We start from the raw sequence: 110550 nt of genomic DNA on the forward strand, positions 1-110550 counted from the left end.
GACTCGTCCGGGGCGGACGCCAGCGAGTAGTGGCGCTGGGCGCGGTAGCCGTCCTGGGCGGTGAGCCGCAGCATCAGGTGCTGGCCGGGCAGGTGGCCCGCCCAGCCGGGCACCGCGAGGCGGAAGGTCGACGCGCGGGGCGTCTCGCGGCGGATCTCGGTGAGCGTGGCCGTCCGCCACGCCCCGGCCACCCGGCCGTTCACCTCGATGCGCCCGGGCACGGCGAACCGCGTCGGGGGAGTGAAGGCCCCCGCCGCCGTCATGGGCGCGGCTGTCTCAGTCACCGGAGTACCGCTGCTCCTCCCAGGGATTGCCGCGGGCGTGGTAGCCGTTCTGCTCCCAGAAGCCCGGCTCGTCGTGGTCGAGCAGCTCGAGCCCCGCGATCCACTTCACGCTCTTCCAGAAGTACAGGTGCGGGACCACCAGCCGTGCCGGACCGCCGTGCTCGGGGGCGAGCGGCGCTCCGCCGTACTCCCACACGACCCAGGCCCGTCCGCCGGTGAGGTCGGCGAGCGGCAGGTTCGCGGTGTAGCCGGTGTGCGCGTGGGCGACGGCGTGCGTGGCCGACGGCAGCGGTCCCGCCGCGTCCAGGAAGGCGTCCAGCGACACGCCCCCGAACCGCACCCCGAACTTCGACCAGCCGGTGACGCAGTGGATGTCGCCCGCGTACCCGGACGCCGGAAGCAGGCGGGCCTGCGCCAGGTCCCAGTTGCGGGGCTCGGCCACCAGACCGCCCACGCGGAAGGTCCAGTCGGCGGGCGCGATCTCGGGCGTGACCTCGGCGGACAGCACGGGCCAGTCGTCGCCCGCGTCGTACTGGCCGGGCGGCAGCCCCGGCCGGGCGGCGCGCGGACGCCCGGTGAAGCCTCGGGTGGTGTTCATGCGGCGGGGCCTTTCGGGCCGTCGGGGCGGGCTGCCCGCGGCCGGCGTGATCAGTGCGTACCCGTCCAACCGTACGTGTCCGGCGGCGCTGCCCGGTCCCGCTCCTGCTCCGGGGCCGCATCCGGCCACGCGTTGTACCGCTCCAGATACGCGGCGAAGCGGAGCAGCTCCTCCTCGGGCCAGTCGGCGAGCCGCTCCCGGAAGGCGGCCCGCCGGCGCTCGGTGACCCGGTCCAGGACGCGCCGTCCGGACGCGGTCAGATGCAGCACCTGGACGCGGTGGTCGTCCGGGTCGACGCGCCGCTCGATCAGTCCGGCGCGCTCCAGGGCGGACACCTGGCGGCTGACGGTGGACTTGTCCAGGGCGTAGTGGGCGGCCAGATCCGTGGCCCGGCGGCCGTCCCGCTCCTCCAGATGCCCGAGCAACGTGTAGGACACCAGTGACAGCTCCGGGTGCATGCGTCCCGCCGAGGCGCGGGCCCGGCGGGCGAAGACCGTCATCTCGCGCTGGATGGTCTCCACGGCCGCGTCCGCGGGGCATCCGCCGGGAACGACGGTCGTCTCGTCCGGTGTCTCGGCAGCCGTCACAGCTCCTCCTCCGCGTTGCTGGTTGCACAGTACAACTCTGACGCGGAGGTCGCGGGAGCCGACGACGTGCGGGAGGCCCTCGTGGTCTGATCATTGGGGTAATGTGTCCGACGGCCGCGGATTGCCCCGGCCGTCGGACGACTGGGAGGTGAGACCGATTACCGCTGTGTCGGCCCGGGTGCTCTCACCTCACGGCAGTGCGGTCACCGGAAACAGGTGATCGCGAGAGCGCCCTTCGGTTCCCGAAAGGCTCTCGGCTTCCATGCCTCCCACTCTCCCCGCTTCGCCCACCCCGGCGTCCTCCTCCGCCGTCTCCGCTCTCTTCTCGGCGTCCCTCCCGTCGCGTGACGCCGTCGTGGCCGCGCTGCGCGCCGCCGGCTGCGTCTTCGCCGAGGACGAGGCCGCGCTCCTCCTGACCACCGCCCGCACCGCCGCCGAACTCACCGCACTGGTCGACCGCCGCGTCAGCGGCCTGCCCCTCGAACTCGTCCTGGGCTGGGCCGAGTTCCGCGGCCTGCGCATCGCGGTCGCCCCCGGTGTCTTCGTGCCCCGCCGCCGGACCGAGTTCCTGGTCTCCGAGGCCCTGGCCCACGCACCGGACGCGACCGTCGTCGTGGACCTGTGCTGCGGGTCCGGGGCCGTCGGAGAGGCGCTGGCGGCCGCCCTGGACCGGCCCGAGGTGCACGCCGCCGACGTCGATCCGGCCGCCGTGCGCTGCGCCCGCGGCAACCTCGCGGACGCGGGCGGCCGGGTGTACGCCGGTGACCTGTTCGACGCGCTGCCCGACGCGCTGCGCGGCCGGGTGGACGTCCTCGCGGCCAACGTGCCCTACGTGCCCACCGGCGAGGTCGCCCTGCTGCCCGCCGAGGCCCGCGACCACGAACCGCTGGTCGCCCTCGACGGCGGCACCGACGGCCTCGACGTGCTGCGCAGGGTCGCGGCCGCGGCGCCCGGCTGGCTCGCCCCGGGCGGCTGCCTGCTGGTCGAGACGAGCGAACGCCAGGCACCCGACGCCGTCGACGCCTTCACCCGGGCCGGTCTGACGACCCGCCTGGCGGTCTGCGAGGAGCTGTACGCCCATGTGGTGATCGGCGTCAGGGACTGAGCGTCTCGCCGCCGCGCCGCGCCGGTGGTGTGGCCCGGGCGATCAGCAGGGCCACGTCGTCGGAGTTCTCCGGCTCGTGCAGGGTGCGCAGCAGCAGGTCGCAGACCTCCTCCAGCGGGCGGTCCGGACCCTCCAGCAGGGCGAGGAGCGCGTCCAGCCGCTCGTCCAGCGGATGCCTGCGCGTCTCGACCAGGCCGTCGGTGTAGAAGACCAGCCGGTCGCCCGGTTCCAGGCCGACCTCGGTGGTGGAGAAGGCGACGCCGCCCACCCCGAGCGGCACCCCGGTGGGCAGGTCGAGCAGCTCGGGCGGCCGGCCGGCCCGCAGACGGACCGGGGGCAGGTGCCCGGCGTTGGCGATCAGGCACCGGCGCCGGTGCGGATCGTGGACGGCGTACAGGCAGGTGGCGATGGCCTGGTCCAGGCCCGCCGTGGTCCGCTCCAGGTGCCCGAGCAACTGCGCGGGGTCCAGCTCCAGGGCGGCCAGCGTGTTCGTCGCGGTGCGCAGCCGCCCCATGGAGGCCGCCGCCGCGATCCCGCTGCCCATCACGTCGCCCACCACGAGCGCGGTCCGGCCGCCCGCCAGCTCGATCACGTCGAACCAGTCGCCGCCGACCTCGCTGGTGCCCCCGGCCGGCTGGTAGCGGGAGGCGACCTCGAGACCGCCCGTCACCGGCGGATGGCTCGGCAGCAGGCTGCGCTGCAGGGTGAGGGCGGTGTCGCGGGCGTTCTGGTACCAGCGGGCGTTGTCGATCTGCAGCGCCGCCCGCGCGGCCAGCTCCCGGGCCAGCAGCAGGTCGTCCTCGTCGAACGGCAGGGGGTTGGAGATCCGCTTCAGCTCCAGGGCGCCGAGCACCTCGCCCCGCGCGATCAGCGGCACGGCCAGGTACGAGTGGACGCCCGCCCCGCGCAGCAGCTCGGCCGCCTCCGGCGAGCGGGCGATGCGTCCCAGGTCCTCCCGCGTCACCCGGGCCACCATCACCGGCCGGGCGGTGCGCACGCACTCGGTGACCAGGCGGTCCGGTCCGTAGCGGGCGACGCCGCCGGGCGGATCGGCGGCCCGCAGGGAGTCCCGCGCCCCGTCGTCCGCGCGAACGGCCAGCGCCCTGATCACCGCCGGTTCGGCCGGACCCAGGGTGCTGCGCCGGCCCCCCACCACGGCGTCCAGCAGATCCACGGCGGCGACGTCCGCGAGGCCGGGAACGGCCACGTCGGCCAGCTCGTACGCGGTGCGGTCCAGCCGCAGCGTGGTGCCGATCCGGGCGGAGGCGTCCGCCACGGCGGCGAGCCTGCGCCGCGCGCCCTCGGCCTCGGCGGCCGTCCGGTACTGCTCGGTCACGTCGACGACCGAGACGGCCACGCCCAGCACGGCCCCCAGGGCGTCCTCCAGCCGGTACAGCGACACCGACCAGGCGTGCTCCTCGTCCGGATCGGCGGGAGTCCGCCCGGTCGCGGGCTGGTCGACGACCGGACGTCCGGTCTCCAGCACCCCGCGCGCCGCCGCCTCCAGCGGGTCGGCGTCCACCTGCGGCAGCAGCTCACGGATCGTCCGGCCGAGGTGGTCCTCGGCGGGGATGCCGTTGAGCCGCTCCAGGGCCGGGTTGACCGAGACGTACCGCAGCTCGGTGTCCAGGACGGCCAGCCCGATCGGGGACTGCATGATCACCCTCGTGGACAGGGCCACGTCCCGCTCCAGCCGGCGGACCATCGACTGGTCGGCCGCGAGCCCCAGGGCGTAGACGTCCCCGTGGTCGTCGAGCAGCCGCATGTTGCGGAACTCCACCAGCCGGGTGCCGCCGTCCTTGTGCCGGACGGGGAAGGCGCCCGCCCAGCTCCGGCCGGTCTTCATGACGTCCCCGAACAGCTTCACGACCAGGTCGAGATGGCGTTCGTCGACCATGATGCGGGCGGCGTACTGCCCCAGCGCCTCCGGTGCGGACCAGCCGAACAGCTCCTCGGCCTGCGGGCTCCACAGGACGATCCGGCCCTCGGCGTCCAGCACGATCGAGGCGACGTTCAGCAGGTCGAGCAGCCCACTGGGCCGCACCGGTCCGCGCGGCGACGGCTCGCCCTCGAACCCGGCAGACCCCGCTGCAGCCATTCCACGCCCCGCCTTCACCGTCCCACGCGGCACGCCCTTCGCCGCCGCCCCCCCTGTTCTACCGCGTTCCACCGCGCGAAGGGCCGGTTCCGCCGGGGCTCCGCCGTCTCCTCCCAGCAGTTCCGCCGGGGCTCCGCCGTCTCCTCCCAGCATCTCCCCGCGGGCCGGGGACCGCCGCACGAGGCGCGTCCGGAGTTGGTCTGTACATGACTCTACGGACGGTCCAGACTGTGCGCCGAGTGTCTCCCGCCCGCCCGTGCCGCCCGCCACCCCCACCGAGGAGCCCCCATGCCCCTGCGCGCCCGGCAACGTTGTCACGCCGTCCTGACCGGACTCGCCGTCCTCGCCCTCTCCGTCGGCCTCGCGGGTCCGGCGCAGGCGGACGTTCCCGCCGCCGCGCCCGGTCTCGCGGCCGCCGCAGGCACCCGGACCGCCGACACCTGGACCGAGGTGGGCTCCGACCGCGCCGACCCGCTGACCGAGAGCCAGGGCCTGGCCTCGGTCGAGGTCCCGGCGGGCAGCCCCAACCGCTACACCGGGATCGGCACCATCCCGCTGGGCCTCAGCGTCCGCGGCTGGAACCACGTCGGCGACCCGGACGCGTCCTACGACGGCCACTACGTCGAGCCGTACCAGCGCGACGACGGGAACACGAAGATGTTCCGCGTACAGGCACCCGACGGGAGCTGGTCGGAGTACGTGCACACGCTGAGCCCCGGCGAGGCGCTGAACAACTCGTGGTCCGCCGTCTCGCCCGACGGGCAGTGGATGCTGGCGGGCGAGTGGGGCACCATGAACCGGCTGCTGGTCTTCCCGAACCCGGGCGTCAACCCCGCCACCTCGCCCTCGGCGAACCTCCCGCAGGCGGCCACCGTCCACCTGGACCACGCCGTGCGCGACGTCCAGGGCTGCGACTTCCTGGACGCCACCGCGCTGCTGTGCTCCTCCGACGACCCGGAGGGCACGCTCTTCGGCATCACCAAGCCGCTCCTGCGGATCGACCTGTCGGCCGCGCCGAACGGCACCGCCGACGTCACCGGACACGTCACCGCGCTGCGGCAGCTGCCCCTGCGCAGCGCCTGCTCGGGCGGCTTCGAGGCGGAGGGCATCGACTACGACCGGCGTACCGGCACCCTGCGCGTGATCGTCGTGTCGCCGGGCTTCTGCGTGCTGACGGACAGCAAGACGTACCGGTTCACCCGGGGCTGACCCGGCCCCTTCGCGCCGGGCCGCCGGTGGTGCTTTTCTGGTGGTATCGGCCAGAGCCGTTTCGGTCACGACCACGAGAGGGAGCGATCACGATGGACGGTGAGCGACTGCATCCGGAGTCCGTCTCGGTGGAGCTGAGCGGGTGCAGCAAGGAGGACGCCCGGACCGTGTTCGACACCCTGTGCGCGTGCTTCTCCTCCGACCGGCACGCGGGCGATGTGACCCGGGAGTACGACGAGGTGCGCCCGACCGTGTGGCTCGGCACCTTCGACGTGGCCGACGCCCAGGGGGGCGAGTGCGACCCCGCCCGGCTCGGGGCGTCCGTGGAGGCCGACGCGCAGGGCGGCTACTGGGCGATCGAGCGGCTGCGCACCACCCTGGACTCCCTGTTCACCGTGCGCGACCTGAGCCAGGCCTCCGGAGACCAGGAGCGGGAACTGCACGTACGGCTCGAGAGCCGCTGACGGAGCCCGCCGGTGCCGGTGTGGCGTGCGCCGCGTCTTTATGCAACTAGTTGCACAAGGGTGCGGCGGTCCTCTACAACAGAGGCATCACACCGCGCACGGAGGGCCCGATGAGCCGTTACCCGCACCTGCTGAGCCCGCTCGACCTGGGCTTCACCACGCTCCCCAACCGGGTCCTGATGGGCTCCATGCACGTCGGTCTGGAAGAGGCCGAGCGCGGATTCGAGCGCATGGCCGCCTTCTACGCCGCCCGGGCCCGCGGGGGAGTGGGCCTGATCGTCACCGGCGGCATCGCCCCCAACGACGCGGGCCGCCCGTACGAGGGCGGCGCCAAGCTCACCACCGAGGCGGAGGCGGACCAGCACCGTGTCGTCAGCGACGCCGTGCACCGCGAGGGCGGCCGCATCGCCCTCCAGATCCTGCACTTCGGCCGCTACGCCTACCACGCCGACCTGGTCGCGCCGAGCGCGCTCCAGGCCCCGATCAGCCCGCACGTCCCGCGTGAGCTGACCGACGCCGAGGTCGAGCGCACGATCGAGGACTACGTCCGCACCGCCCGCCTGGCGCGCGAGGCCGGGTACGACGGCGTCGAGATCATGGGCTCCGAGGGCTACCTCGTCAACGAGTTCATCGCCGCGCGGACCAACCACCGCACCGACCGCTGGGGCGGCTCGTACGAGAACCGCACCCGCTTCCCCGTCGAGATCGTCCGCCGGGTGCGCGAGGCCGTCGGCGAGGACTTCATCGTCGTCTACCGCCTGTCCATGCTCGACCTGGTGCCCGACGGCTCCACCCTGGACGAGGTCATCACCCTCGCCAAGGCCGTCGAGGCCGCCGGAGCCACGATCATCAACACCGGCATCGGCTGGCACGAGGCCCGCATCCCCACCATCGCCACCTCCGTGCCCCGCGGCGCCTACACCTGGGTGACCAAGCGCCTCATGGGCGAGGTCTCGGTCCCGCTCGTCACCACCAACCGCATCAACACCCCCGAGGTCGCCGAGGCGCTGCTCGCCGAGGGCACCGCCGACATGGTCTCGATGGCGCGCCCGATGCTCGCCGACCCCGACTTCGTCGCCAAGGCCGCGGCCGGCCGCCCCGAGGCCATCAACACCTGCATCGGCTGCAACCAGGCCTGCCTCGACCACACCTTCAGCGGCCAGATCACCTCCTGCCTGGTCAACCCGCGCGCCTGCCACGAGACCGAGCTGGTCCTCACCCCGACCCGGCGGCGCAAGCGCGTCGCCGTCGTCGGCGCCGGACCGGCCGGACTGGCCTGCGCGGTCGGCGCCGCCGAACGCGGCCACGAGGTCACCCTGTTCGACGCCGCGAGCGAGGTCGGCGGACAGCTCAACGTCGCCCGCAAGGTCCCGGGCAAGCAGGAGTTCGACGAGACGCTCCGCTACTTCCGCACCCAGCTCGCGGCGCACGGCGTCGACGTACGCCTGAACACCCGCGTCGGCGTCGGCGACCTCACCGGCCACGACGAGGTCGTCGTCGCCACCGGCGTCACCCCGCGCACGCCCGACATCCCCGGCGTCGACCACCCGTCCGTCGTCGGCTACCTCGACGTCCTGCGCGACGGCGCCCCCGTCGGTGAGCGCGTCGCGATCCTCGGCGCCGGCGGCATCGGCTTCGACGTCGCCGAATACCTCACCGACGGCGGCGACAAGGCGCACGAGGACCCCGGGACGTACTTCCGCCTCTGGGGCGTCGACACCGACTACCGCGAGCCCGGCGGCCTCGCCGCGCCCGAGCGCCCCGCGCCGCCGCGCACCGTGCACCTGCTCCAGCGCAAGACGTCCAAGGTGGGTGCGGGCCTGGGCAAGACCACCGGCTGGATCCACCGCACCGAGCTGAGGCACCGCGGCGTCACCATGGTCCCGGGCGTGCGCTACGACCGGATCGACGACGCCGGACTGCACCTCACCGTCGGCGGCGAGGCCACCGTGCTGGAGGTCGACACGGTCGTCCTGTGCACCGGTCAGGAGCCGAGCCGGGGCCTGTACGACGACCTGGTCGCCGCCGGACACCGCGCGCACCTCATCGGCGGCGCCGACGTGGCCGCCGAACTGGACGCCAAGCGCGCCGTCAAGCAGGGCACCGAGCTGGCGGCGGCGCTGTAAGGAGAGGTACGGACAAAGGACGGGAGGAGCGCGGGCGGAGGACGGTCCGTCCCTAGGATGAGGCCATGTCACTCCCGCACGCGATCCTCACCGCCCTGGTCGAAAAGCCGTCGTCCGGGCTGGAGCTGACCCGCCGGTTCGACAGGTCGATCGGCTACTTCTGGTCGGCGACGCACCAGCAGATCTACCGCGAGCTGGGAAAACTGGAGACGCGGGGCCTGATCCGCGCGCTGCCCGAACAGCAGCCGGCCCGCGGCCAGAAGAAGTCCTACGAGGTCCTGCCCGCCGGCCGCGCCGAACTGTCCCGCTGGACCGCGGCCCCGCAGGACCCCAAGCCCCTGCGGGACACCATGCTGCTGCGGCTGCGCGCCGCCGCCGTGGTCGGCACCGCCGGCGTCGAGACGGACCTGCGGCGCCATCTGGAGCTGCACGAGCGGCAGTTGGCCGAGTACGAGGAGATCGAGCGGCGCGACTTCCCGCCCGGCCGGGACAGCGCCGAGGACCGGCTGCGGCACCTGGTGCTGCGGGCCGGCATCGACCTCGAGACGTTCTGGACCCAGTGGCTCGGGCACGCGCTGGCCGAGTTCGCCGAATTGCCCCGCGACGATCCGGCCTGACGGCCTTCGCGGGTGCCCGCTCAGAACCGGTACGGCTTGGAGCGACGCCGCAGGAACCAGGCTCCGGCGATGACGCCGGCCCCCGCCAGCGCGCCGCCCGCCACCAGGGTGGCCGTGCCGTAGTCCTGGACGGCCCCGCCGAGACCGCCCATGACGCCGCCGGGGGACGCGGACGGGGAGGGAGTGGCCGAGCGGCTGGGCGACGGGGAGGGGGAGGGAGCCGAGGAGACGATGACCGTCTGGGTGCCCGCGGTGCTGTTGTTGGAGCACATGACGATCACCGTGTACGTGCCAGGCGAGATGCCCGACCAGGCCGCGGACTGGCCCGAACCGCTGCCGGACAGCGCCACCTGACGCCCCTGGGCGAAGTCCCGCTGACTGCTGGTGAGCAGCGAGGCGGTGCCCCAACTGCCGTTGAGCTGGGCGCAGGCCGTGGTCGTGACCGACACCGTGGTCCCGGTGGTGCTCACGGAGATTCCCGGTCCCGCCGGGGCCGGTCCGGCGGCCAGGGCGACGGGCAGCACGGCGGCGGCCGCCACGGTGGCGCCGGAGCGGAGAAGCGGCGATGAGATGCGCATTGTGGACTGCCCTCCGGCGGCACGGTCGGCGGTACATCCCTTGCGCCGCCGGGATCGGGAACGCCCGTGCCCCCTCTGGCAGCCAACAGGTCGCCGGCCGACCCCGCATGCGGAGCGCGACCGCCCAGGTGACGCCCTCCCCGAGCCGGACGTACGTCAGCGGCCGGCCCCCAACGTCACCTGCCGTTCCTCCGAGAGGCCGCCCCAGGTGCCGTCGGCCAGCCTCGCCCGGACCCGCACCCGGTGCGTCACCCCGGCCTCGCGGCCGGCGTAGAAGCTGTACTCGGCGCGGTCGCGCGGCGCGTCGGCGCCGTAGACCAGCGAGGTCGCGGCACGGCCGTCCAGGTGGATCCGGTACTCGGTCACCGGGGTCTCCGTGTCCGGCGGGACCCACGAGAGGTCGAGATAGTAGGCCCCGTCGGCCCGGTGCGAGGCCGCGCGCAGCTCCGTGGGCGCGGTGGCGCGTCGGTCGTCGGTGCCCGGAGTGGTGAGCCGGACGGCGGCGCCCGCGGGGGAGACGTTGTCGGCGGCGTCCCGCGCCCGCACGGTGAACGAGTAGCCGGTGCCGGCCCGCAACCCCGTGACCACGGCCGCCGTCTGGCTGCCACCGACGCTGTGGACCTTCGTGTCGCCCTGGTAGACGTCGTACGACACCACACCGCGGTCGTCCTTCGCGGCCGACCAGGTGAGCTGGACCGCCCGGCTGCCCGCCGCCCGGCCATGGACGTCCCCCGGACGCGTCGGCGCGGAGTCGTCGGCCGCCGCGGCGGGAGTGGTCGCCCGCACCTCCCGGCTGCGCGGCCCGAGCCGCCCGTCGGCGTCCCGCGCCCGCACGGTGAAGACGTACGCCGTCGAGGGGCGCAACCGGGTGACGTCCACCATCCGCTCGGCCGCCGGTACCTCCCGCACCAGCGTGCCACCGCGATACACCTCGTAGGTCCGCACGTCGTCGACCGCGTTCCACATCACGTGCACGGTCGTCGCGCTGCCGGCCTCGGCCGTGACGCCCGTGGGCACCGCGGGCAGTCCGCCGCCGTCGGCCTCCCCGCCCCCGCCCGGGCCCCAGCCGCAGGAGGTGAGCAGGAGGAGCGTCCCGCAGAGCAGGGCGAACCGGCGCGGGAGAGGGGGAACGGGAACCTTGCGCACGGCTCTGCCTCCCCTGCGGCGCCGATTCGACGGCGTGGACGGTAAAGGTCCGGACCAATAGGACGCCCGTGACGCGGTCACATCAAGGGGGCGGTGGGTGACGACCACTCGGAACGGTTACGTATGCTGGGTCACCTCGCGGTCGAACTGCCCGCATCCTCGCAGAAGTTCGGCCGGTGGCGCGTGGACCCGCTGTCGTCGCCGTCCCGCGCCGGCACGGGCGGCCGGGCGGGCCGGAGCCGGAACAGGCCCGGCCCGCCCGCCCCCGGTCCCGCACCCCCGACGATCCGGGCGTACGGCGGGCGTGCACCGTCTGGCCCTGCGAAAGGTGGTCGCGGGAGCGTTTCGGGGACAGATGAGGCCGAGTGTCCGACCATGCCCCCGAGGAGAGGCCACATCGTGCGTGTCCAGTCGCTGACACTGGTCGCGGCCAGCGCCGCCCTGCTCGCCCCCACGACGTTCCCCGCCGCTCCGCCCGCGCCGCTTCCCGAACCGCCGGTGCGGTCTCTGCTGCCCGGCGCCCCGGACCGGACAGGGCCGCCCGTGCGCGCGGACCGGTCCGGAGTCAGGATCGGCCCCCTGCCGCACGCCCCGGCCGGGCAGCCCGCGCCGCCCGCGCGGCTGCGGACGGACTTCGGCCCCGAGGCCGGGGCCCGTCCGCGGCGGGGCGAGAGCCCCGTCCGCGCCGCCGACCTGCTGGCCAGGGTGCGGGACTGCGACCCCGTCTCGCGTGGGCGCTACCGCAGCGACGCCGGAGCACCGGCGGACATCCCGGTCTGCGGCACCCGGGAGGCCGTGTACTGGAAGGCCGACCTGGACGTCGACTGCGACGGCCGGCCCGGCGACCGGTGCAACAGTGGCACCGACCCGCACTTCAGCCCCGCCACCGCGTACACCGAGTCCGACGGCCGCCCGCTGGACGCCGAACGCCTGCCCTACGTCGTCGTGCCCGGACCCAGCGACACCTGGGACCATCGCGAGGACGACGTACGCGGGGGATCGCTCGCGGCCCTCGTCCACGGGGACCGGGTGCGGTACGCGGTCGTCGGCGACGTCGGCCCGAGCGGCCTCATCGGCGAGGCCTCCTACGCCGCCGCGCGCTCCCTCGGCATCCCGGCGGATCCCGAGGGCGGCGGCGTGGCCTCCGACGTGACGTACATCGTCTTCAAGGGCAGCGAGGTCGAGCCCATCGAGGACATGGCCGCGGCCGAGAAGACGGGGGAGCGGCTGGCACGACGGTTCGTGGACGGGGGCTGAGCGGGCGGCCGGTGCCTTCCGCCCAGCCCGTCCCGGGCCTTCGGGCCTTCCGGTGCCTTCAGACCTTCCGGTAGGAGTACGCCTCCGCGGCCGCCGCCTCCACGGCCGCGAGGTCGGCTCCCGTCGAGGCCGTGACGACCGCCGCCACCGCGCCCTCGACGAAGGGCGCGTCCACCAGACGGGTGTTCCCGGGCAGTTCGTCACCCTCGGCGAGCAGCGCCTTGACGGTGAGCACCGCACTGCCCAGGTCGGTCAGGACGGCGACCCCGGCGCCCCGGTCCACCGCAGCGGCGGCGGCCGCGACCAGTTCCGAACTGGTGCCGAAATCCCCGGACGCGGTACCGCCGGCCGGGGCGACGGCCACCGCCCCGGCACCGCCCGACAGGGCCTTCGCCAGTTCCGCCACGGAGGCGGCCACCTCGGCGCTGTGGGAGACCAGCACGATGCCCACCAACTGCTGCTCGTCACTCACCGGCCGTCTCCTCCAGCGCCACGAAGAGCAGCGCGGACGAGGTCGCCCCCGGGTCCTGGTGACCGATGCTGCGCTCGCCCAGATAGCTCGCCCTGCCCTTGCGGGCCTGCAAGGGCGTGGTCGCCTCGGCCCCCTCCACGGCCGCCGTGCGGGCCGCCGCGAACGAGTCGCCCAGGGCGTCCACGGCGGGCACCAGGGCGTCGATCATCGTCTTGTCCCCCGGGGCCGCACCGCCGAGCGTCCGGACCGCGTCCACACCCGCCCGCAACGCCTCGGCCAGCTGCTCCGCGCTCACCTCGGGGGCGTCCCCGAGTGCCTTGCCGGTACGGCGCAGCAGCGTCCCGTACAGGGGCCCCGAGGCGCCGCCGACCGTGGAGATGAGCTGTCGCCCGGCGAGGGTCAGGACCGCGCCGGGGGTGTCGGGCGCTTCCCTCTCCAGCGTGGCGGCCACGGCCGTGAACCCGCGCTGGAGATTGCTGCCGTGGTCGGCGTCGCCGATGGGTGAGTCGAGGGCGGTGAGCCGTTCCGCCTCGCGGTCGACCAGGGCGGTGGCCGCCGTCATCCAACGGCGGAAGAAGTCGGCGTCGAGCACAGGATCTCCTTGCCTGGTAGGTACGTCGCGTCTCTTCCCCCGCCGGCCGTCACATGCCCCACCGCAGACCCGGGGTGCTGACCGGCGCGTCCCACAGTCCGAGCAGCTCCTCGTCGATCTCGCACAGGGTGACCGAGGCTCCGGCCATGTCGAGGGAGGTGACGTAGTTGCCGACGAGGGTGCGGGCGACGGCCACCCCGCGCTCGCCGAGTACCCGCTGCACCTCGGCGTTGAAGCCGTACAGCTCGAGGAGCGGCGTCGCGCCCATGCCGTTGACCAGGACCAGGACGGGGTTGCGCGGGCCGAGGTCGGTCAGCACCGCGTCCACGGCGGCCTCGGCGATCTCGCCGGAGGTCATCATCGGCCGCCGCTCCCGGCCGGGCTCCCCGTGGATGCCGATGCCCAGCTCCAGCTCACCGGAGGGGAGGTCGAAGGTGGGGCTGCCCTTGGCCGGCGTCGTGACGGCGCTGAGCGCCACCCCGAAACTGCGCGAGCTCTCGTTGACCCGGCGGGCGATCGCCTCCACCTGCTCCAGCGGCCGCCCCTCCCGAGCCGCCGCGCCGGCGATCTTCTCGACGAACAGGGTCGCCCCCGTGCCGCGCCGCCCGGCCGTGTAGAGACTGTCCGTCACCGCCACGTCGTCGTTGACCAGCACCTTCGCGACCCGGATGCCCTCGTCCTCGGCCAGTTCGGCGGCCATGTCGAAGTTGAGCACGTCACCGGTGTAGTTCTTGACGACGAAGAGCACCCCGGCCCCGCCGTCCACGGCCGCCGCGGCCCGCACCATCTGGTCCGGCACCGGCGAGGTGAACACCTCACCCGGACAGGCGGCCGCCAGCATCCCCGGGCCCACGAACCCGCCGTGCAGCGGCTCGTGCCCGGACCCGCCCCCCGACACCAGGGCCACCTCCCCGGACACGGGGGCGTCCCGCCGCACGATCACCCGGTTCTCGACGTCCACGGTCAACTCGGGATGGGCGGCCGCCATACCGCGCAGCGCGTCCGCGACGACGGTCTCGGGGACGTTGATGAGCATCCTCAAGGGTATCTCCTAGGCTGATCGACAGATGGGCTTGTGACCTGCGATTTCGCTGGTCAGAGCGGTGACGGTTGGTTCGCGGTCCTGGCGGTCCGATGCTGACTCGATACTGACCCGGGTGACGCAGCGTCAGGCATTCGTGGCGAGTCGACTGCAGATCGACAAGAGTCCTGCAGGGGCAGTATCGACCTTGCGACCGCGAAGGTCACGCGAGGCGACGTCTGCCGAGGCCAGGGATTACCGGACTGGCAGATACGACCACGCTGCTCGCGTGATCCCCGTTTCGCGGACCTCGCCGCGCAACAGGGACGTAGTGGCCGGTGCGGGCTCGGTCGTGTGGCATGGTCGTGGGCCGCTGTCACGGCGAGCAGAGCGTGGGCGGGCATCGCGAACACCGGCCAACGCCGCCAGGGGGTCCAGCGGCCGACCTGGTGCTCGTCGAGTCCGGCCGGATTCGCGGGCGCCGAGGACTTCGCGGCGGGGTCGCGGCGCTCCAGGCAGGGCCGGGCCGGGCCAGGTGGAATTCACCGGCAGCCGGACGGTCGGGCGAGCCGGTCGGCGTCGGTAGACTGGGCGTTCGGCACCGGACGAGGGGCGGCGGGCGTGGACTACGGCGACAAGCTCTTCTGGCTCTCGGTCCTGATCCAGCGGAGGTACGCGCAGATCTGCGCCGAGTACGACCTGACTTCCTTGCAGGCCACGCTGCTGTGCGCGATCAAGGACGAGCCGCGGCGGATGGCGTACCTCGCCTCCTCGCTCGGCATGACCAAGAACGCGCTGAGTCAGCTCGTCGATCGCACCGAGCGGCGCCACCTGGTCAGCCGAGCGAGTTCGGAGCAGGACCGGCGGGTCATCATGCTCAGCGTGACGCCCACGGGGAAGGTGCTCGCCGAGGCGGTGTTCGCCGAGACCACCAAGCGCCTGCCCGACGTCGCGGAGAACCTCGACGCCGAGGACCAGCGCGACCTCGAACGCCTGGCCACCGCCATCGTGGACGCGTCGGGCGTCTCGGCGTCCACCTCGTCCTGACATACCGCGCAGTCCCGCTCGGCACCCTCATGCCTTGCATCGGTTCATGGCGTGAACTAGTATTGTTCATGCCGTGAACCAATCAGGGTTCATGGCATGCCCCAGCGAGAGGTGAAGACATGGTCACGCGGGAAAGCGGTGCCATCGCGGTCTTCGGTGCGACGGGACAGCAGGGCGGAGCGGTCGTCGACGCGCTCCTGGCCCGAGGAGCGCGGGTGCGGGCCCTCGTCCGCGCCCCCAAGTCCGACCGAGCACAGGCGCTGGCCGCCCGAGGCGTCGAGCTGGCGACCGTCCGGATCGACGACCCGGCGTCAACGGTCGCCGCGCTGGAGGCGGTCGACGCGTTCTACTTCATGACCCCCGAGGCGAACAGCCTCGAGGAGATCGAGGAGGAGGTCCGAGTGGGCACAGCCCTCGTCGATGCGGCGGCCGCCGCACGCGTGCCACACGTCGTGTTCAACTCGGTCTTCGGAGCGGATCGCGAAACGGGCGTGCCGCACCACGACTCGAAGCACCGGATCGAGGAATACCTGAAGCTTTCCGGTCTGAGGGCCACGATGGTTCGCCCGACCGCCTTCATGGAGAACTTCGCGACCGTGATGGCGCCGAGCCTGGAGGACGGAACGATCGTGCTGAGGCTGCCGCTGCCGAACGACATCGCCCTGAAGATGATCTCGATCAAGGACATCGGCCAGGTCGCCGCCGCGATCCTGCTCGACACCGTGGAGGTGCCCGGCGGAGCCGTCGAGGTCGTCGGCGACGAGCCGACGGGCCCCCAGATCGCCGCCGCGTTCGGCGCGCGCGCCGGGCTGCCGTCACGCTACGAGGCCCTGCCACTGAGCGTCCTCGGCAACGACCTCGACAAGGCCATGTTCCGCCAGTTCGCCGAGGCGTCCGAACACCCGTCAGACCTGGCAGCGGTGAAGGCGATCGAGCCGACCATCCGGGACCTGGCCGAGTGGATCCGCTCCACCGGCTGGACCGCACCCGCGGACCGGGTCCGTTCCTAGTACTCCAGCCGTAGGCCGTGATCTCGCCGGCGTGGCGGTCCCGGGCATGGCACGGCCACCGCGTGATCCTCCTCCGGTGTGTCGACATCAGTGCGCGTCGAAGGAGGCAGGAGTGGGCCGCCGGGGCCACCGCCGTACACACGCTTGAAGCGATCGACTCGAGCAAGGGCGAGACGGTGCTGATCCACGGCGCCGCGTGAGGCGTCGGTCCCGCCCGGACGCAGAGCCCGGCCGGGCCGAGGCCTTGGTGGCGCGCCTCGACGAACAAGCCGATGCCCCGTGGGCCGAGTCGGCTTCCGCGGGCGGCGGAGACGCCGTCGCCCCGGGCGTGCGTCTCGCCCGGGCCCTGCGTGGGAGTGTCCGGCCAGGGCCGGCGCACCCGTGGAGGGCCCGCTCCCGTACGGGTACCGCGTGTCCTGCGCGACCACATGGCCTGACATGCTGGTACCGCGGGCACCGCACCCGGTCGACGAGGACCGGCGGGCTATCCGCCCGCACCCTCACGTACCTGTTCCGCTGGGAAGGCTCTCCTTCGTCATGCCCTTGGCTCTGCTGGCCCTGGCCGTCGTCGCGTTCGGCATCGGCACGACCGAGTTCGTCACGATGGGGCTCCTGCCCCAGATCGCCGACGGCGTCGGAGTGTCCGTGCCGCACGCGGGCAACCTCGTCTCCGCCTACGCACTCGGCGTCGTCGTCGGTGCGCCGCTGCTCACCGGGATGGGCGCCCGGGTGCCGCACAAGCGACTGCTGCTGATCCTCTCGGGCGTGTTCGTCGTCGGAAACACCGCGTCGGCGCTGGCCCCGAACTTCGCCCTGCTGTTCGCCGCGCGCGTCCTGGCCGGGCTTCCCCACGGCGCCCTGTTCGGCGTGGGTGCCGTCGTCGCCGCCAAGCTGGTCGCGCCCGACCGGGCGGCCCGCGCCGTCTCGACCATGTTCCTCGGCCTCACGGTCGCCAACATCGTCGGTGTCCCCGTCGGAACCGCCCTCGGCCAGCAGCTCGGCTGGCGTTACGCGTACGCCGCGGTGTCCGCGATCGGCGTCGTGGCCTTCGTCGCCCTGGTGCTGCTGATCCCGCATCAGCCCCGTGGCGCACAGTCCGGCGTCATGCACGAGCTGCGCGCGATGAAGAACAAGCAGGTGATGCTCGGCCTGGTCACGGCGGTCGTCGGCTTCGGCGGCTACTTCGCCGTGTACAGCTACCTCGTGCCGATGCTGACCCATCTGACGGGCATCTCGGACGCTTCCACCACCCTGGTGCTCGCCCTGTTCGGGGTGGGGATGACGGTGGGCACCCTCGTCGCGGGCCCGCTCACCGACCGGGCGCTGCGGCCGACGCTCTACGCGGGATTCGCGCTGCTCGCCGCGTCACTGGTGGCGCTGTACTTCACGATCGGTCAGGTGGTGCCCGCGCTCGTCGTCATCACGGTCGTCGGCGCCCTGAGCTCACTGATCACCACCCCCGTGCAGATGCTGCTCATGACGAAGGCGCACGAGGCGCCGACGATGGCGGCGGCGTCGAACCACTCGGCGTTCAACCTGGCCAACGCGGGCGGCGCCTGGCTGGGCGGCCTGGTCATCGCCGCGGGCTGGGGCTGGTCCTCGCCCGCCCTGGTCGGCGCCGCCCTGGCCGTCGTCGGCCTCGGACTGGCCGTGACCGGCGGATACCTCGACCGCGGCGGGCGCGGCTCGAAGATCGTCACGGCCTCCGGCACGGCCCGCGAAGCCGGTGACGCGGAGGAGGGGAACGCCCCGGCCGTGTCCGCGCGGAAGCCCCCTTCCTCCTGACCCGGTCCGGTCACCACCTCGCCCCGCGGCACCGGGCGCGACCTCGGTGTCCGGTCACCACACCTGGGGGCGTCGCTGCAGCGTGCCGCGGTCGCGGGGTCTGGTGCGCACCCCCCACTGCCCGAAGGGCGTGGGAGGTGCCCTCAGCGGCTCGGGTCGGCGACAAGGCACCGTCCCCCGGAGCCGGCCTGATCCAGATGACACCGATGGGCCGGCCGCTCCTGTCCCTCGACCGAGGCGTTGCCGCTGTCCTGCCTCACACCGGCTCAACCCACGAGCGCGGCCGCACCGTCGTCGCCGTCCTGCACCGAAAACCGACGCGGCGTACGCGCGCGCGGAGGCTAGCGAGGCGCCGCGAGTACGTTCCGGAGTACGTTCTCGAGCGTGACGCCGGCCAGCTCGTGCCTCAGCGTCTCCTCGATGCCCTCGTAGATGCCCCGCATCGCCGGCTGGATGCCATGACCCACCACGCATCCCTGGTCCGGAGTGGTGCGGTGCATCGCGAACAGCGGGCCGGGTTCCACTGCCTCGTACACGTCGAGCAGGGTCATCGACCCCAGCTCGCGCGCCAGCGACCAGCCCGCGCCCACACCCCGTCGGGACTCCACGAGCCCGGCCCTGCGCAGCTCACCGAGCAGCCGCCTGATCACCACGGGATTGGTGTTCGCGCTGGAGGCGATCTGCTCGGAGGTGGCGACCTCATGGCCCTGGCGCTGGTAGAGACCGATCCAGGCCAGCGCGTGGGCGGCAATGGTCAACCTGCTGTTGGCACTCACGAACCCCTCCTCTCGGCCGCAACGCTTTATGTTACGACGACCTTGTCGTAACAACAATGGTTGCATCCATCTGTCGTAACAATTAGCGTTGCGACTATCGGGAAGGCCGACCAACGAGGTGGGAAGAATGAGCAAGTCACTTGAGGGCAAGGTGGCCGTGGTCACCGGAGGCAGCAGCGGCATCGGGTTCGCGACCGCGGGTGCGTTCCGCGACGAGGGCGCCGAGGTCTTCATCACCGGTCGCCGCAAGGACGCGCTCGACGTCGCGGTCGCCGAACTCGGATCTGCCGTGACCGGCGTGGTCTGTGACGTCTCGGTGCCCTCGGACCTCGACGCGTTCTACCGCACCGTGCGCGACCGGGCCGGCCGCATCGACGTGCTGGTCGCCAACGCCGGCATCGGAATCGCGGCTCCGTTCGGCGAGGTGACGGAGGAACTGATCGACCGGGTGTTCGCCACCAACGTCAAGGGAACGATCTTCACTGTGCAACAAGCGCTGCCGCTGCTCAGCGCCAACGCCTCGGTGATACTCACGGGTTCGACCGCCTCGACACGGCCCACCCAGGGACTCGAGGTCTACGCGGCATCGAAGGCCGCCGTCCGCAACCTGGCCCGCGGCTGGGCCCTCGGCTCACGCGCACACGGCTTCCGGGTCAACGTCGTGTCCCCGGGCGGTACCCGCACCGCTGGTCTGCTCGAGCTGGTCCCGCCCGAGGCTCTCGAGCAGGCCCAAGGTGAGGTCCCGCTCGGCCGGCTCGCCGAACCCGAGGAGATCGCCGCCGTGACGACGTTCCTCGCCTCGGACGCGTCGAGTTTCGTCAACGGTGCCGAGTTCTTCGCCGACGGCGGTTATGCGCAAGTGTGAGTGCTTCGGGCCGGTGGTACGGCTGATCGCCGGTGCGGTTCCTGCTCGTCGGCGGTGACGGGGCACGCTGCGAAGCGCCTCGTGGGGGAAGTCCGGTCGAAGTCCGGCGCCGACCCGCAACGGTGGGCGGAGCCCCGTACGGGCTCCGTAAGCCCGATCACCCGCGGTGGTGAAGCCCCTGCCGATCGCCGTGGACTGCGAGAGGTGCTGTGCAGGGCGCCCAGCGTCCGGGCCCGCTCCTTCGATCACGCGGGCGCACGGCCCGACGCGAAAAGCGAACCGCCTGTGGCCACGCTCCGCGACCGGACACCCGCCGCGCCACCGCACCGCACGACGAGCAGCGGGCCCCCGCCGCCCAGGGACGACAGCGGCGAGGACGAGCCGCTCGCCAACGTCTCCGCCGTCAAGAACGGCCGGATCGTCATCCTCGACTACGCCGACCTCGTCGAGAGCCCGCGCACCCCCGCCGCCGTCAGCTCGCCGGCGGCCGACCTGAGCAGCCTCGCCTCCTGGCTCCGGCCGGTGCGACGGCGCTCCGGCCCGTGCGCGGATTCCGGTCCTCAGACGTGCATTTCGGCGGGAAAGCCCGTCCAGCGCAGCTCGGTGGGCAGGTGCCGCATGTCGTTGGAGAGGAGGACGGAAGCCGCCCGGCCGGGCGCGTAACGGATGACCGTGAGCGCCGCGTTGCAGTGGTTGAGGCCGAGCCACCGCCACTTCGGCGCGTGCATGGCGTCCCGGACGAGCCAGGCGACGAGGAAGTTGTGGGTGACGACCAGTTCGTGCCGGTCCTGGGCGCCGTCCGTCACCGCCCCCGTGTAGCGACGCAGCGCCTGACGGGCGAGCCCGGGTCCGCGTCTGCGTTCCTCCTCGCCGGCACCGGCGAGGAAGCGGAGGTAGAGGTCCGCCGACTCGGCCGGGAGTTCGGCGCGTTCGGGTATGTGGGGCACGTAGTCACCGGCGACTTCCGAAACACGCGGAGTGATGCCCTCCAGTTCGTCCGCGATCAGGCGCGCGGTCTGCTCGGCCCGCGGCAGGGGGCCGTGGTGGACGGCGGTGAGGGGAATGCCGCGGAGCCGTTGGCCGAGCAGGGCGGCCTGTCGCCGACCGGCCGGCGTCAGCCCGCTCTCGTCCGGTGCGGCCTCACCGTGCCGCGCGAGGTAGAGGTAGCGGGTGGCCGTGCCGGTCATCTCGGACTCCTCGGGGCGCACAGGGGATCTTGTGCGTCAACAGACGCCTGCCCCCGTAGGTTGGTTCCCCTCGCGCCGTGAAAGCGGGCACGGTCCCGCGGGCGCGTCAGCGCACGACCTCGGCCCAGACCACCTTGCCGGAGTCCGTCCACCGCACGCCCCACCGGGTGGTGAGCCGGTGCACCACATGCAGGCCGCGCCCCCCGTCGTCGAGCAGACCGCCCCGGCCCAGCCGCGGTCTGCCGTTGCCGGTGTCGCCGACCTCGCACAGCAAACCGGGACCGGCCCTGATCAGCCGTACCGTGATGGGGCCGCCGGCGAACCGCACCGCGTTGGTGACCAGCTCGCTGACCAGGAGCAGAACGCTGTCCCGGGTGCTATCCCTGGTGTGCCACTGCCGCAGCAGCGCGGAGACCAGCGCGCGCGCCCGGGCGGCGGCGTCGTCGCGAGCGGGCAGCCGCCAGGTCGCGGTGTCCCCCTTGCGGTAGCCGATCGTGCGGGCGATGAGCAGGGTCACGTCGTCGCGCTGGTGCGTCGGCATCACGTCGGAGACCACCCGGCGTGCGGCCTGCTGCAACGAGTCCCACGGATGCACGCCGGACACGGCGTCCGCCAGCCTGGCGATGCCCTCGTCGATCGGTACGGCCGGATCCTCGACCAGGCCGTCGGTGTACAGCGCGAGCAGGGAGCCCGGGGATGCGACGAAGGTGTGCACGCCGTACGGCTCCCGCAGCGCGAACTCGGTACCCAGGCCGGGGTGCGGGCGGACCGGGAGGGGGCCGGCGCGTCCGTCCGGCGAGACCAGGATCGGGGGGAGGTGGCCCGCGCTGGACAGCGTCACCCGGTGGCTGACGGGGTCGTAGACGGCGATGCAGCAGGTCGACCCGAGCGCGCTGTAGCCGGCCGCCAGCCCGGACTCCGCGTCGTCCAGCAGCGTCACCGTCTCGTCCAGGTGCTCCAGCACCTCGTCGGGGGCCAGCCCCGCGGAGAGCAGCGCCCGGGCCTCCATGCTGAGCTGCCCCATGGTGGCCGCGGCGCCCAGGCCGTGCCCCACGACGTCGCCGACGACCAGCGCGGTACGGCCGTCCGGCAGCGGGAAGCTGTTCACCCAGTCTCCGCCGACGCCCGCGCTGTCGGGGGTGGCGGGCTGGTAGACGCTGGCGGTCTGGACGGTGCCACCCGCGGAGCGCGGCAGCAGCCGCCGCTGCAGGGCCAGCACCTGCGTGTGCTCGCGCTGGTGCTGGCGGGCCAGGTCCACGTGGTGGGAGGTCCTGGCCACCAGCTCCTGGAGGTCGAACAGCTCGCTGTCGGCGAAGGGACGGTCCGCCCGCCGCCACACCTCCGCCAGGCCCAGGACGACGGGCGGATCACCTTCCAGGACCAGCGGTACGCACGCCACGCCCGCCGACCGCTCCCCGGGCACCAGGGCACGTACCAGCCGAGGGCTGCCGAGCACCCGCTCGATCGCCGCCCGGTCGGGGATGACGATGGACTGCGGGGCGTCGGCGCGCCGTATCGCCTGCGACAGCAGGCGACTCGCGTCGCTGGGAAGATCCTCGCCCAGGGTCACGTAGCCCTCGGGCCAGGCCCGGTCCGGCACCAGGGCCGCCCGCCGCAGCCGGATGCGGTCCTGCGCCCGCTCGGTGACCCCCTCGCCCGTCCACACGGCGAAGTCGAGGTCGACGGCGGCGACGTCGCCCCAGGCCAGCAGGGACTCCGCCAGCGACTGCGCCGTCTCGCCGATGTCCAGCGAGGTGCCGATCGCGGTCTCCGCGGCGTACAGGTGCAGCCTCCTGGCCATGGCGATCACGGAGACGGTCAGGCCCTCCCGGGGCGCCGCCGCGGGCAGGATGCTCATCGAGACCACCAGCTCGGACCCGTCGCCGCGCCGCAGCCGCTGGACCCGGGCGACGTGTGCCTCACCGGTCTCCAGGACCTGCCGCAGGCGCCGGGTGACCGTCGGCACGTCCCCCTGGGGCAGGAGATCGACGAAGGGGCTCCCGATCGCGGCGTCCAGCCCCGCGAAGACGGGGGCGTCGAGATTGCGGTGGGTGACCCTCAGCTCCCGGTCCAGATTGACCGCACCGAGGATCTGCTCCTGCCCGCCCGCCGGCGGACGGTCGGCTCCGGGCGGGGGTGCGCCGGGGTCGCCCTGCGACTCCGCGGGGCCGGCCGCCGCCGCTCCGCCATGCGGCAGGTACCGCCCGAGGGCGCTGCTGACCAGGTCGAACGGAGACGAGGACGAAGGGGAGGGTGTGGAGTCCATGCGGCTCCCTCAGCTCGCTCGCCAACCCCGGCACAGTGCCGGGGCCGTACCCGAACCCGTGCGGAAGAGCCCCCGAGGGCCCCGACCGCACACCCCATTCAATAACACGCGCGGACGCTTCGCCCACATCAGCCGACCGCGCGCTCAACACGGAAAGTGACGGAAGGGGCGCCCCTACAGCCACTCCCCTTCCAGGGCCGTGGCCGTCAGGCCCGGGGCCGCCGCGTACAGGACGGCTCGGCTGCCCGCCTTCTGCCCGGCGTCGTGCGCCCGGCGCAGGATGTCGAACACGGCGGCCCCGCCGCGGTTGCCGCTGGTGTAGCTGTCCCGGCTGTACTCCAGGAGCCCCGAGGGCCACTCGTCGGGCATCGTCTGCTCCATGTACTCCAGCACACGGGTCCCGCCGGGGTGCGCGAGCAGGACGTCGGGGTGCCAGGAGGAGGGGTCGTCCTCGTAGCGGACGCGGAGCCACTCCCACATCGCGGTGACCGTTTCCTGCACCGCCCGCGGCCCGCGCCGGTCCATCACGAAGTGGGTGCCGTCCGCCCGCGTCTCCAGGCGGTGCAGGTCCCGTGTGCCGGGCAGGGTGTGGTGCCAGGCGGAGTCCAGCCGGAGCACCGACTCGGGCCTCGGGCGGCCCGTGACCACCGCGGCGACCGCGGTGTCCGCGAACAGCAGCCGGACGATCAGGGACTCCAGGGTGTCGTCCGCGGGCTGGTAGGTGGTGCTCAGCGCCTCGGAGATCACGACCAGGACCACCCGGTCGGGGTCCGCCGCCACGAGGTCGGCCGCCAGCGCCAGGGAACGGGTCCCGGCCACGCAGGCCCACTGCGTGGCGGGCAGCAGCATGGTGTCGCCGCGCAGCGGAAGCCGGTTGGCCAGGGCCACGTCCAGTCCGGGCAGGGCCGGGGTGGTGGAGTTGCTGGTGATCAGGCAGTCGACGTCCGCGACGTCCAGTCCGGCGATCTGCAGGGCCCCGCGCGCCGCGCGCTCCCCGTAGGACTGCACGGCCTCCCAGGCCGGGGCGGTGCGCTCCTGGACGGTCTGCGGCGCGGGTACCGCCTTCAGGGCGGCGATCGCGCGGTCCGCGTCCTGCTCGGTGAACCCGTCGCGGACCAGCGCCTCCCGGGCGGTCGCGAGATCGCCGCCCGCGCCGGGCGCGACGGCCGCCTCCAGGGGGAGCATCCAGCCGCGGCTCTCGATGCCCGTACTGGCCGCGATGCCGTCGATCCGCGGTGCCCACGGCGCGTGCGGGTGCCGGCCGCGTACTTCCTCGACGATCTCTCGGGTCTCGACGGAGTGCTCGCCGTGTATCACGGCGGGAGCGCACAGGTATGCGGCCACGATCGGCACCTTTCTACGGGGTCTGCGGGGGAGCAGGTGAGGAAGGGGAACGGGTGAGGGAGGAAACGGGAAGACGGTGGGAGGAAGCGCGCGAGGGAGGGAAAGCACCACGCGTGCTGTGGCCTGGCTCACGTCAGTGCGCGCGGCCAAGTCGGCGGCGGCACACGCCACTTCGCGCGGCACCGCTCACTTCGAGCATGGCCGCGAAAAGGGCATTTACGCAGTGACCCACGCAACTTGGGCGGCCATGGGATACGTGAGACGGCGCACACGCCCGAAGGCCGCCCCGAAGACGGCCGGTCGGGCCCGGTTCTACCGGCCGGGCCGGTGAAGTGCCGTGATGCCGGTCAGGACGAGGGTGATCCCGGCGAGGAACTGCTCACGGTCGTCGTGGCCGCGGACCTGGTCCGCCACGGCCCGGGTGAACGGGTACGCGTCCGGGTCGAGCCCTTCCCATGCCGTCGACACGGTGTCCAGGAACTCGTCCCGGTCAACGGCGGCCGTCGACGGGCCGGCGCTCGCGGAGTTCGCGGCGTTCTGGCCGGCGGCGCCGAGGATGTAGTGCATGAGCGCCGAGGAGGCCGTGAACCAGTCGGACTCGGGCACGCCCATCGCCTGGACCTGGCGGCCGAGGCTTTCGAAGATCCGCGGCGCCACCGTCCCCCGGGGCGTGCGGGACAGCTGCGTCGCGAGCTGTGTGGCCAGCCACGGGTGCGCTTCGGTCGCGTCCCACAGGCCCAGCGCGACGGCGCGGACCGCGTCCTGGGGCGTCTCGGCGGCACCCGGGGGCCCGACGGTCACGGCGGCGGTCACGACCGCGTCCGTGGCGGCGCCGAGCAGCTCGGCCTTCCCCGTGATGTGCCAGTAGATCGCCCCGGGGCCGGTCGCGAGGTGCTCGGCCAGGGCGCGAAAGGTGAGGCCGCGCTCTCCCGCGGTGTCGAGGAGCTCGACGGCCGCCCCGACGATGCGCTCCCGCGAGAGGGGTTCCTGCCGCCGTTCCGGACGGCGCGACCTGGTTGCCATGCGCCCATCCTAGACCGCTTGGAACGCTGTTCCAGCTTGACAGGCACTGGAACGTCGTTCCACTCTGGCAGTGCTGGAACGCCGTTCCAGTGCACATCGGTCCTGCCGGGTCTCCGCCCCGGGACCGCCATCAGGAGGGAAGCACCATGACCACGCACGTCACGATCGTCGGCGCCGGACTCGGCGGCCTCACCCTCGCCCGCGTCCTGCACGACCACGGCATCCCGGCCACCGTCCACGAGGCCGAGGCCTCCGCGGAGGCACGCGCGCAGGGCGGGATGCTCGACATCCACGACGGCAACGGCCAACCCGCGCTCCGGGCCGCGGGGCTGGCCGAGGAGTTCCGCGGGCTCGTCCTGGAGGGCCGTCAGGCCTCGCGGGCCCTCGCCCCGGACGGGTCGGTCCTGTACGAGGAGGGTGACGACGGCACGGGCGGGCGCCCCGAGGTGATGCGTGGCGAACTGCGGCGGATGCTGCTCGATTCGCTGCCGGCCGGCACCGTCCGCTGGGGCCGCAAGGTCCGTGCCGCCCGCCCCCTCGGCGACGGCCGCCACGAGGTGGCGTTCGCCGACGGCACCTCCGTCGTCACGAGCCTCCTGGTCGGCGCCGACGGTGCGTGGTCCCGGGTGCGGCCGCTGCTCTCCGACGCCGCACCCGAATACGTCGGCATGTCGTTCGTCGAGACCTGCCTGCTCGACGCCGACACCAGGCATCCGGCCACGGCGAAGGCGGTCGGTGACGGTGCGATGTTCGCGCTCGCGCCGGGGAAGGCGATCCAGGCCCACCGGGAGAGCGGCGGGACCCTGCACGCCTACGTGGCCCTGCGCAGGCCGCGCGAGTGGTTCGACGGCATCGGTCTCCCCGGAGCGGCGGGCGTCGCACGGCTGGCGCGGGAGTTCGCCGGCTGGGCGCCGGAGTTGACCGCGCTGATCACCGACGCCGACACCGCGCCGGTCCTCCGCCCCCTGCACACCCTCCCCGCCGCCCACCGGTGGGAGCGGGTGCCGGGCGTGACCCTGCTCGGCGACGCCGCCCACCTCATGCCCCCGTCCGGCGAAGGCGCCAACCTGGCCATGTACGACGGCGCGGAACTCGGCGCGGCCCTCGCCGCACACCCCGGCGACGTGGAGGCCGCGCTGACCGCGTACGAGCGGGACCTGTTCCCGCGCGGCGCGGCGGAGGCCGCCGACGCGTCCCGGCTGCACACGCTGATGTTCGGCGACGACGCGCCGCACGGCCTGATCGAGATGCTCGCCGGGCAGCAGTAGCCGGTCCCGCCGCCTCACGCGGACGTCGGCGTGTCCGAGGGCAGTGTCCGGGTGACCGGGCGGCCGCCGTCACGCCGCCGCGGGCGGATGCGGGAGGCCAGGCTCCAGCGGCCCGGGCCGAGGGCGGCGAGCAGGAGGAAGGACCAGCAGAACATGGCCGCCGACTCCCCGCCGTTCTCGATGGGGAAGAGCCCGTCGGGCTGGTGCTCGACGAAGTAGGCGTACGCCATGGACCCGGAGCACAGGACGGCCGACGTGCGGGTCGCGAGACCGCACAGAACCAGCGTGCCGCCGACGAGTTGCACCACGGCGGCCCACCAGCCGGGCCATGCGGCGAAGCCCGGAGTGGGCCCGTGTGGACCGCCCAGGACGTCGAACAGGGTGGCGGCTCCGTGGCAGGCGAACAGCAGGCCTACGACGATGCGGAAGAGCGCGATCACGTGCTCCCTGCGTTTTTCCAGCGCTTCCAACGGTGGTGCTCCTCTCTTGCGCAACGACCGCCGGGGAAACGGGCGGCCGGTGGGGATGGTGCGCAGCACGGGGCGGGGCCGACGGCGTCCCGAGGGAGGGGGAGACGCGCAACCCATTCGACTTTTAACCATCACGACGACCCTTGTCTAGACCAATTGCGCAACGAGTTGCGCACGAGGGTCGTCGCGTCAATCGCGCACCGCCTCTTGTCGGTTGATGTTGCGCGGACCCTTGACCGAACCGGCTCCGTCGCTATGGTCTAGACCTGAAGTCGTCAGGTCTAGACCTGTATCCGAAAGGGGCACGACATGCGCACCAAGAGACGGGTGGCCATCGCGGTCGGGGCGCTGGTCGCTCCGTTGCTCGCCCTCAGCCTCCCGGCGAGCACGGCAAGCGCGCACGGGTGGGTGACCTCGCCCGGCAGCCGACAGGACCAGTGCGCCGCGGGGATCGTCGACTGCGGTCAGATCAAGTACGAGCCCCAGAGCGTCGAGGGCCCCAAGGGTCTGAGCAGCTGCAGCGGCGGAAACAGCCAGTTCGCCGAACTCGACGACGACAGCAAGGGCTGGCGCGTCACACCGGTCGGCAGCACGCACACCTTCACCTGGCACCACTCGGCACGCCACGCCACCGCCAACTGGCAGTACTTCATCGGCAGCCAGAAGATCGCCCAATTCGACGGCCACGGAGCGCAGCCCGCCCCGGACGTGAGCCACCAGGTGAACTTCGGCGGCTTCACCGGCCGTCAGAAGGTACTGGCCGTCTGGAACGTGGCGGACACCGGCAACGCCTTCTACTCCTGCATCGACGTCAACATCGGCGGCACCGGCGGCGGCGACGGGGGCGGCGACGACGGCGACCCGGGCGCCTGCGACGCGCCGGTGTGGAGCGCCGGCAGCGTCTACAGCGGCGGCGACACCGTCTCCTTCGGCGGCCACAACTGGCGCGCCAAGTGGTGGGTGACCGGCGAGGAGCCCGGCACCACCGGCGAATGGGGCGTCTGGGAAGACCTCGGAGCCTGCGCGGCCGCGTGATCGCGACGGGACGGCGCGCACCGGCCACGGCGCGCGCCGCCCCCCGCCGCAGCCCCGACGCCGGCCGGTGACGAACGGGTCCGCTTTTCCGGAAAGCCGGTAAAATAATTCCAAAGCGGAAAGGGGTCGTGATGGATCCGTGGCTGATCTGGCTGATCGTTTCGGCGGTCCTGATCCTGGCGGAGATCTTCACCCTGACCGCCGCGCTCGGAATGCTGGGAGTGGCCGCGCTGATCACCGCCGGATCCGCGGCGGCCGGCCTTTCCACGCCTTTTCAATTCCTCGTGTTCACGGTCGTCTCCGCGGTCACCCTCTTCTTCCTGCGCCCCGTCGCGCTGCGCCACCTGGTCCAGCCCCAGACGCAGCGATTCGGGGTGGACGCCCTGGTCGGCCAGGCCGCCTACGTCGTCTCCGACGTGACCGGAAGAGAAGGCAGGGTCCGGATCGGCGGCGAGGAATGGACGGCCCGTTCCTACGACGAGACGCTGGTGATTCCCCGGGGCGCGACCGTCGACGTCCTGGAGATCAGCGGCACCACCGCATTCGTCTATCCCCGGGAGTGACCATGGAAGCCTCGGCGTTCCTCATCGCCGGTGTGATCGTCGCGCTTCTCGCCGTATTCACCGTGGTGCGGGCGGTGCGCATCGTGCCGCAGGCCCGGGCCCGCAACGTCGAACGGCTCGGCCGCTACCACCGCACGCTGAAACCCGGGCTCAGCGTGGTCATCCCGTACATCGACCGGGTCTATCCGGTGATCGACCTGCGCGAACAGGTGGTCTCCTTCAAGCCGCAGCCGGTCATCACCGAGGACAACCTGGTCGTCGAGATCGACACCGTGCTGTACTTCCAGGTCACGGACCCGCGCGCGGCCTTCTACGAGATCGCGAACTTCCTCCAGGCGGTCGAGCAGCTCACCGTCACCACCCTGCGCAATGTCGTGGGCTCCATGGACCTGGAGAAGACCCTCACCTCGCGCGACACCATCAACAGCCAATTGCGCGGAGTGCTCGACGAGGCCACCGGCAAATGGGGGCTGCGGGTGAACCGGGTGGAGATCAAGGCGATCGACCCGCCGCAGTCCATCAAGGACGCCATGCAGAAGCAGATGCGTGCCGAGCGGGACAAGCGGGCCGCGATCCTCGGCGCGGAGGGCCAGCGCCAGTCGCAGATCCTCACGGCCGAGGGCGACAAGCAGGCCGCCGTCCTGCGCGCCGAGGGCAACCGCACCGCCGAGATCCTCAAGGCGGAGGGGCAGTCCCGGGCCATCGACGAGGTCTTCCAGGCCGTGCACCGCAACGACCCCGACCCCAAGCTGCTGGCCTACCAGTACCTCCAGGTGCTGCCCCAGCTGGCGCAGGGCTCGGGCAGCACGTTCTGGGTCATCCCCAGCGAGGTCACCTCCGCCCTCCAGGGAGTCTCCCGCGCCTTCACCGAAGCGCTGCCGCAGTCGCCGGCCACCCGGGAGAGCCCGTCGGACGACGGAGCCGCCCAGGCGGCCAGCGACACGGCGCAGGCCGCGGAGGCCGCCGCCCAGGCCCTCGCCGACGCGGCCAGGGCCAACGGCGTACCCCCCGAGGGCCACGCGGCGTGACGGCTACGGGGTGACCCGGTTGCCGCCGAAGGTCACCACGAGGGTGCCGCCCGCGTCGAAGGACCAGTCCAGGGCGCCCGCGTACGCGGCACACCGGGAGCCGTTCGAGCCGGTCCAGAACTGGTTCGAACCGTCGGCGTCGCCCACCGTCTTGTCGTTCGACCCGTCGTCGGCGCGGCACGAGGTGTTGTTCCGGAACACCGAAGTGCCCTTGTCGAAGGAGAAGTTGCGCTCGGCGTTGTCGACGCTCACGTTGTCCGAGATCGTCATCGTGCCCGGGTTCGAGTTGTAGGTGAACCCGTGCTTGCCGTTGTGGTAGGCGATGCTGCGGCGCACCACGTGGTCGACCTCGATGTCCTCGCCGCCGAGCTTGTAGCCGTTGCGGTCGCCGCTGGAGTTCTGCGTGCCGTCGGAGAGGGTGCCGTTCTCGTAGGCCAGGGAGTCCTCGATCGTGACCGCGCCGATCGGGCCCGTCTCGGACTTGGTGTAGAGGTCCCAGCCGTCGTCGATGTTGTTGTGGGACACGGCGTCGCGGAAGACGTTGCCGGGGCCGACGGTGAGCTTGGCGGCGAAGCCGTCGGCGTCCTCGCCGTCGGAGTCGGCGTTGTCGTGCGACTCCGCGCTGAGGATCAGGTTGTTGGACGGCCACTGGTCGCGGGGTGTGTCGGAGGTCGTCCGCGAGAGCTGCAACCCGGTGTCGCGGTTGAACCGCGTCACCGTGCGCTCGAACACGTTGTTGCTGCCGCCGACGAAGATGCCGTTGTCCCCGGCGTGTTCGACGACGATGCCCTCGACGTGCCAGTACGAACCGTTGACCGCGAGCCCCCGGTTCGAGGAACTCTCCGACTGGGCCGAGAAGTTCAGCACCGGTGTCTCGCCCGGGTAGGCGGTCAGCTCGGTGCGGTCGCCCGAGGTGCCGTCGTTGCCCTGCGGGACGGTGACCGTCTGCGCGTACCGGTAGGTGCCGCCGCGCAGGTAGATCGTCCCGCCGGGGGAGACCCGGTCGATCGCCGAGGTGAGGGTGGTCGGGTCGGACTCCGTCCCGGCCGCGCCGGCGCCGCCGTTCGGCGAGACGTACAGTGCGGAGCCGGACGGCGGCGGTGTGGTGTCGTCGCCGGCCACCTCGGCGTCGACGTAGTCGACGTTCGGCAGTCCGGCGGACGAGGTGGGGCTGAGCCTGACCGTGTTGTTCCCGGCCCGCACCGGCACCGTGACGGTCTTCGTCACCCACGTGTCCCAGGCGCCGGTGGACTCGAACGCGGCCGAGGCGACGCTCGAACCGTTCACCATGATGTCCGCGGCCCGTGTGCCGTCGGTGCCGTTCGCGAAGCGCACGTTCAGCGTCGCGGTCCCCGCGGCGGGCGTGCCCACCGTGAACTCGGCGAAGGCGCCGACCGCGTTGGTGCCGTTGCAGAAACCGCTGCCGGAGTAGCCGGACCAGTCGGAGTCGATGGTGCCGGTGCAGACCGCCGACGTGGTTTCGGCCTCGTAGCGGGCGGACGCGGCCTGCGCGGACGTGCCGGACAGAGCGACGAGCGTGCCGCCCAGCAGGGCGACGCTCGCGATGACGGGTCTCACTTGCATCGTGTCTCCAGGGGGTTGGGTCCGAGCAGGACTCGGTGGGAGGATCAACTGGAGAAAGCGCTTTCCCGGGTCTTCGTGTCGGACCCTAGAGACTTGCCGTGGACGCGTCAATGGTCTGGTATCTGATTCCTGTTCACAGCTATGAACCACCGCATGAGTGAGTCTCCGGCCGCCGTCCTGTACTCAGCCGAGAGCGGGCCCCGTGACGGGGCGGCCGTCCGCGTCGTAGGGCCAGACATTGGTCCGGCAGCCGTGCAGCCCCTTGATCTGCTGCATCATCACCGGCGCCGGACGCCCCGCCCCGGGGCAGCCCTCATGGCCGTGGCCGAGGAAGTGCCCGACCTCGTGGTTGATGATCAGCGCCCGGTACGACGTCACGTCGTCCGCGTAGTACTTCGTGGCCAGCAGCCACCGCTTGAGGTTGACCATGACGTCCTGGCCCACGTTGCAGTTGACCTCGCCGCCGGTGTCCAGGCCGTACTGGCCGCATATGTCGTCCACCGTCGCCGCCGTGGCGAGCCGTACCCGGAAGTCGGACGCGCCGCCGGACACCCGCCGGAACCCCACCTTCCCGTCGGCCGTCCAGCCCCGCTCGTCGGCCAGGATGCGCTCGACCTCGGCCGCGACGGCCGGTGCCGAGATCCCGATGCCGTCCTCGACCTGCACCACGTACGTCAGCGTCCGCCCGCTGCCGCCGACCCGGTCGCCGCTTCCCTCCGCGGTGGCGAACGTCCCGGGGCCGGTCGACGGAATCGAGCCGGGGTCCGGCCTCTGGTCCTGCCCCTTCCCGTACTTCCCGTACTTCTCGCCCGCGCCGTACTTCTCGCCCTTCGCGCCCTTCTCGTCCTCGTCCGTCCCGTCCGTCTCCTTCGCCGGTGGGGCGGTCGGCCCGTCCTTCGGCGCGTCCCCCGTCCCGTCGGCCCGGTGCGACTCGGATCCCTCGGTCACGGAGGACGCACCGGCCGTGTCGGTGGGGCCGCCGGCGGGTTCCGAGGCCCCCCTGAGGGCCAGCCCGCCGGCGAGCACCAGGACGGCCCCCGCCGCGAGCCCCGGCCACAGCAGGCGGGGACGGCCGCCCCGTCGGCGGCGGGAGCGGCCGCCGCGACGTCGGCGGCCCGCGGCGGAGGACGGTGGGGGAGTCGGTCGGCGGCGCTCATTCATGATCACAAAGCCTGCCCGGGACGTGTGATCGTCCGTGGACCGCTTTTGGACCGCTGTGTAACAGCCGTCACCCGCCCGTGGTCTGCCACCCCCGCACACGCATACTGAGATCCATGCCACGGGTCCTGATCATCGAAGACGACCGCGCCGTCCGGGACGGCGTGCGACTGGCCCTGCGCCGGCAGGGGCACGAGGTGGCCGCCGCCGCGACCGGCGAGGACGGACTGGAGCAGCTCCGGTCCTTCCGGCCCGATGCCGTGGTCCTCGATCTGATGCTCCCGGGCATGTCCGGCCTCGAGGTGTGCCGCCGCATACGCGTCCGCGACCAGGTGCCGATCATCATGGCCACCGCCCGCGGCGACGACGCCGACATCGTCGTCGGACTGGAGTCCGGAGCCGACGACTACGTCGTCAAACCGGTCCGCGCCCGCATCCTGGACGCCCGCATACGCGCCGTGCTGCGCCGCGTGGGCGGCACGCCGGACGACCAGGGCACACCACGCACCGAACACCACGGCGACCTGGTCATCGACCGGGCCGGGCTGACCATCACCCACCAGGGCCGGCCGGTCGTCCTCGGCCCCTCCGAACTGCGACTGCTGCTCACCCTGTCCGCCTCGGCGGGCCAGGTGTTCAGCCGCCAGCAGCTCCTGGAGGCCGTGTGGGAGCACAACTACCACGGCGACGCGCGGCTCGTGGACGCCTGCGTCAAGCGACTGCGGTCCAAGATCGGTGAGTCCCCGGGCAGCCCGCGCTACATACACACCGTGCGCGGTTTCGGCTACCGGTTCGGACCCCGGTGAGAGCTCCCCGGGTGCTGCGCGCACTTATGGGGCTGCGCCTGCGGCTGGTGGTGACCTTCACTCTCGTCGCCGTCGTGGCCACGGTGACCACCGGCGCGCTGACCTTCCGTGAGGCACGCACCGGAGTCCTGCAGCAGAGCCAGGACACGGTGATCGAGGAGTTCCGGCACCGCGTCAACACCCTGGTTCCCAACTACCGGTTCCCGCCCGACGCGGCCGGCCTGAACTCGTTCGCCAACGACGTGTCCAGGGGCGGGCGGTCCCGGCAGTGGCGGGTCCTGGTCGCCTACCGGGACAAGAGCGCGACGTCCGTCCCCGGGGACTCGTTCGGGGAACTGTCCCCGGCGATGCGCGAGTCGGTGCGCTCCCGCCGGGCCACCGTGTTCCAGCGGGTCTCGCACGACGGTCACTCCGCCCTCGTCGTCGGCATGCCCGTCACCTTCGCCGGCCAGTACACCACCGAGCGGCGGGCCTCCGGTCTGGAGGTCTACCTCACCGTGCCGCAGCAGGAGGAGCAGGGCTACGTCGACGCGCTGGTCACCGCGATCGAACGCGCCACCGTGCCCGCCCTGGCCCTGGCCGTCCTGATCGCGCTCCTGGCCGCCCGCGGCGTCCTGCGGCCGGTACGGGCGCTGCGCCGGGCGACCCGGAGCATCGCCGAGGGCCGCCTGGACACCCGGCTCGCGGTGCAGGGCTCCGACGAACTCGCCGATCTCTCCCGCACGTTCAACGAGACCGCCGCCGCACTGGAGGGCTCGGTGGCCGAACTGCGGCGCATGGAGGCCGGCGCCCGCCGCTTCGCCGCGGACGTATCCCACGAACTGCGCACCCCGCTGGCGGCGATGTCCGCGGTCACCGACGTGCTGGACGAGGACGCGGCCGGGCTGGACGAGGACACCGCGACGGCCGTACGCCTGATCAGCGCGGAGACCACGAAGCTGGCCGCGCTCGTGGACGACCTGATGGAGATCTCCCGCTTCGACGCGGGCGCGGCCGCCCTGCACCTGGACGAGATCGACCTCGCCGAGTCCCTGCGCCGCACGCTCGCCACCCGCGGCTGGCAGGACACCGTCGAGACCGGTCTGCCCGAACCGGGCGGGCTGCGCGGCCGGGTCGACCCGCGCCGTCTCGACGTGATCGTGGCGAACCTCGTCGCCAACGCCCTCAGGCACGGCGCGCCCCCGGTCCGCCTGGACCTGTGTGCCCAGGACGACCCCCGGGCCGGGAGACAGGCGGTCGTCACCGTCCGCGACGGCGGGGACGGCATCCCCGAGAGCGTCCTGCCCCATGTCTTCGACCGCTTCTACAAGTCGGCCGACGCCCGCGCCCGGAGCGAGGGCAGCGGCCTCGGGCTGTCCATCGCCACGGAGAACGTACGCCTGCACGGCGGCACCGTCCGGGCGGCCAACCACCCGGAGGGCGGCGCCGTCTTCACGGTCGTCCTGCCGCTGCGCCCGGACGACACGGCGGACCGGACACCGCACCCGGCGAAGGAGGACCGCACATGAAACCGTCCGCGCGGGCCTGCCCGCTGCTGATCGCGGCGCTGCTCCCGCTCTCCGCCTGCGGCATACCCGAGACCGGAGTGGTCGAGGCGGGTGAACCCGCGACCGGCGTCCTGGATCCGGGCGTCACGTCCGCGCCCTCGGAGTCCGTGCCCGAGGCGGTGCCCCTGGTCAAGGTCCCGCTCTACTTCGTCGAGGACGGCTCCCTGGTCGCGGTGGACCGCACGGTGCCGGGCTCGACCGACCTCGGCAGTACCGTGCTCCTGCTGTTCAACGGACCGGACGGCAAGGAGCGCGGGAGAGGGCTGACGACCGAACTGCCGCCCGCCGCCGCGGCCCCCACCATCCGCACCGACGGCACCGGGGTCAACGTCCAGCTGCCGCGGAGCGCCGGGATCCTCACCGACACGGCCGTCGACCAACTGGCCTGCACGGTCGCCGTCGCCCGGCTGCGACAGGACCCGGCACTGGGGAGCGCACAGGTGACCGTGGAGCAGCCCGGTGGCCGGCTGGCCGGCCGCTCCAGCGACGACTGCCCGTCCGGCGCCGACCGCGAGACCCCCGGGGACCCCGGGACAGCCGAGACCGTGCCGGCCCCCGACACCGGCGAAGGCGTCGGAGGGACCGGCGGCACCGGCGGCTGACGGCTCACAGGCAACCCCAAGGATCCCCATGCCCTCCTCCAACACAGGGCGCCCGCAAGGGCGTTGCCCCGAACCGAGGTACCACCGAGGTGTTGAGGAGCGGATTCTTGATACGTGCTCGAACGCTGTGGGCCGCCGCGACAGCGGCCCTGACCCTGGTGGGCGTCGCGCCCGCCGCGGCCCAGGCCGCGCCGGAACCACCAGGCGGCCCCGCATCCGTGCGGGCGGCACCGAACGGCGCCGCCCACCTGCCGCCCGGCTGGCGGATCACCGGCACCGGCGAGGCGAGATCCCTGGAGTGGCGCTCCCCGCGGGTCGTCCCGGCCGGCGACGCACGGGTGGAGTTCCACACCGCCGGCCGCCTCCTCGGCGTACCGGAACCGGACCGCGACGGCAGGACCTTCCGCTTACCGCTGGACGAGACCCGGCCGGGCGCACCGCACGGGCTGACCGACCTCCAGGTCCGCGCCGCGGGCCGCCGGCTGGACCAGGAACCGGGAGCCGCCGCCCGCCAGCGCCGCCCCTCCCAGGCGCCCCCGGCGAAACTCCCGCCCCAACTCCCCGCCGGCACCGTCGACCCGGGCCGCCCCGGCCGGTTCGCCACCACCACCGGCGAGTACACGCTCGACCCGGTACGACTGTCCGGCCTGTCCGCCCCGGTCGAGATGCGGGGCGTGGTCGTCGCACCGAAGGGAGCGACCGGCGAACGCCCCCTCGCACTCTTCCTGCACGGCCGCCACGCCACCTGCTACGTCCCCGGCCAGGGCGAGGAGGCCGTCACGATCGACTGGCCCTGCGCCGACGACGCCCGGCCCATCCCCAGCCACCGCGGCTACCTCCAGGACCAGCAGCTGCTGGCCTCCCAGGGCTATGTGACCGTCTCGATCTCCGCCAACGGCATCAACGGCCAGGACGGCTACCTCGAGGACGGCGGCGCCCAGGCCCGCTCGTCACTGGTGCGCTCGCACCTGGCCCGCTGGGCCGACTGGGCCGCCAAGACCTCCGCCGCTCCGGCCGCCGTACGCCGGGGCCCGAGGGCCGACCTCTCCCGCGTCCTGCTGGTCGGTCACTCCCGCGGCGGCGAAGGCGTCGACCGGGCGGCCATGGACAGCCTGTACCCGCCGCCCGCGGACCAGGACGGCCACCCGGGGCGGGCCCGCTGGACCATCCGCGGCACCGTGCTCATCGGCCCCACCGCCTTCGGCCAGAACCCGGTGCCCGACGTGCCGTCCCTGACCATCCTGCCGGGCTGCGACGGCGACGTCTCCGACCTCCAGGGGCAGCTGTACGTCGACGGCACCCGCGGCGTGAGCCGGGGCAGGGCCCTGCACAGCGCGGTCCACATCACGGGCGCCAACCACAACTACTTCAACAGCGAGTGGACGCCCGGCCAGGCCCAGGCACCCGCGTCCGACGACTTCTGGGAGGACCCCGAGGACCCCGACCCGGTCTGCTCGGCGGACAGCCCCACCCGGCTCACCGCCGGGCAGCAGCACCGGGCCGGCGCGACCTACATCGCCGCCGCCGCCCGGCTGTTCGTCGCCGGTGACGACCGGGTGCGTGAACTGGTCGACGGCACCGGCCGCCGCGCTCCCTCGGCCGACCCGGCCCGGGTGCTGACCCACGCGGTCGGCGCCGGCCGCGGCGCCGGGTTCCTGCCGGACGCCGGCGTTCAGGTGACCGGCGGCGGACGCCTGTGCTCCGCGGTCGACCCCGACCCGGGCGTCGCCTGCCTCGGCGAGGACGCACACGGCTCCTCACCGCACTTCGCCTACTGGCAGCCGGAACGTGAGACCGGCCGCGGCGCGATCGCCCTGGACTGGTCCGCGCCCGGCACCGCGACCCGGGTCCGTCCCGCCGCACCCGTCTCGCTGAACGGCGCGCGGAGCCTCGCCCTGCGCGTCATCGTGCCGCCGGGCAGCACCGGCACCCGGCTCGACGTGGCCGTCACCGACGCCGCCGGCCGGCGTGCCACCCTCGGCAGCGTCCACGCCGACGGCCTGCCGGGCAGCGAACGCACCGCGTCCTACTGGGCGCAGGAACTGCGCGTACCGCTCACCGCCGCCACCCGCGCCGGAGTCGACCTGCGCCGCGTCAGCACGCTGGAACTGACGCCCCGTTCCCGCACCGGCAAGGCCTGGCTGATGGACGCCTACGCCTGGCATCCCGGCACGCCCCAGGTGCGGCCGGCCCCGCTGGCCCGCGTCGACGTCGGCCGGACGACGGTCGAGGAGGGCGACTCGGGCGTGCGCACCTACCACGTCCCGGTGCGGGTCTCCGGCAAGGGCACCGGCACGGTCCGGATGTACGTCATGGAAGGCTTCGGCACGGCGGTCGAGGAGCGCCTGGTCACCGTACGGTCCGGCCGCCCCTTCGTCGACGTGCCCGTGAAGGTGACGGGCAACAAGCGCTACGGCGGCGACTCGAACCACGACCTGCTGGTCAAGGCGGTACACGGCTCGGTCGTCGGCTCCTACGCCGGCGGCGTGACGGTCGCGGAGGACGACCCGATGCCGAAGATCGACGTCACGCCCGTCGCCGACAAGGTCACCGAGGGGCAGCCGCTGCGCTGGCGGGTCTCGCTCTCGGAACCCGCCGACGTGGACCTGAACACCGTGCTGGTACCGGTCCCCGACGACACCCGTCCCGAGCTGTCCACCAAGGACGTCGACCACGACTGGCTCCTCGACACGGTGGGCGAGGTCCCGGACGGGGAGGTCCCGCTCTCCCGGCTGGACTACTTCGGGCTCTGGGTCTCCGTCCCGCCCGGTGAGACGGACGCCGAGGTGACGGTGCCCACCATCGCCGACGAGGTCGCGGAGCCCGCCGAGTACCTCGGTCTCCGGAACACCGACGACGAGGGCGAGCCGCAGGGCCCGGTGCTGACCGGCACCGTGCTCGACGCCTCGTAACCCGACCGCCGCGCGCGGGCGCGGACCCGGCACCGCCCGGTCCGCGCCCGCGTGCGCCAGGTGGCCCATCCGCCGGACGCCCGGCCCCGGCCTCGGCGTGGTCGTGGGGCTGAGCCCAGGGCGCCTGGGTACTCTCCGCCGCATGGCGGTGGACAGAAGGACGGAGTCGCCGCGCCGGACACCGGCTCGGCAGCGGACGAACCGCACGCTGGGCCGGGCGCTGGTGCGGTGGACCACGACGACCGATCACAAGGTGATCGGCCATCTCTACCTCGCGACCTCGTTCGGCTTCTTCCTCTTCGGCGGCGTCCTCGCCATGCTGATGCGCAGTGAACTCGCCCGGCCGGGACTGCAGTTGTTCAGCAACGAGCAGTACAACCAGCTCTTCACGATGCACGGCGCGATCATGCTGCTGCTGTTCGCGACCCCGTTGTTCGCCGGGTTCACCAACGCCGTCATGCCCTTGCAGATCGGCGCCCCGGACCTCGCGTTCCCCCGGCTCAACGCGCTCTCGTACTGGATGTACCTCTTCGGCGGCCTGATGGTGGCGGCGGGCTTCCTGACCCCCGGCGGGGCGGCCTCGTTCGGCTGGTTCGCCTACGCGCCGCTGAACAGCGCGACCTTCAGCCCCGGGCCGGGCGGGGACCTCTGGATCATGGGTCTGGTGCTGAGCGGCGTGTCCACCACGCTCAGCGCCGTCAACTTCATCACCACGGTCCTGTGCCTGCGGGCCCCGGGCATGACCATGTTCCGGATGCCGATCTTCACCTGGAACGTGCTGTTCACCTCGATCCTGGTGCTGCCCGCCTTCCCCGTGCTCACCGCCGCGCTGCTGATGCTCGAGGCCGACCGGAAGTTCGGCGCGCACGTCTTCGACGCCGCGAACGGCGGAGCACTGCTGTGGCAGCACCTGTTCTGGTTCTTCGGCCATCCCGAGGTGTACATCATCGCCCTGCCGTTCTTCGGCATCGTCACCGAGATCATCCCGGTCTTCAGCCGCAAGCCGATCTTCGGCTACGTCAGCCTGGTCGGCGCCACCATCGCCATCACGATGCTCTCCGCGGTGGTGTGGGCCCACCACATGTTCGCCACGGGCGCCGTGCTGCTCCCGTTCTTCTCTCTCATGTCGTTCCTCATCGCCGTGCCGACCGGAGTGAAGTTCTTCAACTGGACCGGCACCATGCTGCGCGGCTCGCTGTCCTTCGAGACACCCATGCTGTGGGCGTGCGGCTTCCTGGTGACGTTCCTGCTCGGCGGGCTGAGCGGCGTTCTGATCGCGTCCCCGCCGCTGGACTTCCACCTGACGGACTCGTACTTCATCGTCGCGCACCTGCACTACGTGGTGTTCGGCACGGTGGTCTTCGCGATGTTCGCCGGCTTCTACTTCTGGTGGCCGAAGTTCACCGGCAGACTGCTCGACGAACGGATCGGCAAGATCCACTTCTGGACACTCTTCGTCGGCTTCCAGACCACCTTCCTCGTCCAGCACTGGCTCGGCGAGCAGGGCATGCCACGCCGCTACGCCGACTACCTGGCCGCCGACGGCTTCACCACCCTCAACACCATCAGCTCCATCGGCTCCTTCCTGCTCGGCCTGTCCACACTGCCGTTCCTCTACAACGTCTGGCACACCCACCACTACGGGAAGAAGGTTGAGCAGGACGACCCCTGGGGCTACGGCCGGTCCCTCGAATGGGCCACCAGCTGCCCGCCGCCGCGCCACAACTTCACGTCGCTGCCCCGCATCCGCTCCGAGTCCCCGGCGTTCGACCTCCACCACCCCGACGTCACCCGACACGATCAGAGGCATGTGCAGTGAGGACCGAATCCCGTCTGTTCACCGGTGTCGCGGTCTTCTTCGGCGCCGAGGCGGCGCTCTACGGCTGGTGGTCGCGCGAGCCCGCCGGCACCGCCGCGCTCGTCATCGCCTTCCTCATGGCCGCGCTCGTCGCGTTCTTCCTGCGCGTGCAGTACCGCAGGCGCGGCCTGCGCGCGCAGGACCGCGGCGAGGGCGAGGTCGTCGACACCGCGGGGCCGCTCGACTTCTTCCCGCCGCGCAGCGCCTGGCCGGTCACGATCGCGCTGGCCGCCCTGGTGCTCGCGTTCGGCATCGTCTTCGGGCTGTGGCTGGCGCTGATCGGCTTCGGCCTGCTCGCCATGGGCGTCTGCGGCCTGGTCTTCCAGTACGCCGACCGGGACGTTCAGCGCTCCGGCTCGCCCGAGTAGGCATCCCGTTCCGCCGCATCTGCCGCCGCCGCTTCCGCCACCGGTTCCCGCCCCGGCTCCGGCTCCCGCCCCGGTTCCCGTTCCGGCTCCGTGTCCTCGACGTCGACCCGGTCGCCGTAGTACCACTCACTGAGCGTCGCCCGCAGCCGGCCCACGTGCGGAGCGTCGCCCTCCGTCGTGGACGGCGCGAGCGGCTCGGGCTGCCTGCGGGCCCGCAGTACGTGACGTTCCTCGGCGTCCAGGGGGCCGTGACCCTCGGCGTAGCCGCCCGCCAGGTTCTGGTGCACCTCGCCCGTCTCCTCGCCCTCGGTCAGACGCTCGCGGTCGTGCTCCTGCAGCGCCAGGCAGACGCGCTTGGTCACCACGAAGGCCAGCGGCGGCGCCAGCACCAGACAGACCCGGAAGATCCAGGTGAGGAGGTTCAGCGAGACGTGGAACGTGTGGGCGAGGATGTCGTTGCCGCCCGCCAGGAGCAGCACCGCGTAGAAGACGATCGCGGCGACGCCCAGCCCGGTGCGCACCGGCTTGTCCCGGGGCCGGTCGCACAGGTGGTGCTCCTCGTGGTCGCCCGTCACCCAGCGCTCGAAGAACGGGTAGGCGTACAGCACCGCGAACAGGACGCCCGGCAGCAGCACCGCCGGCACCAGCACGTTCCACATGACGGTGTGGCCCGCCACCGCCGTCTCGAACGGCGGCATCAGCCGCAGCGAGCCCTCCAGGAACCCGACGTACCAGTCCGGCTGCGAGCCCGTGGAGACGATGTCGGGGCGGTAGGGGCCGTACGTCCAGATCGGGTTGATCTCGGCCACCGCCGCGAGCACGGTCACGACACCGAACACCATGAAGAACAGGCCCGTGGAGTTCGTCATGAACTGCGGGAACAGCGGCTTGCCCACCGCGTTGCGGTTGGTGCGCCCGCGGCCCGCCCACTGGGTGTGCTTCAGGTAGAACACCAGGATCAGATGGACCGTGACCAGCGCGACCAGCAGCGCCGGGAGCAGCAGGATGTGCACCGAGTACAGCCGCGGGACGATGTCCTCGCCGGGATACTCGCCGCCGAACACGAACATGCTGACGTACGTCCCCACCACCGGGATGGACAGCATGATCCCCTGCGCGATGCGCAGCCCCGTCCCCGACAACAGGTCGTCCGGGAGCGAGTAGCCGGCGAAGCCCTCGGCGAGCGCCAGCACGAACAGCGTGACACCGATCAGCCAGTTGACCTCACGCGGTCGGCGGAACGCCCCGGTGAAGAAAATCCGCAGCAGGTGCACTCCGATGGCCGAAAGGAACACCAGCGCCGCCCAGTGGTGCACCTGCCGGATCAGCAGCCCGCCGCGCACGTCGAAACTGATGTCCACCGTCGAGCGGTAGGCCTCCGACATGCTCACCCCCAGCAGGGGCTCGTACGAGCCGCCGTAGACGACCTCCGTCATCGAGGGCTTGAAGAACAGCGTCAGCCACACCCCGGTCAGCAGCAGCACGACGAAGCTGTACAGGGCGATCTCGCCCAGCAGGAACGACCAGTGCTCGGGGAAGGCCTTGCGCAGCAGCCCCCCGCCCTCGGAGACGGGGAGCCGCCCGTCGGCCCAGTTGACGGTGTGTTCGGCCGCGTGGCGGGCCCGCGCACCGGCGCGGGCCCTTCTCCTCTGCAACAGCACGGCGCATGGGTTCCCCACCGCCCGTACCGGAAACTACACACCGACCACGTACGGTCACCCTCCGGCTTGCGGGGTCACCGTCCGCCCGGGCCGCCGCTGCCGAAGGAACCGCTGCTGCCCTCGTCCCAGCGGGGCCGCTCCTGGTCGGAGGCGGTACGACTGCCCTGGTGCCCCATCTCGTGCGGCAGCGTGCGCTCGTCGCTCCGCGGCATCTCGTCGGGCTCCCGGCGCTCCCGCTCCTCGTGGACCGGACCGTCGTCGGGCATACGGGGCTGCTCCTCGGGACGCGGCGGCGGCGGCTCCCGGCGCTTCTGCCGACTGCCGAAGGCGAACGCGCCGATCAGCACGGCCACCACCACCACGGCAGCGACGATCAGCCAGACGGCCAGTGCGCCGGAGCCGCCCGCGGCCAGGTCCATCCATGCGTTGCTCATGGAGCGCGGGTACCCGCGGCCCGCATGACCAACCTGGTCACCGCGACCGCCACGCCCATGTCCGCGAAGAGCCGGCCTTCCCGATCGGAAACAGCCCCGGAGCCCTTGGAAACACCGGGTCCGGCCGTTTGGCACCGCGGCCGGCGGCAACCCGCTCGGTGTGACATCGACGACGACTTCCCAGCAGGAACTGTTCCGCTTCCTCGAGGACCGCTTCGCGTGCGCACAGGCGTGCACCGAGTGCGCGCGGGCCTGCGCCCTGCGGGCGAGCCTCGTGGACCCGGACGGGACCGAGAACCAGGAGCTCGTGCGGCGCAGGGGCATCATGTGCGCGGAGGTCTGCGACGCGACCTGCCGGGTGCTGTCCGAACAGAACCAGGTCGACGAGGCCGCCATCCGCGCCCAGCTGGAGTGGTGCCGGCAGGTGTGCCTGGAGAGCGCGCAGGTCTTCGACGGACACCGGGGCGCCGAGGAGAGCGCCAAGGCCTGCCGGGACTGCGCCCGCGCCTGCGGGGAGTTCCTGGCCACCCTGCGCTGAGGCCCTGGGAACGGGTCCCGCGCCGCGTTAGCCTGCCCGTATGGCGGCGACACGGACGGACGGGGACCCGGGACTGTTCGGCCCGCGCTCCGTGACCTGGCAGGCGCACGGCGACCCGATGATGTGGGTGGCCGGCATCCGCGCCCTCTACCTCCAGGCCCTGCACCCACGCGCGGTGCGCGGCGTGATGCAGAACAGCGACTTCCGCCGCGACGCGTGGGGCCGGCTGATGCGCACCGCGGGCTTCGTCGGCACCACGACGTACGGCACCACCGAGGCCGCCGAGCGGGCCGGCGCCCGGGTCCGGAAGATCCACAGCATGCTCGGCGCCACCGACCCCGACACGGGCGAGCGCTACGGTGTCGACGAACCCGCCCTGCTGCTGTGGGTGCACTGCGCCGAGATCGGCTCCTACCTGCACGTCCTGCGCCGCTCCGGATTCCCGCTCACCGACGCCCACGCCGACCGCTACCTCGCCGAACACCGGCACAGCGCCCGTCTCGTCGGCCTCGACCCCGCCTCCGTACCCGCGAACCGGGCCGAGCTGGCCGCCTACTTCGCGCGGGTACGGCCCGAACTGGCCGCCGGAGCGGACGCGCACGAGGTGGACGACTTCCTGCTCCGCCCGCCCACGCACCCCCTCCTGGTCCCGGCCCGCGAGCTGCTGTGGCGGCGGGTCGCCCGTCTTGCGTACGACTCCCTACCGCCGTACGCGCACGAGCTCTACGGCAGACCCGCACCCCCGGCCGCCAACGTCACCCGGCGACTGCGCGCCACGGGCACCCTGCTGCGCCATGTCCCCGCACGTCTGCGCTGGCAGCTGCCGCCCAAACACATCCTGCGGGCCATGGCCCGGCTCGGCCCGGGCGTGCGCCCGGCGCCATACAAAATCGGACGACAAGCGGCCATACTGGACCGGCCAGGGGAGGGCGCGGCGGACTGAACCACGGGGGCGGGCGAAGTCATGGGGGACAGCACGCTGATCCACGGCCGGTACCGGCTGCTCGAGCGGATCGGGCGCGGCGGCATGGGCGAGGTGTGGCGGGCGCGGGACGAGTCACTCGGCCGCCGCATAGCCGTCAAGTGCCTCAAACCGCTGGGCACGCAGCACGACCACTCCTTCACCCGCGTCCTGCGGGAGAGATTCCGGCGCGAGGCCCGGGTGGCCGCCGCGCTCCAGCACCGCGGGGTGACCGTCGTCCACGACTTCGGCGAGTGGGACGGCGTGCTCTTCCTGGTCATGGAGCTGCTGGAGGGACACGACCTGAGCCGGCTCCTGGAGGACAACAAGGGCCATCCGCTGCCCGTCCCGGACGTCGTCGACATCGCCGAACAGGTCGCCTCCGCGCTCGCCTACACCCACGACCAGGGCATCGTCCACCGCGACCTCAAACCCGCGAACATCGTGCGGACCGCCGACGGCACCGTGAAGATCTGCGACTTCGGCATCGCCCGGCTCGGCCACGACGCGGGCTTCACCGCCCGGCTGACCGGCACCGGCATCGCCATGGGCACCCCGCACTACATGTCGCCGGAACAGATCGGCGGGGACGAGGTCGACCGGCGCAGCGACCTGTACTCCCTGGGCTGTGTGCTCTACGAGATCGCCACCGGCGTCCCGCCCTTCGACCTCGAAGACGCCTGGGCGATCCTCGTCGGCCACCGCGACACCGAGCCGGAACCGCCCCGCACCCACCGCGCCGAACTGCCCGGATACCTGGACCGGATCATCCTGGACCTGCTGGCCAAACGGCCCGAGCAACGCCCGGACGACGCCCGAGAGCTGGGCCGCCGGATCACCGCCGGACGCACCGCACCGGTGCGGGTGCCGGCTCTCGCGGCATCCCGGCCCCGTACGCGGCGGCCGGTCGGGGGCCGCACCGCACTGCCCTCCTGGACCCACGGCATGACCACCGGTCACAAGGCGACCGGCACCGGCCCGCGCGCCACGCCCCCGGACCCGGGGGCGGGCCTGTCCGGCGAGTGGGTCCCGCGGCCCACCGGAGACGGGAGCGACGGCGAACGGGCCGCCGGGCCCACCCCGGACGAGTGGCCCGACCCGGCGTCCGAGGCCGCCGTCGGGCTGGCCGCGCGCCACAACGCGGCGCTGAGCCTGGGCCGCCTGGGCCGCTGGGAGGAAGCGGGCCGGATGCACCGCACGGTCGCCGCCGAACGCGAGCGCCTGCTCGGTCCCGACCACCCCGACACTCTCGCCAGCCGCTACGAGGCCGCCTTCACCCTGGGGCGCACCGGCCGGGCCGCCGAAGCGCTGCGCGCCTACAAGGGTGTCGCCCAGGCCCGGATCAGGACGCTGGGCGCCGACCACGCCGACACCCTCGCCGTCCGCCAGGAGATGGCCTACACCCTGGGCCGGCTGGGCCGCCACACCGACGCCCACCAGGTGTACACGTCGGTGCTGACCGCCCGTGAGCGCACCATGGGCGCCGACCATCCCGACACCCTGCGCTGCCGGCACAACCTGGCCTTCAACCTCGGTCGGCTCGGCCGCACCGAGGACGCCCACCGGATGGCCCGCGAGGTGGCCGCGGCGCGGGCCCGCGTACTCGGCCCCGGCCACCCCGACACCCTCGTCACCCGCTACGAGGTGGCCTACGAACTCGGGCGGCTGGACCGCTGGCAGGAGTCCCTGGCGACCTACCGCGAGGTCGCCGCCGCCCGCGCGAGAGCCCTCGGTCCCGACCACCCGGACACCTTCGCCGCCCGTTACGAGACCGGCGTCGCCCTCGGCCGCCTCGGCCGCTGTACCGAAGCGCTGACCGCGTACGAGGAGCTGATCGCCGACCGCACCCGCGCCCAGGGCGCCGAGCACCCCGAGACCCTGCGCGCCCGGCACGGCCGGGGCGTCAACCTCGGCAGGCTGGGCCGCTGGGCGGAGGCCCTGGACGAGGCGCGCGCGGTGTGCTCGATCCGCGGACGGGTCCTGGGCCCCGACCACCCCGACACCCTGGTCAGCCACCGCGAGGTCGCCGTCGCCCTGGGCTGGCTGGGCCGCTGGTCCGCCGCCCTCACCGAGTACCGTCTGGTCGCCGCCGCCCGCGAACGGGTCCTGGGCCCCGACCGGCCCGACACTCTCGTCGCCCGCGACGACGAGGCCCACTGCCTGGAACAGCTCGGCCGCGCGGCCGAGGCCGCCGAGCTGTACCGCCGGGTCGCGGCACTGCGCTCGGTGGCCGCCCGCTGACCGGGGGCGGTGCGCGACGGCGGGCTGGCCGCCCCCGATCGGCCCGTGTTACCAAGAGCCATGACGCCCCCGCCCAGCACCACCCGCACCTACGACGCCGTCATCGTCGGCGGCGGCCACAACGGCCTGGTCGCCGCCGCCTACCTGGCCCGCGCCGGCCGCTCCGTGCTGGTCCTCGAACGGCTGGACCACACCGGCGGAGCGGCCGTGTCCACGCGCCCCTTCGCCGGGGTCGACGCACGGCTGTCGCGCTACTCGTACCTGGTCAGCCTGCTGCCCAAGAAGATCGTGCGGGACCTCGGCCTGGACTTCCGGGTGCGTGCGCGCACCGTCTCCTCGTACACGCCCGTCGAGCGCGCCGGGCGGGCCGGCGGGCTCCTCGTCGGCGGGGGCGAGCGCCGCACCCGCGAGTCGTTCGCGCGGCTCACCGGTTCGCAGCGGGAGTACGACGCCTGGCAGCGCTTCTACGCCATGACCGGCCACGTGGCCCAGCGGGTCTTCCCGACCCTCACCGAACCGCTGCCCACCCGGGACGAACTCCGCCGCCGGGTCGACGACGAGACGGCCTGGCGGGCCCTGTTCGAGGAACCGGTCGGCGTCGCGATCGAGGAACACTTCGCCGACGACCTGGTGCGGGGCGTGGCCCTCACCGACGCGCTGATCGGAACCTTCGCCGACGCCCACGACCCCTCCCTGGCCCAGAACCGCTGCTTCCTCTACCACGTGATCGGCGGTGGCACCGGCGCCTGGGACGTACCCGTCGGCGGCATGGGCGCCCTCACCGACGCGCTGGCCGACGCCGCCCGGGCCGCGGGCGCCGTGCTCGCCACCGGCCACGAGGCGGTCCGGATCGACGCGGACGGGCACAGCGCCGAGGTCACCTTCCGCTCGGCCGACGGCGAGGGCGTCGCCGCCGCCCGCCACGTCCTGGTGAACGCCTCCCCGCGCGAGCTGGCGGCGCTCACGGGGGACGCCCCGCCCGCACCGGCCGAGGGCGCCCAGCTCAAGGTGAACATGCTGCTCACCAGGCTGCCGCGGCTGCGCGACCCGGACGCCGACCCGCGCGAGGCCTTCGCCGGGACCTTCCACATCGCCGAGGGCTACGAGCAACTGGCCGCCGCGCACGCCCGGGCGGCCGCCGGTGAACTGCCCGCCGCCCCGCCCTCCGAGATCTACTGCCACTCGCTGACCGACCCCACGATCCTCGGCCCCGACCTGGCCGCGAAGGGCATGCACACCCTCACCCTGTTCGGCCTGCACACGCCCGCCCGCCTCTTCGCCCGGGACAACGACGCCGTACGCGAGGAACTGCTCAAGTCGACCCTCGCCCAGCTCGACGCCCACCTGGCCGAGCCCCTCGCCGACTGCCTGGCGACCGACGCCGACGGACGGCCCTGCATCGAGGCCAGGTCGCCCCTCGACCTGGAACGCGACCTGCGTTTGCCCGGCGGGAACATCTTCCACCGCGAGCTGTCCTGGCCCCACGCCCAGGAGGGCACCGGCCACTGGGGCGTGGAGACCGCCCGGGCAGGCGTCCTGCTGTGCGGCGCGGGCGCCGTGCGCGGGGGAGGCGTGAGCGGGGTGCCGGGACACAACGCGGCGATGGCGGTGCTCGAACGGGACAGGACCTAGCTAGTCCGCCGACGCCGTCCATCCCTCGGCCACGACGCGTGCCGCGTCCGCCGGACGCGCGTCGTGGAACAGGACGTCGCCGGCCGCCTCCGCACGCAGCCCGTCGACGTACGCCCCGCGGCCCACGTACAGGCGGTCGGTCGTGTACCGCCAGCGCAGGGTGAGCCCGCGCGCGGCCGGGAGCTCGGCGCTCAGCCGGTGCCAGACGCGCCCCGACCAGCCGGTGGCCGAACCCGCCGGATGGTCCAGGGGCGCCGCGCCGCGCCGCGTGGTGGTGAACGGGACCGGCCGCCATCCCGCGCCGCCGTCGGTCGAGGCCTCCAGGACCAGCACGTCCGAGCCGGGCTCGGTGTCCCACCACAGCGCGCAGCGCAGTCGGGCCCGCCCGGCCGACGTGTCCAGGGCGGGCAGCGTGAGCGTGGCCGTGGCGGAACCCGCCGTCCCCGAGAACCACGCCGTGCGCCCGTGCGCCGGACGGACCGGCACCGCCCGCGCCAGGTGGGTGCCCGCCGCCACCCGGGGAGCCGACCCGGAACGCCAACCGCGCACCGGGTGGACGGAGTTGCCGAGAACGACCAGGAAGGAGTCCGTGGTCGGGTCGAGCACCAGCGAGGTGCCCGTGAAACCGGTGTGCCCGGCCGTGCGCGGCGTGGCCATCGCGCCCATGTACCAGTGCTGGTACAGCTCGAAGCCCAGGCCGTGCTCGTCGCCCGGGAAGTCGGTGTTGAAGTCCGTGAACATCAGCTCCACGGACTCCGGCCGCAGGATCCGCGCCCGCCCGTAGGACCCGCCGTTGAGCAGGGTGCGACCGAGGACCGCGAGGTCCCACGCGCAGGAGAACACCCCCGCGTGACCGGCGACGCCGCCCAGGCTGAAGGCGTTCTCGTCGTGCACCTCTCCCCACACCAGCCCCCGGTCCAGACCGGACCACGGCTTGCGGGAGTCCTCGGTGGCCGCGATCCCCGGCCGCCAGGAGGCGGGCGGGTTGTAGCGGGTGCGGGTGAGACCGAGCGGCTTCGTGATCTCCTCGCGCAGCAGGACGTCCAGGGTGCGGCCCGTGACCTGCTCCAGCACCAGCTGGAGCGAGATCATGTTGAGGTCCGAGTACAGGTACGCCGTGCCGGGCGCGGCGACGGGTGCCTCGTCGTAGACGAGTTGGACCTTCTCCTCGTACGTGGGCGCGCTGTACAGCGGGAGCCACGCCCGGAAGCCCGAGGTGTGGGTCAGCAGATGACGGATCGTCATGTCCTCTTTGCCCGCCCGGCCGAAGTCCGGCAGGTACGAGGCGACCGGCGCCGCCAGCTCCAGCGCGCCCCGCTCCAGCTGCTGCACGGCGAGGATCGAGGTGAACAGCTTGGAGATCGACGCGAGGTCGAACACCGTGTCCCCGGCCATCGGGATCTGCTCACCCGCCGGGAACTCGACGCCGGTGTCCGTCGCCTCGTCGTAGGCCCGGTAGCGCACCGCCATGCCGATCGGTTCGTGCAGCGCCACCGTGCCGCCCCGGCCGGCGAGCAGCACGGCGCCCGCGTACCACGGGTGCTCGGGAGACGGGCCGAGGAACGCCTCGGCATCGGTGACGAGCTGGCGCAGATGGCCGGGGAGGAGCCCGGCGCGTTCGGCGGAGCCGCGCCGCAGGGTGGGCCGGCGGCCCCGGTCGGAGGCGGCCTCGGCCGGCCCGGCCGCGAACGGGGCGATGGCCAGGGCACCCCCCAGGGCCAGGGCGCCGGCGCCCAGTTGACGCCGACTGAATCCATTCGTCGCCTGACCGGCCATCGAAGAGCCTCCCGCCACCGAAGCTGAAAGTATCTTTCCCGGATCGCCGTGCGGAGTGAAACTTTCCTGTCAGCGGCGGGCCGTGTCAATGGGGCGGACCAAGCGGGCGCGAGGAGCCGGTGGACCGGCGCACACCGCTTGACCCGCCCCCGCGACCGGCCGAGGATCAGGTCATGACGCCCGGACACGGCAGCACCGGCAGCACCGTTGACGGGGTGCTGCGCCGCAGCGCCCGACGCACTCCGGCACGCGTCGCGGTGGAGTACCGCGACCGTTCCTGGACGTACGCGGATCTGGACACCGCGGTCTCCCGCGCGGCGAGCGTCCTGCTGGGCGGACTGTCCCCGGGCGACCGGGTCGCCGCCTACGGCCACAACTCCGACGCCTACCTGATCGCGTTCCTGGCCTGCGCCCGCGCGGGCCTGGTGCACGTCCCGGTCAACCAGAACCTCACCGGCGAGGACCTCGCCCACATCGTCGGCCAGTCCGGCAGCACCCTGGTCCTCAGCGACCCCGGCCTCGCCGCCCGGCTCCCGGGCCAGACCCGCACCCTGCCGCTGCGCGACACCGGCGACTCGCTCCTGGCCCGCCTCGCGGCGGCGCCCCCTTACGACGGCCCCGAACCGCGCGCCGAGGACCTGGTGCAGCTCCTGTACACCTCGGGCACCACCGCGCTGCCCAAGGGCGCGATGATGACCCACCGGGCGCTGGTGCACGAGTACCTGAGCGCCATCACCGCGCTGGACCTCGGCGCCGGCGACCGCCCCGTGCACGCGCTCCCGCTCTACCACTCGGCCCAGACCCACGTCTTCCTGCTGCCCTACCTCGCCGTCGGCGCGACCAACATCATCCTGGACGCCCCCGACGGCGACCGGCTCTTCGACCTGGTCGAAGCGGGCCGCGTGGACAGCCTGTTCGCACCGCCCACCGTGTGGATCGGCCTGGCGAACCGCGCCGACTTCGCCACCCGCGACCTGACCGGCCTGCGCAAGGCCTACTACGGCGCGTCGATCATGCCGGTGCCCGTCCTGGAGCGACTGCGCGCACGCCTGCCGCACCTCGCCTTCTACAACTGCTTCGGCCAGAGCGAGATCGGCCCCCTCGCCACCGTGCTCGGACCGGACGAGCACGAGGGCCGCATGGACTCCTGCGGCCGCCCCGTCCTCTTCGTCGACGCCCGGGTGGTCGACGAGGACGGCAAGGACGTCCCCGACGGCACGCCCGGCGAGGTCGTCTACCGCTCCCCGCAGCTGTGCGACGGCTACTGGGACCGGCCCGAGGAGACCGAGGCCGCCTTCCGCGACGGCTGGTTCCACTCCGGCGACCTCGCCGTCCGGGACGCCGACGGCTACTACACCATCGTCGACCGGGTGAAGGACGTCATCAACTCCGGTGGCGTACTGGTCGCCTCCCGCCAGGTCGAGGACGCCCTCTACACGCACGACGCCGTCGCCGAGGCGGCCGTGATCGCCCTGCCCGACGAACGGTGGATCGAGGCCGTCACGGCCGTCGTCGTCCCCCGCGCGGAGGTCACCGAGGACGAGCTGATCGCCCACACCCGCGAGAGACTCACCGCCTTCAAGGCACCCAAACGCGTCCTGTTCGTGGACGCCCTGCCACGCAACGCCAGCGGGAAGATCCTCAAGAGGGAACTGCGGGACCGCTTCGCCGGTGCCTGACCCGGCTACCCCGTTGCGCGGCGCGGCGGCGACCGGTGAGGATCGGCGCCATGCAGCCCTTCACCGCCCACGACGGGACCCGTCTCGCCTTCCACGTACGGGGCGAGGGAGACCCGCTGGTCGTCCTGCCGGGCGGACCCATGCGCGCGTCCGGCTACCTCGGCGACCTGGGCGGCCTCGCCGCACACCGCCGGCTGATCCTCCTCGACCTGCGCGGCACCGGCGACTCCGCCGTCCCTCAGGACCCGGCGACATACCGCTGCGACCGGCTCGTGGCCGACGTCGAGGCACTGCGCGAGCACCTCGGCCTCGACCGGATGGACCTCCTCGCGCACTCGGCCGGAGGCAGCCTCGCGATGCTGTACACCGCCCGCCACCCGGAACGCGTGTCCCGGCTCATCCTGGTGACCGCCACCCCCTGGGCCCTGGACATGCCGGCGACGCCCGAGGACCGGCTCCGGGCGGCGCTCCTGCGCGCAGACGAGCCCTGGTTCGATGCGGCCATCGGGCCCTTTTGGGCCTGGCTCGCCGGGACCGGCGAGTTCGATCCGGTGTTCGTCCCCTTCTTCTTCGGCCGCTGGGACGACACGGCCCGCGAACACGACGCGCTCGCCGACGAGGAGAGCAACGACGAGGCAGGCGACGTCTACCTCTCCCCGGACGCCTTCGACCCGCCCGCCACCCGCGCCGCGCTCGCCCGCTGCCCCGCCCCGGTGCTCGTCCTCGCCGGTGAGCGCGACGGCGGCCCCGGCCCGGACTTGGCGCGCCGCTGCGCCGACGTCTTCCCGCACGCCGAGGTCGCCCTCCAGCCCGGCGCCGGGCACTACCCGTGGCTGGACGACCCACGATGGTTCAGCCACCGGATCGCCGCGTTCCTCGGGCCGAACCGATCTCCTTCACCTCTCTTCGCAAGGCGCCCCTCTCTCGTGGCCTGTCGGCGGTCGGACCCGGTCGCTAGGCTGGCCGCGGACGACGAAACCGGGAGGAGCACGGACGTGGCCGAGAGCACCACCCACCAGCGCCCGCTCATGGGCTGGGACAAGCCGGAGCTGGATCTCAGCAACGCGCAGTGGCAGTCCAGCAGCCGAGGCCTGGGGGATGTCCAGATCGCCTTTGTCGAGGGATTCATCGCGATGCGGAACAGCGGCAGCCCGCAGAGCCCCTCCCTGATCTTCACCCCGGCGGAATGGGGCGCGTTCGTGTCGGGAGCGCGGGAAGGGGAGTTCGACCTCACGTAGGACACCGCGGGTGCGCCGACCGGCCGAACCCGGGTGTCCGGCCCGCCGCCGGGGGGAAGTCCCTACTCCGGAGGTGAGGACCCATGAGCACCCTGCCGGTCATCGCGGCGGTCGACGGTTCGGACGACGGCCTGCGCGCCCTGGACTGGGCGCTCGACGCCGCCCACCGGCGCGAGGCACCCCTGCGGGTGGTGCATGTGCGCCAGTACGCCGCCTGGGCCCAGACCGACGTCCTGGTAGCGGGCCCGCCGGACACCGCCGAGGACCCCGCGCTCGACCAGGCACGGGCGCACCTTCAGGGGCGGGCCTTCGCGGTGCCGACGGAGTACGTGGGCATGGAAGGCGTTCCGGGCGCCCTGCTGCCGGAACTGGGCGCGGACGCCCAGCTGCTCGTCCTCGGCTCGCGGGGCCGGGGCGGCTTCGCCGGCCTGCTGCTGGGCTCCAACGGCATGGCCGCCGCCCGCGACGCGCAGTGCCCCGTCGTCGTGGTGCCCCGGCCCGGACGCGAGGTCCACGGCGAGGCACCCGCCGAACCCGGCCCCCGGGTGGTGGTCGGCCTGCACGTGGACAGTCCCGACGAGGCCACCCTGTCCTTCGCCTTCACCGAGGCCGAGCTGCGCGGCGCCCGCCTCCAGGTGGTCGCGGCCTACCCGTGGCCGGTGCAGACCTGGGCCGCCGCGGGGCAGATGATGCCCCTGGTGATCGACGAGGTCTCCGTCGAGAGCGAGACGCGGGTCCTGGCCGACGGCCTGCTCGCCCCCTACCGCGGACGCCACCCCGACGTCCGGGTCGACACCCACGCCCTGCCCGGTGACGCCGCCGGGAACCTGGTCGCGTCCTCCAAGGACGCCGACCTGGTCGTCGTCGGCCGGCACCGCCGGCGCCTGCTGGTCCCCGCCAGGATGATGGGGTCGGTCACCCACGCCGTGCTGCTGCACGCGGCGGCCCCGATCGCGGTGGTGCCGCCGGCTCCCCCGCAGGAGTGACACCCCGCCCCGCCCGGCGTGCCTATCATCGGCCGCATGCAGGACTCGCCCAGCAGGGACACCCGGACCGCGCTCGACCTGGCGCTGACCGTCCGGCACGACGGGCACGGCGGCGTCGCCGACGAACTGGCCGACCCGGCCGGGCTCACCGCCTGGGTCGGGGCGCACCCCGGCGCGGTGCCGGACGCCGAGGTCTTCGAGGCCGACGCGGCCACCCTGGCCGCCGTCCGTGAGGTACGGGCCGCCGCCCGCGCCCTCTTCGCCCGCGCCGTGCGCCCCGGCGAGCCGAGCCCCGCCGACGCCGCCCGGCTGCTGCCCGTGCCCGAGGCCCTGCAGCGCCTGAACGAGACTGCCGCCCGCACCCCCACGGTCCCCGTCCTGGCCTGGGCCGACACCGCCGAGCCCGTCGTACGCGCCGCCCCCGCCGAGGGCGTCCGGGCCGACCTCGCCGCCGCCCTCGCACAGGCCGTGATCGGCTTCCTCGCGGGGCCCGACCTGAAGCGGCTGCGGGCCTGCCACGCGCCGCGCTGCGTGCGCTACTTCCTCAAGGAGCACCCGCGTCAGGAGTGGTGCAGGCCCTCCTGCGGCAACCGGGCCAGAGTGGCCCGCCACCAGGACCGGCAGCGGCGGACCGCGTAGCCCGGCCGGGCTGCCGCCCGCACGCCGTTCCCGGCGCCCGGCCACGTACCATGGCGGCATGTCGTTCCTCCGCCGCCGCAGCGCCACGCCCGCCGGGCCCGACTTCGACGTACTGGCCATGGACCCGGGCGACTGGCCCGGCAATCTCGGCGCCGGTCTGCTGCCCGCGCCCGACGGCACCTGTCAGGGCGTCTTCCTGCGCTACGACCTGTTCGGCGGCCGCGGCCCCGCGATGATCATCGGCAACCTCCCGGACGGCTCCCCGGCCCGCGAGGTCCCCGAGGGGGAGATCCCCTTCGAAGTGGCCCAGCTGCTGCTCGCGCTGGAGAACGACGAGGAGATCACCGTCGTCGGCGCCGAGGACGTCCCCGTCATGCAGGGCGACAACCTGCTCATCGTGCGCCGCCTCAAGCTCTCCGAGAGCCGGATCTCCTGCGTGCAGTTCGACCGCAGCGACGGCGTCCTCGTGACCATCGCCGCCTGGGACCGCCCCATCACCGACGACCTGTACGCCCTGCTGAAGCCGCTCCCGGCGGAGCTTTTCCAGCAGGGCTGAGACCCGGCCCCGGCGAGCGGCTACCGGGCTGCGGAAACCGTCACGTCGGCGGCGCGCACGTACGCGACCCGGTGACCGTACTGGATCTCGTAGTACTGGTCCTTGCCGGTCACCACCCGGTGGGACGCCTCGTCGAAGGTGACCGCGTAGTAGTACTCGCCCGGCACCTTCTCACCGACGACGTACTTCTGCCCCGCGGGCAGGGTGTACGGCAGGGGTGACACCGCCTGGGCGGGCACGCCCGCCGGGTAGGCCGCCTTCTCCGGATACGCGCGCCCGTACACCGGGACGCTCGCCAGGCCCTTCTTCGGAGTGACCACGCGTCCCGACGCGGGTACCGCGGCCGGGCTCTTCCCGGGGTTGTGGAACCAGGCCTTCTGCCCCAGGTACCAGATGGCCGTCCAGTCGCCCCACCGGTCGGCCACCGCGTACTGCTGGCCCGTGGAGACCCGGGAGGACAGGTCGTTCACCCCGGTCGTGGGGGCGGTGCCGAGGCCGATGTCCTTGATCAGCGGCGCGTCCGCGTCGTGGTCGGAGTACAGCCGCACCTCGCTGGAGCCGTGCGCCGCGCAGGGCTCGCCCGCCGTCTCGCAGCCGGTGTACCCGGGACGGTTGGCGTCGTAGTCGGGGCGGATCGTCACCAGGCCGGACTTCTTGCCGGCGGTCGGCTGGAAGGGGCGGCCGAGCAGCTGGAAGTAGTGCCGCCAGTCCCAGTACGGACCCGGGTCGGCGTGCATGCCCGGGATCGTCGCCGTGGTGGTGCCGGGCACGTTGTCGTGGCCGAGCACGTGCTGCCGGTCCAGCGGGATGTCGTACTTCTTCGCCAGGTACTTCACCAGCCGCGCCGACGACCGGTACATCGCCTCCGTGTACCAGGCGTCCGGCTCCGCCAGGAAACCCTCGTGCTCCAGACCGATCGACTTCGCGTTGACGTACCAGTTGCCCGCGTGCCAGGCCACGTCCTTCGCCTTCACGTGCTGGGCGATGTGACCGTCGGTGGAGCGCAACGTGTAGTTCCAGGACACATAGGTGGGGTCCTGGACCATGTTGAGGACCCCGTTCCAGGTGCCCTCCGTGTCGTGCACGACGATGTACCGGATGCGCTGGGAGGCCGGCCGGGCGCCCAGGTCGTGGTTGCCGTAGTCGCCGTCGCCGAACTCCTCGTACGGGGCCGGGACCCACTCGCAGGACACCGACCCCGGACACTCCGTACCGGCCGCGGAAGCGGCGCGCAGGCCCGCGCCGTCCAGCCGCGAGACGTCCGGCGCCACGCCGGGGCGGGCGGCCAGCGAGACCCGCTGGCCGGCGTCCGTGACGCGCCGCTCACCCGTGCGGATGACCTCGTAGACGTCGTCCGCGTACGCCGCCGCCGTCGCGGAGTCCTCCGCGCCGGAGAATCGGGCCACCGCCGCGTACCAGTCCGCCGGATCCGCGCTCAGCGGCTCACCCAGGTCGCGCTGCGCGGCGGCGAGCAGCGCCGCACCGCCCGCCACGTTCGCGGCCGGGTCCGTGCGCAGCGCCTCGGGGCTCAGCCCGGTCAGCCCCGCGGCCCTCGGCAGCGTGGTCAGCCGGTCCGGCAGGTCGCCCAACGGCGCGGTGGCACCGCCCGCCGGGTGCAGCGCGGCGCGCGCGTCGTCGCCGCGCGGGTCCTCCGAGCCCCCGCCGTGGTGGGACCGGGGCGCCTCGGCCAGTGCCGTACGGGCATCGGTGAGGTGCAGCGGGCCGTAGCCGCCGGTCACGCTCGGCGCTCCGCCGTGCGCGTCCCAGCGGGACTGGAGATAGGAGACGCCGAGCAGAACGCTCTGCGGCACGTGGTACTCGGCCGCCGCGGCGGCGAACGCCCGCTGTAGGCGGTCCGGGGCGGGTGGCGCGTCCGTGGGCACGGCGGCCGACGGGGCCGCGCCGAGCAGCGGCAGCAGCAGCGCGGCGGTGGCCAGGGCGGGCAGGACGGGGGATCCTCGCAAAACGGCCTCCTGTGACGATCGGGCATGAGGGGACGTGACGGGCGTGCGGGGCCGGGCTGGGTCAGTCGTACCCGGCGGTCCGACGATCCGTCAATCATGCCGTCATGGCGATGATTTCCCACGTCAGCAAGGGGTTCGGCGAGTTTCGTGGCGGCGGGCCACGGGCCTGCACGGCGTCAGTGGCGTACACCTGTGGCCCCTGCGCATCTTGGGCGGGCGGACACGAGAAACGCGGTGCGCCCCCCTGTCGGAAGGGCACACCGCGCACCGTCGTCCTCCTCGCGCCGTCCCGTCAGCGCGTGCCGACCGCCGCCCGCACGGCCCGCCGGGCCAGCTGGCAGTCGTCGTGCAACCGGCGCAGCAGCAGCCGCTGTTCCTCGCCGGTCGGCGCGGCACCCGGCTGGGCCGGTCCAGGCGCCGCCCCGACCGTGTCGTGCATGGAACGCTGCACGGCCGTCTCGTACGTACGGATCTCCCTGGTCAGTACGAGCATCAGGTTCACCAGGAACGCGTCGCGCGCCGCCGTGCCCGTCGACTGGGCGATCTGGCTGATCTGACGGCGGGCCACCGGAGCGTCCCCGAGGACCGCCCACAGCGTCGCCAGGTCGTAGCCCGGCAGGTACCAGCCGGCGTGCTCCCAGTCCACCAGCACCGGACCGGCCGGGGACATGAGGACGTTGGACAGCAGCGCGTCACCGTGACAGAACTGGCCCATGCCCTGGCGCCCTCCCGCGTGGGCGATGCCGTGCAGCAGCTTCTGCAGGTCGCCCAGGTCCCGGTCGGTGAGCAGCCCCAGCTCGTGGTAGCGGGAGATCCGGGCCGCGTAGTCCAGTGGGGCGTCGAAGGTGCCGGCCGGTGGCCGCCAGGCGTTCAGCCGGCAGACCGCTCCGATCGTCGCCCTGATGTCCGCCCGCGGCGGCGCCTCCAGGGGGTGCCGTTGCAGCGCCGCCACCCGTCCGGGCATCCGCTCGATGACCAGCGTGCCGTTGTCCGGATCCGCCGCGATCAGTCTCGGCACCCGCACCGGAGGGCGCTGCCGGACGAACGAGCGGTATGCCCCTATCTCGTGCCGGCTGCGCTCCGCCCACGCGGGGGAGTGGTCCACTAAGCACTTGGCCACCGCGGTGCTGCGCCCGGTCGTACCGACCAGGAGCACGGACCGCCCGCTGCGCCGCAGCACCTGCACGGGGGAGAACTCCGGGCAGATCCGGTGCACGGCGGCGATCGCCGTGCGCAGTTGGGCCCCCTGGGGGCCGGACAGGTCGATTCTCCCGCTGAGCGGCTGGGTGCCGGGCCCCGCGCCGAGCCGCGCCCTGCCGGCCCCGAGCACCGGGGCCGCCGGACGCGCTGGGGCGAGATAGGGGCCGCCGCCCGCCGTCGGGCGGGGGTGCAGCGAGCGCTGCGGGGCGGACACGGAGGACGATGCTGCGTACATGGGCGAGACAGATCCCTTCGTGTGCCTGCTGTGCCTGCCTGAAGAGGGGTGCCGGTCCGGTCCGTTCGGTACCGGAGGCGGCACGTCTTCCGAAAGCCGTCGCGCCGCCCGACCGGCCGCCGGGGGCCACCCTGGGGAGTACCCCCGCGGCGACCGGGTCGGGTTGGCGCATTCCTACCTGACACCCGGCCGCCCGTGGCACACCATCTGGCGCACCCTGGCGAACGGTGGCGAATAGTCGCCCGGCAACCCGCACGGGGCTACTGTCAACTCAGCCGAGAACCTGGGGGCTTGTAGTGAGCAAAGAACCCAACACCCGCCTGTCGGACCTGTTCGGCCTGGCCGGCTGGTCCAAGGGCGAACTCGCGAGGCTGGTCAACCGGCAGGCGGCGGCCATGGGCCACCCCCAGCTGGCGACCGACACCTCGCGGGTGCGGCGGTGGATCGACATGGGAGAGATCCCGCGCGATCCGGTGCCGCGGGTGCTGGCGGCTCTGTTCACCGAGCGTCTCGGCCGTGTCGTGACCATCGAGGACCTCGGTCTGGTCCGGCACGGGCGTGCGGGGAAACGGCCACACGACGGGAGCGAAGAGCATCCCGACGGCGTGCCGTGGGCGCCCGAGCGGACTGCGGCGGTCCTCACCGAATTCACGGGAATGGACCTCATGCTCAACCGACGCGGCTTGGTGGGCGCGGGCGCCGCGCTCGCCGCGGGCTCCGCACTCAGCAGCGCCATGCACGACTGGCTGCACACCGACCCGGCCCTGGCGGCCGACGCCCCCGACCTCCACCAACCCCTGCACGCCGACCCCGCCGGGTTCGACCGCTACGAGGCCGCCCCCATCGGGTCGCAGGAGGTGGAGGAACTGGAGCGCTCGGTCGAGGTGTTCCGCGCCTGGGACGCCGCCCGGGGCGGTGGCCTCCAGCGCAAGGCCGTGGTGGGCCAGCTCAACGAGGTGGGCGGCATGCTCGCCTACCACCACCCACCCCATCTCCAGCGGCGCCTGTGGGGCGTCGCCGCCAACCTCGCCGTCCTCGCGGGCTGGATGTCGCACGACGTCGGTCTGGAACCGACCGCCCAGAAGTACTTCGTCATCGCCGCCCACGCCGCACGCGAGGGCGGCGACCGGCCCCGGGCGGGCGAGGCGCTCTCCCGGGCGGCCCGCCAGATGGTGCACCTCGGCCGCCCCGACGAGGCCCTGGACCTCATGAAACTCGCCCAGTCCGGCTCCGGCGAGCAGGTACTGCCGCGCACCAAGGCCATGCTCTACACCATCGAGGCCTGGGCGCAGGCATCCATGGGCAAGGGCCAGGCGATGCGCCGCACCCTGGGCCGGGCCGAGGACCTCTTCGTCTCGGACAAGGCGGACGTGCCGCCCCCGGACTGGATGCAGACGTTCAAGGAGGAGGACCTGTACGGCATGCAGGCGCTGGCCTACCGGACGCTCGCCGAGTTCGAACCGGGGGCCGCCGCGCACGCCCAGCACTACGCGGACAAGGCCCTGGCCCTCAGGATCGACGGCCGGCAGCGGTCCAAGATCTTCGACTACCTGTCCATGGCCTCCGCCTGCTTCATCGCCGACGACCCCGAACAGGCGGACCGGTACGCGCGCCTGGCCCTGGTGTCGATGGGCTCCAACTCCTCCCAGCGGACCTGGGACCGGCTGCGCCAGATGTACCGTCTCACCGCCGAGTACGCCGGATACCCGAAGATCCAGGAGCTGCGGGAGGAGATCAAGCTGGCGCTGCCCAAGGGCAGGTCGCCCAGGGGGGAGGGGCAGGGCGGCACCATCGCGTCGGCGTAGGGCGCGACGCGCTCCGCGGACCTACGGTGTCACCCGGGCGACCAGCACACAGGCGTCCTGACGACCCGGAAACTCGTCCAGCTCCCGGGTCACGATGCGTAGGCCGTTCCCGGCCGAATCCGCGGCTGTCAGGCGGCGGGCCAGGGACAGGAGGTGCTCCACGGCCGCCGGTTCGAGTGCTCCGGTGTGCAGAAGGAGCAGGTCGCCCGCTTCGAGGGCCGCCTCGGCCTGCCCCGATGGTCCGCCCTGTCCGGACAGCGCACGCCCCGTTCCACCGCGGAAGAGCAGCGGGACGGGGCCCGGGGCATGAGTCCAGGTCAGGACGTGGGTGTCCGGCCGGTAGCCGCAGTACACGGCGCCGTCCACCGGCGGCAGGGCGGTGGAACGGAGCAGTTCGGCGAGCCCGTCCCGCAGTCGCCCGGGCCGGGTGCCGGCCAGCGCCAGGCCGCGCAGGGCGCCGATCAGTACCGCCGGGCCGTGGGCCTCGGTCTCCGGGTGTCCGAAGTCGCCGACGGTGAGCAGGGTTTCGCCGTCGGCGCCGAGCGGACACGCGTCGTACCACCCGCCGTATCCGGGCCGCCGGCCCGCCGACGCCGGCGGGAGGTGCGCGGCGGCCAGGTCCAGGCCGGGCCGGCCCTCGTCCGGGAAGCGCAGGAGACCCTGCCAGGGCGGAGGCCGGTGACGCCGGAGCGAGTCACGGGTCTCGCTCACCACCCGCTGACTGCGGCGCAGTTCGCCGACGTCCCGCAGTACCGCCCACATCGAGGCGGTGCTGCCGTCGGCGTCGAGGACCGGCTCGCCCATCATGTGCACGGTGCGTACGGTCCCGTCGGGGCGCGCCACGCGGAACTCGCCGTCGATGGGGCGGCCGTCGACGAGGCAGTCCGTGACCATCGCGGTGAGCTTCGGCCGGTCCTCGGCGAGTACGAGGGAAGGGAGTTCGTCGAGGCTGAGAGGGACGGACGCCGGGTCGCGGCCCAGGATGTGGAAGAGTTCCGCGGACCACTCGGCCTCGTCCGTCAGCAGGTTCCACTCCGCGCTGCCGACCCGGCTGAGCAGCGAACCGGCGCGCGGCGCGGGTGCCGGGCCGTCCCGGAGCTGCGCCAGGTGCGCGTCGAGGTCGGTGAGCTGGTGCAGTGCCAGGTCGTACAGGGCGCGCTGCCAGCGCCCCCGGGGGTCCGTCGTGTCGTCCTGGCTGTCCCGTCGTACCGCGTCCACGTCGCCCCGCAGCCGCCGGGTCTGCGATATGAGCGCCTCGACCGAGCCGGGTCCCGGTGGCTGGGCGGCCGGGTGGTCCGCGGAGAGATGGGACGACATGACGCACTCCGATGTGCTGACGGTACGACCAAGGTGGAACCGAGGCTGGCGGAAGGACCGTTACGACTGTTGCACAGCCCGCCATGCCCCGTAAGGGATTCGGCAACACACGATACGGTGGTGCTTCCGGCATATGCCACAGTCTTCCCGGGGTGACTCGGGTACGTGTTCGGCATACTCGGGCCGCGGGGTAAGTCGTAGGCTCCCTACGGGACTTGAAGGGGATGAGGGTCCGCGGGCGTCGTCGCCCGGGTGTTCGGTGGACTCTTGTTCTATGCCTGGTCGTACAGGGCCGGACGGAGTGCCATGTCGACGGGTGTGCGTGCGCCCGTCTCCAGCGCCCGCACCCCGGCCTCGGCGACCGCGGCGGCCGCGTACCCGTCCCAGGCGCCCGGCCCGGTGACCCGGCCCCGCCGGGTGGCATCCACCCAGCTCTGCACCTCGTGGTCGTAGGCGTCCGCGAACCGCACCAGGTAGTCCTGCGGCACCTCCTCCCGCGCGCCGTCCGCCGCCGTGACCACCATGGTGTGCGCCGCACCGATCCGGGCGCTGCCCGCCTCGCAGACGGCTTCGCAGCGCACCTCGTAGCCGAAGCCGCAGTTGACGAAGACCTCCACGTCCACCACGGCGCCGCCCTCGGTCTCGAAGAGCACCAGCTGCGGATCGAGCAGGCCCTCGGGCGCACCCGCCGACGGGCGCGGACGCAGTACGGTCACCGCACTCAGCTCCTGGCCGAGCAACCAGCGGGCCGCGTCGATCTCGTGCGAGACGGAACTGTTGATCAGCATCGCCGAGGTGAAGTGCGGGGGCGAGGAGACGTTGCGGTGCACGCAGTGCAGCATCAGGGGCCGGCCGAGGCGCCCGACGTCCAGGAGGGACTTCAACTGCCGGTACTCGGCGTCGTACCGCCGCATGAACCCGATCTGCGCCAGCCTTCTGCCGAGGCGCGCCTCGGCCTCCACCACGCGCAGCGCGCCCGCGGAGTCCGGCACCATCGGCTTCTCGCACAGCACCGGCAGCCCTCGTGCGAAGGCGGCCAGCAGCGCGTCCTCGTGCGCCTCGCCGGGCGAGGCGATCAGGACCGCCCCGACACCCGGCGCGTCCAGCGCGGCCTCGACGTCCGTGTGCACGCTGATCCTGCCGCTCCCGCCGATCCCGCCCACGGCCTCCTTCGCCCGCTCGGCGTCGGGGTCCGCCACCGCGGCGACCCGGGCGCCGCTCACCACCCGGTCGACGCGTCGTATGTGGTCGGCACCCATGTGCCCCGCACCCAGGACCGCCACACCCAGAAGTTCACTCACGCCGTGCCCGCTCCCTCGCCGTCCGCCGCGCACCCGCCGGCAGCGGGCACGTGTACGGCGAACAGGCTTTCACGCGCGTCAAGAGGCAGGGGGAGGGCCGGCCCGCGGGTGCGGCGGCCGGCGTCAGTAGCGCAGTACGCCTGCGATGCCGTCCGCGTCCCCGAGTGCGCCGTCCGGCACGAAACGGACCTCGGCGCCGGTCTCCAGGCACTGCTCGACGATCTCGTCCACGATGTCCTCCCGGGCGTCGAGGTCGCCGTCGTCGGCCGGGAGCAGGTGCTCGCCGTCGTCGCGCATCGTCACCTTGAAGTTCTCCTCGACGGCCAGCAGCCGGACGCGGCCCGTGTGGGCGCTCTCCCACAGCTCGTCGACCCCGGCCGCGAAGTCCTTGCGGCCGCGGGCCGCGTCCAGTTCCCTGGCCACCGCCTCGACGGACCCGCGCGCCTCGTTCTCGAGCACGGGCCGCACCGCCTGCCACACCGCCTCGGCGGTGCCGTGCGCGAGCCCGCCGTGCGGGACCAGCACCGCGTCCGAGGCGAGCGTGCCCGCCTCCTCGAACAGGGGCAGCGCGGGCTCGGGGCCGGTGATGTACAGCGGCCGGGGGTGGGCGCGCAGGACCTTGCCCATCGCGGCGTCGGCGTCGCGCAGGAACTTGCGGGTGCCCTCGTCCCGGAAGGTGCTCGGCGCGTCGCCGATCCGTTCCTGACGCTCGGGGTCGAAGTCCTCGGCGGGCCGGTCGAGCGGGAAGCCGCCGAGGTGTTCCTCCACGACCCGGTCCGCGCCACCGCTCCACAGCTTGACGCGGTCGGCGGCGACCGACAGGACCCAGAACGGCCGCTCGGCCGCCTGCGCGGCAACGAGGTTGCGGGTCAGGAAGGTGTCCGAGAGAACCACGCGCTCGGGCACGGAACGGCTGAGCGTCCAGACCTGGTGCTCACCGGGTGCGGCGAAGATCGCCAGACCGTCCTCGGCGTACGTCAGGTCGATCTCGGCCAGCGCCCGGTCCAGCTCGCGGGACACCTCCGCACGCCGGTCGCGGCTGACCGCCGGATCCTCCTCCAGCTGTTTCTTGGCCGCGGCGACCGCGTTGCGCAGCCGGACGCGGTCCTGGGCGTTGTCCGGCTCGCGGCGGTGCGTCGGCGTCAGTACGGACACGGCCGGATACGGGCGGGGGCGCCGCAGTCCGGCGAGGGTGGCGGGACTCAGATCGTGCTCCATGTCAGCACGATATGCGCCACGGGTATATAAGGCATATCGGGCATTCGGAACCGATGGCCGATCGGTCGGACCCGTCGCCGCTCAGCCGGACCGGTCGCCGCTCAGTCGGACCGGTCGCCGGCGGCCTCGGGGCCGCAGGAGCTGCCGTCGGGCGGCAGGGAACCGTACAGCAGGAAGTCGTCGACCTTGCGGTGCACGCACTTGGACGACGCGTATCCGGTGTGTCCCTCGCCCCGGTTGTCCAGGACCACGGCGGAGGGCCCGAGCCGGTCGGCCGTCTCCGTCGTCCAGCGGTACGGCGTGGCCGGGTCGCCGCGGGTGCCGACCAGGAGCATCCTCGCGGTGTCGAGGTCCTTCACGTCGTCCCGGATGTAGTCCGTTCCCCTGGGCCGGCCGTAGCACATGAGCACCTGGGTGAGCCGGTACCGGCCGAAGACCGGTGAGGCGTCCTCGTACCGCGCGCGCAGCCGGTCGAGGGACGCGGTGACCTGGGCGGCGGTGGGACGGTCGGGGTCGTCGGCGCAGTTGATCGCCATCAGCGCGGCCGGAAGGTTGTCCATGGGGACGTCCTCCTCGTCGGTGAGGCCGGCCGTCCCGTCGCCCCGGACCGGTACCGGTGCCCGTACCGGGAAGGTGACGCCGCCCGACGAGAAGCCCTCCAGGCCGCGGGTGTCGCCGTCCTCGAGCAACTGCGCGAGGGCCCGCTCCAGCGACGGCCACAACTCCCGGCTGTACAGCGCCTGGCCGATCGCGCCGACCATGTCCTGCCCGGTGAAGGGCTCGCCGAACGCGGACGGCACCGGGTCGGCGTCGAGGGAGGCGACGAGCCGCTCGACCTGGTCCCGAGCCTCCCGGGCGTCCTGGCCCAACGGGCAGGCGATGTCCTCGGCGCACCAGTCGAGGAAGTTCTCCAGCGCGGTCTGCTGCCCCCGCGCCCCGGCCAGCCCCTGTTCGGCCAGCGGTTCCGTCAGGGTGTCCACGCCGTCCAGAACCATCCGGCCGACCTTGTCCGGGAACCGCGCCGCGTAGACCGCCCCGAGCCGGGTCCCGTAGGAGAAGCCCAGGTAGTTGAGCCGGTCGTCGCCGAGTGCCCGGCGCATCACGTCCATGTCGCGCGCCGCGTCGACGGTGCCTATGTGGGGCAGCACGGGGCCGGAGTACTTGGCGCACTCGGACGCCGCGTCCCGCAGCCGTTTCAGCACGTCCTCCGGGTCGCCCATCCCTCCGTCCCCGTCCGTCGCCTCCATGATCTTCAGGGTGGCCGGTCCGCAGGAGACCGGGGAGGACCGGCCGACGCCGCGGGGGTCGAAGGACACCACGTCGTAGCCGTTGGTGAGGTGCATGAACTCCTTGCCGCCCGCGGCGAGTTCACTGACGCCGGAGCCGCCGGGGCCGCCGAAGTTCAGCAGGACCGAGCCCCGCGAGTCGCCGGTCGCCCGGTACCGGGCGAGGGCCAGTTCCAGGGTCCCGCCCCTGGGCCGCGCGTAGTCGAGGGGGACGGTGACCTTGCCGCACTGCAGGTCCTTCGGCATGTCCGTGCCCTCGCACGCCGACCACTTGATCCTCTGGTCGTAGAACCGGGACAGGCCGGACCCGGCGTCCCGCGTGGTCGCCGTGGTCGCCGTGGTCGCGGCGGTTGCGGTGGTCGCGCCGTTCGCGGCGGGGAGGCCCGCACCCAGCAGGGCCAGGCCGAGCGCTCCGGTGACCGCGCAGCGCCGGACCGAGGGCCGAGTCTCCAGCTTGGCCTGCATCGATGCCTCCCGGGGCCCCGTCGCGGACCGGTGGTCGGCGCCCTCGCTCACCATAAACGGGCCGCGCACCCGGCGCCTCCGGGCGGCATCGCACCGGACGGTGCGCCGCTTGTTCGATGAACCGCCCACTCGATGGGGTGAAAGACCGATAAGCCATAACTCGGATGGTGCGCCCGCGTTTTAGACGGTGCGGGCGAGTGCCCGCGACCATGTCTGGAAGGCAGGGAGCCTCATGAGAAGGGTTACCCGAAACGGTGTGCTCGCCGTCGCCGCCTCAGGCGCGCTGGCCGTGACGATGCCGGCGTACGCGGCGTTCGCGTCCGACGGGGCCGGCGCCGACGGATCCGCGGCCGGTTCGCCCGGGCTGATCTCCGGCAACACGGTCCAGCTCCCGGTGGACGTGCCGGTCAACGTGTGCGGCAACACGGTGAACGTGGTGGGGCTCCTCAACCCGGCCGCGGGCAACGGCTGCGCCAACTCCGGGGAGCCGGGGACGTCGCACCCCGGGGCGTCGCACCAGACGGCGGGAGCCTCGGACGGTACGTCCGGCAGCGCGTCCCGGGGGACGTCCGGCGGCGCGGTCGCCGAGGGGAGCGGAAAGGGTTCGCCCGGAGTGCTCTCCGGCAACGGGGTGCAGTTGCCGGTGCACCTCCCGGTGAACGTCAGCGGCAACAGTGTCAACGTGGCCGGCATCGGCAACCCGGCCGTCGGCAACGAGTCGACGAACGACTCCGGTGACCACCCGGAGCCGGTACGGCCCCCGGCGGAGCCGTCCGCCCCCGAGGAGGAGCGTGCCGGGCCCGGACCGTCCCCGCACGCCGCTCCGCCGCGGGAAGAGGTGTCCCTCGCCCACACCGGTACGGACCGCACCCTGCCCGCCCTCGCCGGCGGCGCCGCGCTCGTGCTGGGCGGAACCGTCCTCTACCGGCGCTTCCGGCCGGGCGCCGGGGACTGACCGCGCCGACCGGGGTATCCGCCGCTCGGGCGGGTGCCCCGGTTCAGGCGCGTCCCGTGCTCAGGCGCGTCCCGAGTGGAAGCGCCGGTGCAGGGCGTGGATTTCCCGCGTGAGTTGCGGCACCGGGCCCTCCACGGTCACGCCGGGCGCCACCTCCTGCACGGGAAGCGGCCGCACCGGCGGCTCCGGTATGCCCAACTCCACCAGCCAGCCCGTGAGTTGCTCCGACGAGGCGACGTACACGATACGACCCAGGCCCACCCACGCGTGTGCGGCCGCGCACATCGGGCAGTGCTCGCCGGACGTGTACACGGTGGCCGCGGCCCGTTCCTCCGGGGTCAGGCGGGCGGCGGACCAGCGCGCGAGCTCGAACTCCGGGTGACGGGTCCGGTCGCCGGCGGCCACCCGGTTGTGGTCCTCGGCCAGCACCGTGCCGTCCCCGCCCACCAGCACCGACCCGAACGGCTCGTCGCCGGCTTCCAGTGCCTCGGCCGCCAGCTCCACACAACGGCGCAGGTGGGGCAGTTCGGTGTCGTTCACGACCATGGTGCACCGTCCTCCTCGTGACGTGATCCTTCCCGGTCAGCCTATGTCTCCCCGGACCTGCCATCTTGCTATCCGTAATCGCTGGAGTTAGAGTCTCTAACAGAAGCGAGTAATCATAGCGATTTGAGGCAAGAGGAGCGCCATGTCCGCCGCCATCCCGCAGCCGCCCGCCCCGCACGTCGTCCTGGGATCCGGTCCCGCCGGCACCGCGCTCGCCCGTGAGCTGGTACGCCGGGGCCACCCCGTCCGCCTGGTGGACCGCAGGGCCGCCGGTCCCGCGATCGAGGGCGTCGAGCGGGTCCCCGCCGACGTGAGCACGGCCGACGGTGCCCGCGCCGCCATACGCGACGCGGCCGTCGTGTACCACTGCGTCAACGTCGCCTATCACCTCCAGGTCGAGGTGATGCCCCGGGTCCAGGAGGCAGTCCTGGCCGCCGTCGAGGCGAGCGGCGCCCGGCTGGTGGTGCTCGACACCCTCTACCCGTACGGCGAGACCGGGGGAGCGGTGATGACCGAGGACAGCCCCTGGAAGGCGACCAGTCGCAAGGGACGGATGCGTGCCGAACTGGACGAGCGGTACCTCGCCGCCCACCGGTCCGGCCGGGCCCATGTGGTCCTCGGCCGCAGCGCCGACTTCTTCGGTCCCGGCGTGCTCAACTCTTCCCTGGGCGCGGCCGTCTTCCCCGGCGCCCTCACCGGCGGGGACGTCGTCGCCATGGGGGACATCGATCTGCCGCACAGCTACTCCGGCATCGAGGACGTGGCGGCCGCTCTCGCCACCCTCGGCGAGCGCCCCGACGGTGACGGTCGCGTCTGGCACCTGCCGACCGCGCCCGCCGTCAGCACGCGCGAGATCCACGCGCTGATCGAGCAGCGCGTGGGCCGCCCGCTGAACGTCGTGGTACTGGAACGGCCCCGCCCCTACGGCCCCTTCGACGAACTGCTGATGGCCGAGTACGAGGAGATGTTCTACCAGCACACGGAGCCGCAGGTCATGGACTCCGGTGCCTTCGAGCGGTTCTTCGGGGCGGCTCCGACGCCGCTCGCGGACGCCGTGGACGCGACCGTCACCTGGTACGAGGCGTGGCTCCGCAGCAGGTGACGGTCAGGCCCTCAACGGCCCGGGCGCGACCGGGACCGGGACCGGTCCAGCGCGGCCACACCGACCGCGGCCAGGCCGATCTGGATGAGCCACTCGACCCAGTCGACACCGTCCGTGTCGGCCACGTCGAACGCCGAGGCGACCCACGATCCGACGAGCGCGGCCACGATGCCGACGAGGATCGTCCACAGGACGCCGATGCGCTGCCGGCCGGGGACGACCAGCCGGCCCAGCACGCCGATGACGACGCCGATGACGATGGCGCTGACAATGCCGTCGATCTCCATCTCCACCCCTCTTCGTCAAGCCCCCGCAGTGATGCGTCTGCCCGCTGCGGGCCGGTGCAGTCCGCCGGTCGGTGTCGGTGACGGTGACGGCGTTGGCGTTGGCGTTGGCGTTGGCGTTGGCGTTGGAGGCAGGCACGGACGACGGGCCGGCCCGCGGGTGCGGGACCGGCCCGTGCCGTTTCCTTCCGGTGCGTCTAGGGCCTGCGTGGGGCGCTCCGCGCCGCCGTACCGGCGCAGACCATGCCCAGAAGCACTGCCAGGGCGCCGATGACGATGTTGTTCCAGATGACACCGGCGTCCGGACTCGAGCCCACGATCCAGGGCGAAATGATCATCCAGACTCCGATCGCGCACATGGCCCAGCTGAGGCCGTACATGCGCTCCGGGGCCCGGGTGAACCCGAGAGCCAGCAGGCCGATGGCGATGCCCACGATCAGGTTGTGGGCCACCAGTGAGGGCTGGCTGGCGGTGAAGTGGAGTATCCACGGGGACACGGCACAGTAGAGGCCGAGCAGGAACACCGGCCCGTCCACGAGTGCCACGTCGCGACCACCGAGCACGCGCGCGTAGCGCGCCTGCATTTCCGGGGCGTCCGGGTGGCTGGAGATGTCACCTCGGGGGTGCGAGACGTTGGCCATGAGTCGTCTCCTTTGACTTGCAGGGCCGACCGCTTCTGATGCGGTGTGCGGTAGCGCCGCATAAGTGCATTCTGCTCTTATTTCGCCCTTATGTGTAGTGGTGAGAGGGTAGGGATCTCCCGATTGTGCGAGCGCCGCACGTGTCCCGGGAGCCGTCGGTCCGCAGTGTCACGCCCGTGTGAATTCCGGGTCCGGGTGGCGAGACCGGGCCGGTCCTCCTTGACCGCCCTCGATCGCGGCTGCCACGATCGAAGGCATGACAACGCGACGGGATTTCACGCGGCGACGCCACGTCGACCTCGCGCGCGTCTCCAGCACCTCCTGTCGCACCGCGGCCTGATCCCGCCGATCCGCCGCCTCGTCCCCGCGCTGCCGCACCGGCCCGGCGCCGCCCTGCGGGTGACTCTCCGCACGGCCCGAACCCGGCCGCGACGCCGACCTGTTGGGCCCTTTCCCGTCCCGCGTCCCGTTCGACGTACGCCCCGCGCAGACTCCGCCGGGCGTTCCGCCGCGTCCGTCCGCCCTCCCGAAAAGAGAACCGATGGCCACCGTCCTGTCCGTCTCCGGCAGTCCCTCCGCCTCCTCGCGCACCAACCGGTTGCTGCGTCACCTCGACGACCGGCTGACCGCCCAGGGCCACGCGGTGGTCCCCCTCGACGTCCGCGCCGTCCCCGCACAGGCGCTGCTCGGCGCGGACTTCGGGCACCCCGCGATCACCGAGGCCGCCGAACTGTTCGCCCGGGCCGACGGCGTCGTCGTCGGCACGCCCGTCTACAAGGCGTCGTACTCCGGTGTTCTGAAGGCCCTCCTCGACCTCCTCCCGCAGTACGCCCTCACCGGCAAGACGGTGCTGCCGCTCGCCACCGGGGGGTCCACCGCCCATGTCCTGGCGATCGACTACGCGCTGCGCCCGGTGCTGAACTCCATGGGCGCGGCGCATGTCGTGCAGGGCTGGTTCACCCTGGACCGTGACATCTCGACGCACGAGGACGGCACGGTCACCGTCGCCCCGGGCGCCGCGGAGGCCCTCGCCCACGTCGTCGACCAGTTCTCGGCCGCCCTGGCCCTCCGGCCGGCCGCCCCCCTGCCGGCGGTCCCCGCGCTGGCCGCGGCGAGCTGAGCGCGCGCCACTCGGAGATCCGACGCCGACCACTCCGTCTCAACTCCCGGCCGAACCCGTCGGGTCGAACCGTCGCGCTCGACCCGTCGGGTCGAACCGTCACGCCGAACTGGTCTAAACCCTTGACTGGTACATACCAACGCGGTTGAGTGTGTCTCCACACCCCCCTCCACGGCCGCCCCCACGCCGTGGCCGGTCCGACCGGCACGTGCGCGCAGGTTCCGCGCCCCACTCCGCCCCTGTACGGGAGCGGCCGTGCTCCGCAGAAGGAGACAGACCTGTGTCGAGGCGCCGTATATCCGCCCTGGTGACCGCACTCGCCCTCGCCGGCGCAGTGCCGCTGCTCATGCCCGCCAACGAGGCGTCCGCCGCCGCGTGTTCGAGCTACCCGGCCTGGTCGGCCGACGCGAACTACAACACCGGCGACATCGTCCGCTACACCGACGGCAAGGCCTACATCGCCGAGCACGCCAACCCGGGCTACGACCCGCTCATCAGCACCTGGTACTGGAACCCGTACGCCTGTGACGGCGGTTCGCAGACGCCCGTCGGCAACTTCGTCGTCAGCGAGGCCCAGTTCAACCAGATGTTCCCGGGCCGGAACTCCTTCTACACCTACAGCGGCCTCACCGCCGCGCTGAGCGCCTACCCCGGCTTCGCCAACACCGGCAGCGACACCACCAAGAAGCAGGAGGCCGCGGCCTTCCTCGCCAACGTCGGCCACGAGACCGGCGGCCTCGTGCACATCGTCGAGCAGAACACCGCCAACTACCCCCACTACTGCGACTGGAACCAGCCCTACGGCTGCCCGGCCGGCCAGGACGCCTACTACGGGCGCGGCCCGATGCAGCTCAGCTGGAACTACAACTACAAGGCCGCGGGCGACGCGCTCGGCATCAACCTGCTGGGCAACCCCTGGCTGGTGCAGAACGACTCGGCCGTCGCCTGGAAGACCGCCCTGTGGTACTGGAACACCCAGTCCGGGCCCGGCAGCATGACCGGGCACAACGCCATGGTCAACGGCGCCGGCTTCGGCCAGACCATCCGCTCCATCAACGGCGCCGTCGAGTGCGACGGCAAGAACCCCGCCCAGGTCCAGAGCCGCGTCACCAAGTACCAGCAGTTCAGCCAGATCCTCGGCGTCTCCCCGGGCGGCAACCTGTACTGCTGACCCCGCCCGGGTGTGCGAGACTCCGCCGATGACCTCGGAAGCGATCACCGCGGAGTCCGCGGGCACCTGGCACCTCGGCGACCTGCCCGTCCGCCGCGTCGGCTTCGGCGCGATGCGGCTGACGGGCAGCGCCGCCTTCCACCTCGGCACCCCGAGCGACCGCGAACGCTCCCTCGCCGTACTGCGCCGGGCGGTCGAACTCGGCGTCAACCACATCGACACCGCCGCCTTCTACTTCTCCTCCCTGCGCTCCGCCAACGAGCTGATCAACAGCGCGCTGGCGCCCTACGCCGACGACCTGGTCGTCGCCACCAAGGTCGGGCCCTACCGCGACTGGTCGGGGGAGTGGGGCACCTCCGCCCGCCCCGAGGACCTGCGCGCCCACGTCGAGGAGAACCTGCGCCAGCTCGGCCGCGACCACCTCGACGTCGTCTACCTGCGCCGCATGCGCCAGGACTCGATCGCGGAGCACTTCGGCGCCCTGGCCGAACTGCGCCGGGCGGGACTGATCCGCCACCTCGGCCTCTCCGACGTGGAGCCGCGGCACCTCGCCGAGGCGCAGGCCGTCGCCCCGGTGGTGAGCGTCCAGAACCGGTTCGGCCTCGGCTTCCACGACCCCGCCACCGACGCGCTCCTCGCCCAGTGCCGCGCCCAGGGCATCGCCTTCGTGCCGTTCTACGCCATCGCCGGCGAGGCCGGACCGCGGGGCGCCGGCGCCGCCCACGAGGAGGAGGTGCGCGCGGTGGCCCGGGCGCACGGGGCGAGCCCCGCGCAGGTCAGGATCGCCTGGACCCTGCACCAGGGCCCGCACGTGCTGGCCATCCCCGGCACCGGCGACCCGGAACACCTCGCCGAGAACGTCGCCGCAGGCGCCCTGCGCCTCACCGACGCGGACCTGGCGCGGCTCGACGGGGCGCGTACGGGCTGACCCCCGCCGCACCGGGCCCGATCCCGCGGGCGGGGACTTGGCGTCCAGGGAGTTTTACGTATAACCTCTCCCGTCAATCGCCCGTCCCGGAAGGTGCCGATGACACGCATCGCCCTGGTCGCCCTCGTCGTCGACGACTACGACGAGGCGATCCGCTTCTACACCGAGGCCCTCGGCTTCCGCCTCGCCGAGGACAGGCCCCGGCCCGACGGCTCCCGCTGGGTCGTGGTCGAGCCCGGCGGCCCGGACACGGGTACCGCCCTGCTGCTGGCCCGCGCCAAGGGTGAGGTCCAGCGGGCCCGGGTCGGCGACCAGACGGGCGGGCGCGTCGGGTTCTTCCTGTACACCGACGACTTCGCCCGCGACCACGCCCGCATGACCGCGGCGGGCGTGACTTTCCTGGAGGAGCCCCGGCACGAGCCCTACGGTTCGGTCGCCGTCTTCCAGGACCTGTACGGCAACCGCTGGGACCTGCTCCAGCCCGTCGCCCCCTGATCGTCCCCCCCAGAACCGTCGAGGAACCCCCGCACATGTCATCTACGCGCATAGACACCGAGACCCTCCGCCGCCTCCCCAAGGCGGTCCTGCACGACCACCTCGACGGCGGCCTGCGCCCGGCGACCGTCGTGGAGCTGGCGCGGAGCGTCGGCCACACCCTGCCCACCACCGACCCCGACGCGCTGGCCGCCTGGTACTACGAGGCCGCCAACTCCGGCGACCTGGTGCGCTACATCGCCACCTTCGAGCACACCCTCGCCGTGATGCAGACCCGGGAGGGGCTGCTGCGCACCGCCGAGGAGTACGTCCTCGACCTCGCCGCCGACGGCGTCGTCTACGGCGAGGTCCGCTACGCCCCCGAGCTGATGACCGCCGGCGGGCTCACCCTCGCCGAGGTCGTGGAGACCGTCCAGGAGGGGCTGGCGGCCGGGATGGCCAAGGCCGCGGCGGCGGGCACCCCGGTCCGGGTCGGCACCCTGCTGTGCGGCATGCGGATGTTCGACCGGGTCCGCGAGGCCGCCGGCCTCGCGGTCGCCTTCCGGGACGCCGGGGTCGTCGGCTTCGACATCGCTGGCGCCGAGGACGGCTTCCCGCCCGCCGGCCACCTCGACGCCTTCGAGTACCTGCGCCGCGAGAACGTGCCCTTCACCATCCACGCCGGGGAGGCGCACGGGCTGCCCAGCATCCACCAGGCCCTCCAGGTGTGCGGCGCCCAGCGCATCGGCCACGGCGTGCGCATCACCGACGACATCCCCGACCTGGCGGCGGGAAAGCTCGGCCGGCTCGCGGCCTGGGTGCGCGACCGCCGGATCGCCCTGGAGATGTGCCCGACCTCCAACCTCCAGACCGGCGCCGCCACCTCCATCGCCGGGCATCCGATCACCGCGCTGAAGGACCTCGGCTTCCGCGTCACCCTCAACACCGACAACCGCCTCGTCTCGGGCACGACCATGACGCGCGAGATGTCCCTGCTGGTCGAGCAGGCGGGCTGGGGCGTCGAGGACCTGCGCACGGTCACCGTGAACGCCCTCAAGAGCGCCTTCCTCCCCTTCGACGAGCGCAACAGCCTCATCCGGGACGTGGTCCTGCCGGGCTACGCGTCCGCGCTCTGAACGAGCCCGCGCACATAGGCGGCCTGTCCGACGTGCTGGAGATCGTCGGACAGGACGCTGACCAGCCGCACGGCGAGCGTGACCGGCGGATCCCAGTGGTCGTCGACGACCCGCTCCAGGTCCTTCGCGGTCAGGGAGCGCAGGGCCGTCAACGTCTGCTCGTGCACGGCGTCGTAGTAGCCGGTCAGCAGCTCGCCCGAGTCGACCCGCACCTTCGCGACCTCGGCGGGACTGTGGCCGTACCCGGTGTCGCGGCGGGGCAGCCCCAGGCCGAAGCGTTTCTCCCACTCCCCGGTGAGCCACACCTGGTCGAGCCCGAAGGCGTCGGCCATGTGGTCGTCCTGGACGCGGGTGAGATGCCAGACCAGCCAGGCGACGGAATTGGCGTCGGCGGCGGGGCGGGCGTTCAGGCCGTCGGGGTCCAGGCCCTCGACGGCGGCGTGGACTTCTTCCTGGATGCGGCCGTAGCCCTCGATGAGGATGTCCTTCGCATGCATGCGTCCACCTTCGCGCAGTCCGCCCGCCCGCGCCCCCCGTTCACCCGCTTCCCACTCACCCGCTGCCCGTCTCCAGCAGCCCCATCAGCGCCCGCGCCGCCGGGCTGGTCGCCTGCGCGGACGGCAGCAGCGCGATGGTCTCGTACTCCGTGCCGTCCGCGTCCTTGAGCGGCAGTGAGGTGAGGGCGGCCCGCTTGTGGCGGAAGTGCCGCGGCACGACCGCGATGCCGAGGTTCTCGTCGATCAGGTCGAGCAGCCCGTGCACGTCGTTCACCTCCAGCGGCACGGTCCGCCGCACGCCCGCCGCGGCGAAGACGGCGTCGGTGACGCGGCGCGGACCCCAGTCCGGGTGGAAGTCGACGAACACCTCGTCGGCCAGGTCCTGCGGAGTGAGCACCGCGCCGTCCGCCGCCAGCCGGTGGTCCGGGTGGCACAGCACCGTCATCGGCTCGCCCGCCAGTGAGACCGAGCGCAACTGGTCCGTGTCCGCCTGGGTGCGGTACGCGAACGCCAGGTCGAGCCGCCCCGCCGCGACCTCCTCCGCCAGCTCCCCGGAGCCCGCCTGCCGCAGCCGGATCTCCACGTCCGGGTGGCCGCGCCGGAACGCGGCCAGCAGCCGGGCCACCGGCACCCCGGCGATGCACTGCTCGGCGCCCAGCGACAGTGTCCCGCGCAGCACCCCCTGCACCGCGGCGACCGCCTCGTGCGCCGAGCGCACCTGGGCGAGGATCCGCCGGGCCTCCTCCAGCAGCGCCCGCCCGGCCTCCGTCAGCGTCACCCGGCGGGTGGTGCGCACGAACAGCGGTGCCCGCAGCTCCCGCTCCAGCGCCCGGATCGACGCCGACAGGCCCGACTGGGACACCAGCAGGCGTTCCGCCGCGCGGGTGAAGTGCTGGTCCTCGGCGACCGCCACGAAGTGCTGGAGATGACGCAGTTCCATGACTCAGAAGCCTAACCGCGCAATCCCATCGGATTCTTCTGTTGGACCACTGCACGCAGGTCACGCGAGAGTGGAGGACGGTTCCGCCCAAGCCCCGTACCTCGGGGTCAACCCCTCTGGAGTCGCGTTGTACACCGCACACCCCGACCGCTACGCGGAGATGCCCTACCGGCGCACCGGACGCAGCGGCCTGAAGCTCCCCGCGCTCTCGCTCGGCCTGTGGCACAACTTCGGCCCGGACCGCCCCGTCGAGACCCAGCGCGCCATCCTGCGCCGCGCCTTCGACCTGGGCGTCACCCACTTCGACCTCGCCAACAACTACGGCCCGCCGCCCGGCTCCGCCGAGTCCGCGCTCGGCGAGGCACTCAAGGCCGACTTCGCGCCGTACCGCGACGAGCTGGTGATCTCCACCAAGGCCGGCTACCTGATGTGGCCCGGCCCGTACGGCGAGTGGGGCTCGCGCAAGTCCTTGCTGTCGTCCCTGGACCAGAGCCTGTCCCGGATGGGCCTGGAGTACGTCGACATCTTCTACTCGCACCGCCCCGACCCGGACACTCCGCTGGAGGAGACGATGGGCGCCCTGCACACGGCGGTGCAGCAGGGCAAGGCGCTCTACGTCGGCGTCTCCAACTACTCGCCGGAGCAGACCCGCGAGGCCGCCCGCATCCTGGCGGAGCTGGGCACCCCGCTGCTGATCCACCAGCCCCGCTACTCCATGCTCGACCGGCGCCCCGAGACCAGCGGTCTGCTGGACACCCTCGACGAGCTGAAGGTCGGCTCCATCGCCTACTCCCCGCTGGAGCAGGGCCTGCTGACCGGCCGCTATCTGAACGGCATCCCGGAGGACTCGCGGGCCGCGAGCGACAGCCCCTTCCTCAACTCCGACGCGGTCACCGAGGAACTGGTCGGCAAGCTGCGCGCCCTGAACGAGATCGCCGGGTCCCGCGGCCAGTCGCTGGCCCAGACGGCGCTCGCCTGGGTGCTGCGGCAGGGCAGGGTGACCTCGGCGCTGGTCGGCGCGAGCAGCCCGCGGCAGCTGGAGGACAGCGTCGCGGCCATCGGGAACCTCGATTTCGACGCCGACGAACTGGCCCGCATCGACAAGATCGTCCAGGGCTAGGTCCTGTCCGCCGGACAGGCCCCAGGGGGCGACCCGGCGGGACGTGCACGGCGGTTCCGGAGGCGTAGGTCGCCTCCGGAACCGCCGTGTGCGCGTCCCTCGGCGCTCACGCCCCCGCGGGCACCCGGTCCAGGAAGCCGAACACCGACCGGATGCGGTCCCCGCCGTCCAGGGTGATCACGTCGAACCCGGCCACCGGTGCCCGGTCCTCCTCGGCGTCGCTCACCAGCTCCCAGGAGAAGCGCGCCGTGTCGTGGTGCCCGTCGACCGCGCCCGACAGCCGGAAGGTGAACCCGGGGAACTGCTCGTGCGCCGCCGCGATCACGGCGGCGATCTGCTCGTGGCCGCGCACGTCGGCCAGGGGGTCGGTGTAGCCGCCGTCCTCCGTCCAGGCCGCGGCGACCGCCTTGGCCACCGCGTCCGGACCCGCGTTCCAGGCCTCGAAGTAGCGGGCGACGGCGTCCTCGTAACGGCGGGTGGGTGCGGACATGGCGATCAGCCTCCATAGGGGTGGGTGTGCTGGTCAGGGGCCGGGCCCCGGTCTCGGTGACCCGGTACGACCACCCTGCCCGCGTCCGCCGGCGCCGTCGATTACCCCCGGGGTCATGGCACGCGGCGCTGCGGCGGCGCGGCATTTCGGCCAACCGGCGCCGCGAATATGCCAGGAGACTGGCCGGAAATTCATGGTGACAGTGGTTCAGTAGTGAACATACTCACCACTAGGGCCTTTCACACCATGCGACAGCGCCCTCACGCACAGCACACGAGCCGCACGGACGTCATGCCGGACCGGCAGGCGGGCTGAGTGACGGGGGAGGGTAGCAGTGCACGACGAGTTCCTGTGCCATGTCACCGCCTACGGTGTCTGTGACGGCCGGCGCATCGGCGTCCCCCTGGGCACCTACCGGGCTCCCACCCTGGCGCTGGCCCTGTGGTGGCTGCGGGACCGGGCGATGTGGATCGCCGAGCGGCTGGATCCGCAGCCCGACACCCCCCACTTACCGCGCGGCGCCCTGACTCCCGTCGCCGACGACGCGCCCGACGTGCCGCTCAGGCTGCGCGCCTGGTGCGCAGACGACGTACAACAGGAGCTGGTCGCCGACGAGTTGGCCGCGGGGAACCTGGTACGCCTCGCGACCAGTGACGAGACCACGGAGTACGAACTGATGGCCGAGTCCGTGGACGCGCTGCGGATGCAGCGGGCCGCGCCACCTCTGGTCGTCCCCGTCGCGTGAACGTCCGCGCCCCGGGGCGCCCCCCCTCAGAACCGGACCCGGCGGGACCGGCCGCCCAGCCACCGTGCGAGCAGCGCGCCCAGGAACCCGGCGACCAGCCCCCACAGCAGCGCGAGACCCACCGCACCCCACAGACGCGGCCGCAGGAACACCTGCCCGGCCAGCCCGCCGCCCAGGTCGCCGATGCCGAGCACCGACAGCCCGTAGTGGGCGGAGACCCGGCCGACCAGGCCGATCACCAGAACGGTGAGCGCCAGGGCGACGGCCATGTGCACGGCGTGCAGCCAGGCCGGCAGGCGGGCCGGACAGCGGGACGCCATGAGGAATCCGGCCGACAGGACCAGCACCGCCGCGGCGACCAGGAGCCACCACATCCGCCCGTCGTGCTCGGCGAGCGTGCCCACGTTCACGGTCGAGACGTCGGGCGTGCGCAGCACCTCGTCGAGGACCCGAGGCATCGGGAGCCCGAACGGCCCCTCCACCCGCCCGTTCCAGGTCGCCCCGAGGCCGATCGTGAGCGCTGGCCAGGCCAGGTTCGGGAGCCCGAGCAGCAGCACGGCGAAGGTGTCCGCGGGACGGTCCCGCGTCGCCGCGGCGACCAGCGCGACGACGACACCGACGACCACGTACGCGAGCAGCAGCGCCACCATCGCGTACGCGGCCGGCCGCACCGACGTCCGCAGCCGCGGCAGCCGACCGGGCAGCGGCGCCCGGTGCGAGACCAGCAGGGCGAGGACGAGCACCCCCGCCAGCCACAGCAGACCGAAGAGGACGGTCAGCGGCACGTCCGTGGTGAAACCGACCGTCGGACGCACGCCGAACAGGTCGCCGAGGTCACTCAGCAGCCCCTCCCCGAGGGAGACCTCGAACGTCTGCCGCGCCGCGAACCCCGCCCCGAGGAGGGCGAGCAGCCACAGGACCGCGATCCGCCCCGCCCAGCCCGCCAGCTCCCGCGCGCCGGCGACGGCCCGGTGGCGCAACGGGCGCAGGAAGCCCCGGGCGATCACCAGCGCACCGGTCAGGGTGACGGACAGCGGCATCACGGTCAGCCCCGCGTCGGTGGCCGCCAGCTCACCCGCGTCGCCGGACATCTCCACCGCACCGCCCACGGAGGTGACGAACGTCGCCACGACGACCCGGGGAAAGGCGCGGTCGGGCAGGTCCGCGGCACCGGCCGCCCACAGCCCGAGCGCGGCCACGCCCCCCATGGCGACCAGCCCGGCCAGCACCGTGCCCAGGGCCTGCGCCCAGCCGTGCCGGGCGACCGCCCGGCCGGACGAACCGGGAGGCCCCGGAGCTCCGGGAGAGCCAGGAGGCCCGGGGGGCACGGGTGGTACTGCGGGGGTTTGCGGACTCACGCTGCCACGCTAAGCAGCCCCCGCCGGGCACGCCCGCCGACAGGGCCGTACGCGCCGGACGGCGGGTCCGGCCCCGGCCGGGGACCGTACGGCGTTCAGAGCGCCCGCACGACCAGGGCGTAGTCGCCGAGGCCCAGCAGACGGCCGGGCGGCAGCTCGCCTTGGGTGGTGAAGAGCGCGAGAAGGCGGGCGCTCAGGGTGTCGAACGCGACGTCCAGCACCGTGCCCCGCTCGGTGCCCGTCTCGGTGAGGATCCGGCGGCCCAGCAGATCCTGGTGGGGCGGCACCGGTTCCGGGGCGGCGGACCCTACCCGCACCGCGCCCGGTCCGACGGCGTGCACGGCGCCCCAGGGCAGCGCCGTCTCCTTCCTGAACCGGCCGCCGCTCCACCGGACATGGCTGACGGAGCCGGAGACGACGTCGACGTCCAGGGACGTCACGGTGCCGAGCGGCGCGGCGCCCTCCCGCGGTACCACCGGCAGCCCGCACACCTCGGTGAACAGCATCATGGCAGCGGTCCCCGCCACGGGCCGGGCACACCGCCGACCAGGGCGGCGAAGCCGGGCAGGTCGTCCGCGACGTGCCGGACCGCGCCGTCGGGAAGCACCAGGACCCGGCCGGTGACGGTGAGGGTCCCGCCCCGCGCCACGTACACCCGGCGCCGGTGCCGGGTGGGGCCCGGCACGAACCGCCGGCTCGCCGCCACCCGGAAGCCGACCACCCGGCCGCCGGTGCCGCCCTCCACCACGACGTCGAGCACCGTGCCGATCTCCGTCCCCGCCTCGGTCAGCACCCGCGCCCCCCGCAACCTGGCCCGGAGGTTCTGCTGGTGCGCCGTCATCGCCGCCGCGTTCACCAGGCCCCGCCGGTCCCGGATCATCACCGCGTCATGGCCCAGCGCGTACACGGCCGACCACGGCAGGCCCTCCTTGAGCGGCCCGGACAGCAGGCCCCGTCCCGTCAGCGTGAAACCGGTGATCCGCTCCGCCGCGGCGTCGCATACGGTGTCCTTGACATGGGCGACGGCATCGCCGCCGAGGGTCACCACCGGCCGGGTGGTGAGGCTTCGCGCGGCCATCAGTTCGTGCATCGCACACCCTTCCCCCGTCCCGATCGCACACCTTCTCGAACCACGGGTTCCCCGGACCACTGTGACGATGCCCGCACTGTGCAGAGACGTGGACTGCGACGCGCGGCTCGGGGTACGAGGACAGGTGCAGCAGCGTCCGGCCAGTCCGGCTTCCGAGAGAGAAACGCATGACCGAGTACCTGGACGGGGCAGTGATACCGACTGGTTTCGACGTACCCGTTGAACCGCTCAGGCGGGCGGCACACTACTCCGGTGAGCCGGGATGCATAGCGCAGGCGCGTTCCTTCGCCTCGCTCTTCCTCGACCAGCTGAGGACCGAGTGGTGCGCCACGATCGGCCCCCGTGCCGACGGTGCGGTGCTGCTCGTGGTGAGCGAGCTGGTCACCAACGCCGACCGGCACAGCCGGGGCCCGTACATAGTGGAGCTGGAGGGCACGGGTACCTCGGTGGCGGTGACCGTGTACGACAGCAGCGGCGCGGTGCCGGAGCGCTTCCCCCGAGACCCCGAACGCGTCGGGCGGCACGGCCTGGAGATCGTGCACGCACTGGTGGAGACGGTCGTCGTCGAACGCGTCCCGGTCGGCAAGCGGGTACGCGCGGTGGTGCCCCTCACCGAAGGCTGACCCGTTCGGCGCTGACCTCACCGAACGCCGAGGGGCACCACCGTCGTCGTCGCGCGGCGAGGGCTCAGGCGCAGCCGAGTTCGCCCAGCATGCCCTCGCGCAGCCTGGTGACGATCCGCTTGATCAGCCGGGACACGTGCATCTGCGAGCAGCCGAGCCGTTCGCCGATCTCCGCCTGGGTGGCCTCCTCCACGAACCGCAGGTGGATGATCCGCCGGTCGCGCTCGCTCAGCTCGGCCATCAGCGGGGCCAGCGAGTGGAAGTCCTCGACGAGCCGCAGCCCGTCCTCCTCCACACCGATGAAGTCGGCCAGCACCGACTCGCCGTGCTCGGGTCCGTCACCGGTCAGCGCGGCGTCCAGCGAGGAGGAGTTGTAGCCGTTGGACGCGATCTGGCCCTCGATCACCTGGTCCTCGCCGATGTTCATCAGCGTGGCGAGTTCGGCGACCGTGGGCTCGCGGTCCAGGCGGGTGGAGAGCTCCTCGCGGGCCCTGGCCAGCTCCACGCGCAGCTCCTGGAGCCGGCGCGGAACGTGCACCGCCCAGGTGGTGTCCCGGAAGAAGCGCTTGATCTCACCGACGATGTACGGCAGCGCGAACGACGTGAACTCGACCTCGCGCGACAGCTCGAAACGGTCGATGGCCTTGATCAGGCCGATCATGCCGGTCTGGACGATGTCCTCCATGTCGTCCCCGCGCCCGCGGAAGCGGCCCGCGGCGAACCGCACGAGCGACATGTTCATCTCGATCAGCGTGTTGCGCGCGAACTGGTACTCGGCCGTGCCCTCTTCGAGTTCGGCCAGACGCCGGAAGAACTGACGGGACAACTGCCGCGCGTCGCGCGGTGCCACGCTGCGGGGGTCCACCACGTCGCGCGGGGATCCCTCACCCGTCCCGCTCCCGGCGGTCTTCTCGACAACCCGCGTTTCCGGCCGGACCACGGCGGTCTCCATTGCCTCTCCCACGAAAGTCACGGTTCGACGTCTCCCTAGGCTTTTCGCGCTTGCGGGTACCCGGGTCGCGACGGCGCATGCCCCCCATTTCCATCCAGCGTAGTCCGGCCGACGGCCCGCGGCATCCGGGCCGCTCCGGGGAGCGCCGCGGATTCTCCTGAGGGCGGAACGCCGCACCCTTCCGGGACGCGGCCGGAACCCTAGGCTGAGGAGGTGACCAGCCACGTGCCGAACGAAGCCCGCGTCATTCCGCTGCGCCCGCAGGCCGGCCGTCCGGGGGCGCGCCCCGCCGCCTCACCGGTTCCTCCGGAGCGAAGGCCGCCCGCCGTGCGAGAGCCCCTGTGGCGCGACCTGGTCGGAGACGTCCTGCGGCAGGAACGCCTTGAGCAGGAGCGCACGCTGAAGGAGGTCGCCGAGGCCGCCCGGATCTCCATGCCCTACCTCTCGGAGGTGGAGCGCGGCCGCAAGGAGGCGTCCTCCGAAGTACTGGCCGCCGCCGCGGGCGCCCTCGGACTGGGCCTGGGCGACCTGCTCGCCCGCGCGCAGGGCGAGCTGATCCGGCTCACCTCCCGGCACCCCGGCGCGGGGACGGGCCGGGGGACGTCCGGCGCACGGTTCGACGGGATGTGCCTGGCCGCCTGAGGGCGCGCACGGGCCGGCGCCCCCGCACCGCGGAGGCGCCGGCCCGGTGGTTCAGACCCTCGTCAGGCGCCGTGCGAGCACCTCGTCGGCCAGCCCGTAAGCCACCGCCTCCTGGGCGGTGAACACTTTGTCGCGGTCCATGTCGGCGCGCAGCGTCGCGACGTCGTGGTGTGTGTGGCGGGCCAGCACCTCCTCCACCTGGGAACGGATCCGCACCATCTCCTTGGCCTGGAGCGCCAGGTCGGACACCGTGCCCTGCCGGCCGCCGCTGGCCGGCTGCCCCAGCAGGACCCGCGCGTGCTCCAGCACGAACCGCCGCCCCGGGTCGCCGCCCGCCAGCAGCACGGCCGCGGTGGAGGCCGCCTGTCCGACACAGAACGTCGAGATCGGCGCCTGCACGAAGGTCATGGTGTCGTAGATCGCCATCAGCGACGTGAAGGAGCCGCCGGGGGAGTTGATGTAGATCGCGATCTCGCTCTCCGGGGCCGACGACTCCAGGTGCAGGAGCTGTGCGATCACGACGTTGGCCACGCCGTCGTCGATATCGGTTCCCAGAAAGATGATCCGCTCCGACAGCAGCCGGCTGAACACGTCGTAGGACCGCTCGCCCTGCGGAGTCCGCTCGACGACATTCGGAATCGTGTAGCTTCCCATGTCACAGTCCCATCCGTCGCCTGGTGGCGGCCGGGCGCACATCCGCCAGGGACTGCACCACCTGGTCCACCATTCCGTACTCCCTGGCCTCCTCGGCCGTGAACCAGCGGTCGCGGTCGCCGTCCCGGGAGATGGTCTCGGGGCTCTGACCGGTGTGCTCGGCGGTGATCCGCTCGATGGTCCGCTTGGTGAAGTCCAGGTTGTCCGCCTGGATCTCGATGTCGGCGGTGGTGCCGCCGATGCCCGCCGACGGCTGGTGCATCATGATCCGCGCGTTCGGCAGCGCGTAGCGCTTGCCCGCCGTGCCGACGCTCAGCAGGAACTGCCCCATGCTGGCGGCGAACCCCATGGCGAGCGTCGAGACGTCGTTGGGGATCAGCCGCATGGTGTCGTAGATGGCGAGCCCCGCGTGCACGGAACCGCCGGGACTGTTGACGTACAGGCTGATGTCGGTGCGCGGGTCCTGTGCGGACAGGATCAGCAGCTGCGCGCAGACCCGGTTCGCCGAGACCTCGTCGACCTGCGTGCCGAGCAGCACGATCCGCTGGTCGAGCAGCTGCTCGGCGAGCCGGTCGTCGAACCGGGTCGCGGGGGTGTCGCCCTCCTCGGCCCTGGGCGGTCGGGCCGGGGCGGGGCCGGCGGTGAATGGAGACATCGGCGCTCCTTGTCGAGTTGTGGCCAGTGGTTGAGGGGTGGTGCGGGGTGGTGCGCGGCCGATGGCGCCGCGCTTCCTCCACTCTCGGCCCGCCGAGGCCCGGACCGGGGTCTTCTCTGCCCGCGGCAGATTCGCCACCGGCAGAGCGATGAGTTCCGGGGTCCGTGCCGGTCGACAGTGGTGACCCTGTTCCGCTCCCAGGAGGCAGTCATGAGCAACGACGGATTCACCACGTGCCTGTGGTTCGACGGCGACGCCGAGGACGCCGCCCACTTCTACGTCTCCGTCTTCAAGAACTCCGGCATCGGGGCCGTCACCCGCTACCCCGAGGGGGCGCCACAGCCCGCCGGCTCGGTGCTCACCGTCGAGTTCACCGCCAACGGCCAGAAGTTCGTCGGCCTCAACGGCGGCCCGCAGTTCCGGTTCAACGAGGCGATCTCCTTCCAGATCACCTGCGAGAACCAGGACGAGGTCGACCACTACTGGACCAGGCTCACCGAGGGCGGCGGCGAGGACGGACCCTGCGGCTGGCTCAAGGACCGGTTCGGCGTGTCCTGGCAGGTCGTCCCGCGCCGGCTCGAGGAGATGTTCCGCGACCCCGACCCGGCCCGGGTGGCGCGGGCCAACAAGGCCATGATGTCGATGCGCAAGCTCGACATCGCCGCGCTGGAGCAGGCGTACGCCGGGGAGTGACGCGCCGCCGACGCGCGGGGCGGGGACGGGATGGCCGGCGTGAGGAACCGGACCGTGCCCGGTGGTCCCGTCCACTCGTCCCGTCCACCCACAGTCCGAAGCACTTGTCCGCACAGGAGGCGGCAGTCATGGCCGTGCAACCCGAAGGGGCCCCTTGCTGGGCCGACGCGATGTTCACGGACGTCGAGGGAGCCAAGAGCTTCTACGGCGACGTCCTCGGCTGGACCTTCGGCGAGTCGTCGTCGGAGTTCGGCAACTACACCGAGTGCTACGCGGACGGCAAGGCGGTGGCCGCCGTGGTCCCGCCCCCGCCCGGACACGAGGACCAGTCCCAGTGGTGCCTCTACTTCGCCTCCCCGGACGCGGCGGCGACCGCCGGGCGGATCCGCCAGGCCGGCGGCGAGCTGCTGCTGGAGCCGATGAAGGTCGGTGACTTCGGCACCATGTGTCTGGCCCGCGACCCGGGCGGAGTGGTCTTCGGAGTCTGGCAGGGCGACAAGCACGAGGGCTTCGAGGCGACGGCCGTCCCCGGCGCGTACTGCTGGGCCGAGGTCTTCACCCGTGAGCCCGCGAAGTCGGACGCCTTCTTCCCCGCGGTCTTCTCCTACCGGGCCCAGCAGATGCAGGACGACCAGGTGGACTTCCGCCTCTTCGACCTCGGCGACGACCCCGTCCTGGGCCGCATGGCCATGACGGAGGACTTCCCGCCCGAGGTCCCGCCCTACATCAACGTCTACTTCACCGTCGGCGACTGCGACGCGGCCGTGGCCCGCGCCACCGAGCGGGGCGGCGTCCTGCGGTTCGGTCCGGTCACGACCCCGTTCGGCCGCTTCGCGGCGCTCAGCGACCCGCAGGGCGCGAGCTTCTCGGTGATCGACATCACGACCACCGAGGGCGAGATGCCCAAGGTCGCGGACGTCTCCTGAGCCCGGTCCGGACACCCCGCCCGGCCATGGCATGATCGAGCGCATGCGTGAACGTGCAGTGGCCGCGTGCGACGGGGCTTCGAAGGGAAACCCGGGTCCGGCCGGCTGGGCCTGGGTGATCGCCGACGCGGCGGAGAACCCCGTCCGCTGGGAGGCGGGTCCGCTCGGCCGGACCACCAACAACGTCGCCGAACTCACGGCGCTGGAGCGGCTGCTGGCGTCGACCGACCCCGAGGTGCCGCTCGAGGTCCGCATGGATTCGCAGTACGCCATGAAGGCCGTCACCACCTGGCTGCCCGGCTGGAAGCGCAACGGCTGGAAGACCGCCGCGGGCAAACCCGTCGCCAACCAGGAACTGGTCGTGCGCATCGACGAACTGCTCGACGGCCGCTCGGTCGAGTTCCGCTACGTGCCCGCGCACCAGGTCGACGGCGACCGGCTCAACGACTTCGCCGACCGCGCCGCCAGCCAGTCGGCCGTCGTCCAGGAAGCCGCGGGCAGCGCCCTCGGCTCGCCGGAGCCACCGCCCGCACCGGACGTCCCGGCGGCCCGCAAGGCACCGCGCCGGGGGTCCCCCGGAGCGGCCCGCAAGAGCGGCGGCTCCTCGGCCCGCACCATCAAGGCGAAGTTCCCCGGACGCTGTCTGTGCGGCCGCGCGTACGCGGCCGGTGAGCCCATCGCCAAGAACGACCAGGGCTGGGGCCACCCCGAGTGCCGCACGGTGGCCGCCGGATAAACCGCGCCCGCCCACGGCCGCGCAGCACCGGCCCGCGGCCCCTCCCTTGTTACTCTGCGGTCCCGAATGACCGCAATGACGGTAATGAGTGCATACCAGGGGTGTGTGTGAAGGTCGCCTGCGTCGGCGGTGGGCCCGCCGGACTGTACCTGTCGATCCTGCTGAAGCGGCAGGACCCGACCCACGACGTCACCGTGTACGAACGCGATCCGGAGGGCTCCACCTACGGCTGGGGCGTCACCTACTGGCGCGGACTGCTCGACCGGCTCGGCGAACACGACCCCGCCTCCGCGCGCGCCGTCGAGGAGCACTCCGTGCGCTGGCGGGACGGTGTCGCCCACGTCGGCGACCTGGCCACCCGGCACCACGGCGACGAGGGCTTCGGCATCGGCCGCCACCGGCTCCTCGCGATCCTCGCCGCCCGCGCCCGCGAACTGGGCGTGCGCCTGGAGTTCGAGCACCCGGTCACCGGCGCGAACCCGCCCGCCGCCGACCTCGTGGTGGCGGCCGACGGGGCGGGCAGTGTCCTGCGCACCCACCACGCCGGCCACTTCGGCACCGAGGTCACCGGTGGTCGCGACCACTACGTGTGGCTCGGGACCACCAAGGTCTTCGACGCCTTCACCTTCGCCTTCGTCGAGACCGACCACGGCTGGATCTGGGCGTACGGCTACGGCTACGGCCCCGAGGGCAGCACCTGCGTCGTCGAGTGCGCGCCCGGGACCTGGACCGGCCTGGGCCTGGACCGCGCGGACGAGGCCGAGGGGCTCGTCCTGCTGGAGAAGCTCTTCGCCGACGTCCTGGACGGACACCCGCTCACCGCGCGGTCCTCCGGCCGGGCCGGTGCCGCCTGGCCCGTCTTCCGCACCCTCACCAACCGCACCTGGTCCCGGGGCAACCTCGTGCTGCTCGGCGACGCCGCCCACACCACGCACTACTCCATCGGCGCCGGCACCACGCTCGCCCTGGAGGACGCCATGGCCCTGGCCACCGCCCTGCGCGAGCGGGACACCCTCCCGGACGCCCTCGCCCACTACGAACGCGAACGCCGGGCCGCCCTGCTGCCGGCGCAGAGCGCGGCCCGGCTCAGCGCCCGGTGGTACGAGAACCTGCCCCGCTACATCCACCTGCCGCCGGAGCAGATGTTCGCCCTGCTCGGCCAGCGGCACTCGCCGCTGCTGCCGTACCTCCCGCCCCGGCTGTACTACCGGCTGGACCGGGCGGCCGGCCGGCTGGAGACCCTGCGCAGGGTCAAGCGCCGGCTGGGGCCCGTGATCGCGCGCACCGTCCAGGCACGCAGACTCGCCGCCGGCGACGGGCGGGACCGCTCCGGGCGTCCCGACGCGGTGCCCGCGCACCGCGGATGACAGACTGACGCCATGGACGAGCGCACTTTCGGCAGGTCGGATCAGCACGCGTCGGTGATCGGCCTCGGCACCTGGCAACTGGGTGCCGACTGGGGAGACGTCGACGACAAGGAAGCCCTCGCGGTACTGGAGGCGGCGGCCGAGTCGGGGGTGACCTTCTTCGACACGGCGGACGTTTACGGCGACGGCCGCAGCGAGCAGACCATCGCGACGTTCCTGGCGAGCAGGCCCGACCTGCACGTGCTGGTCGCCACCAAGATGGGCCGCCGGGTCGACCAGATCCCGCAGAACTACGTCCTGGACAACTTCCGGGAATGGAACGACCGCTCCCGCCGCAACCTCGGCGTCGACCGCCTCGACCTGGTGCAGCTGCACTGCCCGCCGACGCCCGTCTACTCCAGCGACGAGGTGTTCGACGCCCTGGACACCCTCGTCGAGGAGGAGCGGATCGCCGCGTACGGGGTGAGCGTCGAGACGTGCGCGGAGGCGCTGACCGCGATCGCCCGGCCGAACGTGGCGAGCGTGCAGATCATCCTCAACCCGTTCCGGATGAAGCCCCTGCGCGAGGTCCTGCCCGCGGCCCGAGAGGCCGGCGTCGGCATCATCGCCCGGGTGCCGCTGGCGTCCGGCCTGCTGACCGGCAAGTACACCAAGGACACGGTCTTCGCGGCCAACGACCACCGGAACTTCAACCGGCACGGCGAGGCCTTCGACCAGGGCGAGACCTTCTCCGGCGTGGACTACGCCACCGGGGTGGAGGCCGCCGCCGAGTTCGCCGCGCTCGCGCCCGAGGGATACACCCCGGCCCAGCTGGCGCTGCGCTGGATCATCCAGCAGCCCGGCGTGACGAGCGTGATCCCGGGCGCCCGTTCGCCCGAGCAGGCCCGCGCCAACACGGACGCCGCCCGGCTGCCGGAACTGTCCGAGGACACCCTGGCCGCGATCCGCGACCTCTACGACCGGCGCGTCAAGGACCAGGTCGAGGGCCGCTGGTAGGCGGCCGGCGGGCGAGCGGCCCCCGGCCTCACGGCACCAGGAGCAACTGCCGCTCCCGCTCCTGGTCGCCCGAGGCCGCTCCCTCGTTCCGCGCGGTGAAGGCGCGGGACAGCGTCTCGCTCGCCGCCTCCACGGCCTGCGGCGTGCCCTGAACGGTGACCGTCACCGGTGCGGACAGCGCGCCGCCCGTCGTGCGCGCCGCGGCGGACGCGTCCGGGGCGTGCGGGGAGTCCGGGGCGTCGAAGGTCGCGGTGCGCACCGTGGCCCCCGCGTCCGTGGGCAAGCCGTCGGGGGCCCCGAAGACGCCCTCCAGCGCGCGGACGATCGCCCGCGCGTCGTCGATGCCGCCGCCGTCGAGCGTCACGGTGAGCCGAGTGTCGGACATCCTTCGCCTTCCTTGCCGGACTTGGGTCGGTCCCGCCCCGTGTAACCGCCCCCCGATCACCCAAACCGGGCGTCACCGCCCCGGCCCGGCGCCTGAGTACCGGGATCCCGGGAACAGGGAAGAGGACGCAGGCGACGGGCACCGGGAGGACGACGTGAGGGACGCGGAATCGGCTGAGGGCTCGGGCCGGCGCAGGGGCCGCAACGAGACCGAGGAAGAGCGGGCCGACCGGATGTGGACCGAGCTGATCCAGGAGGTCCGCGTCGCGCAGATGGGCGTGCAGATCCTGTTCGGCTTCCTGCTCACGGTCGTGTTCCAGCCGAAGTACGAGAGCCTCTCGGACACCGACCAGATGATCTACCTGATCACGGTGGTCCTCGGCGCCGTGACGACCGGCGCCCTGATCGGCCCGGTGTCCCTGCACCGCCTCGTCTCCGGACGCCGGGTGAAACCCCAGGCGGTGCGGTGGGCGTCCCGGCTGACCGTGCTCGGCCTCGTGCTGCTGCTCGCCACGACGGCCTGCTCGCTGCTGCTGATCCTGCGGGTCGCGACCCACGACGGCTTCGTGCCCTACCTCGTCGCCGGTGTGGTGCTCTGGTACCTGCTGTGCTGGTTCGGGATCCCGCTGTGGACCCGGCACCGCCACACGGCACGCTGAGGCCGCCGGCACCTCCCGGCGTCCGCCCCTCCCGGCGCCGGCCCCCGGCGGTTCGGCCCCCGGCGGTTCAGCCCTCGGCGGTCAGCTCCGCGAGGAAGTCGTCGACGCGCACCCGTTCCCGCCCCGGCCGGACCACCGCGTGGGTCTCGCGCAGGAAGGCCTCGACGGCGGCGGCCCACACGAACACCACGGCGCGGTGGCGCTCCCCGTCGGCCCGGTCGTCGCCCAGCAGCTCGATGCGCAGCTCGTCCCACATGCCCCGTGACTCCGGCCGCAGCCGCACGTCGCCCACGCCCACCGGACGGGTGAGCCCCTCGGCGACCATCTCCCGGTCCAGCGTCCAGCGGGCGAGCACCCGCCCGTCGTGGCTGAAGACCGCCGTGAGGGCGAACGGGTCCGCCGCGTCGTACGCGAGGTGCGCGAGCACCGGGAACCGGTCGGCGGTGGCACCCGCCTGGAGCTGCACGACCAGGGTCTTGTGCACGACGGTGTTCACGAGGGCCTCCAGGAGGACGGACGTAGAGACCTCTAGTACCCCGCCCACCGGCAAGATGCTCAGTCATCCGGGTGATTCGCCCGTCCCCGCGTTTCAGCCGCGCCCGAACGCCTCCCGCAGGGCGGGCAGCAAGGTCTTCTCCGACCAGTCCAGGAAGGCGGGTTGCGACTCGCCGCCGATCTGCACCAGGGCGACGTCGGTGAACCCGGCCTCGACGTACGGGCGTACGGCCGCCACGAAGGCGTCCGGGTCGTCGCCGCAGGGGATGGACGCGGCGACGTCGTCGGGCGTCACGAACTGGGTGGCCGCCTCGAAGGAGTCGGGGTGCGGCAGTTCGGAGTTGACCTTCCAGCCGCTGCCGAACCACCGGAACTGCGAGTGGGCCCGCTTGATCGCCGTGTCCCGGTCGGGGTCGTAGGAGACGGGCAGTTGGCCCACGCGCGGCTTGCCCCTTCCGCCGTGCCGGTCGAAGGACTCCAGCAGCCCCGCCTTCGGCTCCGTGGCGATCACCAGGTCGGCGAACTCGCCCGCCAGCTCGCAGGAACGCTCGCCGGAGACGGCGATGCCGATGGGGGGCGCGCTCTCGGGCAGGTCCCAGAGCCGGGCCGACTCCACGTCGAAGTGGGTGCCGCGGTGGTTCACGTGGCCGCCCCCGAACAGCGCCCGGATGACCTCCACGGCCTCCCGGAGCATCTCGTGCCGCACGTCGACGGACGGCCAGCCGCCGCCCACCACGTGCTCGTTGAGGTTCTCGCCCGAGCCGAGCCCCAGCCGGAACCGGCCCTGGGACAGCAACTGCAGCGTCGCCGCCTTCTGCGCCACCACCGCCGGGTGGTAGCGGAACGTCGGACACGTCACGTAGGTCATCAGCGGGATGCGGGAGGTCGCCTGCGCCGCGGCGCCCAGCACGCTCCAGGCGTAGGGCGAGTGCCCCTGCGCGCGCAGCCAGGGGAAGTAGTGGTCCGAGGTCACCGAGAAGTCGAATCCCACCTCCTCGGCCCGCACCAGATGGCCGACGAGTTCCCGCGGGCCGGCCTGCTCGGTCATCATCGTGTATCCGATGTGTGCCATGGCGGCCGGGTCCCCGCCCCGCCCGAGGGAAAACAGGTGTAAACGGGGCGGAAGGGGTCAGGTCGTGTCCTCCCGGAAGGTCTTGAGGAAGACGGCGAGCGCCCGCTCGTTCGCGCTGTCGTCCCAGTCGCCGGCCGGTGTCGTCCAGCGCAGCGAGAAGCTGCGTCCGCCGCCGAGCAGGAAGCCGCGGCCGAAGGTGCGGACCCGGGTGCCGTCGTCCCGGACCAGCCACTCCATGTCGGCCGCCTCCCGCCCCCGGTAGGTGGTCGCGCGGATCTCGCCGACCCGACGGTAGCCGTCCGAGCGTGCGAGGCCCGGCTCGACGTCGTCGCGCCAGACGGCCACCGGGTCCGTGCCCGCGCGCCTGCTGTAGGTGACGGCGAGCGTGCGGGGGTCGCCCGTCGCGCCGAAGACCACCCGGTACGCGCCACCCGGCGCGCTTGAGGTGTCCAGGCGCTCCCAACCCGCGGGAAGGGCGACGGAGAAGCCCTCCGGCGCGTCGTAGCGGCGGAACCCGGCCGGTGCGGGGACGCCCGGCTCCGAGGGCGAGGTGCTCGCGCTCGGCCGGCCGGCGGGGACGAGGGCGCAGAGGGGGCGCGGGGGAGGGGGAGGCGGGCGAGGGCCCGGGGGGCGGGGCGGCGGACGCCGAAGGGCGTTGCCGGGCGCCCGTGGCGGCGCCGTCGCCGGCCCCGGGGAGCCCGTCGGTGACGGCGAGAACCGTGAGGACGGCGACCGCGGCCGTCACGAGAGCCAGGGCGGTCCCCGCGGCCACGGTCCGCCGGGACCGGTCGCGGCCCGCCTTCCGGGCGGACGCGTACACGCCGCGCAGCCCGGGCCTGGTGGTCACCTCGGCCACGGTGGTGCCCAGGTCCTCGGTGAGCGCCCGGGCGAGGGCCGCGCGCGCCACCGGGCGGGTCAGCCGTTCCCGGGAGTCCTTGCGCAGCAGTCCCTGCACGGCCTGGGCGAGCGGACCGGCGCGCACCGGGGTGCGCAGCGGCAGCCGGTCCACCCCCTTCAGCGTCGCCTCCGGCCGGCCCCGGTCACGGAACGGCGGACGGCCCTCGACCATCGTGTAGAGGATCGCGCCCAGCGTCCACAGGTCGGCCGCGGGCCCGATCCGCTCGTCGCGGGCCTGCTCGGGCGAGGCGTACGCGGGTTCGGTCAGCCGTGGGGCGAGGGTGGCGCCGGCCAGTCCGAAGCCGGTGACGAGGACGGACCCCTCCTCGCGGACGAACACCTGCCCCGGGCTCAGCTCGCCGTGCGTCACGCCGTGGGTGTGCGCCGCCTCCAGCACCGCGAGCAGTTCCAGACCGACGCGCGCGGCCCGGGCGTAGCTGAACGCGCCCCGACGGTCGAGGAGGTCGCCGAGCGGCACACCGGCGACCCATTCCGTCACCGTCCACAGCGCGCCGTCCGCGACCACCGCGTCCAGGACCGGGGCGATCCGCCCGGGGCACAGCGACGCCATGGCCTCGCCGGTGCGGATCACCCGGCCCGGGGCCCTGCGGGCGGCGTCCCCCGCCCGGCCCTCCGGCAGCCCGATCCGCGTGACCAGGCACGGGCGGCCCGTCGTGGCGTCCTCCCCGGACCAGCACACCCGGTTCGTCTCGCGCTGGACGACCTCGAACAGGCGGTAGCGTCCGGCGACCAGCTCGTGTGTGGAGACGTGCGCCCTGCCCATGGCCATCCCTCGTTCGCACCGCCGGTTCCTCGCTCGACCAGAGGTACGTCGAGGGCACCGGGGTGTGTTCAGCGAACGCGCGTCCCGGCCCCGTTTCTGACCCTTCTTCAAGAACGGGGCCCGCCGGTTCCGGCCCACCGGTTCCGGGCCCGGCCCGACGTCAGCGGAGGCCGAAACGGTCCGCCCACGCCGCCATGTCGCCCACCGTGGCGTTGCCCCCGCACACCACGAGCCCGACCCGGGCGTCGTCCCCCACCCGCTCCACCACCCGCCGGGCCGCCGGGAGCAGACAGCCGGCGGCCGGCTCGGTCCACACCTTGGCGTGCTCGGCGAGCGCGAGGGAACCCCGCACGGCCTCCCGGTCCGGCACCACGAGCACCTCGGTGACCAGCTCCGACACATGGTCGTACGTCAGCCGCGAGACGGACGGCGCGCTGAGCGTGGTGACGACCGACGACAGGGGCACCGTGAGCGGCCCGCCCGCCGCGAGCGCCCGCGACATGGCCTCGGCGCCCTCGGTCTCCACCCCCCAGACCCGCACCCCGGGCCGCAGCGCCCGCAGGGCCGCCGCCACACCCGCGATCAGCCCGCCGCCCCCGATGCTGACCAGCACGTCGGTGAGGTCGGAGGCGTCCTCGGCGAACTCCAGCCCCACGGTGCCCTGCCCCGCGACCACCACGGGGTCGTCGAAGGGGTGGACCAGGGTCAGCCCCTCCTCCCGGAGCCGGGCGACCAGCGCGAAGGCACTGTCCATGCCGTCGGTCAGCCGCACCAGCGCGCCCGCCTCCTCGGCGATCTCCACGGAACGGGCCGGCGCCGTACGCGGCATGACCACCGTGGCCTTCACGTCCAGGGCGGCGGCCATCACCGCCACCGCGATCCCGTGGTTGCCGCCGCTCACCGCGACGACGCCCGCGGCCCGCTCGGCCTCGGTCAGGGACAGCAGTTTCGCCGTCGCGCCGCGCGCCTTGAACGAACCGGTGCGCTGGAGCAGCTCCAGTTTCGCGGTGACCGGCACGCCGAGCAGCGCGGACAGTCCCGGGCTGGGCACGGTCGGGGTGCGTACGACATGTCCGGCGATCCGCTCGGCGGCGGCTTCGATCTCCGTGATCGCGATCAAGGCAGTCTTCCTTCCGGGGGAGGGCTCAGTGCTGCTGTGGCTTCTGCGGGGTCGCCTCGCTCGGCCGCACCACGACGAAGCCCTCGCCCTGGAGCACCAGTTGTACGGCCTCGCCCGAACCGCCGCGCAGCATCGAGCCGATCGACTGCGAACGGTGCAGGGAGGTCGCGAGCCCCGCGGACCAGCCGACGATCGCGTCCGTGTCGACGTATACCGGGTACTGGTGAGAGACCGGGATGACCAGTGGATCGCCCTCGCACACCAGGCCCAGCCTGCCGTGTCCCGTGAAGACGCTGTTGAACAGTCCGCCACCGGCGATCCCCGAGCCCTTCACGGTGGCGATGCGGTACGACAACGACGCGTCGAAGCACAGCACGTTGCGGCCGTTGACCGTGAACTCGTCGCCCGGCTCCACCTCGACGACGAAGCAGTTCTGGGCCTCGTTCGCGAACCAGGCCTCGCCCTGTCCGCGCACCGCCATCAGCGGCAGTCCCTCCCCGGTGACCGCGCGCTTGAGCATGCCGCCCACGCCCTGGCCCTTGCGCTCGAACTGCAGACTGCCGCGGTAGGCGATCATCGCGCCCTGCCGGGCGAGCATCTCGCCGTTCACGGCGTAACGGATGCACTTGGAGTTCTCGACGGTCATGCCCGGCGCCGTGGCGGGCCGCACCATGTGCTCGCTGGAAAAGAGGTCACCCTTCATGGGGTCATCCTTCAACCGCCGAAGAGCTGCGTCCAGTACGTGCCCGCCCGGCCGCCGCCGGCCAGACCGACACCGATGTGCGTGAAGTCGGCCTTGAGGATGTTGGCGCGGTGCCCCGGGCTGTTCATCCAGCCCTCCACCACCTCGGCGGGGGAGCGCTGGCCGCAGGCGATGTTCTCGCCGACCGTGCGCCGGCGGGCACCCGCGGCGGCGGCCCGGTCCCACGGCTTGCCGCCGTCCGGGTCGGTGTGCGAGTAGAAGTCGCGGGCCACCATGTCCGCGCTGTGCGCCTGTGCCGCGGCGGTCAGCCGGGCGTCGACGGCCAGGGCGGGCAGCCCGGCCCCGGCCCGCTCCCGGTTGGTGCGGCCGACGACCTCCGCCGTCGTGCGGGCCAGGCCGTCCGGGGTGAGCGGCACGGCCCACAGCGCCGTCCAGTACGTGTCGCCCGAGGGCCCGCCGGTGACGTACGCCCACCCGGCGTGTGTGAAGCGGCCGTCGTGCAGCGTGCGCCGGGTGCGCTCGGTGCGCAGGCAGTACGCGACGAACTCGGCGGGCGTGCGCGGGCCCGAGACCAGGTGCTCGCCGACGGCGAGATACGCGAACCCGGCCGTGACGACGCGCTGGTGGACCGAGACGCCGTCCCGGGTCTCGACGCTCAGGGTGCCCGCGGCGGCCATGGCGGCGGCGTGCGCGCGAGCCGCCGAGAGGAGCCGGGGGTCCGGCCGTACGGACGGCGAACCGGCCGCGGCACGGGCGGAGTTGACCAGGTCCAGGAATCCGTCGTGGTCGGCACCGGGCGTGGACGGTTCCGGTGCCCTGGCCGGCTCCGGCGGCGCGTCGTCGGTCACCTCCACGCCGAAGTCCCGGGCGAGACCGGCGAGTCCGTCGGCGTACCCCTGCCCCAGGGCGCGCACCTTCCAGCCCTCGCCGCGCCGGTAGAACTCCACGAGCAGCAGCACGGTCTCCCGCCCGGGGCGCGCGGGGGTGAACCGGGCGACGGCCCGGCCGCGGGCGTCGGTGACGCGGACCGTGGGGGAGGGGAGCGCGCTCAGCGGGGTGCCGGGGTCCGACGGGCCGACCGCCACCGTCACGCGGGTGGCGCCCGGCCGCAGCCGCGCCGGATCGACGGTGAGCGTGTCGTCCCGCAGTCTCGCGCCGGGTGCCTCCGGCTGGTTGAAGAAGACGAAGTCCTCGTCGCCGCCGACCTTGCCGCCGTCGTCCGTGACGAGCGCCGACACGTCGAAGCCGCCGGGCACCCTTATGCTCACGGGGCCGCCCGGCAGAGGGACGTTGCCCCCGGGGACCAAGTCGCTCATCGTGCCGTCCTGTGTCGTGGTGGGCGCTTTGGGCGTGGATGTCGGTGCCGGGTCAACGTCCGCCGGCCCGCGGGGGTTCCCCGGGCCCGCCTCAGTGCGACGACGTCGGCTCCGGGGCGACCAGGCCCTGCCGGTGGGCGACCGCGACCGCCTCCGTACGGCTCGCCGCGTGCAGCTTGGCGAGGATGTTCGACACGTGGACGCTCGCCGTCTTGGCGCTGATGAACAGCTCCTCCCCGATCCGGCGGTTGCTGTGCCCCAGCGCGAGCAGCCGCAGGACGTCCTGCTCGCGGGCGGTCAGCACCGCGGCCCCTGCCCCGGCCCGTGCCGGGCCCGCGAGCCGGCCGCGCCGGACCAGGTCGTCGACCCGCTCGCGCAGCACCGTCGCGCCGAGCCGGTCGGCCTCCCGGCGTACGGTGCCGGCCTCGGCGGCCGCCTCCTCGCGACGGTCGGCCGCCAGCAGGGCGTCGGCCAGCCGCAGCCTGCACCGCGCGCGTTCGTAGGCGTCGCCGTAGGTGAAGGCGGCCACCGCCTTCTCCCAGGCCGCCGGGTCCGGCGCGGCGCCGACGATCCGGGACCACTCGGCCTCCGCGCGCGCCAGCCACGCCTGGCCCTCCGGGCCCTGCGGGCCGCCGTCGTACCCGTGTCCGGCGGACCAGCGGGCGTCGGCCAGCAGCTCGGCCGCCGTGTCCGACCAGCGGGCCACCCCGGAGTCGTCCCCGGCCCGGCGCAGCTCGGTCACGGTGTCGGCGACCGCGGACAGCGCGAGGGTGGCCAGCCGCAGGGTCACGGTGGGCCGCGTACCCGCCTCGGTGAGCGTCTCGACGCTGGAGCGCATCCACCGCACGGCGTCCTCCGCGTCCCCGCGCAGCGCCGCCGCGTCGGTCAGCACGATGCCCGCGACCATCCGCGCCATCCAGTCGAACGGCCCGTTCAGCAGGGCCCGTGCCCGGTCGGCCACCTCCGAGTCGCCGCGCGCCAGCGCCACGTACAGCGCCGGCCCGAGGGCGTGACCGTCCAGGGCCGACCGCTCCCCGGCATCCTCGGCGGACTCGCGCAGCACCTCGTCCCAGTGGCCCAGCGTGTACCGCGCCAGCAGCCGCAGATACCGCATCTCCCGCGGGTAGGGCGAGGACAGCAGCCCGGAACGACGGGCCCGGTCCAGACCCTCCGACGCCCAGGGCAGGCACTCCTCCAGGTCGCCGGACTCGAAGCAGCCGATGGCGAGGTTGAACAGCGCCCGCAGCTCCACGGGCGCGTTGCCCGCCCGCCGCGCCAGCGCGCGTGCCTCCAGGAGCCGCTCCCGGCCCTCGGGGGTGGAGCGGTTGCCGCCCTCCAGGCTCGTCAGCGAGATCAGCAGATCGGCGCGGGCGTCGGTGACCGCCAGCTCCTCGGCGGCCCTGAGCGCCCGGCGGGCCACCCGCAGCGCCGTCTCGTTCTCCCCGACCTGGCGGGCCGCCGTCACATGCGTGGCCGCCGCCCACACCCATGTCGGCGAGGGCGGTTCGGCGGGGATCAGGCCCAGCGCCTCGCTGCTGTAGGCGTACGCGGACTCCAGGTTGTCGACGCTCAGCAGATTGTCGGCCAGGGTGTAGCGGACGCGGGCGGCCAGCTCCAGGTCCGCGTCCTGGCCGAGGCCGGCCAGCGCGGAGCGGGTGAGGGAGACCGCGCGGTGCAGCTCACCGGCGTGCACGGCGGCCGCCGAGGCGCGCAGCGTGAGCGTCACCACGTCGGGTCCGGCCGGCCGCGCGGTGGCGTCGACCGCCGTCCACAGGTCGAGCGCCGCCTCGACGTGCCGCAGCTCCTCGGCGGGGGCGCCGACCCGCTGGGCGTGGTCGGCGGCCTCCAGGGAGGCGGCGAGCGCCTCGGGCAGGTCGTGGCTCTCGCGGTAGTGGTGCGCGCGCTCGGCCGCGCTGTCGGACCGGCGGTCGGGACCGGCGAGCAGTCGGGCGAACGCGCCGTGCAGCCGGGCCCGTTCACCGGGCAGCAGGTCGGCGTAGACCGCCTCCCGGGCGAGGGCGTGCCGGAAGGAGTAGGTGTCCCCGTCGCCGGAGACCAGCAACTGCCGCTCCACCGCCTCGCGCAGCGCCGACTCCAGCTCCTCCTCGGGCAGCCCGACGGCGTTCCGCAGCAGGTCGTGCCCCACCCGGCGGCCCGCCACGGCGGCGGTGCGCAGCACCTGCTGGGCGGTCTCGGACAGTTGCTCGAACCGGATGAGCAGGACGTCGGCCAGCCCGCTGGGCACGCCCCCGGCCGGCGCGTCCGTGGCCGCGACCAGCTCCTCGGCGTAGAAGGCGTTGCCCTCGGCCCGCTCCACGATCCGGCGCACGGTGCTGTCCGGCAGCCGCCGCCGGCGCAGCGAGCGCACCAGCCGGGCCACGTCGGCGTCGGCCAGCGGCCGCAGCTCCAGCCGCTCCACGCCGGGCAGGCGCACCAGCTCGGCCAGCAGCGGGCGCAGCGGATGGCGGCGGTGCAGGTCGTCCGCCCGGTACGAGGCGAACAGCGCGAGCCGGTGGCCCGGCGCCCCGCCCGCCGGGCGTTGCAGGACCCCCCGCCCGAGCAGGAACCTCAGCAGGTCCCGGGAGGACTGGTCGGCCCAGTGCAGGTCCTCCAGCACCAGCAGCAGCGGTGCGACGTCGGCCAAGTCGGTCAGGAGGGCGGCCACGCCCTCGAAGAGCCTCAGGCGCGAGGGCGCGGCGTCGGTCCCGTCGTCCGGCCCGCCGCCAAGCAGCCGGTCGGCCACCGGATGCCCGGCCAGCACCGGGGCGAACCGCTCGTCGGCGGCCAGCACGCCGAGGATCTCGGTGAACGGCAGATACGGCAGGCCCACGTCGCCCAGGTCCACGCAGTGACCGGTGAGCACGGTCGTCCCGGCCGCGGCGGCCCGCCCGGCGGCCTCGTCCAGGGTCCGGGTCTTGCCGACCCCGGCGTCCCCGGCGACGAGGACCGCGCGGGCCTCACCGGCGCGGGCGCGTTCCAGTACGCCGGTGAGACGCGCGAGTTCGTCCTCGCGGCCGACGAGCGGGCTGGTGAGTGAGGTCAGCGGCACACCGCCCATCCTGACACGTGGGTCCGACAGCGGTCCCCCGGTTTCGCGGCCCGCCCGTACCCCCGGCCCGCGGGCCGGGCGACGGCAACAGCCGGGCACGGGGAGTCCGCTCTCGCGGGGACGGACGGTCCGGGCCGCGGGTGCGCCTTCCCGCCGGGTGCGGAGTGGCGGCGCACCGCTCTGCGCTCCCGGACGCCCGGATGCCGGATCGGCCGGGGGCGGCGCGTCGTGTGGCCGGGTCAGCGGTGGAGGGAGGCCGCCCAGTCCGCCGGGACCCGGTCCGCCGGGCCCGGGGACGGCTGGCCGGCCGGGTGGCTGCCGGGCGGGGCGAGGTCCGGGCCCGACTCGCGCACCTCGCTGGTCGCGTAGTCCCAGTACCACTCCTCGCCCGGCTCGAAGCTCTGCACCACCGGGTGCCCGGTGGACCGGAAATGGCCGGTCGCGTGCTGTCCCGGCGAGCTGTCGCAGCAGCCGACGTGGCCGCAGCTCGCACAGCGCCGCAGGTGGAACCACCAGCCCCCGACCGCGTCGCACTCGACGCAGCCGGGGCCGCTCGGCGGGACGGTGGGATCGATTCCGGTGTCGCTGGTCATACCGGCTCCTCGGTCGGATCGGTCGGATCGGTCGGATCGGTCGGGTCGGTCGGATCGGTGGGTTCGGCGGGTCCGGTCGGGTCGGGTTCCGCGGCGGTGAGCGGCAGAAGGACCTGGAAACGGGTGTCGCCCGGCACGGACTCGACCTGGAGGCTGCCGTGGTGCTTGTCGACCACGATCCGCCAGGAGATGTCCAGCCCGAGCCCGGTGCCCTCGCCCACCGGCTTGGTGGTGAAGAACGGGTCGAAGATGCGCTCCCGGATCTCCGGGGCGATCCCGGTGCCGGTGTCGCGGAACTCCACCAGCAGCCGGTCGTGGTGGAGCGCGGTGCGCACGGTCAGCGTCCCCTCGCCGCCCGCGTCGTTCACCGCGGCGACGGCGTTGTCGATCAGGTTGGTCCACACCTGGTTCAGCTCCGCCGGATACGCCGGGACCCGCGGCACCGTGCGTTCGTACTCCTTGACGACCCCGATCCGCGGGCCGATCTTCCCGGAGAGCATCAGCAGCGTGCTGTCGAGGAGCTCGTGGACGTCCACCGTCCGGTAGGGCGCCCGGTCCAGCTGCGCGTACTGCTTGGCCGCGTCCACCAGGTGGGAGATGCGGGCGGTGGAGTCCGCGATCTCGTTCATCAGCAGCTCGGTCTCGACCGTGTAGTTGAGCCAGCCGACCGCTCCCGGCAGGATCTCCTCGTCCACGGCCGCCGCGACCTGCTCCAGCCACTCGGTGTCCAGACCGGCCTGCACGAAGGTCGGCGCGAGCTGCCAGCCGTGCTCGATGCCGTGGTCCTCCAGCCAGTCGCCGAGTTCGTCCTCCCGGTCCGCGGCCTCCAGCGGGCTGAGCGAGGGCGCCTTGGCCACCCGTTCCGCCGTCCGCTCCTGGACCTCGATGAGCCCCGCGAGCGCCTCGCGGGAGAACGGCCCCTCGGCGATCACGGCCAGCTTGTGCCGCATCTTCGCCACCCGCTCCCGCAGCGTCGAGGTGGCCCGTACCGCGGCCGCCGCCGGGTTGTTCAGCTCGTGCGTCAGACCGGCGGACAGCGAGCCCAGCGCCAGCAGCCGTTCGCGCTGGCCGATGGTGCGCTGGGTGTTCTTGGAGCCGAAGAACAGCCCCTCCAGCAGATGCACCGCCATCGGGAACCACTCCCGCATGACGGCCGCGAACGTGTCCGCCGGCAACACGAAGAACCGAGTCGGTTCGGTGACCCGCATGGAGTTGTTGTAGACCTGCGGCACCCGGTCGCCGACGTACGCCTGCATCGCGCCCGCGTACACCCCGCGCTGCGAGGTGCGGTTGGTCTCCACGTCGTCCCCGCCGACCCGGCGGGTCAGCACGACCGTCCCCTCCAGCAGCACGTAGAAGCAGGTGGCGTCCTCGCCCTCCGCGTACACGGGGCCCGGGTCGAACAGCTCCACCCGGCCCTCGGCGCACAGCCGGCCCAACTGCTCGGGCGTCAGCTTCTCGAACAGGAACAGCTTCCCGATCTCCTCGGGGCTGCACGGCATCGGCCGCCCGCTCACGACTGCTCCAGATACCGGTGGACGAGCATCACTGCCATGGCTCCCTCTCCGACGGCGGACGCGACCCGCTTGGCGGACTCCGCACGGGCGTCGCCCGCCACGAAGACGCCCGGGACGCTGGTCTCCAGGTGGTACGGCGGCCGGTCCAGCTCCCAGTCGGCCGGCGGCCGCCCGTCGGGCGTCAGATCGGGCCCGGCGAGGATGAAGCCCCGCTCGTCCCGCAGCACCGTGCCGTCCAGCCAGCCGGTCAGCGGGGCCGCGCCGATGAACACGAACAGCCACTGCGCGTCGACGAGTTCGGTGGCGCCGCTCTCCGCGTCGCGCAGCGTCAGCCGCTCCAGGTGGCCGTCGCCGTGCGCGCTCTCGACGACGGTGGAGCAGCGCACCCGGATGTTGGGCGTCTCCTCGATCTGCTGGATCAGGTAGTACGACATCGACGCCTCCAGGGAGCCGCCGCGCACCAGCAGCGTCACCGACTTGGCGCCCCGGGCCAGGTACATCGCCGCCTGCCCGGCCGAGTTGGCACCGCCGACGATGTACACGTCGTGGCCCTGGCAGGAGGCCGCCTCGGTCAGCGCAGAGCCGTAGAACACGCCGCAGCCGGCCAGGTCCTCGGTGCCCGGAGCGGTCAGCTGCCGGTAGGACACGCCGGTCGCCAGGATGACGCTGTGCGCGGCGATCGCCGAGCCGTCCGAGAACCGGACGACGCGCGCCGCGCCGTTCGCCTCCAGGCCGGTGACCTCGCGCGCGGTGAGGATCTCGGCGCCGAACTTCGCCGCCTGCCGCCGGGCCCGCTCGGTCAGCTGCCCGCCGGACACGCCGTCGGGGAAGCCGAGGTAGTTCTCGATGCGGGAGCTCTGCCCGGCCTGCCCGCCGGTCGCCGACCGCTCCACCAGTACCGTCCGCAGCCCCTCCGAGGCCCCGTACACGGCCGCGCCGAGCCCGGCCGGGCCGCCGCCGATCACCACCAGGTCGTAGAAGTCCGAGGCCGGCGTGGTGGCAAGACCCACCCGCGCGGCCAGCTCGGGCGCCTCCGGCTCCACCAGCGGCGTCCCGTCCGGTGTGATCACCACCGGCAGCCGGTGCCCGTCCTGCCCGGCCGCCGACAGCAGCCGCCGCCCCTCCGGCTCGTCCGAGGAGTACCAGCGGTAGGGCACCTGGTTGCGGGCGAGGAACTCCCGGACCTCCGAGGACCGTGCCGACCAGCGGTGCCCGACGACCTTGGTGCTGGGCACCGGCCGGTGGTCGCCGGTGCGCCAGGCCTGGAGCAGGTCGTCCAGGACCGGGTACAGCTTCTCCTCGGGCGGGTCCCAGGGCTTGAGCAGGTAGTGGTCCAGATCGACGACGTTGATCGCGTCGATCGCCGCGTTGGTGTCCGCGTACGCCGTCAGCAGCACCCGCCGGGCGCCCGGGTACACGTCGAGGGCCTGTTCCAGGAACTCGATGCCGTTCATCTGCGGCATCCGGTAGTCGGCCAGGATCACGGCCACCAGGTCGCCGCGCAGTTTCAGTTCACGCAGTGCGCCGAGCGCCGACTCGCCGGACTCCGCGCGCACGATCCGGTACGTCGCGCCGTAGCGCCGCCGCAGGTCGCGGGCGACGGCGCGGGACACCCCCGGATCGTCGTCCACGGTCATGATGACGGTCCGTGTCTCCCCGTCGGCCTGTGCCATACATCCCCCACGTCGAGCGGCCGGATTCACGGCACGGCGTCCCCGTCACCGCACCGGCCTGCGGCCATCGTATGTTCGATCGCGGGTCCTCGCTCGGGCGGCGGGGGCGGGCCGCCGGCGTCCGTCCGCTCCCCCCGCGCGGCCGTCCGGACGGCTTGGGGAAGACTGGGCTCCGAGAACGACGTTCCCGCGACCCAGGGAGGGACCCGCATGACGCGCCCGATCACGGCAGGCTCGGACGGTTCGGAGGAGAGCCTGGCCGCACTGGCCTGGGCGGCGAGGGAGGCGGTCCGTCGCGGCGCGCCATTGCACGTCGTGCACGCCTGGCGGTTCCAGGGGGAGGGCGTGGCCGGTGCGGTGGACCGGGAGACGCAGGAGGGGTGGGCGCGGGACGCCCTCGCCCGGGCGGTCGGCACCGTCACCGAGCGCGATCCCGGTCTCACGGTGACCACCGACGTCCGCGAGGGCGACGCCGTGGCGGTCCTGCTCGCCGCCGCGGCCGACGCCGAGACGCTGGTCCTCGGCTCGCGCGGCCACGGCGCGGTCGTCGGCTTCCTGCTCGGCTCGGTCGGCCAGCAGGTGATCGCCGAGGCGACCCGGCCCGTCGTCCTCGTCCGGGCCGGTGACCGGGCCGCCGCCGAGGCCGGGGGCCGCGAGGTCGTCGTGGGCCAGCAGGGCGAGCCGGAGGACAGCGCCGACGTCATCGGGTTCGCGTTCGCGGCGGCCGCCGCGCGAGGCGCCACCGTGCGCGCCGTGCGGGCCTGGGCCCTGCCGACGGTCTTCACCTACAGCCCCGGCTCGATGGCCCTCGCGGACGAGGCCGGCGGCCTGGAGCAGTACGAGCGCAAGGCGCTCGGCGAGGCGCTCGCACCATGGCGCGAGCGCTTCCCCGACGTGCCGGTGGTCGAGCACGTGGAGATGGGCAGCGCGGGCCAGGTGCTGCTGTCGGTGTCCGCGAACGCCCAGTTGATGGTCGTCGGGCGCCGCGCCCGCCGTACGGCCGTCGGCGCCCGGATCGGCTCGGTGGCGCACGGCGTGCTGCACCACGCCGAGTGCCCGGTGGCGGTGGTCCCGCACAGCTGAGCGGACGCCGCGCCGCTCAGTCCGCCGTGGGCTGCAGGGTCTCCCGGGCCCGGGGCAGGATGTTGAGGATGTAGTCCTCGACGGCCGTCTCCAGGCCGATGTCGTGCTGGGCCCGCTCGGAGAGGTACCAGCGGTGCTCCAGCAGCTCGTGGTAGATCTCCGCCGGGTCCATCGCGCCGCGCACTTCCACCGGCACGGCGCGCACGGTGGGCCGGAAGACCTCGCGCACCCAGCGGTGGGCGAGGACCTCCGGGCGGGCGCCGAGGGGGTCGCCCGGGGCGTAGTCGTCCTGGGTGGCCATCCAGCTCTCCAGGTCGTTGAGCAGCCGCCTGGCCTGGTTCTCCTCGGCGTCCAGGCCGGTCAGGCGCAACAGCTGGCGCTGGTGGTGACCGGCGTCGACGACCTTGGGCACGAAGGTGACCGTGTCGCCGTTGGAGGCGTGCTCGATCTGCATCTCGGCCACGTCGAAACCGAGCGCGTTCAGGCGCCGGATCCGGCGCTCGATGTAGTGGTACTTGCCCGCCGGATACACGGAGGTGCGGGTCAGCTCCTGCCACAGGCTCCGGTAGCGGGCGCAGATCTCGGTGCCGAACTCGACCGGGTCGACGGAGGGGTGCAGCGCCCCCGAGGCCTCCAGGTCGAGCAGCTCGCCGCTGATGTTCACCCGGGCGAGGTCGAGGTCGTAGTCGCGCTGCCCGTCGCTGAGCCGCGGGTGCAGGTCGCCGGTCTCGGCGTCGACGAGGTAGGCGGCGTAGGCGCCCGCGTCGCGCCGGAAGAGCGTGTTGGACAGCGAGCAGTCCCCCCACGCGAAGCCGGCCAGGTGCAGTCGGACCAGCAGCACCGCGAGGGCGTCCATCAGGCGGTGCATGGTGGCCGGGCGCAGCGTCGTCTCGAACATCGACCGGTACGGCAGCGAGCCGCCCAGGTGCCGGGTGACCAGCACCGGCTCCAGGGCCTCGCCGGCGGCGTCGGAGCGGCCGGTGACCACGGCCAGCGCGTCCACCGCCGGGATGGCGAGCCGGTCCAGGTCGCGCAGCAGCTGGTACTCGCGCAGTGCGGGCCGCTCGGCCAGCTCCTTGACGGCGATCACCTCGTCCCCGGCGCGCGCGTAGCGGACCACGTGCCGGGAGATGCCCCGCGGCAGCGGCACGAGATACTCCTCGGGCCACTGCTCCAGCGGCAGCTGCCAGGGCAGTTCGAGCAGGAGCGCGGGATGCTCCGGATTGGTGGCACTGATCTGCAAGGCCATGCCCCGACTCTAGAACGCCCGTTCCCGGGCCCGTGCCGCGGCGTCCTTCACCGGCCCGCGGTGGACCGGACCGTGGCCAGGCAGCAGCACGTCGCCCTCCAGACCGGCGATGACGTCGAGCGAGGCGACCGCGCGCGTCCGGTCGTGGTGGAACAGGTCGGGCAGCAGCTGCGGTCCCTCGACCCGCGAGATGGCGTGGCCGCTCACCAGCGCGTCGCCGGAGATCACCACCCCGGCGTCGGGAAGGTGGTAGACGCAGTGGCCGTCGGTGTGCCCGGGGGTGTGCACCGGCACGGGCCGGCCGGGCAGGTCGAGGGCGCCGTCCACCGGGAAGGCCGCGGGCGCGGTCACCGGGTGCTGCTCGGTGCCGCCGGTGCGCAGCACGTGCACCGTCCACGGCAGCACGCCGGGGCGCCAGGCGTTGCGCAGCACGGTGCCGACCGACACCTGCTGGAGGAAGTCGCGCCGGGCGTGCGGCACCTCGGCCTCGTGCAGCAGGACCGGGGTGCCGTGGGCGGCGCGCAGGTACTCGGCCGAGCCCAGGTGGTCGTTGTGGGCGTGGGTGATCAGCACGGCCGCCACCGCCTCGGGCGAACTCCCGACGGCGGCGAGGGAGTCGAGCAGCGCCCGGCGGTCGCCGGGGTATCCGGTGTCGACGAGGGTCACCGCGTCGCCGTCGGTGAGGACGACCCAGTTGGTGTTGCCGCCGTGCACCAGGTAGGTGCCGTCGGCCACTTGCCGTACGTCCGCGCTCATGGTCTCCCGTGTTCCGGATCGGTGGTCCCCGCGCGGGACAGCCAACCAGAAACGGGGAGCGGGCGGTCGCCCGGCCCTCAGCGCACGCCGCGCGGGCGGAACTGGACGCTGATGCGGGGCCCGGCGGCGCGGGTGCTCTTGGGGACGCAGTGTTCCCAGGTGCGCTGGCAGGAGCCGCCCATCACGATCAGGTCGCCGTGGCCCAGCGGGCGGCGCACGGTCTGCCCGCCCCCGCCCGCCGGGCGCAGCAGCAGGTCCCGGGGCGCGCCCACCGAGAGGATGGCGACCATGGTGTCCTGGCGCGCGCCGCGTCCGATCCGGTCACCGTGCCAGGCGACGCTGTCCCGGCCGTCGCGGTAGTGGCACAGGCCCGCGCTTGTGAACGGCTCGCCCAGCTCCTCGGCGTAGTGGGCCGACAGGGCGTCGCGCGCCTCGGTCAGCAGCGGGTGCGGGAGGGCGTCGCCCGCGCCGTAGAACGCCAGCAGCCGGGGTACGTCGACGACGCGTTCGTACATCTCACGCCGTTCCGCACGCCAGGGGACCTCGGCGGCCAGCCGCTCGAACAGCGCGTCGGCGCCGCTCAGCCACCCGGGGAGCAGGTCGATCCAGGCTCCCAGGCCGAGGTGGGTGCGGCGCAGACCGTCGAGCGGGCCCAGCCGGACCTCGTCGGTCTGGTCGAAGAGCGAGGCCTGGAGGTGGTGCGTGGTCATGGGACCAGGGTACTCCTCATTCGAAAATGTGTTCTATAGGTGGTGTCGCCCCTACTGTGGCCGCTCTTTCGATACGGCGGTGTATCCGATACATTCGCGTATCAAACCGAGCGGAGGGTCGGGCATGGCGGCGAAGGCGACCACCGGGCGGGTGACCAGGCGCCGCGTGCGCACCCGGGCGAACCTCCTGGACGCCGCGTTCGCGGTGTTCGCCGCCAAGGGCTTCGGACGGGTGTCGATCGAGGAGGTCTGCGAGGCGGCCGGGTACAGCCGGGGCGCCTTCTACTCCAACTTCGACAGTCTCGACGAGCTGTTCTTCGTCCTCTACGAGCAGCGGGCCGACCTGATCGCCGAGCAGGTGGCCACCGCCCTCGCCGCCGACGGACCCGGCCTGGACGTGTCCGCCGCCGTGGAGCGCGTCACCGAGGTGCTGCTCCTGGACCGGGACTGGCTCCTGGTGAAGACGGACTTCCTGGTGCACGCCGCCCGCGACCCCGAGGTCGCCCGGACCCTGCTGGAGCACCGGGCCCGCCTCAGGCGGGCGATCGCCGACCGGCTCGCCCGGGCCCGCGGACACACCGCCCTGCCCGCAGTGCCCGGCGACGCCGAGGAGGCCGCGCACGCCGTGATCGCGGCCTACGACGGGGTCACCACCCAACTGCTCCTGGACCGGGACGTCGCGGGCGCCCGGGTCTGGCTGGGGCAGCTGCTCACCGCGCTGCTCACCGACGGCAGCGCGCGTCACTGACCACAGGGTCACCGACACAACAGGAAGGGACGGTCGCCATGGATGCCGACGTCATCGTGGTCGGAGCGGGTCTGGCGGGCCTGGTCGCGGCCCACGAGCTGACCAGCCGGGGCAGGAGAGTCGCCCTGGTGGACCAGGAGAACGCGGCCAACCTCGGCGGGCAGGCCTTCTGGTCCTTCGGCGGTCTCTTCCTGGTCGACTCCCCGGAGCAGCGGCGGCTCGGCGTCAAGGACTCCCTCGACCTGGCCTGGAACGACTGGCAGGGCAGCGCAGGCTTCGACCGGACCGAGGACGAGGACTCCTGGTCGGTGCGCTGGGCACGGGCGTACGTCGAGTGGGCGGCGGGGGAGAAGCGGTCCTGGCTGGCCGGGCACGGCATCACCTTCCTGCCCACCGTCGGCTGGGCCGAGCGCGGCGACCTCAGGGCGGGCGGGCACGGCAACTCCGTACCCCGCTTCCACATCGCCTGGGGCACCGGCACGGGGGTCGTCGAGCCCTTCGTGCGGTACGCGAAGCAGGCCGCGCGCGACGGACTGCTCACCTTCCACCACCGCCACCGCGTCGACCACCTGGTCGTCGAGGACGGCTCCGCGCGCGGGGTGCGCGGCACGGTCCTCGCCCCGGACGACTCACCGCGCGGCGTCGCCTCCAACCGCGACGCGGCCGGCGAGTTCGAACTCACCGCGCGTGCCGTGATCGTCACCTCCGGCGGCATCGGCGCCGACCACGACATCGTCCGCCGCCACTGGCCCGAGCGTCTGGGCACCCCGCCCGCCGAGATGGTCACCGGCGTCCCCGCCTACGTCGACGGACGGATGCTCGACATCAGCGCCGAGGCGGGCGCCCGCCTGGTCAACCGGGACCGGATGTGGCACTACACCGAGGGCGTGCGCAACTGGGACCCGATCTGGCCCGGCCACGGCATCCGCATCCTGCCCGGACCGTCCTCGATGTGGTTCGACGCGCTGGGACGCCGGCTGCCCGAGCCGTACCTGCCCGGCTACGACACCCTCGGCACCCTGCGCCACCTGCGCACGGCCGAGGGTCTCGCGGAGCACGACCACTCCTGGTTCGTCCTCACCCAGAAGATCGTCGAGAAGGAGTTCGCGCTCTCCGGCTCCGAGCAGAACCCCGACATCACCGCCAAGAACCGCGCCGGCTTCCTGCGCGAACGCCTGCTCGGCAAGGGAGCCCCGGCCCCGGTGGACGCGTTCCTGCGCCACGGCGCCGACTTCGTGACCGCGCCGAACCTGGAGCAACTGGTGGAGAAGATGAACCGGTTGACCGACGAGCCGCTCCTGGAGGCCGCCGCGCTCCGGCGCCAGATCGAGGCCCGCGACCTCCAACTGGCCAACCCGTACGCCAAGGACGCCCAGGTGCAGGGCATTCGCAACGCCCGCCGCTACATCGGCGACCGCCTCGGCCGCGTCGCCACCCCGCACCGGATCCTCGACCCGGCCGCGGGCCCGCTGATCGGCGTCAAGCTGCACATCCTCACCCGCAAGACCCTCGGCGGCATCCAGACCGACCTGGACTCCCGCGCCCTGGGCGCCGACGGCACCCCGGTCGAGGGCCTGTACGCGGCCGGCGAGGTGGCCGGCTTCGGCGGGGGAGGGGTGCACGGGTACAACGCGCTGGAGGGCACCTTCCTCGGCGGCTGCCTGTTCTCCGGCCGGGCGGCGGGCCGGGCCGCGGCACGGCAGACCGCCTGAGCGGCGGCCCCGCCGGCCGACCGCTCCGCGCCGCTCACCCCTCGTCGAGGAGGCGGAGCAGCACGGAGGCGTGGCTCTCGCCGGGCGACCTGGCCGCGGTCAGCAGCGTCACGTCGCCCGCCTCGGCCAGTTCCCGTACCCGGTCGAGGAGTTCGCTCGCCTCCGGGGCGGTCAGCTCCGCCTCGTACCGGCGCGCGAACTCCTCGTACGAGCGCTCGCCCGCGTGGTACCAGCGGCGCAGCTCGGTCGACGGGGTGAGCTCCTTGGGCCACTCGTCCACCCGCGCCGCGTCCTTCGACACACCCCGGGGCCACAGCCGGTCCACCAGGACCCGTACCCCGTCCTCCGGCTCCGGCGGGTCGTAGACGCGGCGCACGCGCACGCTCATGGCGGTCCTCCCACGGCCGACGACGATCCCGCCGGCCCATGTCCGGCGGGGGCGCCCGGCATCAGCCGGACCTCCGGCGAGCGGCCTCGCGCCGCTTGAGCGCCCGGCGTTCGAGCTCGCTGGTGCCGCCCCAGACACCGATGGTCTGCCCGGTGTCGAGCGCCCAGCGCAGACACTGCTCCCGGACCGGACAGGTCCGGCAGACCGCCTTCGCCTGCTCGGTCTGCAAAGCGGCCGGGCCGGTGGTGCCGATCGGGAAGAAGAGGTCGGGGTCCTCCGTCCGGCATGCGGCGTGTTCGCGCCAGTTGTCCATCAAAGTCACCTGCGATCGGTATCGTTCGCGCCCTCGTGCATGGCTTACTCCGTTGCGGGTGACCTGTCGACCGCGGGGCGAAACCGGCGCGGCTCCGACGGTCGCCCGGGCCGGCCGCTACCGCCCGAGCGCCTCGGCCGCCGTCGCCGTCACCGCGTCCGCCACCGCGGCCAGGGCCGGGGAGTCGAGCTTCCACTGCTGCCAGTGGAGCGTGACGTCCACCGCCAGGTCCGGGGCGAAGACGACGAGCCGGCCGGTGCGCAGCAGGGGCTCCGCCTGTGGCTGGGGCACCATGCCCCAGCCGAGCCCGGCGGCGACGGCCTCGACGAAGCCCTCCGAGGTCGGCACGTAGTGCCGCGCGGCGCTCGCACCGTCGAGCCCGAGCCGCCGCGCGAAGGCGTCCTGGAAGTCGTCCCGCCGGTCGAAGACCACCACGGGAGCCCCGGCGACCACCTCGTGCGGCGGCCCCGCCAGATGGCGGGCGGCGAGGTCCGCGGTGGCGCAGGGGAGATAGCGCATCCGGCCCAGCGCCCGGACCGTGCAGCCGGGAACCGGTTCGGGCGACGACGTCACCGCGGCCATCACCACGCCCTCCCGCAGCAGCGTCGCCGTGTGGCCCTCGTCCTCGCGGCGCAGTTCGAAGCAGAGCGCGGGCTCCGGGGGAAGACGGGTGAGGGCGGGCAGGAACCAGGTCGCCAGG

Annotated in this window: 107 protein-coding genes, 3 pseudogenes and 1 riboswitch (2 of these 111 running past the window's edge); of the genes and pseudogenes, 54 read left to right on the forward strand and 56 right to left on the reverse strand. The window is 73.2% G+C overall.

The window, feature by feature from the left end:
- The 3 genes in view from C4J65_RS31965 to C4J65_RS31975 are tightly spaced (at most 50 nt apart) and all read right to left on the reverse strand, a layout consistent with a single transcriptional unit that may run on beyond the window.
- A protein-coding gene (locus C4J65_RS31965; RefSeq protein WP_115745555.1) for a ferredoxin reductase crosses the window boundary here: on the reverse strand, positions 1 to 263 show its beginning. It extends 499 nt beyond the left edge of the window; only the first 263 of its 762 coding nucleotides appear in the window; its start codon is at positions 261 to 263; its stop codon lies beyond the left edge, outside the window.
- Positions 264 to 276: 13 nt separating this feature from the next.
- Positions 277 to 882: a sulfite oxidase-like oxidoreductase gene (locus C4J65_RS31970; RefSeq protein WP_115745556.1), complete on the reverse strand. Its 606-nt coding sequence runs from the start codon at positions 880 to 882 to the stop codon at positions 277 to 279.
- Positions 883 to 932: 50 nt separating this feature from the next.
- The gene (locus tag C4J65_RS31975) at positions 933 to 1469 is read right to left on the reverse strand and encodes a MarR family winged helix-turn-helix transcriptional regulator (RefSeq protein ID WP_115745557.1); all 537 of its coding nucleotides are present in this window, start codon (positions 1467 to 1469) and stop codon (positions 933 to 935) included.
- 262 nt (positions 1470 to 1731) lie between these two features.
- Here C4J65_RS31975 and C4J65_RS31980 point away from each other — a divergent pair, with 262 nt between their 5' ends.
- On the forward strand, positions 1732 to 2574 hold the full coding sequence (locus tag C4J65_RS31980; RefSeq protein ID WP_115745558.1) for a putative protein N(5)-glutamine methyltransferase: 843 nt from the start codon (positions 1732 to 1734) through the stop codon (positions 2572 to 2574).
- Here C4J65_RS31980 and C4J65_RS31985 read toward each other — a convergent pair.
- Positions 2564 to 4672 (reverse strand): SpoIIE family protein phosphatase, encoded by a 2109-nt coding sequence (locus C4J65_RS31985; RefSeq protein WP_115745559.1) that lies wholly within the window; start codon positions 4670 to 4672, stop codon positions 2564 to 2566. The genes C4J65_RS31980 and C4J65_RS31985 overlap by 11 nt on opposite strands.
- 288 nt (positions 4673 to 4960) lie before the next feature.
- Between C4J65_RS31985 and C4J65_RS31990 the strand changes: the two genes are divergently transcribed.
- From C4J65_RS31990 to C4J65_RS32005, 4 genes are all read left to right on the forward strand, one after another.
- Positions 4961 to 5881, forward strand: a complete 921-nt coding sequence (locus tag C4J65_RS31990; RefSeq protein WP_115745560.1) for a hypothetical protein — start codon at positions 4961 to 4963, stop codon at positions 5879 to 5881.
- Between the two features lie 92 nt (positions 5882 to 5973).
- Positions 5974 to 6345 carry a hypothetical protein gene (locus C4J65_RS31995; RefSeq protein WP_115745561.1) on the forward strand — a complete coding sequence of 124 codons (372 nt, stop codon included), beginning with the start codon at positions 5974 to 5976 and terminating at the stop codon, positions 6343 to 6345.
- A 110-nt stretch (positions 6346 to 6455) separates the two neighbouring features.
- Entirely contained in the window at positions 6456 to 8471 is a 2016-nt protein-coding gene (locus C4J65_RS32000) for an NADPH-dependent 2,4-dienoyl-CoA reductase (protein ID WP_115745562.1), read from the forward strand.
- Positions 8472 to 8536: 65 nt separating this feature from the next.
- Complete coding sequence (locus C4J65_RS32005; RefSeq protein WP_115745563.1) at positions 8537 to 9088, forward strand: PadR family transcriptional regulator; 552 nt, start codon at positions 8537 to 8539, stop codon at positions 9086 to 9088.
- A gap of 20 nt (positions 9089 to 9108) precedes the next feature.
- Here the strand turns inward: C4J65_RS32005 and C4J65_RS32010 are convergent, their stop codons facing one another.
- Both C4J65_RS32010 and C4J65_RS32015 read right to left on the reverse strand, forming a co-directional pair.
- Positions 9109 to 9666 (reverse strand): hypothetical protein, encoded by a 558-nt coding sequence (locus tag C4J65_RS32010; protein WP_115745564.1) that lies wholly within the window; start codon positions 9664 to 9666, stop codon positions 9109 to 9111.
- A gap of 156 nt (positions 9667 to 9822) precedes the next feature.
- The gene (locus C4J65_RS32015) at positions 9823 to 10812 is read right to left on the reverse strand and encodes a fibronectin type III domain-containing protein (RefSeq protein ID WP_115745565.1); all 990 of its coding nucleotides are present in this window, start codon (positions 10810 to 10812) and stop codon (positions 9823 to 9825) included.
- Between the two features lie 399 nt (positions 10813 to 11211).
- Between C4J65_RS32015 and C4J65_RS32020 the strand changes: the two genes are divergently transcribed.
- Positions 11212 to 12069: a glycoside hydrolase family 75 protein gene (locus C4J65_RS32020; RefSeq protein WP_205351102.1), complete on the forward strand. Its 858-nt coding sequence runs from the start codon at positions 11212 to 11214 to the stop codon at positions 12067 to 12069.
- A gap of 58 nt (positions 12070 to 12127) precedes the next feature.
- On the opposite strand, the gene C4J65_RS32025 is transcribed toward C4J65_RS32020, so the two are convergent.
- The 3 genes from C4J65_RS32025 to dhaK are packed head-to-tail and all read right to left on the reverse strand — an operon-like array spanning position 12128 to position 14175.
- Positions 12128 to 12541: a PTS fructose transporter subunit IIA gene (locus C4J65_RS32025; protein ID WP_162833453.1), complete on the reverse strand. Its 414-nt coding sequence runs from the start codon at positions 12539 to 12541 to the stop codon at positions 12128 to 12130.
- Complete coding sequence (gene dhaL, locus C4J65_RS32030; protein ID WP_115745567.1) at positions 12534 to 13133, reverse strand: dihydroxyacetone kinase subunit DhaL; 600 nt, start codon at positions 13131 to 13133, stop codon at positions 12534 to 12536. The genes C4J65_RS32025 and dhaL overlap by 8 nt, the downstream gene beginning before the upstream one ends.
- A 49-nt stretch (positions 13134 to 13182) precedes the next feature.
- The gene (dhaK, locus tag C4J65_RS32035; protein ID WP_115745568.1) at positions 13183 to 14175 is read right to left on the reverse strand and encodes a dihydroxyacetone kinase subunit DhaK; all 993 of its coding nucleotides are present in this window, start codon (positions 14173 to 14175) and stop codon (positions 13183 to 13185) included.
- A 600-nt stretch (positions 14176 to 14775) separates the two neighbouring features.
- On the opposite strand from dhaK, the gene C4J65_RS32045 reads away from it, so the two are divergent.
- The 3 genes from C4J65_RS32045 (at position 14776) to C4J65_RS32060 (ending at position 17996) form a co-directional block, all read left to right on the forward strand.
- Positions 14776 to 15201 (forward strand): MarR family transcriptional regulator, encoded by a 426-nt coding sequence (locus tag C4J65_RS32045; RefSeq protein WP_115745570.1) that lies wholly within the window; start codon positions 14776 to 14778, stop codon positions 15199 to 15201.
- 119 nt (positions 15202 to 15320) lie between these two features.
- A complete protein-coding gene (locus C4J65_RS32050) occupies positions 15321 to 16211 on the forward strand; it encodes an NmrA/HSCARG family protein (RefSeq protein ID WP_115745571.1) in 891 nt (296 codons plus the stop codon).
- Between the two features lie 537 nt (positions 16212 to 16748).
- Positions 16749 to 17996 (forward strand): MFS transporter, encoded by a 1248-nt coding sequence (locus tag C4J65_RS32060; RefSeq protein WP_115745573.1) that lies wholly within the window; start codon positions 16749 to 16751, stop codon positions 17994 to 17996.
- 341 nt (positions 17997 to 18337) lie between these two features.
- Here the strand turns inward: C4J65_RS32060 and C4J65_RS32065 are convergent, their stop codons facing one another.
- Positions 18338 to 18772 (reverse strand): Rrf2 family transcriptional regulator, encoded by a 435-nt coding sequence (locus tag C4J65_RS32065; protein WP_115745574.1) that lies wholly within the window; start codon positions 18770 to 18772, stop codon positions 18338 to 18340.
- Between the two features lie 127 nt (positions 18773 to 18899).
- Here C4J65_RS32065 and C4J65_RS32070 point away from each other — a divergent pair, with 127 nt between their 5' ends.
- Both C4J65_RS32070 and C4J65_RS36920 read left to right on the forward strand, forming a co-directional pair.
- Complete coding sequence (locus tag C4J65_RS32070) at positions 18900 to 19637, forward strand: SDR family oxidoreductase (protein ID WP_115745575.1); 738 nt, start codon at positions 18900 to 18902, stop codon at positions 19635 to 19637.
- An 84-nt stretch (positions 19638 to 19721) separates the two neighbouring features.
- A riboswitch (cobalamin riboswitch) is annotated at positions 19722 to 19800 on the forward strand.
- A gap of 215 nt (positions 19801 to 20015) precedes the next feature.
- Positions 20016 to 20132 (forward strand): annotated as a pseudogene (locus C4J65_RS36920) (iron transporter); the annotation flags it as partial.
- Positions 20133 to 20197: 65 nt separating this feature from the next.
- Here the strand turns inward: C4J65_RS36920 and C4J65_RS32080 are convergent.
- From C4J65_RS32080 to C4J65_RS32095, 4 genes are all read right to left on the reverse strand, one after another.
- Positions 20198 to 20824 carry a histidine phosphatase family protein gene (locus tag C4J65_RS32080; RefSeq protein ID WP_115745576.1) on the reverse strand — a complete coding sequence of 209 codons (627 nt, stop codon included), beginning with the start codon at positions 20822 to 20824 and terminating at the stop codon, positions 20198 to 20200.
- Positions 20825 to 20930: 106 nt separating this feature from the next.
- Positions 20931 to 23090, reverse strand: a complete 2160-nt coding sequence (locus C4J65_RS32085; protein WP_162833454.1) for a SpoIIE family protein phosphatase — start codon at positions 23088 to 23090, stop codon at positions 20931 to 20933.
- A 174-nt stretch (positions 23091 to 23264) separates the two neighbouring features.
- On the reverse strand, positions 23265 to 24434 hold the full coding sequence (locus C4J65_RS32090; RefSeq protein ID WP_115745577.1) for a type III polyketide synthase: 1170 nt from the start codon (positions 24432 to 24434) through the stop codon (positions 23265 to 23267).
- Between the two features lie 312 nt (positions 24435 to 24746).
- Positions 24747 to 25457 (reverse strand): TetR family transcriptional regulator, encoded by a 711-nt coding sequence (locus C4J65_RS32095; RefSeq protein ID WP_115745578.1) that lies wholly within the window; start codon positions 25455 to 25457, stop codon positions 24747 to 24749.
- A 146-nt stretch (positions 25458 to 25603) separates the two neighbouring features.
- Between C4J65_RS32095 and C4J65_RS32100 the strand changes: the two genes are divergently transcribed.
- Positions 25604 to 26725, forward strand: a complete 1122-nt coding sequence (locus C4J65_RS32100) for an NAD(P)/FAD-dependent oxidoreductase (protein WP_115745579.1) — start codon at positions 25604 to 25606, stop codon at positions 26723 to 26725.
- A gap of 14 nt (positions 26726 to 26739) precedes the next feature.
- Here C4J65_RS32100 and C4J65_RS32105 read toward each other — a convergent pair whose 3' ends face one another.
- The gene (locus tag C4J65_RS32105) at positions 26740 to 27195 is read right to left on the reverse strand and encodes a DoxX family protein (protein WP_115745580.1); all 456 of its coding nucleotides are present in this window, start codon (positions 27193 to 27195) and stop codon (positions 26740 to 26742) included.
- A gap of 309 nt (positions 27196 to 27504) precedes the next feature.
- Between C4J65_RS32105 and C4J65_RS32110 the strand changes: the two genes are divergently transcribed.
- The 3 genes from C4J65_RS32110 (at position 27505) to C4J65_RS32120 (ending at position 29821) form a co-directional block, all read left to right on the forward strand.
- Positions 27505 to 28230 (forward strand): lytic polysaccharide monooxygenase, encoded by a 726-nt coding sequence (locus C4J65_RS32110; protein ID WP_115745581.1) that lies wholly within the window; start codon positions 27505 to 27507, stop codon positions 28228 to 28230.
- A gap of 131 nt (positions 28231 to 28361) precedes the next feature.
- Entirely contained in the window at positions 28362 to 28793 is a 432-nt protein-coding gene (locus C4J65_RS32115; protein ID WP_115745582.1) for an NfeD family protein, read from the forward strand.
- A gap of 2 nt (positions 28794 to 28795) precedes the next feature.
- On the forward strand, positions 28796 to 29821 hold the full coding sequence (locus tag C4J65_RS32120; RefSeq protein WP_030866892.1) for an SPFH domain-containing protein: 1026 nt from the start codon (positions 28796 to 28798) through the stop codon (positions 29819 to 29821).
- Between the two features lie 3 nt (positions 29822 to 29824).
- Here the strand turns inward: C4J65_RS32120 and C4J65_RS32125 are convergent, their stop codons facing one another.
- Together C4J65_RS32125 and C4J65_RS32130 are read right to left on the reverse strand one after the other, a co-directional pair.
- Positions 29825 to 31405 (reverse strand): carbohydrate-binding protein, encoded by a 1581-nt coding sequence (locus C4J65_RS32125; protein ID WP_115745583.1) that lies wholly within the window; start codon positions 31403 to 31405, stop codon positions 29825 to 29827.
- A gap of 183 nt (positions 31406 to 31588) precedes the next feature.
- On the reverse strand, positions 31589 to 32566 hold the full coding sequence (locus C4J65_RS32130; RefSeq protein WP_115746738.1) for a DUF3152 domain-containing protein: 978 nt from the start codon (positions 32564 to 32566) through the stop codon (positions 31589 to 31591).
- A 113-nt stretch (positions 32567 to 32679) separates the two neighbouring features.
- Between C4J65_RS32130 and C4J65_RS32135 the strand changes: the two genes are divergently transcribed.
- The 6 genes from C4J65_RS32135 to C4J65_RS32160 all read left to right on the forward strand — a co-directional run bounded on the left by C4J65_RS32135 (position 32680) and on the right by C4J65_RS32160 (position 40656).
- Positions 32680 to 33369 carry a response regulator transcription factor gene (locus C4J65_RS32135; RefSeq protein ID WP_115745584.1) on the forward strand — a complete coding sequence of 230 codons (690 nt, stop codon included), beginning with the start codon at positions 32680 to 32682 and terminating at the stop codon, positions 33367 to 33369.
- A 26-nt stretch (positions 33370 to 33395) separates the two neighbouring features.
- The gene (locus C4J65_RS32140) at positions 33396 to 34877 is read left to right on the forward strand and encodes a HAMP domain-containing sensor histidine kinase (RefSeq protein WP_162833650.1); all 1482 of its coding nucleotides are present in this window, start codon (positions 33396 to 33398) and stop codon (positions 34875 to 34877) included.
- Positions 34874 to 35518, forward strand: a complete 645-nt coding sequence (locus tag C4J65_RS32145) for a hypothetical protein (RefSeq protein WP_115745586.1) — start codon at positions 34874 to 34876, stop codon at positions 35516 to 35518. The genes C4J65_RS32140 and C4J65_RS32145 overlap by 4 nt, the downstream gene beginning before the upstream one ends.
- Before the next feature lie 107 nt (positions 35519 to 35625).
- Positions 35626 to 38430, forward strand: coding sequence for a hypothetical protein (locus C4J65_RS32150; RefSeq protein ID WP_115745587.1), 2805 nt, complete (start codon positions 35626 to 35628; stop codon positions 38428 to 38430).
- 97 nt (positions 38431 to 38527) lie between these two features.
- On the forward strand, positions 38528 to 40249 hold the full coding sequence (gene ctaD, locus C4J65_RS32155) for a cytochrome c oxidase subunit I (RefSeq protein WP_115745588.1): 1722 nt from the start codon (positions 38528 to 38530) through the stop codon (positions 40247 to 40249).
- Complete coding sequence (locus tag C4J65_RS32160; protein WP_115745589.1) at positions 40246 to 40656, forward strand: cytochrome c oxidase subunit 4; 411 nt, start codon at positions 40246 to 40248, stop codon at positions 40654 to 40656. The genes ctaD and C4J65_RS32160 overlap by 4 nt, the downstream gene beginning before the upstream one ends.
- Here the strand turns inward: C4J65_RS32160 and C4J65_RS32165 are convergent.
- Together C4J65_RS32165 and C4J65_RS32170 are read right to left on the reverse strand one after the other, a co-directional pair.
- Positions 40632 to 42317 carry a ubiquinol-cytochrome c reductase cytochrome b subunit gene (locus C4J65_RS32165; RefSeq protein ID WP_115745590.1) on the reverse strand — a complete coding sequence of 562 codons (1686 nt, stop codon included), beginning with the start codon at positions 42315 to 42317 and terminating at the stop codon, positions 40632 to 40634. The genes C4J65_RS32160 and C4J65_RS32165 overlap by 25 nt on opposite strands.
- 74 nt (positions 42318 to 42391) lie before the next feature.
- On the reverse strand, positions 42392 to 42751 hold the full coding sequence (locus C4J65_RS32170) for a DUF6479 family protein (protein WP_115745591.1): 360 nt from the start codon (positions 42749 to 42751) through the stop codon (positions 42392 to 42394).
- A 160-nt stretch (positions 42752 to 42911) separates the two neighbouring features.
- Between C4J65_RS32170 and C4J65_RS32175 the strand changes: the two genes are divergently transcribed.
- The 4 genes from C4J65_RS32175 to C4J65_RS32190 are packed head-to-tail and all read left to right on the forward strand — an operon-like array spanning position 42912 to position 48123.
- The gene (locus C4J65_RS32175; protein WP_115745592.1) at positions 42912 to 43289 is read left to right on the forward strand and encodes a four-helix bundle copper-binding protein; all 378 of its coding nucleotides are present in this window, start codon (positions 42912 to 42914) and stop codon (positions 43287 to 43289) included.
- A 40-nt stretch (positions 43290 to 43329) separates the two neighbouring features.
- Complete coding sequence (locus C4J65_RS32180; protein ID WP_115745593.1) at positions 43330 to 44232, forward strand: oxygenase MpaB family protein; 903 nt, start codon at positions 43330 to 43332, stop codon at positions 44230 to 44232.
- Between the two features lie 21 nt (positions 44233 to 44253).
- Positions 44254 to 46491 (forward strand): serine/threonine-protein kinase, encoded by a 2238-nt coding sequence (locus tag C4J65_RS32185; protein ID WP_115745594.1) that lies wholly within the window; start codon positions 44254 to 44256, stop codon positions 46489 to 46491.
- Positions 46492 to 46551: 60 nt separating this feature from the next.
- The gene (locus tag C4J65_RS32190; RefSeq protein WP_162833455.1) at positions 46552 to 48123 is read left to right on the forward strand and encodes an NAD(P)/FAD-dependent oxidoreductase; all 1572 of its coding nucleotides are present in this window, start codon (positions 46552 to 46554) and stop codon (positions 48121 to 48123) included.
- On the opposite strand, the gene C4J65_RS32195 is transcribed toward C4J65_RS32190, so the two are convergent.
- On the reverse strand, positions 48124 to 49899 hold the full coding sequence (locus tag C4J65_RS32195; protein WP_162833456.1) for a serine hydrolase domain-containing protein: 1776 nt from the start codon (positions 49897 to 49899) through the stop codon (positions 48124 to 48126).
- A 173-nt stretch (positions 49900 to 50072) separates the two neighbouring features.
- Here C4J65_RS32195 and C4J65_RS32200 point away from each other — a divergent pair, with 173 nt between their 5' ends.
- The 6 genes and pseudogenes from C4J65_RS32200 to C4J65_RS32225 all read left to right on the forward strand — a co-directional run bounded on the left by C4J65_RS32200 (position 50073) and on the right by C4J65_RS32225 (position 54997).
- Positions 50073 to 51578, forward strand: a complete 1506-nt coding sequence (locus C4J65_RS32200; protein WP_115745597.1) for an acyl-CoA synthetase — start codon at positions 50073 to 50075, stop codon at positions 51576 to 51578.
- 50 nt (positions 51579 to 51628) lie between these two features.
- Positions 51629 to 52536: pseudogene (locus C4J65_RS32205) on the forward strand (alpha/beta hydrolase).
- A gap of 70 nt (positions 52537 to 52606) precedes the next feature.
- Entirely contained in the window at positions 52607 to 52816 is a 210-nt protein-coding gene (locus C4J65_RS36925) for a DUF397 domain-containing protein (protein WP_167308736.1), read from the forward strand.
- Between the two features lie 83 nt (positions 52817 to 52899).
- Positions 52900 to 53802, forward strand: a complete 903-nt coding sequence (locus C4J65_RS32215) for a universal stress protein (protein WP_115745598.1) — start codon at positions 52900 to 52902, stop codon at positions 53800 to 53802.
- A gap of 36 nt (positions 53803 to 53838) precedes the next feature.
- Positions 53839 to 54441, forward strand: a complete 603-nt coding sequence (locus C4J65_RS32220; RefSeq protein WP_205351103.1) for a CGNR zinc finger domain-containing protein — start codon at positions 53839 to 53841, stop codon at positions 54439 to 54441.
- Between the two features lie 58 nt (positions 54442 to 54499).
- Positions 54500 to 54997 (forward strand): hypothetical protein, encoded by a 498-nt coding sequence (locus C4J65_RS32225; protein WP_007389815.1) that lies wholly within the window; start codon positions 54500 to 54502, stop codon positions 54995 to 54997.
- Positions 54998 to 55017: 20 nt separating this feature from the next.
- Here C4J65_RS32225 and C4J65_RS32230 read toward each other — a convergent pair whose 3' ends face one another.
- The gene (locus C4J65_RS32230; protein ID WP_240330570.1) at positions 55018 to 56961 is read right to left on the reverse strand and encodes an N-acetylmuramoyl-L-alanine amidase; all 1944 of its coding nucleotides are present in this window, start codon (positions 56959 to 56961) and stop codon (positions 55018 to 55020) included.
- Between the two features lie 292 nt (positions 56962 to 57253).
- The gene (locus tag C4J65_RS32235; RefSeq protein ID WP_162833458.1) at positions 57254 to 58396 is read right to left on the reverse strand and encodes an aminoglycoside phosphotransferase family protein; all 1143 of its coding nucleotides are present in this window, start codon (positions 58394 to 58396) and stop codon (positions 57254 to 57256) included.
- Between the two features lie 296 nt (positions 58397 to 58692).
- Here C4J65_RS32235 and C4J65_RS32240 point away from each other — a divergent pair, with 296 nt between their 5' ends.
- Positions 58693 to 60201: a hypothetical protein gene (locus tag C4J65_RS32240; protein WP_115745600.1), complete on the forward strand. Its 1509-nt coding sequence runs from the start codon at positions 58693 to 58695 to the stop codon at positions 60199 to 60201.
- 21 nt (positions 60202 to 60222) lie between these two features.
- On the opposite strand, the gene C4J65_RS32245 is transcribed toward C4J65_RS32240, so the two are convergent.
- The 4 genes from C4J65_RS32245 to C4J65_RS32260 form a co-directional block, all read right to left on the reverse strand.
- Positions 60223 to 61518 carry a PAS domain-containing protein gene (locus C4J65_RS32245; protein WP_115745601.1) on the reverse strand — a complete coding sequence of 432 codons (1296 nt, stop codon included), beginning with the start codon at positions 61516 to 61518 and terminating at the stop codon, positions 60223 to 60225.
- A 272-nt stretch (positions 61519 to 61790) separates the two neighbouring features.
- Positions 61791 to 62819, reverse strand: a complete 1029-nt coding sequence (locus tag C4J65_RS32250; protein WP_115745602.1) for a Gfo/Idh/MocA family oxidoreductase — start codon at positions 62817 to 62819, stop codon at positions 61791 to 61793.
- A gap of 123 nt (positions 62820 to 62942) precedes the next feature.
- Positions 62943 to 64037 carry a chemotaxis protein gene (locus C4J65_RS32255; RefSeq protein ID WP_115745603.1) on the reverse strand — a complete coding sequence of 365 codons (1095 nt, stop codon included), beginning with the start codon at positions 64035 to 64037 and terminating at the stop codon, positions 62943 to 62945.
- Positions 64038 to 64138: 101 nt separating this feature from the next.
- Entirely contained in the window at positions 64139 to 65788 is a 1650-nt protein-coding gene (locus tag C4J65_RS32260) for an alpha/beta hydrolase (protein ID WP_115746741.1), read from the reverse strand.
- A gap of 232 nt (positions 65789 to 66020) precedes the next feature.
- On the opposite strand from C4J65_RS32260, the gene chpB reads away from it, so the two are divergent.
- Positions 66021 to 66743: an LAXTG-anchored chaplin ChpB gene (chpB, locus tag C4J65_RS32265; RefSeq protein WP_115745604.1), complete on the forward strand. Its 723-nt coding sequence runs from the start codon at positions 66021 to 66023 to the stop codon at positions 66741 to 66743.
- A 60-nt stretch (positions 66744 to 66803) separates the two neighbouring features.
- Here chpB and C4J65_RS32270 read toward each other — a convergent pair whose 3' ends face one another.
- A complete protein-coding gene (locus C4J65_RS32270) occupies positions 66804 to 67289 on the reverse strand; it encodes a nucleoside deaminase (protein WP_115745605.1) in 486 nt (161 codons plus the stop codon).
- Between the two features lie 142 nt (positions 67290 to 67431).
- On the opposite strand from C4J65_RS32270, the gene C4J65_RS32275 reads away from it, so the two are divergent.
- Positions 67432 to 68391 carry an SDR family oxidoreductase gene (locus C4J65_RS32275; RefSeq protein ID WP_115745606.1) on the forward strand — a complete coding sequence of 320 codons (960 nt, stop codon included), beginning with the start codon at positions 67432 to 67434 and terminating at the stop codon, positions 68389 to 68391.
- 11 nt (positions 68392 to 68402) lie between these two features.
- Here C4J65_RS32275 and C4J65_RS32280 read toward each other — a convergent pair whose 3' ends face one another.
- Both C4J65_RS32280 and C4J65_RS32285 read right to left on the reverse strand, forming a co-directional pair.
- Positions 68403 to 68678 carry a GlsB/YeaQ/YmgE family stress response membrane protein gene (locus C4J65_RS32280; protein ID WP_115746742.1) on the reverse strand — a complete coding sequence of 92 codons (276 nt, stop codon included), beginning with the start codon at positions 68676 to 68678 and terminating at the stop codon, positions 68403 to 68405.
- Between the two features lie 194 nt (positions 68679 to 68872).
- Complete coding sequence (locus C4J65_RS32285) at positions 68873 to 69316, reverse strand: SPW repeat protein (protein WP_115745607.1); 444 nt, start codon at positions 69314 to 69316, stop codon at positions 68873 to 68875.
- Between the two features lie 541 nt (positions 69317 to 69857).
- Between C4J65_RS32285 and ssuE the strand changes: the two genes are divergently transcribed.
- The 5 genes from ssuE (at position 69858) to C4J65_RS32310 (ending at position 74145) form a co-directional block, all read left to right on the forward strand.
- Complete coding sequence (gene ssuE / locus C4J65_RS32290) at positions 69858 to 70436, forward strand: NADPH-dependent FMN reductase (RefSeq protein ID WP_115745608.1); 579 nt, start codon at positions 69858 to 69860, stop codon at positions 70434 to 70436.
- Between the two features lie 280 nt (positions 70437 to 70716).
- Positions 70717 to 71607, forward strand: a complete 891-nt coding sequence (locus C4J65_RS32295) for a glycoside hydrolase family 19 protein (RefSeq protein ID WP_115745609.1) — start codon at positions 70717 to 70719, stop codon at positions 71605 to 71607.
- Positions 71608 to 71635: 28 nt separating this feature from the next.
- Positions 71636 to 72535, forward strand: coding sequence for an aldo/keto reductase (locus tag C4J65_RS32300; protein WP_205351104.1), 900 nt, complete (start codon positions 71636 to 71638; stop codon positions 72533 to 72535).
- A 99-nt stretch (positions 72536 to 72634) separates the two neighbouring features.
- Complete coding sequence (locus C4J65_RS32305; protein WP_115745611.1) at positions 72635 to 73030, forward strand: VOC family protein; 396 nt, start codon at positions 72635 to 72637, stop codon at positions 73028 to 73030.
- A gap of 35 nt (positions 73031 to 73065) precedes the next feature.
- Positions 73066 to 74145, forward strand: a complete 1080-nt coding sequence (locus C4J65_RS32310) for an adenosine deaminase (protein ID WP_115745612.1) — start codon at positions 73066 to 73068, stop codon at positions 74143 to 74145.
- Here the strand turns inward: C4J65_RS32310 and C4J65_RS32315 are convergent.
- Positions 74127 to 74642 carry a DinB family protein gene (locus C4J65_RS32315; protein WP_115745613.1) on the reverse strand — a complete coding sequence of 172 codons (516 nt, stop codon included), beginning with the start codon at positions 74640 to 74642 and terminating at the stop codon, positions 74127 to 74129. The genes C4J65_RS32310 and C4J65_RS32315 overlap by 19 nt on opposite strands.
- Before the next feature lie 55 nt (positions 74643 to 74697).
- Complete coding sequence (locus C4J65_RS32320; protein ID WP_115745614.1) at positions 74698 to 75582, reverse strand: LysR substrate-binding domain-containing protein; 885 nt, start codon at positions 75580 to 75582, stop codon at positions 74698 to 74700.
- 127 nt (positions 75583 to 75709) lie between these two features.
- On the opposite strand from C4J65_RS32320, the gene mgrA reads away from it, so the two are divergent.
- Positions 75710 to 76702 (forward strand): L-glyceraldehyde 3-phosphate reductase, encoded by a 993-nt coding sequence (mgrA, locus tag C4J65_RS32325; protein ID WP_115745615.1) that lies wholly within the window; start codon positions 75710 to 75712, stop codon positions 76700 to 76702.
- A 106-nt stretch (positions 76703 to 76808) separates the two neighbouring features.
- Here the strand turns inward: mgrA and C4J65_RS32330 are convergent, their stop codons facing one another.
- The gene (locus tag C4J65_RS32330) at positions 76809 to 77192 is read right to left on the reverse strand and encodes a nuclear transport factor 2 family protein (RefSeq protein WP_115745616.1); all 384 of its coding nucleotides are present in this window, start codon (positions 77190 to 77192) and stop codon (positions 76809 to 76811) included.
- Between the two features lie 334 nt (positions 77193 to 77526).
- On the opposite strand from C4J65_RS32330, the gene C4J65_RS32335 reads away from it, so the two are divergent.
- Complete coding sequence (locus C4J65_RS32335; RefSeq protein ID WP_003971870.1) at positions 77527 to 77937, forward strand: hypothetical protein; 411 nt, start codon at positions 77527 to 77529, stop codon at positions 77935 to 77937.
- 26 nt (positions 77938 to 77963) lie between these two features.
- On the opposite strand, the gene C4J65_RS32340 is transcribed toward C4J65_RS32335, so the two are convergent.
- The 3 genes from C4J65_RS32340 to C4J65_RS32350 all read right to left on the reverse strand — a co-directional run bounded on the left by C4J65_RS32340 (position 77964) and on the right by C4J65_RS32350 (position 80385).
- On the reverse strand, positions 77964 to 79265 hold the full coding sequence (locus C4J65_RS32340) for a streptophobe family protein (RefSeq protein ID WP_240330662.1): 1302 nt from the start codon (positions 79263 to 79265) through the stop codon (positions 77964 to 77966).
- Between the two features lie 125 nt (positions 79266 to 79390).
- Entirely contained in the window at positions 79391 to 79804 is a 414-nt protein-coding gene (locus C4J65_RS32345; protein WP_115745618.1) for a PRC-barrel domain-containing protein, read from the reverse strand.
- Positions 79801 to 80385, reverse strand: coding sequence for a PRC-barrel domain-containing protein (locus tag C4J65_RS32350; RefSeq protein ID WP_115745619.1), 585 nt, complete (start codon positions 80383 to 80385; stop codon positions 79801 to 79803). Before C4J65_RS32350 ends, C4J65_RS32345 begins: the two co-directional genes overlap by 4 nt.
- A 167-nt stretch (positions 80386 to 80552) precedes the next feature.
- On the opposite strand from C4J65_RS32350, the gene C4J65_RS32355 reads away from it, so the two are divergent.
- Positions 80553 to 81008, forward strand: a complete 456-nt coding sequence (locus C4J65_RS32355; protein WP_115745620.1) for an ATP-binding protein — start codon at positions 80553 to 80555, stop codon at positions 81006 to 81008.
- 64 nt (positions 81009 to 81072) lie between these two features.
- Here the strand turns inward: C4J65_RS32355 and C4J65_RS32360 are convergent, their stop codons facing one another.
- A complete protein-coding gene (locus C4J65_RS32360) occupies positions 81073 to 81960 on the reverse strand; it encodes an RNA polymerase sigma factor SigF (protein ID WP_115745621.1) in 888 nt (295 codons plus the stop codon).
- A gap of 213 nt (positions 81961 to 82173) precedes the next feature.
- Here C4J65_RS32360 and C4J65_RS32365 point away from each other — a divergent pair, with 213 nt between their 5' ends.
- The gene (locus C4J65_RS32365; protein ID WP_115745622.1) at positions 82174 to 82602 is read left to right on the forward strand and encodes a helix-turn-helix transcriptional regulator; all 429 of its coding nucleotides are present in this window, start codon (positions 82174 to 82176) and stop codon (positions 82600 to 82602) included.
- Between the two features lie 51 nt (positions 82603 to 82653).
- Here the strand turns inward: C4J65_RS32365 and C4J65_RS32370 are convergent, their stop codons facing one another.
- Both C4J65_RS32370 and C4J65_RS32375 read right to left on the reverse strand, forming a co-directional pair.
- Complete coding sequence (locus C4J65_RS32370; RefSeq protein WP_115745623.1) at positions 82654 to 83256, reverse strand: ATP-dependent Clp protease proteolytic subunit; 603 nt, start codon at positions 83254 to 83256, stop codon at positions 82654 to 82656.
- Between the two features lies 1 nt (position 83257).
- Positions 83258 to 83911, reverse strand: a complete 654-nt coding sequence (locus C4J65_RS32375; RefSeq protein ID WP_115745624.1) for an ATP-dependent Clp protease proteolytic subunit — start codon at positions 83909 to 83911, stop codon at positions 83258 to 83260.
- Positions 83912 to 84121: 210 nt separating this feature from the next.
- Here C4J65_RS32375 and C4J65_RS32380 point away from each other — a divergent pair, with 210 nt between their 5' ends.
- The 5 genes from C4J65_RS32380 to C4J65_RS32400 all read left to right on the forward strand — a co-directional run bounded on the left by C4J65_RS32380 (position 84122) and on the right by C4J65_RS32400 (position 88629).
- Positions 84122 to 84604, forward strand: coding sequence for a VOC family protein (locus tag C4J65_RS32380; RefSeq protein ID WP_115746743.1), 483 nt, complete (start codon positions 84122 to 84124; stop codon positions 84602 to 84604).
- A gap of 128 nt (positions 84605 to 84732) precedes the next feature.
- The gene (locus C4J65_RS32385) at positions 84733 to 85530 is read left to right on the forward strand and encodes a VOC family protein (RefSeq protein ID WP_115745625.1); all 798 of its coding nucleotides are present in this window, start codon (positions 84733 to 84735) and stop codon (positions 85528 to 85530) included.
- Positions 85531 to 85561: 31 nt separating this feature from the next.
- The gene (locus C4J65_RS32390) at positions 85562 to 86266 is read left to right on the forward strand and encodes a ribonuclease H (protein WP_115745626.1); all 705 of its coding nucleotides are present in this window, start codon (positions 85562 to 85564) and stop codon (positions 86264 to 86266) included.
- Between the two features lie 107 nt (positions 86267 to 86373).
- Positions 86374 to 87633 carry an FAD-dependent monooxygenase gene (locus C4J65_RS32395; RefSeq protein ID WP_240330571.1) on the forward strand — a complete coding sequence of 420 codons (1260 nt, stop codon included), beginning with the start codon at positions 86374 to 86376 and terminating at the stop codon, positions 87631 to 87633.
- 12 nt (positions 87634 to 87645) lie between these two features.
- Complete coding sequence (locus tag C4J65_RS32400) at positions 87646 to 88629, forward strand: aldo/keto reductase (protein ID WP_115745628.1); 984 nt, start codon at positions 87646 to 87648, stop codon at positions 88627 to 88629.
- A 28-nt stretch (positions 88630 to 88657) separates the two neighbouring features.
- Here C4J65_RS32400 and C4J65_RS32405 read toward each other — a convergent pair whose 3' ends face one another.
- Positions 88658 to 89014 (reverse strand): hypothetical protein, encoded by a 357-nt coding sequence (locus C4J65_RS32405; RefSeq protein ID WP_115745629.1) that lies wholly within the window; start codon positions 89012 to 89014, stop codon positions 88658 to 88660.
- A 154-nt stretch (positions 89015 to 89168) separates the two neighbouring features.
- On the opposite strand from C4J65_RS32405, the gene C4J65_RS32410 reads away from it, so the two are divergent.
- Positions 89169 to 89672: a DUF6328 family protein gene (locus tag C4J65_RS32410; RefSeq protein WP_115745630.1), complete on the forward strand. Its 504-nt coding sequence runs from the start codon at positions 89169 to 89171 to the stop codon at positions 89670 to 89672.
- Positions 89673 to 89739: 67 nt separating this feature from the next.
- Here the strand turns inward: C4J65_RS32410 and C4J65_RS32415 are convergent, their stop codons facing one another.
- The 3 genes from C4J65_RS32415 to C4J65_RS37245 form a co-directional block, all read right to left on the reverse strand.
- Positions 89740 to 90168 (reverse strand): SsgA family sporulation/cell division regulator, encoded by a 429-nt coding sequence (locus tag C4J65_RS32415; protein ID WP_115745631.1) that lies wholly within the window; start codon positions 90166 to 90168, stop codon positions 89740 to 89742.
- 93 nt (positions 90169 to 90261) lie between these two features.
- Positions 90262 to 91239 (reverse strand): LLM class F420-dependent oxidoreductase, encoded by a 978-nt coding sequence (locus C4J65_RS32420; RefSeq protein ID WP_115745632.1) that lies wholly within the window; start codon positions 91237 to 91239, stop codon positions 90262 to 90264.
- Between the two features lie 57 nt (positions 91240 to 91296).
- Complete coding sequence (locus C4J65_RS37245; protein ID WP_346265888.1) at positions 91297 to 91656, reverse strand: serine/threonine protein kinase; 360 nt, start codon at positions 91654 to 91656, stop codon at positions 91297 to 91299.
- Between the two features lie 287 nt (positions 91657 to 91943).
- On the opposite strand from C4J65_RS37245, the gene C4J65_RS37250 reads away from it, so the two are divergent.
- Positions 91944 to 92315, forward strand: a complete 372-nt coding sequence (locus C4J65_RS37250) for a hypothetical protein (protein WP_346265889.1) — start codon at positions 91944 to 91946, stop codon at positions 92313 to 92315.
- Here C4J65_RS37250 and C4J65_RS37255 read toward each other — a convergent pair.
- Positions 92213 to 92707 (reverse strand): annotated as a pseudogene (locus tag C4J65_RS37255) (protein kinase); the annotation flags it as partial. The gene C4J65_RS37250 and the pseudogene C4J65_RS37255 overlap by 103 nt on opposite strands.
- On the opposite strand from C4J65_RS37255, the gene C4J65_RS37260 reads away from it, so the two are divergent.
- Entirely contained in the window at positions 92706 to 92876 is a 171-nt protein-coding gene (locus C4J65_RS37260; protein WP_346265890.1) for a hypothetical protein, read from the forward strand. The pseudogene C4J65_RS37255 and the gene C4J65_RS37260 overlap by 2 nt on opposite strands.
- A 204-nt stretch (positions 92877 to 93080) precedes the next feature.
- On the opposite strand, the gene C4J65_RS32430 is transcribed toward C4J65_RS37260, so the two are convergent.
- From C4J65_RS32430 to C4J65_RS32460, 7 genes are all read right to left on the reverse strand, one after another.
- Positions 93081 to 94040 (reverse strand): threonine/serine dehydratase, encoded by a 960-nt coding sequence (locus C4J65_RS32430; protein WP_115745633.1) that lies wholly within the window; start codon positions 94038 to 94040, stop codon positions 93081 to 93083.
- A gap of 25 nt (positions 94041 to 94065) precedes the next feature.
- Entirely contained in the window at positions 94066 to 94743 is a 678-nt protein-coding gene (locus C4J65_RS32435) for an AIM24 family protein (RefSeq protein WP_115745634.1), read from the reverse strand.
- Between the two features lie 11 nt (positions 94744 to 94754).
- Complete coding sequence (locus tag C4J65_RS32440) at positions 94755 to 96059, reverse strand: CAP domain-containing protein (protein WP_115745635.1); 1305 nt, start codon at positions 96057 to 96059, stop codon at positions 94755 to 94757.
- A gap of 91 nt (positions 96060 to 96150) precedes the next feature.
- A complete protein-coding gene (locus tag C4J65_RS32445) occupies positions 96151 to 99117 on the reverse strand; it encodes a helix-turn-helix transcriptional regulator (RefSeq protein ID WP_115745636.1) in 2967 nt (988 codons plus the stop codon).
- Positions 99118 to 99347: 230 nt separating this feature from the next.
- Positions 99348 to 99701, reverse strand: a complete 354-nt coding sequence (locus C4J65_RS32450; RefSeq protein ID WP_115745637.1) for a UBP-type zinc finger domain-containing protein — start codon at positions 99699 to 99701, stop codon at positions 99348 to 99350.
- Positions 99698 to 101218 carry an ATP-binding protein gene (locus C4J65_RS32455; protein WP_115745638.1) on the reverse strand — a complete coding sequence of 507 codons (1521 nt, stop codon included), beginning with the start codon at positions 101216 to 101218 and terminating at the stop codon, positions 99698 to 99700. Before C4J65_RS32455 ends, C4J65_RS32450 begins: the two co-directional genes overlap by 4 nt.
- On the reverse strand, positions 101215 to 102891 hold the full coding sequence (locus tag C4J65_RS32460) for an FAD-dependent oxidoreductase (RefSeq protein ID WP_115745639.1): 1677 nt from the start codon (positions 102889 to 102891) through the stop codon (positions 101215 to 101217). The genes C4J65_RS32455 and C4J65_RS32460 overlap by 4 nt, the downstream gene beginning before the upstream one ends.
- Before the next feature lie 210 nt (positions 102892 to 103101).
- Between C4J65_RS32460 and C4J65_RS32465 the strand changes: the two genes are divergently transcribed.
- Positions 103102 to 103974, forward strand: a complete 873-nt coding sequence (locus C4J65_RS32465) for a universal stress protein (protein ID WP_162833459.1) — start codon at positions 103102 to 103104, stop codon at positions 103972 to 103974.
- Positions 103975 to 103990: 16 nt separating this feature from the next.
- Here C4J65_RS32465 and C4J65_RS32470 read toward each other — a convergent pair whose 3' ends face one another.
- The 3 genes from C4J65_RS32470 to C4J65_RS32480 form a co-directional block, all read right to left on the reverse strand.
- A complete protein-coding gene (locus C4J65_RS32470; protein WP_115745640.1) occupies positions 103991 to 105223 on the reverse strand; it encodes a DUF4032 domain-containing protein in 1233 nt (410 codons plus the stop codon).
- A 9-nt stretch (positions 105224 to 105232) separates the two neighbouring features.
- Positions 105233 to 105979, reverse strand: coding sequence for an MBL fold metallo-hydrolase (locus C4J65_RS32475; RefSeq protein WP_115745641.1), 747 nt, complete (start codon positions 105977 to 105979; stop codon positions 105233 to 105235).
- Positions 105980 to 106056: 77 nt separating this feature from the next.
- Positions 106057 to 106689 (reverse strand): alpha-ketoglutarate-dependent dioxygenase AlkB, encoded by a 633-nt coding sequence (locus C4J65_RS32480; protein WP_115745642.1) that lies wholly within the window; start codon positions 106687 to 106689, stop codon positions 106057 to 106059.
- A 124-nt stretch (positions 106690 to 106813) separates the two neighbouring features.
- Between C4J65_RS32480 and C4J65_RS32485 the strand changes: the two genes are divergently transcribed.
- Together C4J65_RS32485 and C4J65_RS32490 are read left to right on the forward strand one after the other, a co-directional pair.
- Positions 106814 to 107437 carry a TetR/AcrR family transcriptional regulator gene (locus tag C4J65_RS32485; RefSeq protein WP_162833460.1) on the forward strand — a complete coding sequence of 208 codons (624 nt, stop codon included), beginning with the start codon at positions 106814 to 106816 and terminating at the stop codon, positions 107435 to 107437.
- 38 nt (positions 107438 to 107475) lie between these two features.
- On the forward strand, positions 107476 to 109149 hold the full coding sequence (locus C4J65_RS32490) for an FAD-binding dehydrogenase (RefSeq protein WP_115745643.1): 1674 nt from the start codon (positions 107476 to 107478) through the stop codon (positions 109147 to 109149).
- Positions 109150 to 109183: 34 nt separating this feature from the next.
- On the opposite strand, the gene C4J65_RS32495 is transcribed toward C4J65_RS32490, so the two are convergent.
- The 3 genes from C4J65_RS32495 to C4J65_RS32505 form a co-directional block, all read right to left on the reverse strand.
- On the reverse strand, positions 109184 to 109537 hold the full coding sequence (locus C4J65_RS32495; protein WP_115745644.1) for a DUF488 family protein: 354 nt from the start codon (positions 109535 to 109537) through the stop codon (positions 109184 to 109186).
- Between the two features lie 61 nt (positions 109538 to 109598).
- Positions 109599 to 109850 carry a WhiB family transcriptional regulator gene (locus tag C4J65_RS32500; protein ID WP_115745645.1) on the reverse strand — a complete coding sequence of 84 codons (252 nt, stop codon included), beginning with the start codon at positions 109848 to 109850 and terminating at the stop codon, positions 109599 to 109601.
- Between the two features lie 117 nt (positions 109851 to 109967).
- On the reverse strand, positions 109968 to 110550 hold the 3' portion of the coding sequence (locus tag C4J65_RS32505) for a LysR family transcriptional regulator ArgP (protein WP_115745646.1). It continues 332 nt past the right edge of the window; only the last 583 of its 915 coding nucleotides appear in the window; its start codon lies off the right edge, out of view; it ends in the stop codon at positions 109968 to 109970.

This window comes from Streptomyces sp. CB09001, assembly GCF_003369795.1.
Classification (GTDB): Bacteria; Actinomycetota; Actinomycetes; order Streptomycetales; family Streptomycetaceae; genus Streptomyces.

What these genes read in the sequence shown, in the direction of transcription:
- C4J65_RS32360 (WP_115745621.1), bottom strand. Translation starts at nt 81,960, where the DNA reads ATGGAGACCGCCGTGGTCCGGCCGGAAACGCGGGTTGTCGAGAAGACC.
- C4J65_RS32350 (WP_115745619.1), bottom strand. Translation starts at nt 80,385, where the DNA reads ATGCACGAACTGATGGCCGCGCGAAGCCTCACCACCCGGCCGGTGGTG.
- C4J65_RS32450 (WP_115745637.1), bottom strand. Translation starts at nt 99,701, where the DNA reads ATGACCAGCGACACCGGAATCGATCCCACCGTCCCGCCGAGCGGCCCC.
- C4J65_RS32185 (WP_115745594.1), top strand. Translation starts at nt 44,254, where the DNA reads ATGGGGGACAGCACGCTGATCCACGGCCGGTACCGGCTGCTCGAGCGG.
- C4J65_RS32000 (WP_115745562.1), top strand. Translation starts at nt 6,456, where the DNA reads ATGAGCCGTTACCCGCACCTGCTGAGCCCGCTCGACCTGGGCTTCACC.
- C4J65_RS32475 (WP_115745641.1), bottom strand. Translation starts at nt 105,979, where the DNA reads ATGAGCGCGGACGTACGGCAAGTGGCCGACGGCACCTACCTGGTGCAC.
- C4J65_RS31970 (WP_115745556.1), bottom strand. Translation starts at nt 882, where the DNA reads ATGAACACCACCCGAGGCTTCACCGGGCGTCCGCGCGCCGCCCGGCCG.
- C4J65_RS32385 (WP_115745625.1), top strand. Translation starts at nt 84,733, where the DNA reads ATGGCCGTGCAACCCGAAGGGGCCCCTTGCTGGGCCGACGCGATGTTC.
- C4J65_RS32285 (WP_115745607.1), bottom strand. Translation starts at nt 69,316, where the DNA reads ATGGCCAACGTCTCGCACCCCCGAGGTGACATCTCCAGCCACCCGGAC.
- C4J65_RS32370 (WP_115745623.1), bottom strand. Translation starts at nt 83,256, where the DNA reads ATGGGAAGCTACACGATTCCGAATGTCGTCGAGCGGACTCCGCAGGGC.
- chpB (WP_115745604.1), top strand. Translation starts at nt 66,021, where the DNA reads ATGAGAAGGGTTACCCGAAACGGTGTGCTCGCCGTCGCCGCCTCAGGC.
- C4J65_RS32495 (WP_115745644.1), bottom strand. Translation starts at nt 109,537, where the DNA reads ATGAGCGTGCGCGTGCGCCGCGTCTACGACCCGCCGGAGCCGGAGGAC.
- C4J65_RS31990 (WP_115745560.1), top strand. Translation starts at nt 4,961, where the DNA reads ATGCCCCTGCGCGCCCGGCAACGTTGTCACGCCGTCCTGACCGGACTC.
- C4J65_RS32300 (WP_205351104.1), top strand. Translation starts at nt 71,636, where the DNA reads ATGACCTCGGAAGCGATCACCGCGGAGTCCGCGGGCACCTGGCACCTC.
- C4J65_RS32460 (WP_115745639.1), bottom strand. Translation starts at nt 102,891, where the DNA reads ATGGCACAGGCCGACGGGGAGACACGGACCGTCATCATGACCGTGGAC.
- C4J65_RS32470 (WP_115745640.1), bottom strand. Translation starts at nt 105,223, where the DNA reads ATGGCCTTGCAGATCAGTGCCACCAATCCGGAGCATCCCGCGCTCCTG.
- C4J65_RS32245 (WP_115745601.1), bottom strand. Translation starts at nt 61,518, where the DNA reads ATGTCGTCCCATCTCTCCGCGGACCACCCGGCCGCCCAGCCACCGGGA.
- C4J65_RS32315 (WP_115745613.1), bottom strand. Translation starts at nt 74,642, where the DNA reads ATGCATGCGAAGGACATCCTCATCGAGGGCTACGGCCGCATCCAGGAA.
- C4J65_RS32400 (WP_115745628.1), top strand. Translation starts at nt 87,646, where the DNA reads ATGGACGAGCGCACTTTCGGCAGGTCGGATCAGCACGCGTCGGTGATC.
- C4J65_RS32345 (WP_115745618.1), bottom strand. Translation starts at nt 79,804, where the DNA reads ATGATGCTGTTCACCGAGGTGTGCGGGCTGCCGGTGGTACCGCGGGAG.
- C4J65_RS32195 (WP_162833456.1), bottom strand. Translation starts at nt 49,899, where the DNA reads ATGGCCGGTCAGGCGACGAATGGATTCAGTCGGCGTCAACTGGGCGCC.
- C4J65_RS31980 (WP_115745558.1), top strand. Translation starts at nt 1,732, where the DNA reads ATGCCTCCCACTCTCCCCGCTTCGCCCACCCCGGCGTCCTCCTCCGCC.
- C4J65_RS32225 (WP_007389815.1), top strand. Translation starts at nt 54,500, where the DNA reads ATGTCGTTCCTCCGCCGCCGCAGCGCCACGCCCGCCGGGCCCGACTTC.
- C4J65_RS31995 (WP_115745561.1), top strand. Translation starts at nt 5,974, where the DNA reads ATGGACGGTGAGCGACTGCATCCGGAGTCCGTCTCGGTGGAGCTGAGC.
- C4J65_RS32115 (WP_115745582.1), top strand. Translation starts at nt 28,362, where the DNA reads ATGGATCCGTGGCTGATCTGGCTGATCGTTTCGGCGGTCCTGATCCTG.
- C4J65_RS32130 (WP_115746738.1), bottom strand. Translation starts at nt 32,566, where the DNA reads ATGAATGAGCGCCGCCGACCGACTCCCCCACCGTCCTCCGCCGCGGGC.
- C4J65_RS32280 (WP_115746742.1), bottom strand. Translation starts at nt 68,678, where the DNA reads ATGGAGATCGACGGCATTGTCAGCGCCATCGTCATCGGCGTCGTCATC.
- C4J65_RS32085 (WP_162833454.1), bottom strand. Translation starts at nt 23,090, where the DNA reads ATGGACTCCACACCCTCCCCTTCGTCCTCGTCTCCGTTCGACCTGGTC.
- C4J65_RS32235 (WP_162833458.1), bottom strand. Translation starts at nt 58,396, where the DNA reads ATGTACGCAGCATCGTCCTCCGTGTCCGCCCCGCAGCGCTCGCTGCAC.
- C4J65_RS32330 (WP_115745616.1), bottom strand. Translation starts at nt 77,192, where the DNA reads ATGTCCGCACCCACCCGCCGTTACGAGGACGCCGTCGCCCGCTACTTC.
- C4J65_RS32070 (WP_115745575.1), top strand. Translation starts at nt 18,900, where the DNA reads ATGAGCAAGTCACTTGAGGGCAAGGTGGCCGTGGTCACCGGAGGCAGC.
- C4J65_RS32060 (WP_115745573.1), top strand. Translation starts at nt 16,749, where the DNA reads ATGCCCTTGGCTCTGCTGGCCCTGGCCGTCGTCGCGTTCGGCATCGGC.
- C4J65_RS36925 (WP_167308736.1), top strand. Translation starts at nt 52,607, where the DNA reads ATGGGCTGGGACAAGCCGGAGCTGGATCTCAGCAACGCGCAGTGGCAG.
- C4J65_RS32190 (WP_162833455.1), top strand. Translation starts at nt 46,552, where the DNA reads ATGACGCCCCCGCCCAGCACCACCCGCACCTACGACGCCGTCATCGTC.
- C4J65_RS32220 (WP_205351103.1), top strand. Translation starts at nt 53,839, where the DNA reads ATGCAGGACTCGCCCAGCAGGGACACCCGGACCGCGCTCGACCTGGCG.
- C4J65_RS32270 (WP_115745605.1), bottom strand. Translation starts at nt 67,289, where the DNA reads ATGGTCGTGAACGACACCGAACTGCCCCACCTGCGCCGTTGTGTGGAG.
- C4J65_RS32255 (WP_115745603.1), bottom strand. Translation starts at nt 64,037, where the DNA reads ATGGAGCACGATCTGAGTCCCGCCACCCTCGCCGGACTGCGGCGCCCC.
- C4J65_RS32140 (WP_162833650.1), top strand. Translation starts at nt 33,396, where the DNA reads ATGGGGCTGCGCCTGCGGCTGGTGGTGACCTTCACTCTCGTCGCCGTC.
- C4J65_RS32465 (WP_162833459.1), top strand. Translation starts at nt 103,102, where the DNA reads ATGACGCGCCCGATCACGGCAGGCTCGGACGGTTCGGAGGAGAGCCTG.
- C4J65_RS32275 (WP_115745606.1), top strand. Translation starts at nt 67,432, where the DNA reads ATGTCCGCCGCCATCCCGCAGCCGCCCGCCCCGCACGTCGTCCTGGGA.
- C4J65_RS32215 (WP_115745598.1), top strand. Translation starts at nt 52,900, where the DNA reads ATGAGCACCCTGCCGGTCATCGCGGCGGTCGACGGTTCGGACGACGGC.
- C4J65_RS32445 (WP_115745636.1), bottom strand. Translation starts at nt 99,117, where the DNA reads ATGGGCGGTGTGCCGCTGACCTCACTCACCAGCCCGCTCGTCGGCCGC.
- C4J65_RS32135 (WP_115745584.1), top strand. Translation starts at nt 32,680, where the DNA reads ATGCCACGGGTCCTGATCATCGAAGACGACCGCGCCGTCCGGGACGGC.
- C4J65_RS32435 (WP_115745634.1), bottom strand. Translation starts at nt 94,743, where the DNA reads ATGAAGGGTGACCTCTTTTCCAGCGAGCACATGGTGCGGCCCGCCACG.
- C4J65_RS32355 (WP_115745620.1), top strand. Translation starts at nt 80,553, where the DNA reads ATGACCGAGTACCTGGACGGGGCAGTGATACCGACTGGTTTCGACGTA.
- C4J65_RS32100 (WP_115745579.1), top strand. Translation starts at nt 25,604, where the DNA reads ATGACCACGCACGTCACGATCGTCGGCGCCGGACTCGGCGGCCTCACC.
- C4J65_RS32485 (WP_162833460.1), top strand. Translation starts at nt 106,814, where the DNA reads ATGGCGGCGAAGGCGACCACCGGGCGGGTGACCAGGCGCCGCGTGCGC.
- C4J65_RS32005 (WP_115745563.1), top strand. Translation starts at nt 8,537, where the DNA reads ATGTCACTCCCGCACGCGATCCTCACCGCCCTGGTCGAAAAGCCGTCG.
- C4J65_RS32120 (WP_030866892.1), top strand. Translation starts at nt 28,796, where the DNA reads ATGGAAGCCTCGGCGTTCCTCATCGCCGGTGTGATCGTCGCGCTTCTC.
- C4J65_RS32375 (WP_115745624.1), bottom strand. Translation starts at nt 83,911, where the DNA reads ATGTCTCCATTCACCGCCGGCCCCGCCCCGGCCCGACCGCCCAGGGCC.
- C4J65_RS32200 (WP_115745597.1), top strand. Translation starts at nt 50,073, where the DNA reads ATGACGCCCGGACACGGCAGCACCGGCAGCACCGTTGACGGGGTGCTG.
- C4J65_RS37260 (WP_346265890.1), top strand. Translation starts at nt 92,706, where the DNA reads ATGGCCTCGCCGGTGCGGATCACCCGGCCCGGGGCCCTGCGGGCGGCG.
- C4J65_RS32380 (WP_115746743.1), top strand. Translation starts at nt 84,122, where the DNA reads ATGAGCAACGACGGATTCACCACGTGCCTGTGGTTCGACGGCGACGCC.
- C4J65_RS31985 (WP_115745559.1), bottom strand. Translation starts at nt 4,672, where the DNA reads ATGGCTGCAGCGGGGTCTGCCGGGTTCGAGGGCGAGCCGTCGCCGCGC.
- C4J65_RS32170 (WP_115745591.1), bottom strand. Translation starts at nt 42,751, where the DNA reads ATGAGCAACGCATGGATGGACCTGGCCGCGGGCGGCTCCGGCGCACTG.
- C4J65_RS32440 (WP_115745635.1), bottom strand. Translation starts at nt 96,059, where the DNA reads ATGAGCGACTTGGTCCCCGGGGGCAACGTCCCTCTGCCGGGCGGCCCC.
- C4J65_RS32260 (WP_115746741.1), bottom strand. Translation starts at nt 65,788, where the DNA reads ATGCAGGCCAAGCTGGAGACTCGGCCCTCGGTCCGGCGCTGCGCGGTC.
- ssuE (WP_115745608.1), top strand. Translation starts at nt 69,858, where the DNA reads ATGGCCACCGTCCTGTCCGTCTCCGGCAGTCCCTCCGCCTCCTCGCGC.
- C4J65_RS32145 (WP_115745586.1), top strand. Translation starts at nt 34,874, where the DNA reads ATGAAACCGTCCGCGCGGGCCTGCCCGCTGCTGATCGCGGCGCTGCTC.
- C4J65_RS32320 (WP_115745614.1), bottom strand. Translation starts at nt 75,582, where the DNA reads ATGGAACTGCGTCATCTCCAGCACTTCGTGGCGGTCGCCGAGGACCAG.
- C4J65_RS32405 (WP_115745629.1), bottom strand. Translation starts at nt 89,014, where the DNA reads ATGTCCGACACTCGGCTCACCGTGACGCTCGACGGCGGCGGCATCGAC.
- C4J65_RS32305 (WP_115745611.1), top strand. Translation starts at nt 72,635, where the DNA reads ATGACACGCATCGCCCTGGTCGCCCTCGTCGTCGACGACTACGACGAG.
- C4J65_RS32480 (WP_115745642.1), bottom strand. Translation starts at nt 106,689, where the DNA reads ATGACCACGCACCACCTCCAGGCCTCGCTCTTCGACCAGACCGACGAG.
- C4J65_RS32490 (WP_115745643.1), top strand. Translation starts at nt 107,476, where the DNA reads ATGGATGCCGACGTCATCGTGGTCGGAGCGGGTCTGGCGGGCCTGGTC.
- C4J65_RS32095 (WP_115745578.1), bottom strand. Translation starts at nt 25,457, where the DNA reads ATGGCAACCAGGTCGCGCCGTCCGGAACGGCGGCAGGAACCCCTCTCG.
- C4J65_RS32390 (WP_115745626.1), top strand. Translation starts at nt 85,562, where the DNA reads ATGATCGAGCGCATGCGTGAACGTGCAGTGGCCGCGTGCGACGGGGCT.
- C4J65_RS32125 (WP_115745583.1), bottom strand. Translation starts at nt 31,405, where the DNA reads ATGCAAGTGAGACCCGTCATCGCGAGCGTCGCCCTGCTGGGCGGCACG.
- C4J65_RS32050 (WP_115745571.1), top strand. Translation starts at nt 15,321, where the DNA reads ATGGTCACGCGGGAAAGCGGTGCCATCGCGGTCTTCGGTGCGACGGGA.
- C4J65_RS32010 (WP_115745564.1), bottom strand. Translation starts at nt 9,666, where the DNA reads ATGCGCATCTCATCGCCGCTTCTCCGCTCCGGCGCCACCGTGGCGGCC.
- C4J65_RS32110 (WP_115745581.1), top strand. Translation starts at nt 27,505, where the DNA reads ATGCGCACCAAGAGACGGGTGGCCATCGCGGTCGGGGCGCTGGTCGCT.
- C4J65_RS32180 (WP_115745593.1), top strand. Translation starts at nt 43,330, where the DNA reads ATGGCGGCGACACGGACGGACGGGGACCCGGGACTGTTCGGCCCGCGC.
- C4J65_RS32310 (WP_115745612.1), top strand. Translation starts at nt 73,066, where the DNA reads ATGTCATCTACGCGCATAGACACCGAGACCCTCCGCCGCCTCCCCAAG.
- C4J65_RS32500 (WP_115745645.1), bottom strand. Translation starts at nt 109,850, where the DNA reads ATGGACAACTGGCGCGAACACGCCGCATGCCGGACGGAGGACCCCGAC.
- C4J65_RS32080 (WP_115745576.1), bottom strand. Translation starts at nt 20,824, where the DNA reads ATGACCGGCACGGCCACCCGCTACCTCTACCTCGCGCGGCACGGTGAG.
- C4J65_RS32420 (WP_115745632.1), bottom strand. Translation starts at nt 91,239, where the DNA reads ATGGCACACATCGGATACACGATGATGACCGAGCAGGCCGGCCCGCGG.